Origin of the sequence: Pelosinus propionicus DSM 13327, from assembly GCF_900114615.1 — a bacterium.
GTDB lineage: Bacteria > Bacillota > Negativicutes > DSM-13327 > DSM-13327 > Pelosinus > Pelosinus propionicus.
On the sequence record NZ_FOTS01000005.1, the window covers coordinates 1 to 115,343 of the forward strand.

The 115,343-nt window shown below is 38.8% G+C and carries 108 protein-coding genes; 102 read left to right on the top strand and 6 right to left on the bottom strand.

All coding sequences use genetic code 11. From position 1 onward, the window contains the following. The 47 genes from BMZ99_RS03475 to BMZ99_RS03705 form a co-directional block, all read left to right on the top strand. On the top strand, window positions 1–420 hold a 420-nt coding region (locus BMZ99_RS03475; RefSeq protein ID WP_281246736.1), incomplete at its 5' end, for a flagellin. Between the two features lie 67 nt (window positions 421–487). Then, window positions 488–808 (top strand): flagellar protein FlaG, encoded by a 321-nt coding sequence (locus tag BMZ99_RS03480; RefSeq protein WP_090932987.1) that lies wholly within the window; start codon window positions 488–490, stop codon window positions 806–808. A gap of 15 nt (window positions 809–823) precedes the next feature. Continuing rightward, entirely contained in the window at window positions 824–2,944 is a 2,121-nt protein-coding gene (gene fliD, locus BMZ99_RS03485) for a flagellar filament capping protein FliD (RefSeq protein WP_245754800.1), read from the top strand. A 96-nt stretch (window positions 2,945–3,040) separates the two neighbouring features. Then, window positions 3,041–3,256: an Rrf2 family transcriptional regulator gene (locus tag BMZ99_RS03490; RefSeq protein WP_090932992.1), complete on the top strand. Its 216-nt coding sequence runs from the start codon at window positions 3,041–3,043 to the stop codon at window positions 3,254–3,256. After that, complete coding sequence (locus tag BMZ99_RS03495; RefSeq protein WP_090932993.1) at window positions 3,256–3,687, top strand: hypothetical protein; 432 nt, start codon at window positions 3,256–3,258, stop codon at window positions 3,685–3,687. Before BMZ99_RS03490 ends, BMZ99_RS03495 begins: the two co-directional genes overlap by 1 nt. Continuing rightward, window positions 3,668–5,542 carry a motility associated factor glycosyltransferase family protein gene (locus BMZ99_RS03500; protein ID WP_245754801.1) on the top strand — a complete coding sequence of 625 codons (1,875 nt, stop codon included), beginning with the start codon at window positions 3,668–3,670 and terminating at the stop codon, window positions 5,540–5,542. Before BMZ99_RS03495 ends, BMZ99_RS03500 begins: the two co-directional genes overlap by 20 nt. After that, window positions 5,532–5,918 (top strand): flagellar export chaperone FliS, encoded by a 387-nt coding sequence (fliS, locus tag BMZ99_RS03505; RefSeq protein WP_090932995.1) that lies wholly within the window; start codon window positions 5,532–5,534, stop codon window positions 5,916–5,918. Before BMZ99_RS03500 ends, fliS begins: the two co-directional genes overlap by 11 nt. A gap of 22 nt (window positions 5,919–5,940) precedes the next feature. Next, window positions 5,941–6,324 (top strand): hypothetical protein, encoded by a 384-nt coding sequence (locus BMZ99_RS03510; RefSeq protein WP_090932997.1) that lies wholly within the window; start codon window positions 5,941–5,943, stop codon window positions 6,322–6,324. Window positions 6,325–6,354: 30 nt separating this feature from the next. Beyond that, the gene (locus BMZ99_RS03515; protein WP_281246737.1) at window positions 6,355–7,368 is read left to right on the top strand and encodes an NAD-dependent 4,6-dehydratase LegB; all 1,014 of its coding nucleotides are present in this window, start codon (window positions 6,355–6,357) and stop codon (window positions 7,366–7,368) included. A gap of 21 nt (window positions 7,369–7,389) precedes the next feature. After that, on the top strand, window positions 7,390–9,513 hold the full coding sequence (locus BMZ99_RS03520) for a glycosyltransferase family protein (RefSeq protein WP_090932999.1): 2,124 nt from the start codon (window positions 7,390–7,392) through the stop codon (window positions 9,511–9,513). A gap of 67 nt (window positions 9,514–9,580) precedes the next feature. After that, window positions 9,581–10,750 (top strand): LegC family aminotransferase, encoded by a 1,170-nt coding sequence (locus BMZ99_RS03525; protein WP_090933001.1) that lies wholly within the window; start codon window positions 9,581–9,583, stop codon window positions 10,748–10,750. A 14-nt stretch (window positions 10,751–10,764) separates the two neighbouring features. Continuing rightward, the gene (neuC, locus tag BMZ99_RS03530) at window positions 10,765–11,937 is read left to right on the top strand and encodes a UDP-N-acetylglucosamine 2-epimerase (protein WP_090933239.1); all 1,173 of its coding nucleotides are present in this window, start codon (window positions 10,765–10,767) and stop codon (window positions 11,935–11,937) included. Next, the gene (gene neuB / locus BMZ99_RS03535; protein ID WP_090933003.1) at window positions 11,934–13,016 is read left to right on the top strand and encodes an N-acetylneuraminate synthase; all 1,083 of its coding nucleotides are present in this window, start codon (window positions 11,934–11,936) and stop codon (window positions 13,014–13,016) included. The genes neuC and neuB overlap by 4 nt, the downstream gene beginning before the upstream one ends. Then, complete coding sequence (locus BMZ99_RS03540; protein ID WP_175490470.1) at window positions 13,013–13,645, top strand: acetyltransferase; 633 nt, start codon at window positions 13,013–13,015, stop codon at window positions 13,643–13,645. The genes neuB and BMZ99_RS03540 overlap by 4 nt, the downstream gene beginning before the upstream one ends. Before the next feature lie 2 nt (window positions 13,646–13,647). Further along, window positions 13,648–15,543 (top strand): motility associated factor glycosyltransferase family protein, encoded by a 1,896-nt coding sequence (locus BMZ99_RS03545; RefSeq protein WP_175490471.1) that lies wholly within the window; start codon window positions 13,648–13,650, stop codon window positions 15,541–15,543. Then, window positions 15,536–16,537: a UDP-N-acetylglucosamine 4,6-dehydratase (inverting) gene (gene pseB, locus BMZ99_RS03550; RefSeq protein WP_407670173.1), complete on the top strand. Its 1,002-nt coding sequence runs from the start codon at window positions 15,536–15,538 to the stop codon at window positions 16,535–16,537. Before BMZ99_RS03545 ends, pseB begins: the two co-directional genes overlap by 8 nt. Then, window positions 16,538–17,701 (top strand): UDP-4-amino-4,6-dideoxy-N-acetyl-beta-L-altrosamine transaminase, encoded by a 1,164-nt coding sequence (gene pseC / locus BMZ99_RS03555; protein WP_090933009.1) that lies wholly within the window; start codon window positions 16,538–16,540, stop codon window positions 17,699–17,701. Beyond that, window positions 17,698–18,426, top strand: a complete 729-nt coding sequence (locus BMZ99_RS03560) for a cytidylyltransferase domain-containing protein (RefSeq protein ID WP_090933011.1) — start codon at window positions 17,698–17,700, stop codon at window positions 18,424–18,426. Before pseC ends, BMZ99_RS03560 begins: the two co-directional genes overlap by 4 nt. 137 nt (window positions 18,427–18,563) lie before the next feature. Continuing rightward, on the top strand, window positions 18,564–19,757 hold the full coding sequence (locus BMZ99_RS03565; protein WP_090933013.1) for an FkbM family methyltransferase: 1,194 nt from the start codon (window positions 18,564–18,566) through the stop codon (window positions 19,755–19,757). Between the two features lie 92 nt (window positions 19,758–19,849). Beyond that, window positions 19,850–20,545 carry a WbqC family protein gene (locus tag BMZ99_RS03570; protein ID WP_090933015.1) on the top strand — a complete coding sequence of 232 codons (696 nt, stop codon included), beginning with the start codon at window positions 19,850–19,852 and terminating at the stop codon, window positions 20,543–20,545. A 179-nt stretch (window positions 20,546–20,724) separates the two neighbouring features. Further along, window positions 20,725–21,468: a class I SAM-dependent methyltransferase gene (locus BMZ99_RS03575; protein WP_090933017.1), complete on the top strand. Its 744-nt coding sequence runs from the start codon at window positions 20,725–20,727 to the stop codon at window positions 21,466–21,468. 162 nt (window positions 21,469–21,630) lie between these two features. Next, complete coding sequence (locus tag BMZ99_RS03580; RefSeq protein ID WP_090933019.1) at window positions 21,631–22,353, top strand: class I SAM-dependent methyltransferase; 723 nt, start codon at window positions 21,631–21,633, stop codon at window positions 22,351–22,353. Next, entirely contained in the window at window positions 22,350–23,201 is an 852-nt protein-coding gene (locus tag BMZ99_RS03585; RefSeq protein WP_090933021.1) for an NAD-dependent epimerase/dehydratase family protein, read from the top strand. Before BMZ99_RS03580 ends, BMZ99_RS03585 begins: the two co-directional genes overlap by 4 nt. After that, window positions 23,198–24,175 (top strand): ATP-grasp domain-containing protein, encoded by a 978-nt coding sequence (locus BMZ99_RS03590; RefSeq protein ID WP_090933023.1) that lies wholly within the window; start codon window positions 23,198–23,200, stop codon window positions 24,173–24,175. The genes BMZ99_RS03585 and BMZ99_RS03590 overlap by 4 nt, the downstream gene beginning before the upstream one ends. After that, on the top strand, window positions 24,156–24,830 hold the full coding sequence (locus BMZ99_RS03595; protein ID WP_090933025.1) for a metallophosphoesterase family protein: 675 nt from the start codon (window positions 24,156–24,158) through the stop codon (window positions 24,828–24,830). Before BMZ99_RS03590 ends, BMZ99_RS03595 begins: the two co-directional genes overlap by 20 nt. A gap of 67 nt (window positions 24,831–24,897) precedes the next feature. Then, window positions 24,898–25,800 (top strand): glycoside hydrolase family protein, encoded by a 903-nt coding sequence (locus BMZ99_RS03600; RefSeq protein ID WP_217645041.1) that lies wholly within the window; start codon window positions 24,898–24,900, stop codon window positions 25,798–25,800. Further along, on the top strand, window positions 25,800–26,753 hold the full coding sequence (locus BMZ99_RS03605; protein WP_090933029.1) for a glycoside hydrolase family protein: 954 nt from the start codon (window positions 25,800–25,802) through the stop codon (window positions 26,751–26,753). The genes BMZ99_RS03600 and BMZ99_RS03605 overlap by 1 nt, the downstream gene beginning before the upstream one ends. A 201-nt stretch (window positions 26,754–26,954) precedes the next feature. Next, complete coding sequence (locus tag BMZ99_RS03610; RefSeq protein WP_090933031.1) at window positions 26,955–28,085, top strand: DegT/DnrJ/EryC1/StrS family aminotransferase; 1,131 nt, start codon at window positions 26,955–26,957, stop codon at window positions 28,083–28,085. A 111-nt stretch (window positions 28,086–28,196) separates the two neighbouring features. Continuing rightward, window positions 28,197–29,363, top strand: coding sequence for a glycosyltransferase (locus BMZ99_RS03615; protein ID WP_090933033.1), 1,167 nt, complete (start codon window positions 28,197–28,199; stop codon window positions 29,361–29,363). 41 nt (window positions 29,364–29,404) lie between these two features. Further along, on the top strand, window positions 29,405–30,328 hold the full coding sequence (locus tag BMZ99_RS03620) for an NAD-dependent epimerase/dehydratase family protein (protein ID WP_090933035.1): 924 nt from the start codon (window positions 29,405–29,407) through the stop codon (window positions 30,326–30,328). Between the two features lie 53 nt (window positions 30,329–30,381). Next, window positions 30,382–32,853: a glycosyltransferase gene (locus BMZ99_RS03625; protein ID WP_175490472.1), complete on the top strand. Its 2,472-nt coding sequence runs from the start codon at window positions 30,382–30,384 to the stop codon at window positions 32,851–32,853. 218 nt (window positions 32,854–33,071) lie between these two features. Further along, window positions 33,072–33,719 carry a hypothetical protein gene (locus tag BMZ99_RS03630; protein ID WP_090933038.1) on the top strand — a complete coding sequence of 216 codons (648 nt, stop codon included), beginning with the start codon at window positions 33,072–33,074 and terminating at the stop codon, window positions 33,717–33,719. 119 nt (window positions 33,720–33,838) lie between these two features. After that, complete coding sequence (locus tag BMZ99_RS03635; RefSeq protein WP_090933040.1) at window positions 33,839–35,389, top strand: glycosyltransferase family 4 protein; 1,551 nt, start codon at window positions 33,839–33,841, stop codon at window positions 35,387–35,389. Window positions 35,390–35,433: 44 nt separating this feature from the next. After that, a complete protein-coding gene (locus BMZ99_RS03640; RefSeq protein WP_090933042.1) occupies window positions 35,434–36,636 on the top strand; it encodes a glycosyltransferase in 1,203 nt (400 codons plus the stop codon). Window positions 36,637–36,665: 29 nt separating this feature from the next. Next, the gene (locus BMZ99_RS03645) at window positions 36,666–37,247 is read left to right on the top strand and encodes a GNAT family N-acetyltransferase (RefSeq protein WP_090933044.1); all 582 of its coding nucleotides are present in this window, start codon (window positions 36,666–36,668) and stop codon (window positions 37,245–37,247) included. Beyond that, window positions 37,234–39,144 carry an NAD-dependent epimerase/dehydratase family protein gene (locus BMZ99_RS03650; protein WP_217645042.1) on the top strand — a complete coding sequence of 637 codons (1,911 nt, stop codon included), beginning with the start codon at window positions 37,234–37,236 and terminating at the stop codon, window positions 39,142–39,144. Before BMZ99_RS03645 ends, BMZ99_RS03650 begins: the two co-directional genes overlap by 14 nt. 73 nt (window positions 39,145–39,217) lie before the next feature. Beyond that, window positions 39,218–40,135, top strand: coding sequence for a class I SAM-dependent methyltransferase (locus BMZ99_RS03655; RefSeq protein ID WP_090933048.1), 918 nt, complete (start codon window positions 39,218–39,220; stop codon window positions 40,133–40,135). A 128-nt stretch (window positions 40,136–40,263) separates the two neighbouring features. Further along, window positions 40,264–40,944: an HAD family hydrolase gene (locus BMZ99_RS03660; protein WP_217645043.1), complete on the top strand. Its 681-nt coding sequence runs from the start codon at window positions 40,264–40,266 to the stop codon at window positions 40,942–40,944. Window positions 40,945–40,972: 28 nt separating this feature from the next. Continuing rightward, window positions 40,973–42,022: a pseudaminic acid synthase gene (pseI, locus tag BMZ99_RS03665; RefSeq protein WP_090933052.1), complete on the top strand. Its 1,050-nt coding sequence runs from the start codon at window positions 40,973–40,975 to the stop codon at window positions 42,020–42,022. Between the two features lie 61 nt (window positions 42,023–42,083). Then, window positions 42,084–43,268 carry a glycosyltransferase family protein gene (locus BMZ99_RS03670; RefSeq protein WP_090933054.1) on the top strand — a complete coding sequence of 395 codons (1,185 nt, stop codon included), beginning with the start codon at window positions 42,084–42,086 and terminating at the stop codon, window positions 43,266–43,268. 62 nt (window positions 43,269–43,330) lie between these two features. After that, entirely contained in the window at window positions 43,331–44,380 is a 1,050-nt protein-coding gene (locus tag BMZ99_RS03675; protein ID WP_090933056.1) for a nucleotidyltransferase family protein, read from the top strand. Then, the gene (locus BMZ99_RS03680) at window positions 44,377–45,066 is read left to right on the top strand and encodes an acylneuraminate cytidylyltransferase family protein (RefSeq protein ID WP_090933058.1); all 690 of its coding nucleotides are present in this window, start codon (window positions 44,377–44,379) and stop codon (window positions 45,064–45,066) included. Before BMZ99_RS03675 ends, BMZ99_RS03680 begins: the two co-directional genes overlap by 4 nt. A 160-nt stretch (window positions 45,067–45,226) precedes the next feature. Continuing rightward, window positions 45,227–46,339: a glycosyltransferase gene (locus tag BMZ99_RS03685; protein ID WP_090933060.1), complete on the top strand. Its 1,113-nt coding sequence runs from the start codon at window positions 45,227–45,229 to the stop codon at window positions 46,337–46,339. A 342-nt stretch (window positions 46,340–46,681) separates the two neighbouring features. Continuing rightward, a complete protein-coding gene (locus tag BMZ99_RS03690; protein ID WP_090933062.1) occupies window positions 46,682–46,975 on the top strand; it encodes a zinc-ribbon domain containing protein in 294 nt (97 codons plus the stop codon). Window positions 46,976–47,167: 192 nt separating this feature from the next. Beyond that, window positions 47,168–47,941, top strand: a complete 774-nt coding sequence (locus BMZ99_RS03695; protein ID WP_090933064.1) for a basic amino acid ABC transporter substrate-binding protein — start codon at window positions 47,168–47,170, stop codon at window positions 47,939–47,941. A gap of 154 nt (window positions 47,942–48,095) precedes the next feature. Then, complete coding sequence (locus BMZ99_RS03700; protein WP_090933066.1) at window positions 48,096–48,863, top strand: basic amino acid ABC transporter substrate-binding protein; 768 nt, start codon at window positions 48,096–48,098, stop codon at window positions 48,861–48,863. A gap of 314 nt (window positions 48,864–49,177) precedes the next feature. Next, window positions 49,178–49,957, top strand: a complete 780-nt coding sequence (locus BMZ99_RS03705) for a basic amino acid ABC transporter substrate-binding protein (RefSeq protein WP_090933069.1) — start codon at window positions 49,178–49,180, stop codon at window positions 49,955–49,957. Between the two features lie 70 nt (window positions 49,958–50,027). Here the strand turns inward: BMZ99_RS03705 and BMZ99_RS03710 are convergent, their stop codons facing one another. Next, window positions 50,028–50,612, bottom strand: a complete 585-nt coding sequence (locus tag BMZ99_RS03710; protein ID WP_090933071.1) for a hypothetical protein — start codon at window positions 50,610–50,612, stop codon at window positions 50,028–50,030. Between the two features lie 305 nt (window positions 50,613–50,917). Between BMZ99_RS03710 and BMZ99_RS03715 the strand changes: the two genes are divergently transcribed. From BMZ99_RS03715 to nrfD, 7 genes are all read left to right on the top strand, one after another. After that, window positions 50,918–51,583 (top strand): amino acid ABC transporter permease, encoded by a 666-nt coding sequence (locus BMZ99_RS03715; RefSeq protein WP_090933073.1) that lies wholly within the window; start codon window positions 50,918–50,920, stop codon window positions 51,581–51,583. Further along, on the top strand, window positions 51,570–52,289 hold the full coding sequence (locus BMZ99_RS03720; protein WP_090933075.1) for an amino acid ABC transporter ATP-binding protein: 720 nt from the start codon (window positions 51,570–51,572) through the stop codon (window positions 52,287–52,289). Before BMZ99_RS03715 ends, BMZ99_RS03720 begins: the two co-directional genes overlap by 14 nt. A gap of 128 nt (window positions 52,290–52,417) precedes the next feature. Continuing rightward, window positions 52,418–52,615, top strand: coding sequence for a cold shock domain-containing protein (locus BMZ99_RS03725; RefSeq protein ID WP_007930253.1), 198 nt, complete (start codon window positions 52,418–52,420; stop codon window positions 52,613–52,615). Window positions 52,616–52,842: 227 nt separating this feature from the next. Beyond that, a complete protein-coding gene (gene hpf, locus BMZ99_RS03730; RefSeq protein ID WP_090933077.1) occupies window positions 52,843–53,373 on the top strand; it encodes a ribosome hibernation-promoting factor, HPF/YfiA family in 531 nt (176 codons plus the stop codon). A 178-nt stretch (window positions 53,374–53,551) separates the two neighbouring features. Continuing rightward, entirely contained in the window at window positions 53,552–55,093 is a 1,542-nt protein-coding gene (locus BMZ99_RS03735; protein ID WP_090933079.1) for a [FeFe] hydrogenase, group A, read from the top strand. A gap of 53 nt (window positions 55,094–55,146) precedes the next feature. Further along, window positions 55,147–56,004, top strand: coding sequence for a 4Fe-4S dicluster domain-containing protein (locus BMZ99_RS03740; RefSeq protein ID WP_245754802.1), 858 nt, complete (start codon window positions 55,147–55,149; stop codon window positions 56,002–56,004). Between the two features lie 88 nt (window positions 56,005–56,092). Further along, a complete protein-coding gene (gene nrfD / locus BMZ99_RS03745; protein WP_090933083.1) occupies window positions 56,093–57,244 on the top strand; it encodes an NrfD/PsrC family molybdoenzyme membrane anchor subunit in 1,152 nt (383 codons plus the stop codon). A gap of 29 nt (window positions 57,245–57,273) precedes the next feature. On the opposite strand, the gene BMZ99_RS03750 is transcribed toward nrfD, so the two are convergent. After that, a complete protein-coding gene (locus BMZ99_RS03750) occupies window positions 57,274–57,483 on the bottom strand; it encodes a hypothetical protein (protein ID WP_090933085.1) in 210 nt (69 codons plus the stop codon). Window positions 57,484–57,755: 272 nt separating this feature from the next. On the opposite strand from BMZ99_RS03750, the gene secA reads away from it, so the two are divergent. The 16 genes from secA (at window position 57,756) to uvrA (ending at window position 80,474) form a co-directional block, all read left to right on the top strand. Further along, window positions 57,756–60,284, top strand: coding sequence for a preprotein translocase subunit SecA (gene secA / locus BMZ99_RS03755; protein WP_090933087.1), 2,529 nt, complete (start codon window positions 57,756–57,758; stop codon window positions 60,282–60,284). A gap of 177 nt (window positions 60,285–60,461) precedes the next feature. After that, window positions 60,462–61,563 (top strand): peptide chain release factor 2 gene (gene prfB / locus BMZ99_RS03760; RefSeq protein WP_407670174.1). Its coding sequence is split into 2 segments (ribosomal slippage): window positions 60,462–60,533 and window positions 60,535–61,563, totalling 1,101 coding nucleotides; the frame shifts between segments, so codons are not numbered across the junction. 48 nt (window positions 61,564–61,611) lie between these two features. Then, window positions 61,612–62,301 carry an LmeA family phospholipid-binding protein gene (locus tag BMZ99_RS03765; RefSeq protein WP_090933091.1) on the top strand — a complete coding sequence of 230 codons (690 nt, stop codon included), beginning with the start codon at window positions 61,612–61,614 and terminating at the stop codon, window positions 62,299–62,301. A gap of 429 nt (window positions 62,302–62,730) precedes the next feature. Then, window positions 62,731–64,782: a DUF5693 family protein gene (locus BMZ99_RS03775; protein WP_090933095.1), complete on the top strand. Its 2,052-nt coding sequence runs from the start codon at window positions 62,731–62,733 to the stop codon at window positions 64,780–64,782. Beyond that, window positions 64,775–65,908 (top strand): polysaccharide pyruvyl transferase CsaB, encoded by a 1,134-nt coding sequence (gene csaB, locus BMZ99_RS03780; protein ID WP_090933097.1) that lies wholly within the window; start codon window positions 64,775–64,777, stop codon window positions 65,906–65,908. The genes BMZ99_RS03775 and csaB overlap by 8 nt, the downstream gene beginning before the upstream one ends. After that, the gene (locus BMZ99_RS03785; protein WP_090933099.1) at window positions 65,886–66,731 is read left to right on the top strand and encodes a YitT family protein; all 846 of its coding nucleotides are present in this window, start codon (window positions 65,886–65,888) and stop codon (window positions 66,729–66,731) included. Before csaB ends, BMZ99_RS03785 begins: the two co-directional genes overlap by 23 nt. 26 nt (window positions 66,732–66,757) lie before the next feature. Then, window positions 66,758–67,603 carry a transketolase gene (locus BMZ99_RS03790; protein WP_090933101.1) on the top strand — a complete coding sequence of 282 codons (846 nt, stop codon included), beginning with the start codon at window positions 66,758–66,760 and terminating at the stop codon, window positions 67,601–67,603. Between the two features lie 54 nt (window positions 67,604–67,657). Further along, window positions 67,658–68,593 (top strand): transketolase family protein, encoded by a 936-nt coding sequence (locus BMZ99_RS03795; protein WP_090933103.1) that lies wholly within the window; start codon window positions 67,658–67,660, stop codon window positions 68,591–68,593. Window positions 68,594–68,801: 208 nt separating this feature from the next. Then, window positions 68,802–69,551 (top strand): site-2 protease family protein, encoded by a 750-nt coding sequence (locus BMZ99_RS03800; RefSeq protein WP_090933105.1) that lies wholly within the window; start codon window positions 68,802–68,804, stop codon window positions 69,549–69,551. Window positions 69,552–69,761: 210 nt separating this feature from the next. Beyond that, window positions 69,762–70,448, top strand: a complete 687-nt coding sequence (gene ftsE / locus BMZ99_RS03805; protein WP_090933107.1) for a cell division ATP-binding protein FtsE — start codon at window positions 69,762–69,764, stop codon at window positions 70,446–70,448. Next, entirely contained in the window at window positions 70,438–71,325 is an 888-nt protein-coding gene (gene ftsX, locus BMZ99_RS03810) for a permease-like cell division protein FtsX (protein WP_090933109.1), read from the top strand. The genes ftsE and ftsX overlap by 11 nt, the downstream gene beginning before the upstream one ends. 20 nt (window positions 71,326–71,345) lie before the next feature. Then, window positions 71,346–72,473 carry a murein hydrolase activator EnvC family protein gene (locus BMZ99_RS03815; RefSeq protein WP_090933111.1) on the top strand — a complete coding sequence of 376 codons (1,128 nt, stop codon included), beginning with the start codon at window positions 71,346–71,348 and terminating at the stop codon, window positions 72,471–72,473. 159 nt (window positions 72,474–72,632) lie between these two features. After that, window positions 72,633–73,775, top strand: coding sequence for a S41 family peptidase (locus BMZ99_RS03820; protein WP_090933113.1), 1,143 nt, complete (start codon window positions 72,633–72,635; stop codon window positions 73,773–73,775). A gap of 230 nt (window positions 73,776–74,005) precedes the next feature. Beyond that, on the top strand, window positions 74,006–75,262 hold the full coding sequence (locus BMZ99_RS03825; protein WP_090933115.1) for a PDZ domain-containing protein: 1,257 nt from the start codon (window positions 74,006–74,008) through the stop codon (window positions 75,260–75,262). Between the two features lie 176 nt (window positions 75,263–75,438). Continuing rightward, window positions 75,439–77,499, top strand: coding sequence for an excinuclease ABC subunit UvrB (gene uvrB / locus BMZ99_RS03830; protein ID WP_090933117.1), 2,061 nt, complete (start codon window positions 75,439–75,441; stop codon window positions 77,497–77,499). A gap of 140 nt (window positions 77,500–77,639) precedes the next feature. Further along, on the top strand, window positions 77,640–80,474 hold the full coding sequence (gene uvrA / locus BMZ99_RS03835) for an excinuclease ABC subunit UvrA (protein ID WP_090933119.1): 2,835 nt from the start codon (window positions 77,640–77,642) through the stop codon (window positions 80,472–80,474). A 112-nt stretch (window positions 80,475–80,586) separates the two neighbouring features. On the opposite strand, the gene BMZ99_RS03840 is transcribed toward uvrA, so the two are convergent. Further along, window positions 80,587–81,969, bottom strand: a complete 1,383-nt coding sequence (locus BMZ99_RS03840) for an acetyl-CoA carboxylase biotin carboxylase subunit (RefSeq protein WP_090933121.1) — start codon at window positions 81,967–81,969, stop codon at window positions 80,587–80,589. Between the two features lie 218 nt (window positions 81,970–82,187). Between BMZ99_RS03840 and uvrC the strand changes: the two genes are divergently transcribed. The 4 genes from uvrC (at window position 82,188) to rd (ending at window position 85,702) form a co-directional block, all read left to right on the top strand. Further along, window positions 82,188–83,990 (top strand): excinuclease ABC subunit UvrC, encoded by a 1,803-nt coding sequence (gene uvrC, locus BMZ99_RS03845; RefSeq protein ID WP_090933122.1) that lies wholly within the window; start codon window positions 82,188–82,190, stop codon window positions 83,988–83,990. A gap of 81 nt (window positions 83,991–84,071) precedes the next feature. After that, window positions 84,072–84,626: a LemA family protein gene (locus BMZ99_RS03850; RefSeq protein WP_090933124.1), complete on the top strand. Its 555-nt coding sequence runs from the start codon at window positions 84,072–84,074 to the stop codon at window positions 84,624–84,626. A 54-nt stretch (window positions 84,627–84,680) separates the two neighbouring features. Further along, the gene (locus BMZ99_RS03855) at window positions 84,681–85,445 is read left to right on the top strand and encodes a TPM domain-containing protein (protein ID WP_090933126.1); all 765 of its coding nucleotides are present in this window, start codon (window positions 84,681–84,683) and stop codon (window positions 85,443–85,445) included. Between the two features lie 95 nt (window positions 85,446–85,540). Beyond that, the gene (rd, locus tag BMZ99_RS03860) at window positions 85,541–85,702 is read left to right on the top strand and encodes a rubredoxin (RefSeq protein ID WP_007930315.1); all 162 of its coding nucleotides are present in this window, start codon (window positions 85,541–85,543) and stop codon (window positions 85,700–85,702) included. Window positions 85,703–85,791: 89 nt separating this feature from the next. Here the strand turns inward: rd and BMZ99_RS03865 are convergent, their stop codons facing one another. Then, window positions 85,792–86,331 (bottom strand): DUF3231 family protein, encoded by a 540-nt coding sequence (locus tag BMZ99_RS03865; protein WP_090933128.1) that lies wholly within the window; start codon window positions 86,329–86,331, stop codon window positions 85,792–85,794. A 312-nt stretch (window positions 86,332–86,643) separates the two neighbouring features. Here BMZ99_RS03865 and BMZ99_RS03870 point away from each other — a divergent pair, with 312 nt between their 5' ends. From BMZ99_RS03870 to BMZ99_RS03970, 21 genes are all read left to right on the top strand, one after another. Continuing rightward, the gene (locus tag BMZ99_RS03870; RefSeq protein WP_007930319.1) at window positions 86,644–86,952 is read left to right on the top strand and encodes a zinc-ribbon domain containing protein; all 309 of its coding nucleotides are present in this window, start codon (window positions 86,644–86,646) and stop codon (window positions 86,950–86,952) included. Window positions 86,953–87,260: 308 nt separating this feature from the next. After that, window positions 87,261–88,199, top strand: a complete 939-nt coding sequence (gene mdh / locus BMZ99_RS03875) for a malate dehydrogenase (protein WP_090933130.1) — start codon at window positions 87,261–87,263, stop codon at window positions 88,197–88,199. Window positions 88,200–88,389: 190 nt separating this feature from the next. Continuing rightward, window positions 88,390–88,884, top strand: a complete 495-nt coding sequence (locus BMZ99_RS03880) for a methylated-DNA--[protein]-cysteine S-methyltransferase (RefSeq protein WP_245754803.1) — start codon at window positions 88,390–88,392, stop codon at window positions 88,882–88,884. A gap of 105 nt (window positions 88,885–88,989) precedes the next feature. Beyond that, the gene (locus BMZ99_RS03885; protein ID WP_090933134.1) at window positions 88,990–89,334 is read left to right on the top strand and encodes a phage holin family protein; all 345 of its coding nucleotides are present in this window, start codon (window positions 88,990–88,992) and stop codon (window positions 89,332–89,334) included. 21 nt (window positions 89,335–89,355) lie between these two features. Beyond that, complete coding sequence (locus BMZ99_RS03890) at window positions 89,356–90,153, top strand: Cof-type HAD-IIB family hydrolase (protein ID WP_090933136.1); 798 nt, start codon at window positions 89,356–89,358, stop codon at window positions 90,151–90,153. Between the two features lie 247 nt (window positions 90,154–90,400). After that, window positions 90,401–91,411, top strand: a complete 1,011-nt coding sequence (gene namA / locus BMZ99_RS03895; RefSeq protein WP_090933138.1) for an NADPH dehydrogenase NamA — start codon at window positions 90,401–90,403, stop codon at window positions 91,409–91,411. A 312-nt stretch (window positions 91,412–91,723) separates the two neighbouring features. Next, a complete protein-coding gene (locus BMZ99_RS03900) occupies window positions 91,724–92,218 on the top strand; it encodes a hypothetical protein (RefSeq protein WP_090933140.1) in 495 nt (164 codons plus the stop codon). Further along, window positions 92,205–92,951, top strand: coding sequence for a 6-carboxyhexanoate--CoA ligase (locus BMZ99_RS03905; protein ID WP_245754804.1), 747 nt, complete (start codon window positions 92,205–92,207; stop codon window positions 92,949–92,951). Before BMZ99_RS03900 ends, BMZ99_RS03905 begins: the two co-directional genes overlap by 14 nt. Window positions 92,952–92,966: 15 nt before the next feature. Then, window positions 92,967–94,154, top strand: coding sequence for an 8-amino-7-oxononanoate synthase (gene bioF, locus BMZ99_RS03910; RefSeq protein WP_090933142.1), 1,188 nt, complete (start codon window positions 92,967–92,969; stop codon window positions 94,152–94,154). Between the two features lie 3 nt (window positions 94,155–94,157). Beyond that, window positions 94,158–94,898: a dethiobiotin synthase gene (gene bioD / locus BMZ99_RS03915; protein ID WP_090933144.1), complete on the top strand. Its 741-nt coding sequence runs from the start codon at window positions 94,158–94,160 to the stop codon at window positions 94,896–94,898. After that, window positions 94,895–96,280 (top strand): adenosylmethionine--8-amino-7-oxononanoate transaminase, encoded by a 1,386-nt coding sequence (gene bioA / locus BMZ99_RS03920; protein ID WP_090933146.1) that lies wholly within the window; start codon window positions 94,895–94,897, stop codon window positions 96,278–96,280. The genes bioD and bioA overlap by 4 nt, the downstream gene beginning before the upstream one ends. 98 nt (window positions 96,281–96,378) lie before the next feature. After that, entirely contained in the window at window positions 96,379–97,110 is a 732-nt protein-coding gene (locus BMZ99_RS03925) for a phosphatase (protein ID WP_090933148.1), read from the top strand. 19 nt (window positions 97,111–97,129) lie between these two features. Continuing rightward, window positions 97,130–98,020: an RNase adapter RapZ gene (gene rapZ / locus BMZ99_RS03930; protein WP_090933150.1), complete on the top strand. Its 891-nt coding sequence runs from the start codon at window positions 97,130–97,132 to the stop codon at window positions 98,018–98,020. A gap of 76 nt (window positions 98,021–98,096) precedes the next feature. Next, a complete protein-coding gene (locus BMZ99_RS03935) occupies window positions 98,097–99,461 on the top strand; it encodes a gluconeogenesis factor YvcK family protein (RefSeq protein ID WP_090933152.1) in 1,365 nt (454 codons plus the stop codon). A 45-nt stretch (window positions 99,462–99,506) separates the two neighbouring features. Beyond that, on the top strand, window positions 99,507–100,445 hold the full coding sequence (gene whiA, locus BMZ99_RS03940) for a DNA-binding protein WhiA (RefSeq protein WP_090933154.1): 939 nt from the start codon (window positions 99,507–99,509) through the stop codon (window positions 100,443–100,445). After that, a complete protein-coding gene (locus BMZ99_RS03945) occupies window positions 100,438–101,190 on the top strand; it encodes a polysaccharide deacetylase family protein (RefSeq protein WP_090933156.1) in 753 nt (250 codons plus the stop codon). Before whiA ends, BMZ99_RS03945 begins: the two co-directional genes overlap by 8 nt. Window positions 101,191–101,287: 97 nt before the next feature. Then, complete coding sequence (locus BMZ99_RS03950; protein ID WP_139214736.1) at window positions 101,288–102,253, top strand: cytochrome c biogenesis protein ResB; 966 nt, start codon at window positions 101,288–101,290, stop codon at window positions 102,251–102,253. 30 nt (window positions 102,254–102,283) lie between these two features. Continuing rightward, window positions 102,284–103,111 carry a c-type cytochrome biogenesis protein CcsB gene (ccsB, locus tag BMZ99_RS03955; protein WP_090933158.1) on the top strand — a complete coding sequence of 276 codons (828 nt, stop codon included), beginning with the start codon at window positions 102,284–102,286 and terminating at the stop codon, window positions 103,109–103,111. Window positions 103,112–103,126: 15 nt separating this feature from the next. Then, a complete protein-coding gene (locus BMZ99_RS03960) occupies window positions 103,127–103,609 on the top strand; it encodes a cytochrome c3 family protein (RefSeq protein ID WP_245754805.1) in 483 nt (160 codons plus the stop codon). Beyond that, window positions 103,602–104,882, top strand: a complete 1,281-nt coding sequence (locus BMZ99_RS03965) for an ammonia-forming cytochrome c nitrite reductase subunit c552 (protein WP_090933162.1) — start codon at window positions 103,602–103,604, stop codon at window positions 104,880–104,882. Before BMZ99_RS03960 ends, BMZ99_RS03965 begins: the two co-directional genes overlap by 8 nt. A gap of 127 nt (window positions 104,883–105,009) precedes the next feature. Next, window positions 105,010–106,089 carry a copper amine oxidase gene (locus tag BMZ99_RS03970; RefSeq protein WP_090933164.1) on the top strand — a complete coding sequence of 360 codons (1,080 nt, stop codon included), beginning with the start codon at window positions 105,010–105,012 and terminating at the stop codon, window positions 106,087–106,089. 129 nt (window positions 106,090–106,218) lie between these two features. On the opposite strand, the gene BMZ99_RS03975 is transcribed toward BMZ99_RS03970, so the two are convergent. Both BMZ99_RS03975 and BMZ99_RS03980 read right to left on the bottom strand, forming a co-directional pair. Beyond that, entirely contained in the window at window positions 106,219–106,464 is a 246-nt protein-coding gene (locus BMZ99_RS03975) for an alpha/beta-type small acid-soluble spore protein (protein ID WP_090933166.1), read from the bottom strand. Window positions 106,465–106,608: 144 nt separating this feature from the next. Then, the gene (locus BMZ99_RS03980) at window positions 106,609–107,286 is read right to left on the bottom strand and encodes an N-acetylmuramoyl-L-alanine amidase family protein (protein ID WP_090933168.1); all 678 of its coding nucleotides are present in this window, start codon (window positions 107,284–107,286) and stop codon (window positions 106,609–106,611) included. Window positions 107,287–107,398: 112 nt separating this feature from the next. On the opposite strand from BMZ99_RS03980, the gene BMZ99_RS03985 reads away from it, so the two are divergent. The 7 genes from BMZ99_RS03985 to BMZ99_RS04015 all read left to right on the top strand — a co-directional run bounded on the left by BMZ99_RS03985 (window position 107,399) and on the right by BMZ99_RS04015 (window position 115,341). Continuing rightward, the gene (locus BMZ99_RS03985) at window positions 107,399–108,832 is read left to right on the top strand and encodes a PIG-L deacetylase family protein (protein ID WP_090933170.1); all 1,434 of its coding nucleotides are present in this window, start codon (window positions 107,399–107,401) and stop codon (window positions 108,830–108,832) included. Between the two features lie 169 nt (window positions 108,833–109,001). Beyond that, window positions 109,002–110,357 (top strand): D-serine ammonia-lyase, encoded by a 1,356-nt coding sequence (locus tag BMZ99_RS03990; RefSeq protein ID WP_090933171.1) that lies wholly within the window; start codon window positions 109,002–109,004, stop codon window positions 110,355–110,357. A 138-nt stretch (window positions 110,358–110,495) separates the two neighbouring features. After that, window positions 110,496–110,711, top strand: coding sequence for a transposase (locus tag BMZ99_RS03995; protein ID WP_245754806.1), 216 nt, complete (start codon window positions 110,496–110,498; stop codon window positions 110,709–110,711). A gap of 70 nt (window positions 110,712–110,781) precedes the next feature. Next, window positions 110,782–112,476, top strand: coding sequence for a PucR family transcriptional regulator (locus tag BMZ99_RS04000; protein WP_090933173.1), 1,695 nt, complete (start codon window positions 110,782–110,784; stop codon window positions 112,474–112,476). A gap of 184 nt (window positions 112,477–112,660) precedes the next feature. Next, window positions 112,661–114,580, top strand: coding sequence for an OPT family oligopeptide transporter (locus BMZ99_RS04005; protein ID WP_090933175.1), 1,920 nt, complete (start codon window positions 112,661–112,663; stop codon window positions 114,578–114,580). A gap of 161 nt (window positions 114,581–114,741) precedes the next feature. Next, window positions 114,742–114,957: a PqqD family protein gene (locus BMZ99_RS04010; RefSeq protein WP_245754807.1), complete on the top strand. Its 216-nt coding sequence runs from the start codon at window positions 114,742–114,744 to the stop codon at window positions 114,955–114,957. An 18-nt stretch (window positions 114,958–114,975) separates the two neighbouring features. After that, entirely contained in the window at window positions 114,976–115,341 is a 366-nt protein-coding gene (locus BMZ99_RS04015) for a hypothetical protein (RefSeq protein WP_090933177.1), read from the top strand. The last annotated feature ends 2 nt before the right edge of the window (window positions 115,342–115,343 follow it).

The window sequence follows — 115,343 nt, forward strand, 5'->3', positions numbered from 1 at the left end:
AACTTGTTGACTGGATCAGCGAGTGCTCTTGTGTTCCAAATTGGTGCGAATAAAGCACAGACTCTGACTGTTAAAATTGATTCCATGTCTGTTGGTGCTTCAGCTTTAAACATTAGTGCAACTAGTGTTTCGACTACTATAGCTACTTCAAAAGCAATTTCATTGCTTGATGTAGCATTGAGTACCGTTTCTAGCCAACGTGCTAATTTGGGTGCGATTCAGAATCGTTTGACTCACACTATCAACAACCTAGAAGTTGCATCGGAAAACTTAAGCTCTGCTCGTTCTAATTTGCAAGATACTGATATGGCGAAAGAAATGGCTAACTACAGCAAACAGCAAGTATTGATTCAATCCGGTACTGCTATGCTGGCGCAAGCAAATCAGTCTTCACAATCAGTTCTTAAATTATTACAGTAATTAGTATGAGTTAACGACCGGCCGGCATATGCCGGCCGGTTTTTAATAACAAAGGAAGGGTTGCCTTATGAAAATTGATCGGGTTAACTCAGTTGAAGCGGTGCAAACAATAGAAAAAAAAATAGACAGTGTAAAAGCAAGTGAAACAAAATCTGCAGATGAGATAGATGTGTCTCAATTAGATAAAGCAATTGATACGCTAAATAAAAAAGCAGAAAAAAATCATTATGATGTGCGGTTTTCTGTTTATAAGGATAGTAATCGTATCGTGATTGAAGTTGTGGATAAAACAAATGATCAGGTAATATCTACATTTCCCCCGAAACAGATTCTTGAGATGGCGTTAATGGTCGACAAGGAATTTAAAGTATTAGATAAAAAAATTTAGAAAGAAGGTGTAATAATGGCTGTTTCTTCAACGTCCTCCACTTCACTTACACTGTCTACAACTACTTCTTCAGCGCTTGGCTCAACCCATTTGAATTCTACGGTGGGGGGGCTAGACATTGATGCTTTGGTTAGTGCAACAATTGCTGCCAAAAGTTTACCTATTACTCTTATGCAAAATAAGAATGCAGTTCTGCAAGCGAAAATAAATGATTATACAACGATTAAAACAGCCTTAAAAACGCTGCAATATGCCGCTAAAGATTTGACATATGAAAGTGCTTTCTCGGGACGAACAGCCACTTCGTCGAAGGAGGAGGTTGTAACTGCAAGTGCTACAAGCGGCGGTACTACTGGTAGTTATACCATTGAGGTTAAGAAACTGGCTACGATAACGAGCAATGCAAGTTTAGCGATTGCAGCTACTGATGGCGCAGATTCTGATGGTACCAAAGCAACACTTACAGGAAGCGATTTAACTGGTACGGATCTCAATGCAGAAATAGATGGAACTACGATTAAAGCGGGCTCTTTTTATATCAATGGAAAAAGTATTGCTGTGACGACAACGGATACAATCAATACCATAGCGAATAAGATTACGGCTTCGGGTGCTGGCGTGAAAGCAACTGTGGGTACGGATGGAAAAATTATTCTTGAACAGAAAACAGTGGGAGCTAGTGGGAAAATTACATTGGGTGAAGACACTACTGGATTTTTAACAGCTACTGGCTTAACTGCTTCTACCCTTGTTGCAGGAAAAGATGCTGTTCAGAAGCGGACATTAGATGATGTGTACGGTGCGGGTGCAGTTGCAAAAGGATATTTCTCTATTAATGGAACTTTTTTTGCAGTTGATCCGTCTACTGATACAGTGGAGTCGATTGTCAAAAAGATAAATGCTTCTACGACCGCTGGAGTTTCAGCTTTCTTTGATTCGACTACGCACCAGATCTCTTTAACTTCAAAAACTGCTGGAGATGAAAAGATTGTTCTGGGAACTGATGGATCTGGAGGAACAGATAGCTCAAATTTTTTAGCTACGGTTGGATTGTTAAACGGTAGCGCAAGAGCTGTTGATGGTAAAGTTGCTGAAGTAACTGTAAATGGAGTAACGGTAACACCTGTTGATAATAAAATAACATTTCAGGGCAATACATTTAATTTAGTGGGTACTGGAACGTCTACTGTTACGGTGAGCGATGATATCGATGCCATGGTAACCAAGGTACAAAATTTTATTACTGCTTATAATGCAGCGATGGATTCCATCATCTCCAAAGTAACAGAGAAGTCAGATTCTTCTTCAACAGATGCCTCTGTGGGCGATTTGTTTGGTGATTCTACTCTGCGGGGAATTGAACAAGCAATGAGAGACTATAGCTCAAAGGTTTTATCTTCTCAAGCCAGTACGATGCAGCAGCTTTCTCAAGTTGGTATTACGACTGGAAAAGCAGGTGTATATGATTTAGCACAAATCCAGAGTGGACACTTGGAATTGGATGCAACCAAACTACGGGCTGCTTTAGCATCTGATCCGAAAGCTGTACAGTCGCTTTTTGGTAATACAACCGTTAGTGTGGATTCTGAAGAAGTTGGTACTGGCAATGGAAGCGATAAAACATTTACTCTAAAATATGGTACTGATATTATCGGCGATCCTGTAATTAAGGTTAATGGTGTTAGTTATACGTTGGTCAAAGCCGCTGATATGAAAGATTACGCTACTTCTCCAAATGGTACGCAGACAAATGTACATCAATTTTCTTTCGATAGTACTACTGGAAAAATTACGCTTAATACTGTTTTGACTTCCAGTGACGAGATTACTGCAGATTATGATTATGATGCTAGTTCTGGTAGCGGTGCGGGGATTTTCGTTCAAATGGGCTCGTTACTAACTAGTTATACTCAATATGGCGGTATGATTGATGCTATAATAGGGGATAAAGGAAACCTTGCGAAAGGAATTGCTTATAATAATGAGCGTATCACCGATATGAAGTATCGTTTATCGCAAGAACAGGCGACTTTGTATACAAAGTACCATAATATGCAAACAACCTTGCAAGGACTTCAGTCTCAAGGGAGTTATATTACTGCATTGCTTGCTAGTTTGACAAAAAGTAGCAGCTAAGTAAAAACAATTTTTTAATTGGTCAACACAATTCGTTGGCCAATTAAAAATTAATAATGTTCACTACTGTCTAGTTGTGTTAACCTGGAGGAAGATATGTGTAATTATTTGCATGAAGAAGTGCTCAAGTTGTTGGCTCAATATGAAACATCCTATGCAAAGCCGATGAATTCGGGAGAGATTGGTGGGAGGTTAAAAGTAACACCTTCTTATATTCGCAGTCAATTAACTCAATTAGTGAAAATAAGAAAAGTAGGAGTCCGGAGAGGAAATGGCGGCGGTTATTACTTAATGAAAGAGGAGATACAGTAATGCAAGCAGTGAATGAAAGTAAAATACAGATAGATGAGTTAGGTGTCCTGCTTGAGGACATGAAAGAGTATTTAGAGAAGGTTGAACAGGGATGCCAGGACTTGCCCAGCAAATTTCATATGGTTGATAAATCTGAGTCGCTTTTGGCATTGACACAAATTATGGAAGGGCTAGGTTACTATGAGAAACTCCTAAAGTCTGTAGGCGTATTATTGGCTATTGATTTTACGGAAATTTTGTACGAGAATACTTCAATAGCTTCACTCTTTGAACAATTTTGTCAATTTTTTACTGATATCTATCAAGCAACAGAGAATGAAGATTACTCTTTGCTGTCAGATACTGTAGAATATGACTTGTTGCCTGTTATAAATGTATCCCAAGGAATATTAGCTGTTGTGCAGGAACGCTATGCAGAAAGGGTTAGATAAATTGATGTCAGAAGCAGACAATCGATGGGAAAAAGAAAATTGGGCCTTATTTAAGGAACGTTACAAGGTAGATAAGTTTACGACGGCCAATCAAGATAAAATTCAAGTTATTGAGAGCCGTGTCGGCATACCTACGGCAAAAGCTATGGCGCCTAACGGCAAATGGATATTTCTGCATAGTTCAATTGACCCGGTAAAAGAAGCTGAAAAAATATCGGCAACTGTTTCGACGGAACCTGGGAAAATTATTGTTGTATACGGATTCGCTCTGGGATATCTTGTCGAGGCTCTGTTAAAAATTGTGGACGAAAGGTCATTATTGTTCATTATTGAACCTGATCCTAATCTGTTTGTGGCAGCTATGAAGAGCCGCGATTTATGTCATCTTATATCTTCGGAGCGTATGTATATTCAAGTCAGTGATTCAGCTAACAAAATAAAAGCAAGCTTTTTTACGATTTATGATCCTGCCAAGTACAATGAAATTATTACCTTGGGATTGCCAGGTCATCAAAATGTATATACTGATTCCTATATTCAGTCTGTGGCATATGTAAAAGACATTGTCAATCTAAAATTGCTGAGTTTAGTAACGATGATTAAAATGGGTTCTAATTTTATTGTAAATTCTTTATTGAATTTGGTAGACTATTCTACTAATCCTGGTGTAGCCTCATTGTTTGGTCGTTGGGCAGGTTTACCGGTTATAATTGTATCAGCGGGACCTTCTTTAAACAAAAATATTCATTTATTAAAAGATGCAAAAGGGAAAGCTGCCATATTTGCTGTTGGAACTGCTGTCAAGGCATTGAAACAATGGGATATTGAGCCGGATTTTATTTTCAGTATTGATCCTCACCCTCTTAATTATGAACACTTAAGAGGAGTGGATGTGGGAAATTCTGCTTTAATTGCTGATATACAATCTCATCATATGATTTTTGAAAATTATAAGGGGCCAATTTTCGTTTCAGGAGATGTGCCCGTATTAAGTTGGTTTGGTGATTCGATAGAAAAAAAAGGAAAAATAGAAAGTGGCGGTTCAGTAGCCAATACTGCTTTTTCAGCAGCATATAAAATGGGGGCAAATCCTATTATATTGGTAGGACAAGACTTGGCTTATGGGCGAGATGGACATTCTCATGCTGCTGGGACGAATTATGCCGACAATATTTATTCTGGAGGTGAAAGTCGCGACTATTTCTTGGTAAAAGCCAATGATGGAGGAGAATTATTCACTGATCGTGCCTTCTATCAATTTCTTACTTTCTTTGAATCCTGGATAGAAAAATATCCTGAACGTGAATACATAAATGCAACGGAAGGCGGAGCATTTATTCAAGGTACAAAAATCATGACTCTGCAAGAAGCATTAAATAGACACTGTCAGAAAAAAGTAGATGTTCAGACAATGATTTGCGAAAGTCAGAATCAATTTCAAGTCCCAGCCCTAGAACCGATAATTGACATTCTAGAGATGCGTTTAAAAGATACATCGAAGACGATTAGCGAAGCAAAGAATGCTATCAAGCGTTTAAAACAATTGCAAAAAGCCTGTGAAAATAATCAATTGGAAAAAATGCAGCAACATTTAAAGGCAGTTGCTAAGATATACGAAAAATTTGAGAATGATGAGTCGATACGTGAAGTAGCAGAATGGTTTTCTCAACATGATTTGCATGGAGTTTTTACGCGTACTTATGAAGCGGGATATTCAGATATGGATGACTATAGTGCTGCCATCGCAGATTATTCGATATATTACCAAAAAATTATCGATGGGTCTAAAGAAATTGAGGAATTGCTCCAGCGTTGTATTGAAAAATTTAGGAGGAAACATTTAAATGATAAATAATCCTTACGATCACTATAAAAAGATGCAGGTGGAGACAGCAAGTCAGGGCAGATTAATTATTATGCTGTATGATGGGGTTTTGAAAAATTTGCGTAATGCTCAACAGTGCATCACCCACAAAGATATAAATGGTGCTCATCGTTTATTAATGAAAGCTCAGGATATTATAAAAGAATTAAATATTACATTGAATATGAATGCTGGTGAAATTGCTCAGAACTTGCGGAATTTATACTTGTATATGCTGCAGCGTTTAGTAGAGGCTAATGTTACTAAAGATACAGATAAGATTGCAGAGGTTATCGATCTGCTGTCAACTTTGAAAGAAGCCTGGGATTCTGTTATTTTAAAAAATAAGTCAGTTGTTGCGCCATAAAAAAGACAGGGGGAATGGTATTATGCAACAAGAAAATATTGAATTCCTTTATATCAAGCATTGTAATAATTTACGACGTTTATCAATGGAGCAGCTTCAGGCTATTAAAGATGAACAAGGAAGTCGAGTTGCTGAATTAGCTGAGCAAAAGCAAATTGTAATGGATAGTCTTATTGCATTACAAGAACAGATCGACATTAAAGATTGCCATACCGAAATTGGTGAGAAAGTAAAAGAAATATTGCAGCAAATTGCTATAAGTGAAAAGGAAAGTCAGCAAATCATTAAAGAACGCTGTGCATCTATCAGTAAACAAATGCTAGCGAATCGTAAAGAAATGAATATTCAGGCTTATGAGGAAGCACCTTCTCAAACTCATGGGAATCTTTGTAATATAGAAAAGTGAAATTTATAAATTAATCGTGGAAAGGACAGAATGATGAATCTTATAGGGAAAAAGGTATTAGTAACTGGAGCAGATGGTTTTATCGGTTCCCATCTTACAGAGCAACTAGTGAGATTAGGATATGACGTAAGAGCATTTGTTTTATATAACTCATTTAATTCATGGGGATGGTTGGATCAGGCTTCAACAGAGATTAAAGAGCATGTAGAAGTTTACACTGGAGATATTCGCGATCCTCATGGTGTGAAGACAGCAATGCAAGGATGTGATATAGTATTACATTTGGCTGCTCTGATTGCTATACCCTATTCTTACCACTCGCCAGATACTTATGTAGATACAAATATTAAAGGAACGCTTAATATCCTACAAGCTGCGAGAGAGCTAGGAGTAGAAAAAGTTGTTCATACGTCTACGAGTGAAGTATATGGGACTGCGCGTTTTGTTCCTATTACGGAAGAACATCCTTTGCAAGGGCAGTCACCTTATTCGGCAACAAAAATTGGCGCAGATCAATTAGCAATGTCATTTTATCAGTCATTTAGTATGCCGATATCCATAATACGTCCTTTTAACACCTATGGACCACGCCAATCGGCCAGAGCAATCATACCTACTGTAATTACTCAGATTGCTTGTGGAAAACGGGAGATAAAGTTAGGAGCATTGCATCCTACAAGGGATTTTAACTATGTAGCAGATACAGTAAGAGGCTTTATTTCAATGGCCCAATCGAAAGCTTCAATTGGTGAAGTTATCAATATTGGTAGCAATTATGAAATATCTATCGGCGAAACAGTGAATCTTATTGCAGAAGTTATGGGAGAAAAGATTGATATTGTAACCGATGAAGCAAGGATGCGACCTGTTAACAGTGAAGTTGAGAGATTGTGGGCTGATAATACCAAGGCGAAAAAACTTCTTAATTGGGAACCTTTATATGGAAACAAAGAAGGATTTAAAAAGGGATTAGCTGAGACGATTGCATGGTTTACAAACAAAGATAATTTAAAAAACTACAAGTCTGATATTTATAATCTGTAGTTAAATAGAAGGATGGATACTATGGAAAAAATTTTACTAGTGCTTGTAGGAAAAATAAAAAAAAGAGATCGATTTAGTAAATTATTACATGAATTTGAGCAAGAAGGCTATGCCGTTCATTTGTTTGAAGATGAAAATCCGGCTAGTTTTGGTTTAGATACTCTAGAGAGTGCAGTAGGATACTTACAGCATCATTACGGTGGATTTGAATCCATTACAGTCATGGGGAATAATAAGTCGCTTTTATTCGCTTGGTATCGTATGAAACATTCTACTATCAAAGAGTATTTACTGTACGTTGAGGAAGCCATTGGAACAGAAGATATGATAGTTAATGAGGATAAAGAAAAAATAATTGCCCTCAATGATTTTTCTGATCTTCAGATTACGGATGGTATGAAGTCAATTAAAATTATATTTGAAGATTGGGATCATATTGTTTCGCTTATTGCGAATTATATTTTATATATTGCTCCTTATAAGAATGAAAAAATAACAGCCTCGTTGCATGATGATGCACCAACGGGATGGGATGATATACTTGAAAGTAAATTATTCCAAGATATAATAACTTATCTTCACGGGAAATATAGTCTATCTATAGGTATTTTGTCGATTATTCTTGTTCCATTTGTCTATCATAAGATGAAGAACTCTGATATACTTGATTGTTTATTATATAATGCAGCGGAAGAATATGGGCGATTAGATTTTAATACTAGAATTAAAGTAATAGATTATATTGAAGATCTGTTCCCTTATTTTACTCCACAGTGTCAAGTTTGTTTGCTGTCGCTTCTATATGAATCTACTCATGAAAAAAAATATATATTACAAATGCTTGATAAAAAGTTATGTAATAAATTAACAATTCAAGAAAAATCAGCTACTTTCTGGAAAATTAAGAGTATGCTCTTTGTTGGGAAATTAGAATTAACGATAGATGAACTAATTATTTTCAAACATTTTTATCAAGTTTGTGTCGATGAGATTGTGCAGCAGGTCCAGTTGCCTAAAACAAAACCAGTGGTCTTACGAAATAGGGATCGTATTGTTATTATTACAAGTCAGTTCTTGGGAATTGAGCATGCGCCCACTCGCAATGTACTGGATTATAGCCACAATTTGAAAAAAATGGGTAAGGAAGTCTTTATTATCAATTCTGCCGATATTTCATTTCCGCTTTACGAACCTTTAAAAGCCAAGCCCATTGAAAGTTATAATACTTTTAATTACATAGAAATTGATAACGAGAATTATCCATTTTATCAGTCCAAAGCGGAAATGCCTAATTTTCAAGATATGCAAAAGATTATCGATCTAGTAGATGATTTTAATCCGGAATTTGTGATTGCAGTCGGTGATTCTACCTTGGCAGCAGACGTGTGTAGTCATTTTATAGATGTAATAACCATTCCTTGTGGGGGAATTTTGCCAATCTATCCTAAAACTTACTGGGCGGTACCACGCAAGCCGCTGCCTAGTGATGAACAAGTTTTTCAAGCCTTTTCCATGGCGAAAGAACGAATTTTTTCAATCCATTATACTTTTATGAAAAAAGAAAAAGAAACTCAACTTGTGCGAAGAGATTTAGAACTTCCAGAGGATGCATTTATACTTTGTGTAGTTGGAAATAGACTCGATGTAGAAGTGACAGAAATATTTATTACAGAACTTGAAGATATCCTTCGGGAAGTCCCCCAAAGTTATATCCTATTTGTTGGCGTATATCCAAATTATAATGAGGTCATGCTCAAACATAGTTTGCTTAAGCAAAGATCCCATTATGCGGGGCGACGAAGCGATATTCAGTCTATTTATCCACTTTGTAACGCTTATTTGAACCCTTTACGTCAAGGAGGAGCTACTTCAGGAGCAGAAGCTATGCTGGAAGGAATACCTATTATAACAAAACCACATGGTGATGTTTATTATCAGTTGTGGTTGGAACAATCTTTTACGGATACAGCAGATATTATCACTTTCTTGCAAAGATGTATTGCAGATCCTGTTTTTTATCTAAAACAATGTAATCATGCCAAGGCACTTGGTGAGAAGCTATTTAATACGGCTGGTATGATGCAAGAGGTGCTGTCTTATATGGGGAACTACCTGCGAATAGTGAAAGAAAGAGCTAACGATTAGATTTTATAACAGGGGGACGGCAAAAACTGTAATTGATTGATATAACTACAGAGCCGATATAAAAGTTATGACAAAGAATAATTTTGATACTTCAGCGATTATTGATGTCTTAAAAAAATGCTTGCCAGCAGGAAAAGCATCCATTGGTCTCCATGAACCTTGCTTTGCGGGTAATGAGTGGAAATATGTGAAGGAGTGCCTTGATACTGGCTGGGTATCTTCTGTTGGTAAATATGTTGACCAGTTTGAAGAAAAATTGGCCGAATATACGGGCGCTAAGCGGGCGATTGCAGTGGTCAATGGAACAGCTGCCTTGCATATTTCTCTTATGTTGACAGGGGTAGAAGCAGATGACGAAGTATTGGTTCCTGATTTAACATTTATTGCTACAGTAAATGCTATAACCTATTGTGGTGCAATTCCCCATTTTGTTGATGTTGAAGAACGTACAATGGGATTGGATCCAAATAAGTTGGCTGATTATTTGCTTGAAATTGCTGAGCTGCGTGGTACCGATTGCTTTAATCGACACACAGGTAGACGAATAAAGGCAGTTCTCCCAATGCATACCTTTGGGCATCCTGTTGACCTTGATGCTCTGATTGAAGTTTGCCAAAAGTTTCATTTAGAATTAATTGAGGACGCTGCTGAATCTCTGGGATCTTCTTATAAAGGTCGTCATACAGGAAATTGGGGAAAATTATCAACGTTAAGCTTTAATGGTAATAAAACAATTACGACTGGTGGCGGTGGGGCTATTTTAACTAACGATGAAGAGTTAGGTAAAATGGCTAAGTACATTACTACAACAGCTAAAGTTCCTCATAAATGGAACTTCTATCATAGCCAGATCGGTTATAATTATCGATTGCCAAATATTAATGCAGCGTTAGGATGTGCACAGCTGGAACAATTGCCCGACTTTTTGATAAGAAAAAGAGCTTTAGCTAAAAAATATATTGATGCTTTTTCTTCCGTGGCAGGAATACGTGTTTTTGAGGAGCCAGCATTTGCTCAAAGCAATTATTGGCTGAATGTATTAATGCTAGAAGATAATTGTAGAAAGTATCGTGATGATGTTCTCGCTGCTACGAATAACAACGGAATTATGACCCGGCCTGTTTGGATCTTAATGCATAAATTACCTATGTTTTCAAATTGTCCCAAAATGGATGTTCACGTAGCAGAAGATTTAGAAGCGCGAATCATTAATATTCCCAGCAGCGTATTCTTATGAAAGAGGCAGAATTAATGAGAAATGGGCAAAGGAAAATTTGTGTAGTTACAGGAACTCGGGCAGAATACGGTCTGTTGTATCAATTAATGAAGAATATTATAATGGACGACCAATTACAGTTGCAGTTGGTCGTTACGGGGATGCATCTTTCTCCAGAATTTGGGCTGACATATAGAGAGATTGAAGCAGACGGCTTTACAATTGATGCAAAAGTAGAAATGTTATTGTCGAGTGACACTCCTGTAGGTATTGCAAAGTCCATAGGGATGGGAGTCATTGGCTTTGCAGATGTACTTGATAGGCTGCAGCCTGACATTATAGTAGTATTAGGCGATCGCTACGAAATATTAGCAGCGGTGCAAGCTGCCTTGGTAGCTAGAATACCCATTGCACACATTGCTGGAGGAGATACAACGGAGGGGGCTTTTGATGAAGCCATCCGTCATAGTATTACAAAAATGTCACATTTACATTTCGTAACAAATGAAATTTCGGCTAAAAGGGTCAAACAAATGGGTGAAGACCCAGAGCATATATATTGTGTTGGTAGTCCTAGTATTGATCAAATAAAAAGTCTACAACTATTTACAAAAGAAGAATTGGAAAAAGAACTGAATTTTAAATTTAAGTCTCGAAATATTTTAGTAACATTTCACCCCGTTACCCTTGACCACCAGCATCCCGTGGAGCAGTTTCAGGAGATATTGGATGGTTTTGATTTCTTTGGCGAGGAGTTAGGAATTATATTTACTAAACCAAACTCTGATACGTATGGTCGAACTTTAATCCAAATGATTGATGAATATGTTAGAAAACACCCTCGACATACATGTGCATATACCAATCTAGGACAAAAACGCTACTTTAGTGTTATTGCACAAGTGGATGCTGTATTAGGTAATTCATCTAGCGGGATATATGAAGTTCCGTCTTTTAAAAAAGTAACCATAAATATAGGAGACAGACAGAAAGGACGTATTCTGGTCTCATCGGTAATAAATTGCTTGCCGCAAAGACAGGCGATCATTGATGCTATTGAACTCTCGTTTACATTAGAATGTTCCGATGTTGTGAATCCATACGGTGATGGAACAAGTTCACAAAAAATCGTATCTATATTAAAAAATGATTTTGATAGAAATGAAGTAGTAAAAAAACATTTCTTTGAGGTGGATTGCTCAAAATGAATCAAAACCAGAAGACTTATATTATAGCTGAGGCTGGGGTTAATCATAATGGTTCGTTGGAACTGGCGATGCAGCTGGTTGATGTTGCAGCTGAATGTGGAGCTGATGCAGTAAAATTTCAGACATTCCAGGCGGAGAATTTAGTTGCAAAAGATGCTATAAAAGCAGATTACCAGAAGCGAACCACTGATAGGGAAGAATCTCAATTTGAAATGATTAAAAAATTGGAATTAGATGAAAGGGCTCATCATGAGTTAGCTCGGCATTGTGGTGTGCGAGGCATACAATTTTTATCTACTCCCTTCGATTTAGATAGTTTAGAATTATTAATGAATTTTGATATGCCATATATCAAAATTCCATCAGGTGAAATTACCAATGGTCCGTTTTTACTAGAGATTGCTCGTACCAATAAACCTGTTATTCTATCCACGGGTATGAGTACATTAGGTGAGATTGAAATGGCCTTAGGAGTATTAGCTTTTGGATACCTTGAAAGATGGGAATGTGCTAGTATTGAAGCTTTTCAAGAGGCTTATTCGTCAATAGAGGGACGCCAATTATTGCAGCAAAAGGTAAGCCTAATGCATTGCACTACTGAGTACCCAGCTCCGTTTTCAGACGTGAATTTAAGAACGATAGATACTTTGAGGAGTGCTTTTAATTTATCAATTGGTTTTTCCGATCATACGCCAGGTATTTCCGTTCCAATTGCGGCAGTGGCTCGAGGCGCGCTGCTTATTGAAAAACATTTTACATTAGATTGTAACCTTCCTGGACCAGATCATAAGGCTTCTTTAGAACCAGTTCAATTAAAAGAAATGATTAAGGCAATACGGCAGATTGAGGAGGCGCTGGGCCACTCCTTTAAGATTCCAGCACTTTCGGAGGTTAAAAATAAGGCTGTGGCTCGTAAAAGTTTGATCGCAAATCATATAATCCAAAAAGGTGAAAAATTCACGGTAGAGAATCTAACAGCAAAACGTCCTGGAATTGGACTTTCGCCAATGAATTATTGGGATTTATTGGGGAAGAATGCTAAACGAAAATATGAAATGGGTGAAAAGGTAGAATTATGATACACCCCGTTATTGTGGTTGGTGCTGGAGGGCATGCAAAAGTAATAATTGATATGTTATTAGCATCCTCTGTTGAAATCATTGGCGCTACGGACTCTGATCTTCAAAAAAAAGGCAATCGGGTGTTAGGGATACCTATAATTGGTGACGATGAAGTTATCTTGCAATATAATCAGGAGAAGATATTTCTGGTTAATGGTATAGGCTCAATCGGATTACCAGTAGTTCGAACTCAAATTTTTCATCACTTTAAGCAGCTAGGTTATTCATTTCAAACGATAATCCACCCTTCTGCTATTCTGTCTTTGGAAGTTACAGTTGGAGAAGGCAGTCAGATTATGGCAGGAGCGATTATCCAGCCAGGGTGTCAAATTGGTGCAAATTCCATAATCAATACGGCAGCTACTGTGGATCATGATTGCGTAATTGGTTCTAATGTCCATTTGTCTCCTGGAACCACCCTTTCTGGTGGTGTTGGAATTGGAGATGGAGTGCATATTGGAACTGGTGCTGTTATTATTCAAGGAATTCAAATTGGCAAAGATAGCGTTGTAGGGGCAGGAGCAGTTGTCGTTAAAAATGTGGTAGAAAATACGAAAGTAATGGGTGTGCCAGCGCGGGAGGTATGATCATGAAGAATAAAACAGATGTGTTCTCGGATATACAGTTAAATAACTGGAAAGAAAAAAATTGGAGTTGTTATCGGAAGAAATATGCTAACAGTACAATCACAGCTCAAACTGTTCCCCATGATTCTGCTATTGAACTATTGCCTAGTCGTACTGAGTATCCTACTTTGCGTGTGGTTGGCAAGAATGGTCAAACCGTTTTTCTCCATAGTTCCGTTGACCCTATAAAAGAAGCGCAACGACTGGCGAGTAACGTTGAGGTACAAGTCGGTGATTTGATTGTTGTATACGGATTAGGTCTCGGTTATTTAGTTGAAACGCTCTTGAAGCAATTTGATGAGCGGATTTCCTTCTTTGTTATAGAACCGGATCAAAACATCTTTCAGATGGCTATGGGAGTTCGTAGTTTATGTGATATCTTTCTATCACCGAGAGTGTTTATTCATGTTGGTAATTCGTTAGTGGGTATGCAAAATGATTTTTTTACTTTTTATGATGCAACTCGCTTTCATGATATTGTACTTGCCGGTTTGTCTGGACATAAAACTGTATATAATCAGTTTTATTCCGAGTCTATGGCAATTATAAAACAGACCGTAAATTCGACAGTTATGGAATTAGAGACGATTGCAAAGATTGGACCGGAGATAGTTTCGGGTACGATCTTAAATTTTGTGGATTATTGCACGCATCCAGGGGTTGATTCCCTTTTTGGTAAATTTAGTGGAGTTCCTGCGATTATTGTAGCTGCAGGTCCTTCTCTTAATAATAATATTGAATTGCTGCGAGAAGCGAAAGGCCGGGCTGTCATTTTAGCCGTGGGAACAGCCGCACAGCCATTACAAAAGCAGGATATTGTTCCTGATTTTATAGTTAGTATTGATCCTATATCTTTTAATTACGAACATTTTAAAGAATATAATAGCCAGGAAACTGCTCTCATTACTGATATACAATCCTATCCAGCTATTTTACAAACGTTTCTAGGGCCTATGTTTGTAGCGACGAACCATTCTTTTATTCATAATTGGTTCGAAGGTGCTATAGAATCAAAGGGCGATTTAGAGACTGGAGGCACAGCTGCACATAGTGCAATGGTGGCTGCTTACAAAATGGGAGCCGATCCAATTATCTTTATTGGACAAGATTTGGCTTTTGCAAATGATGGTCGTACCCATGCGTCGGGGACGAACTATGGTGAAGCTGGAACTAACAAGAATACATATTCAGCCGGGGATAATGTTGAACTTTTTCCGGTTAAAGCTAATGATGGCGGGCAGGTATTGACAAATCGCATTTTTTCTCAGTTTCGATTGTTTATTGAAAAGTGGATAGAAACTAAGAATAATTGTACGTATATCAACGCCACGGAAGGTGGCGCCTTGATTGCAGGTGCGCAGATCAGAACACTTAGGGAAGTGTTGTCTGCTTATTGTAATAAGCTAGTAGATGTCCGATCTGTAATCAATCAGACTCAGCAAGAATTTTGCAGAATGCCGATAGAACAAGTACTTGCTATTCTCTACCGTCGCCTTGCAGATGCGAATCATATTTTTGATGCCGTAGCGTCAGTTTTGAAACGATTAAAACAGCTGCAGCTTGCTTATGAAAGTAAAAATGTAAATAAGATTCAAAAATATTCCAACAGCATCAACGAAACATTTCAAGCATTTGAGAAGGATACTTATATCCGCCCAGCAGTTGATATTCTTGCTCATCACATAATCCATCATGTGCTTTTTCGCCGCAATGAAGCAATGTATTCTGAGGATAATGATGTTCAGAAAGCTATTGCTGATTACAAGGTTTATTATGGAAAAATCTATGAAAGTGTTGAACGTGTGAGAGACTTAATTGAACAGTCTATAAAGTTTGCTGAGGAGAAGAAGCATGAGTGAAGTGAAGTCCATATTTGATAATAAGTCAGTACTAATTACTGGTGGTACAGGTTCTTTTGGTAAAGGTTGCATTAAGACTATATTGGAGAGATATAAACCAAAGCGATTAATTGTTTTTTCTCGTGATGAATTGAAACAATATGAGATGCAGCAGGAATTTAATGCACCCTGCATGAGATATTTTTTAGGTGATGTAAGAGATGCAGAGCGTTTGAGACAGGCAATGCGAGGTGTAAATTATGTAATTCATGCTGCGGCATTAAAGCAGGTGCCAGCAGCCGAATATAATCCTATGGAATGTATTAAAACCAATATAAATGGTGCGGAAAATGTAATCAAGACAGCAATTGATAATGGGGTTGAAAAGGTAATTGCTTTATCTACCGACAAAGCTGCCAATCCTATTAATCTTTATGGAGCAACCAAGTTGGTGTCTGATAAGCTATTCGTAGCAGGTAATAATATTGCGGGTGGTCATGAGACACGCTTTGCAGTTGTTCGATATGGGAACGTTCTTGGCTCTCGGGGTTCGGTTGTACCTTTCTTTAAAAAATTAGTGGCTGAAGGTGTAAGTGAAATACCAGTAACAGATCTTCGTATGACGCGGTTTTGGATAACACTTTCCCAAGGGGTTGAATTTGTATTACAATCCTTTAGCAGAATGTATGGTGGGGAGATATTTGTGCCTAAAATTCCATCCAGTCGGATTTCAGACTTGGCTAAAGCTATTGGACCAAAGCTGCCTATCAAAGAAATCGGCATTCGTCCAGGAGAAAAATTACATGAGATCATGTGTCCTATTGATGATTCTCATTTAACTTTGGAATTTGCTGATCATTATGTAATTCGTCCATCCATTACGTTTGTAGCACCAGTTGATTATACAATCAATGCTATTGGGGAAAAAGGGTACTGTGTAGAACAAGGTTTTGAATATAATTCAGGTACTAACCCTCAAATCTTGACTGTAAAAGAGTTGCAGGAGATGATCTAGGTGAAATATATTCCATATGGTAGACAAGATATTAATCAGGCTGATATTGAAGCTGTAATTCAGGTTTTGCAGTCAGATTGGATAACCCAAGGACCCGCTATTGAGCAATTTGAAAGAAAAATAGCGGAGTATTGTGGTGCGAAATATGCCGTAGCGGTGAATAGTGCAACTTCCGCTTTACATATTGCATGCATGTCGGCTGGTCTTGGACCGGAAGATATATTGTGGACGTCACCAAATACCTTTGTTGCATCTGCTAATTGTGGCCGTTACTGCGGCGCAGCAGTTGATTTTGTAGATATTGATTTTCGTACCTATAATATGAGTGTTGAAAAATTAAAAGAGAAATTAATTAATGCTAAGATAGAGGGGAAACTTCCTAAGGTAGTTGTCCCCGTACATTTCTCAGGGCAGTCTTGTGAAATGGATACGATTTTAATGCTTGCTAAAGAATATGGTTTTACTGTTATTGAGGATGCTTCTCATGCTGTTGGCGGTAGTTATAAAGAGCAGAAAGTTGGCTCTTGTGTATATTCTGATATGACAGTTTTTAGCTTTCATCCCGTGAAAATAGTTACTACTGCCGAAGGTGGCATGGTGCTGACGAATAAGCGGGAACTTTATGAAAAACTTATCCGATTTCGCAGCCATGGCATTACTAGGGATCCTGAGTTGATGATCGGAGAGATTCATGGTCCTTGGTATTATCAGCAGATTGATTTGGGGTTTAATTATCGAATGACTGATATACAGGCAGCTTTAGGACTTAGCCAGATGGAACGATTGGATCAATTTGTGACGAAACGACATGCAGTAGCTGAGAAGTATAATAAGGAGCTACAAAATTTGCCAGTCGTATTACCATGGCAACACCCAAATACATACTCAGCATACCATTTATATGTAATCTGCTTAGAGGAAAATAAAATAGTAAAAACTCATAAGCAGATATTTGAAGAACTGCGTGAAGCTGGAATAGGGGTAAATCTACATTATATTCCTGTGCATACGCAGCCTTATTATCGTCAATTGGGTTTTGAGTGGGGGGATTTCCCTGTTAGTGAATATTATTATTCGACAGCAATTAGTATTCCTATATATTCGGCGATGACGGATGCAGATCAAGATTACGTTATTAAAACTCTTAAAGAGGTTTTAGCATGAAAATAGTAATTATCATACAAGCAAGAATGACGTCAACGCGTCTTCCAGGAAAAGTACTAAAAACTGTATTAGGTAAGCCATTACTGGAATACCAAATTGAGCGTCTTAGACGTATAAAATCAGCAGATGAGATTGTCATTGCTACTACTACCAATGATACGGATCAACCAATTGTCGATTTTTGTAATAGGCTTGAGTTATCTCATTTTCGTGGGTCAGAAGAAGATGTACTGGCAAGGTACCATGGAGCTGCGGAAAAATACAATGTTGATGTTGTAGTAAGAATTACTTCGGACTGTCCTCTGATTGATCCCACAGTGTGTGAAAAAGCAATTAATTATTTTATAGAAAATCAGGACAAATATGATTATGTAAGGCTTGAACAATACCCCCGTGGGTTAGATGCCGAAGTGTTTTCTTTTAAAGTGTTAGACGAATGTTTTAGAGACGCTACGGACAAACCTGATAGGGAGCATGTCACTCCTTTTATTTATAGAAATCCCGAACGGTATCGAGTAAAGTGTATAAACTGTGAAAAGGACTATAGTCATCATAGGTGGACAGTCGATGCTCCAGAAGATTTTGAACTGGTTAGACGGATTATTGAAGGTCTGTATCCTGTTAAGAAAATGTTTGATTTTGTCGATGTATTAGATGTATTTGAAAAAAATCCCGATTGGTATTATATAAATGAAAAAGTACGGCAAAAGAAGTATGGAGAATAAAATGATAGTTATTTTTGCTGATTTCATTAATTATTTTTATACGCTGTAAATTTTTTCAAGAATCATTTACTGAAATTTATAATTGAAAATATTAAAATAAGCATTTTAATAAATATTGACTTGAAGGGATTGATTAAGTGGAAAATGATAGAAAAGTTTTCAATAACGTCAACTATATAAAAATGAAGTACTTTAAGCGAGAAGATTGGACTTGTCTTCAAGAATTAATAGATTTATCAGAACGTATTTTTTATGACTTCGAAAGTATTGATAAAAATATAGAAAATGAAATTATCATATTTGGTGCTGGCAGTGCAGGACAAAAACTATATCAGCTTTATAATAAGAACAATATAACTGTGCGGTATTTTTGTGACAATGATAAAAGTAAGCATAATATAAAGATTGATGGCGTTTCAGTAATTAGCCCTGAGCAGTTAGTTCAATTATCGCATCCATTTATAATTATAGCCTCAACCTATTGGTTGGAAATAGAGAAGCAAGTTATTGAATTAGGTTTACCATATAGTATTATAGATATTGATCAGGGATTCGGTGAAAAGCTTAATGATATTAAAGAAAATTTAGAAAAATTATATGAAGTATATTCTTTGTTGAATGATGATAGATCGAGGTTTGTATTTCTTACTAGGCTAAAAGCAATAATAATTAATGCGGAAGAATATTTAAATCTAGTGAGTGAAGGTAATGAATACTGGGCATTACCTCAGTTTGTTAACAATCCCAATGAAATTTTTGTTGATGCCGGTGCTTTTAATGGAGATACGGTAGATTCATTTCTATATAATAATGGAGGAAATTTTAAAAAGATTTATGCCTTTGAGCCTAATCATGAACAATTTGAAAATTTAAGAAACAAGACGAATTATTTTATGAGATGTTCCAAACTTCCGTTAAGTTCTATTGAATGTATACAAGCTGGTGTAGGAGAGAGGGATGAAACACTATCCTTTTATAAAAACGAAGGTGTACCTGCAGGAAGCACGTTTTATAAGGATTTCACTAAATTCTCATCTTGTAATATGATAGAAAATATTAGAATTTATGCACTCGATAGTTATTTAAAAGATATTCCCATAACTTTACTTAAAGCAGATGTAGAAGGCTTCGAGTTGGCAATGTTGAAAGGTGCCCAAGATATTATATGTAAAGAACGCCCTAGATTGGCAATCGCTATTTATCATAAACAAGAAGATTTATGGGAAATACCATTGTTTATTAAAAAACTTGTACCCGAATATAAAATGGCAATTAGACATCATGGCACAATACATTATTGGTTTGAGACTGTTTTGTATTGCTGGATTTAAAATAGTGGTGATTCGGAAAATTATCGAGCGAATAATTTCCATGGAGTTTTCGGTAATGGACCTGGAGCATGTACCAAATATGGGAGGAAACAATGAAAATTGCTATTATGCAACCATATTTTTTCCCTTACATCGGATATTTTCAGTTAATAAATGCTGTAGATGTATTTATTATTTATGATAATATTCAATATACGAAAAAAGGATGGATTAGTAGAAATCGTTTTTTGCAAAATGGAAAGGATTCTTTGTTTTCCATTTCTCTAAAAAAGGATTCTGATTTTCTAGATGTGAGAGATCGGGTTATCGCGACTGAATTTAATAAGCAGAAGCTATTTAATCAAATAGTACAGGCATATAAAAAAGCGCCGTATTTTATGCAATTCATTCCTCTCTTTGAGAAGATATTGTTTAATGATGAAACTAATTTGTTTAAATTTATTTATTTCTCTATTCGAGAGATATGCAATATCCTCGAAATCAATACAGAAATTATAATCTCCTCTAATGTGGCGATAGATCATTCATTAAAGTCTCAAGAGAAGGTAATAGCTATTTGTAAAGAAAATGGTGCGGGCGTTTATGTAAATCCAATTGGTGGGCTAGAACTTTATTCAAAGGAATCATTCAGAGAGCATGGGATAGATTTAAGATTTATTAAATCTAAATTGATTGAATACGAGCAATTTAATAATGTATTTTTTCCGTGGCTTTCGATTATTGATGTGATGATGTTTAACTCAAAAGAAGAAATAAAAGGGTATTTAGATTGTTATGATTTAATTTAATATCCTCTAATGAATAGTACAATATATAAGAGAAATTTGATGAAAAAATGCAGATAGCACCTTCTGCTTTAGTTTGATAAATAATTCGAATTGATGAATTATTTGTTTTTGATTAAAAAACCAAGTGCCTACAAGCTTGAAATTTAAAATGATTAATGATATTTTAGGGGAAATGAAAAATGAATACAAAAAGAAACTACAATAAGGAAATAGAAGATACTACAGATCATAAATATGCCTATAGTTTTGATTTGGACGTGATGCATGGTTACATGATTAAATCATTTGAACCTTTTCTTAGAAAAGGAAATCTTCTTGAACTTGGGAGTTTCAAAGGCGATTTTACAAAAAGATTGTTACCTTATTTTGATGATATTACTTGCGTTGAGGCCTCAGATGAGGCTATTGAAATCGCCCAGGGAAAAATTGGGACCAAAGTTATCTTTATACATTCACTTTTCGAGACGGTTACTCTTACAAATAAATACGATAACATTATATTAACTCACGTATTAGAACATCTTGATGATCCAGTTGCCCTCCTTAAACGAATAAATGATGAATGGTTAGCTGATGATGGCAGATTATTCTTGGTCTGCCCAAATGCAAATGCTCCTTCAAGGCAAATAGCTGTAAAAATGGGTTTAATCACGCATAACTCTGCTGTAACCCAAGCCGAAGTAGACCATGGGCATAGAATTACTTATACCTTCGATACTTTGGAAAGAGATGCCAAGCAAGCTGGTTTAAATGTGGTTCATCGCTCAGGCGTTTTTTTTAAAGCATTGGCGAATTTCCAATGGGATAGGTTGTTGGAAACTGATATTATTTCTCCGGAATATCTAGATGGGTGTTATCAACTAGGACAGCAATATCCTGACTTATGCTCCAGTATTTTTCTTTTATGTAAAAAGAGAATATAAATACTTTAATAGAGGGTTTATACCTGCTTTTCGCTCAAGGCTCAATGCACCAAAGCATGATTGGGAAAATACAATGAGATTCTTGAAAAATAAAGGTTTGAGATTTTTTAATTCCTGCAAAAAGAAGGATGCGATAGAAAATGTTGAAAGGTTCGAACTAATATGAAAAATGAATTAGATGAACATGTTATAGCATATGAAGGTAAAACGATCTACGATTTTGATAATGAAATTTTGCTAAATTGGTATCCAAGAAGAATTATTGAGCTTACCAAAGAGACGGACTCAATTTTGGAATTGGGTCTTGGGCATGGATTTACAGCTCATATTTTTTCGAAAATTTATAAAAAATATTGTGTTTTAGAAGGATCTCCTGCTGTTATAAAAAATTTTAGGAAAAATTTTTCCAATTGTGAACTTCAAATTATTGAAACATATTTCGAGTCTTTTAAAAGTAATGAGAAATTTGATGTTATTGTAATGGGATTTATTTTAGAACATGTAGAAAATCCTGTTCGAATATTGAATCATTTTAAACAATTTTTATCTCCTAATGGGAAAATATTTATAGCTGTTCCCAATGCAGAAGCGATGAATAGACGATTAGGAAGGTACGCGGGGTTTTTAGCTGATATGCAGGAATTATCGCAAAATGATCTTGATCTAGGTCATAAAAGATTTTATACAGTTGATAGCTTGAAAAAAGAGATGAAGGATACAGGTTTCTCAATAGAAAGAATTGAAGGAATCTATCTAAAGCCTTTTACAACTTCTCAAATTCTATCTTTGAATTTGGATAAGAAAGTTATTGAAGGACTGTGTGAAATGGGTATTAATTATCCAGAATTATCTTGTGGGATTCTAGCTGAAGGGAAAATAAAATGAAAACAATTGCAGTAGTCGGAGGGACATCTTCACTAGCAAAATATTTAATACCAGCTTTATCTAAGAAAAATGCAGTTATTTCTTTAGGGCGAAAAGATTGTGATTTATATTGTGATTTGCAAGATGATTTAGAATCAATGGTTATACCTGCTGATACTGATGTTGTTGTTCATATTGCTGCGGCTTTTAATGGTAAGACGGATGAGGAAATTATTAAAACAGAAGAAATAAACGCTATTGGAACATTGAAAATTTGTATGGCTGCAAAAAAAGCTAATGTAAAGCATCTAATTTTAATTTCTTCCCAATCTGTAGTTTTGAGTGAAGAGTCTTTATATTATAGTATCTATAGTATAGCAAAACGCCATGCAGAGGAATTAGCTACGTATTATTGTCGGTTGAATCATTTACCTTTAGCTATTTTAAGGCCATCTCAAATATATGATGACAAAGGTCATTTTAGGAAACACCAGCCTTTGATATTCTTGATGGCTGATCATGCTGAAAAAGGTAGTAACATAGAGATCTATGGAAGAAATGATGCATTACGTAATTATATTCATGTAGAAGATTTTGTGGAAATTATACTTCGTACAATAGATAAGAATTGTGAAGGTATATATTCTTGTAATTATCCTAAAGATGTTACATTAAGCGAAATAGCAAAAACTGCACAATTAAGTTTTAATAATGGTGGAGATATTGTTTTTCTTCATGACAAGCCCAATATTCCTGATAATATTTTTGATAATCAAATAGAATTATATGAGAAAATCGATTTTTATCCACAAATTGATATTGCAACTGGAATGGAAAGAATTGTTGAGTATCGAAAGAGTAGGGTATGATGAAAAATATTCTTGTAAGTGGTGCTAGTGGTATTGTCGGTTATGGTATTTTAAAATCTTTACGACAAGGTGTGGAAAAATTTAATCTGATCGGAACTACGATTTATTCTGATTCTATTGCACTGGCTTTTTGTAATATTTTTGAACAAGCACCCATGACCAATGATCCTGGTTACATTGATTGGTTATGTCATATTATAAAAAAACATAATGTGGATATGATTATTCCCGGGATTGAAGCAGATATGTATAAATGGCGAGACAATAAAGAATTTATTGAAAGATCAGGAACTAAGATTCTGTTGAATAATATTGAGCTTATTGATGTATGTAAAGATAAATGGCTCTTTTATGAGGAATTGAAAAAAAACCACTCTTTACTAGCGATAGAATCAAGAATTGAGGGTGATTTTTCTAATTTTAAAAATGATTTTGGATTACCTTTTTTATTGAAGCCAAGACGAGGTTTTGCATCAAAGGGTATTGTAAAAGTTGATTCGAAGGATATTTTTGATTTACATAAAGAAAACTTAGGTGTTGTTTTAATGGCGCAGCCAATAGTCGGTAGTAATGAAGATGAATATACAACTTCAGCATTTTTTGATAATAAGAGTGTTTTGCATTCCTATATGACATTGAGAAGAAAATTATCTAATGAGGGTTTTACTGAGAAAGCTCAAGTCACTAATCTTGCAGGAATTGAAGAAGCGATCAAGGAATTGGCGCTCATTTTCAAACCTATTGGCCCTACAAATTTCCAATTTAGAGTAGACAACAATAAATTAAAGTTACTTGAAATTAACCCAAGGATTTCTTCGGCGACTTCAATAAGAGCAGCTTTTGGCTATAATGAATCTAAGATGAGTGTCGAATATTTCTTAAATGATAAAGTGCCTGATCAGCCGGTTATCAAATCAGGTGTAGCTATTAGGTATATAGAGGAGCATATCGTTTATGATAGGGATAATTTCTGATATTCATGGTAATTATACTGCTTTGCTGGAAGTCTTGAATTCGTTGGATGCAATGGGGATTAAAGATATTTATTGCTTAGGTGATGTTGTTGGATATTATTCGCAAATAAATGAATGTTGTGTTGAATTGAGAAAAAGAGATATTAAATGTATTATGGGTAATCATGACTGGTATATGGTAGCTAAAAGTTTTTGCCCAAGGTCAAATAGTGTTAATGATTGTATGAAGTATCAACGAACGGTAATTGCAAAAGAAAATTTTGATTGGCTTTCTTCTTTGCCAATCTTTCGTAACATTCAAGGAATATCAATGGTCCATGGTGGTTGGTGTGACCCTATTGATGAATATTTAGACCCGCAAGAAGAATATTTTGCTAGGATTACTGGCAAATATTTTATGTCTGGCCATACTCATATACAAGCAATAAGAAAATTTGGTGATAAAATTTATTGTAATCCAGGATCTGTTGGACAACCTAGGGATAATAATCCAGAATCTGCGTTTGCGACATTTGATGGGGAAAATTTTTTCCTTCATCGGGTTAAGTATGATGTTGATCAGGTTGGAAAGCTGATGGATAAGGCAGGGTTTAGCGGATATTATTATGGATGTTTAAAAACTGGTTCTAGGAATTTGCAGTGGGCGGAGGAATAAAATGTTTAGGTGGGAAAAAAAGGGAGTAATTTTTAATCCTATTGAAATTGAGGATAGACCTCAATGGATGTTTGAATATGCTCAAGCCCCTTGTGTATTGAAATTCGCTGATTTTATACGAGTATATTTTAGTTGTCGGCCTACAAGAGATTGCAATGGACAATGTGTAAGTTATTCTGCTTATGTTGATTTAGATAGAAAAGACTTATTTAAAATAGTAAATTTAGCCCAAAAGCCTATTTTGGAACTTGGCGAAAGAGGCTGTTTTGATGAATTTGGTATTTATCCCATATCTGTAATTCGAGATGGGGATGATGTTAGGGCTTACTATACAGGTCATACAAGGTGTGAAAGTGTTCCTTTTGATACAGCAATAGGTTTAGCAATTAGTAAGGATTATGGACAAATTTTTGAAAGAGTTGGGCGTGGTCCAGTATTGTCATCTTCTTTAGATGAGCCATTTGTACTGAGTGGCCCTAAAATTAGAAAATTTAATGAAATGTATTATCTGTTTTACATAACGGGTAAAAAATGGATTGAAGCAAATGGAAGAAAAGAAGTAGTATATAAAATTCGAATGGCAATATCCAAGGATGGTATTAGCTGGAATAAACTAAATAAAAATATTATTGAAGAAAAATGGGGCGATCATGAAGTTCAAGCCAGTCCTGATGTATTTTTTAATAATGGCAAATATCATATGTTCTTTTGTTATATGCTTACTCCAGATTTCCGCTATGATAAACAAAAAAGTTATCGTATAGGTTATGCTTCATCAGTTGATTTAATTAATTGGGAAAGAGATGATTCGAAAGCAGGCATTGATGTTTCGCAAGCTGGTTTTGATAATGAAATGATTGCATATCCTCATGTATTTGAACTTGACGGAAAAATTTATATGTTGTATTTAGGTAATGAGGTAGGGAGATATGGGTTTGCTCTTGCAGAACTTAGAGGAGAATTAGATTAATGAAATGGCGGAAAATGGGGCAGATCTTTAGTTTTGAAGATTTTAATTTTAGAAAAGAATTTGTTAGTCACTCTCAATCACCTCAGGCGGTAGTTTTTGATGATTATGTTCGAATTTATTTTTCAACAAGGCAAAAGAGTGAAAATGGGAAATTTTTAAGTAAAGTACAGTTTATAGATTTTGATAAATCTTTTACGAAAATTATAAACCAATCCACTAAAGAGGTTATCAAACTGGGTGAATTAGGAACATTTAATGAACATGGTATTTTCCCTTTTAACCCTGTTAAATATAAAAATAAAATTTGTGCATATACTACGGGCTGGACCAGAAGATCTTCTGTTGATGTCGATTCAGGCATAGGACTTGCTATAAGCCATGATGGCGGAGAATCTTTTGAAAAAATGGGTGACGGCCCTGTTTTGTCTACTTCATTGAATGAACCTTTTTTGGTTTGTGATGGTTTTGTCAGAGTTTTTAACGATATGTTTCATATGTGGTACATTTATGGTACCGAGTGGAAGGTTTTTGAGCAAAATCAAGAGCCAGAGAGGACATATGTTATAGGTCACGCAACATCTGTTGATGGGATTAATTGGGTTAAAGAAGGTCGACAAATTATAGAGTCTAAGTATGATGGCGAGTGCCAAGCATTACCATCAATTATACAAATTGGTAGTAGATATCATATGTATTTTTGTTGTCGAAATTCTTATGATTTTAGAAAGAATCCCCAAAATTCATACAGGCTTGGATACGCATATTCTGATGACTTAATAAATTGGATTAGGGACGATGAAAATGTAGGTATTGAAGTTTCAAAGACTGGTTGGGATTCAGAAATGATGTGTTACCCGCATATTTTTGAAATGGATAATGAAATTTATATGCTATACAATGGAAATGAATTTGGGAGATATGGTTTTGGTTTAGCAAAACTAGAAGAAATATGAAGATGAATCATGCAAAAAAATTATAAACAAGAGATAGAAGATCAAACATCATATCGTCAGAAGGGATTGAGATCCTTGCATAATATTGCAATCTTATCTTGATTTACTGTCTGAGCTTTCTGATGACCCTGTAAGGGTTTTAAAAGGTAGAATTAATGATGAGTTGGTTATCTGATAAATTTAATATGAGGAGAAACTACTATGACTCAACATAAAGCATTTGAACAACCCATATATGTAACGCGACCATTGTTACCTAATTTATCAGAAATTCATGTCAAGTTGGAAGAAGTATGGCAGTCGCAATGGTTGACTAATATAGGAAAGCAACATAAGCAACTGGAAAAGAGAACTACTGAAGTTTTAAAAGTGCCATATTTATCACTGTTTAATAACGGAACAATAGGACTTATAACGGCTTGCCAAAGTCTGCGTTTACAAGGAGAAGTGATTACTACTCCGTTTACTTTTGCAGCAACGCCACATGTTTTAATGTGGAATAATATTAAACCAATTTTTTGTGATATTGATCCAATTACTATGAATATCGATGCTGATAAGATAGAGTCTATGATTACGCCACAAACCACGGGGATTCTACCAGTACATGTATTTGGAACTCCTTGCGATGTTGAAAAAATTCAGGAAGTCGCTGACCGATATGGACTGAAAATAGTATATGATGCGGCACATGCCTTTGGTGTGGAAATCAATGGTGTCGGTATTGGAAATTTTGGGGATATTTCTATGATGAGCTTTCATGCAACGAAACTTTTTCATACAGTTGAAGGGGGAGCTTTGACTTATAGGGATAAGCACCTAAAAGACAGGATTGATTTATTGAAAAATTTTGGCATAAAGGGCCAGGAAGAAGTGGTCATGCCTGGGATTAATGGGAAAATGAATGAAATACAGGCGGCTATAGGGCTTGTAGTCCTCAATTATATCGAAGAAGAAAGAAGAAAACGAGCTATTTTAATTGACACCTATCGAAGGTGCCTTATGGATGTAGAGGGGATTAGCTTTTTATCTGATATTGCTGGTGTGAAAAGCAATAGTCAGTACTTTGTAATGAGAATCAGTGAAAAAATATTTGGTCGCTCACGTAATTATGTCTATGATGAATTTATGAAATATAATGTATTTACTAGAAAATATTTTTATCCATTATGTAGCGAGTATACATGTTATCGTCATTTGCCATCATCTTCTATGGTTAATTTGCCTGTTGCACATAAGGTAGTGCAAGAAGTTTTGTCTATGCCTTTATATGGAGAACTTACAGTGAATGAAGTTGAAAAAATTTGTGATATTTTAAAGTCATTTCAATAGGCAAAGGGGAATGGCTTTTGATAAATTGCTTGAAACTGTTTTAAATCCGATACTGATAAAGCTATATTAAACAATAAACTATGTTGGATTTTTTAAAAAGAGAGGTGAATTATGATGAAAGTAAGTGTAGTAGTGCCAACGTATAATCATGAAAAGTATATTGCAGTATGCTTAGATAGTATTTTGTGCCAAAATACTAATTTTGATTATGAAATTTTAATCGGTGAAGATGATTCTTCTGATGGTACAAGAGATATTGTGAAAAAGTATGTACGAGATTATCCATCGAAAATAAAAGCCTTTTATACTGATAGGAAGCATGTTAGTTATTTTGCTGGGCATCCAAATGGCGGTGATAACTTTATAAATTTACTGAAAAATGCATCAGGAGAATATATATCTTTGTGTGATGGGGACGATTATTGGACAAATAATTCAAAATTACAACAGCAAGTGGATTTCTTGGATAAAAACTCTGACTTTTCGATTTGCTTTCATAATGCAATTCGAACAGATGGAACTGAACATGTGTTATATTCACAGATAGAAGACATACTTAAAAGTGGTAAAGCGTTTTTTGAATTAGAGGATTTATTAAAAAGTAACTTTATACCCACAGCTTCTGTTGTATTTCGCAATAAGTTAATTGGGGAGTTACCTGATTGGTATTTTAAGTTTGCATTTGGTGATTGGTCGTTACATATTTTGAACGCAATGCATGGAAAGATAAAGTATATTGATGAACCTATGTCAGTTTATCGGATACATAATTCATCGTCATGGTCAAGTAAGAATCTGGAATATAGATATAAATCTATGATGGATTTCCAGTTCTTTATAAATCGTTTTTTTGATTTTGCATATGATGATGTTATTAAAGAAAGTATTATTAAGAATAACGTTTATTTTATAAAAGAATTTGAAGCTTTACGTAGGGCATTCGAAGCTCCAAAAGATTTTCTTGAGCTGCTAAAAAAAATAAGTAAAAAAAAAATAGTGGTGTTTGGCATCGGAAGTTGCGGTCAGAAAATACATCGACTCCTTCCAGTACAAGTGAGTTATTTCTCAGATAATGATTCGCTCAAGTGGGGGCAAACGGTTTCTGGGATTGTGATCAAAGATCCATTAGAAATTGCTAAGGAAAAAAAAGATGAGTTAGCCATTTTGATATGCAGCACCTATTGTACGGAAATAGCTGAGCAATTGACGGAAATGGGATTTGAAGAAAATGAACATTATTGGAATTTATATTCAACACATAAGTGGTTATTCGAATAAAATTTCGGTGGCTTGAATTTTGGATATAGGAGCTGAGTGGTATGAGATGCTTAGTTTTAGGTGGAGATGGATTTATTGGTTCCTATATTGTTGAACAGTTATTGATACAAAAACATCAAGTTACTGTGTATAAACGCCCGAATACATTGCCGAAAAATCTAAATCATATTAAAGATAACATAAATTTTATATATGGCGATTTCCGCACAGAAAATGATTTTACTTCTTTGTTGAGTGATATTGATTGGGTTTTTCATGTAATTTGTACAACTTTGCCAGCTAATGAAAATGCGATATCTGATATTGAAGAAAATGTTATACCAACGCTAAGACTTCTTGAGGCTTGCCGAGAAGTGGATGTTCAAAAAATCATTTTTGTGTCCTCGGGTGGAACCGTTTATGGGCCTAGTGATGAAATCGGTATGAGTGAAGACCATCTGACAAATCCTATTTGTGCGTATGGTGTGCAAAAACTTATGATTGAAAAGTATCTGAATTTATTTCAGCATTTATATGGAGTGGATTATGCAGTGATGCGAGTGGCAAACCCTTATGGGGAACGCCAGAATCCTTTAAAGCCCCAAGGAGCAATTGCAGCTTTTATAGCGCGAGCAATTTTGGGACAAAGAATTGAAATTTGGGGAGATGGCAGTGTTGTGCGGGACTTTCTCCATGTTTCAGATGTAGCAAAAGCAGCAGTAAAAATTGCGGAATATATGGGGCAAGAAAAAGTTTTTAATATAGGTAGTGGTTTGGGGTACTCTTTAAATGAAGTAATTGATTGTATTGAGAGTGTTATTGGCGAAAAGGTAAATAAAAATTTTAGACTGGAAAGAAAGCAAGATGTTCCGTTTAATGTATTGGATATTTCTAAGACAGAAACTTATCTAGGGTGGAAACCGGAAGTGACTATTGAAGATGGAATAGAACGAGTGGTAAGGGAGTGGATAGTTAAGTTTAGATGAAATTTAACAGTGGACGTATTAGTGAACATCCTATACTAATAAAGGGGGCAAATATGCAATTTAATTATCAGCAACAACCTGGGCGGACATTGATAAATCGAAATCTTATAATAGACGATAAGGAACCACTAATGACAATAATAACGCCTTATTACAATGCAGGAAAATTTATACGTCAAACAGCCAATTGCGTATTTAATCAAACTTTCCCTTATTATGAATGGATTATTGTAAATGATGGTTCAACAAATAAAGAAGATGTAGATGTATTAGATTTATTAGTTCAAGAGGATAGTAGAGTAAAAGTATTTCATAAAGAAAATGGTGGACCAGGGTCAGGAAGAAATATGGCAATACGAGAGAGTACGACAGGGCTAATTGTCATTCTTGATGCAGATGATCTAATTGATCCTACTTATTTAGAATGTGCGTATTTTACTTTACAGACTAATCCGGATGCTCAGTGGTGTTATTCAGATTCAGTGGGTTTTAATAAAGCAGAGCATTTGTGGAAATATCCGTTTATTACAGAAAGATTAAAGAAAAATAATTTTTTATTGTCAATTGCGGTTATAAGAAAAAGCGCATTAGCCAAGGTTGGTTTATATGATGAACGAGTAAAACATGCTTATGAAGATTGGCATTTATGGTTAAAGCTTTTAAAAGAAGGTATGTATCCAGTTCATATGAACTATTATGGAACATGGTACAGAAAATCTGATGATGGTGTATATGGACAAGTTAACAATGATGAGGGAAAATATGGAAAGGCTATTGAATTTGTTAAAGAAGTATCCAAGTTTGTTGATGATACAATAAAAGCTATTGAATATCCATTAGCTAATAATAATAATTTTAAAAAGCCGGTCAGCTGGACCTGGGATAAGAAAGCTATACTTGGAGATGAAAAATGTAAAATTTTAATGATAATACCATGGATGACTGTAGGTGGAGCTGATAGTTATAATTTAGATTTAGTTGCAAACATTGATAAAAGTAAGTTTGAAGTGTCGATTATTACGACAATACCTTCCCAGTCAGAATGGCGTCAAAAGTTTGAAGAACATGTTACTGATATTTTTGACTTAAGCACTTTTTTGCATGTAGAAAATTGGTGTGCTTTTATACATTATTTTATAAAATCAAGAGGTATTGATATTGTTATGATATCCAATAGTTATTATGGGTATTATTTAATTCCTTGGTTAAGAAAGGAGTTCCCTAATATATCTATTGTAGATTGCTTACATATGGAAGAATGGTATTGGCGGTCAGGGGGCTATGCAAGAACATCTGGTGTTTTGGGAGATATATTAGATAGGTCCTATGTATCTACAGAACATTTAAAAACATTAATGGTTGAATATTTTAAGAGAAATGAAACTGAGATTAAAGTAATAAAAAGTGGTGTAGATGAAAAATATTTTGATCCTGCTATAATAAAGGCTGGAGAAATTAAAGCTGAAGTAGGAATATCTTTTGAGGAGCCAGTTGTATTGTATCTTTGCAGAATGCATCAGCAAAAGAGACCTTTTTTGATGATTGATATTGCTGAGGAGCTAAGGAAGCGAATTCAAAATGTAAAATTCTTTGCAGTTGGTAATGGTCCAGAATTGGGGCTGCTAAAAAGTGAAGTTAGAAAAAGAGAAATGGAAAATACCTTACATTTTTTTGGAACTAGAACTGACTTACCAAAGTTTTATAAAGATAGTGATGTAACATTAATTTGTTCTATAAAAGAAGGGATAGCTGTTATTACTTATGAATCATTGGCAATGGGCGTACCTGTTGTAAGTTCAGACGTAGGGGCGCAACGAGAATTGATTGATGATACAGTTGGTTGTGTTTTACCGATAATGCAAGAGGAAGAAAAAGATTTTGCGGATATTCATTATAGTGAAATTGAGATATTACAATATGTGGATGCCATAGAAGAAATACTTAAAGATAAGGTGAAGTATGGGGAAATGCAGAAGGAATGTCGATTAAAGATTCTTGAAAACCATACAAAAACAATTTTTATAAATACGTGGCAAAAAGAATTTCTGAAACTGAAGTCGGGGTATTGGAAGGGAAAAAGAGAAAAATTAAATGAAGTATTTAAATTAATCCCTAATTTAGCAGACGATTATTTTACTATCTTTCTAGAAATGAATTTGGCAGAATTTCAGTATAGCGCAATGTCTGTAAGGCTTAGACCAATAGAAGAGTTTATTGATAAAGCTAAAAATCGTCAGGTATTTATTTGGGGAGCAAGTAATGGCGGCAAGAAAACGTTGGATCATTTAAGGAATGCCAATATTAGTGGTACTGTGGCATTTATTGATAATGATCCCAATAAAGCAGGATCATTGTTTTGTGAATTACCTGTATATTCACCAAAGGTACTTGAAGAATTACTTGTGGAAGACAAGAAACCATTTGTATTTATTGGCTCAATGTATGTAGAATCAATCAAATCTAGCTTAGAAAATATAGGACTTAAAGCAAATGTTGATTTTGCCGATTGTTTATATATTTTATGAAAAATGCTCCACACATTATTGTATAGGGAACGACAATGTATGTCAGTCTTATGAAGGGATCTCCTGCCAGGTTACTGGAAGTATTATTATCTAAATCGACATTAAAGAATATAAATATTGTCTTTGTTTTTTAAAGAAAATCAAGATTAATGTCAATGGCTGGTATGTATTAATGTGAGAAAATATTGAATTGCTGTGTTCTAAAGGAGGTCTATATCATGAGTTATTCATATAATAAGTGTATTAGCTTAGGTCTAAATTGTGAAGTCTCATTTCAAGTCCAAAGAAGTATGAAAAATTTTGAATCTTATTTTCTCTCTTGGGCATTTCTTTATTCATTTGAGGGCTTACTTAAAGTGTTAGCTGAAATGGAGAAAATTTTTAACTGTGATTTAGAACCCCATGGGACGAATATGTTTCTAATTAAGGAATATTCTATCGCATTTCATGGAAAAGCAAATATTGACTCCATTCGATTAAGTAATGGAAAGTTAGATGAAGTTATGCTAAAGGATGTTAAAGATGAATTGATTAGCAGACAGTTATATTTAGCTGACAAATTTCGCAAAACTTTGAATTCTGGAGAAAAGATATTACTTATTATAAAACCTAATCCAGGTATAGTTGATGTGACAGCATTTGAAGTAAAGAATTACTCTTTACAAATAAGAGAACTTCTATCTAATAAATATCCCAATAGTGACTTTGATTTATTAGTGCTGCAGGAAGAACAACATTTTGAAACAGATTGGAATGAACCTAGAATATTCAATAGGTATATAAGCAAATTTGCTCCTATTCCCAAAGCGAATGAAGCTGATGTTGAGAGTTGGAATAAAATATTTTCGGAGTTTAAATGTATATAACGTGTTACATATAGTTTTAAGGATTCACTTGCTCTTAGATAAAAAAAATTTCTTTCGTATAGAATATAGGTAAATAATGTTGGAAAGCGAATTAATGAAGTTTTGAAAAGAGGTTACTTGTGGAGGAGAAAAGAAAACGTCTTGGAATAGTGACATATGGAATGCTAGGTGGAGGCATAGAAGTATTTATCTTAAATCTTGGTGTATATTTCCAAAAACGCGAGTTTGATGTAACGATAATTACTACAGAAATTCCAGGTGCTTGGTTTCATTGGATTGAAAAGTATGGCCTTAAGGAACTGCATATTGAAGGACTAGGTTATCATTCGCCTGCCCAGCATGTGAGAAAAGTGGCTTCAGCATTATATGATGGTCAATTTGATGTTCTCATTCTTAATCATGCACGCTTTGCTCAGGCAGGATTGGGGATGGGAAAAACTTCTCCGGTGGTTATTCCTGTAGTAAATAGTACAAATGAGTTTTTTGCGCAAATGAGTGCTTATAAATCTGATCTATGTGAGTCTGTTGTTGCGGTAAGTCCAGCTGTAGCCCAAATCGCTTACCGTAGTGGTATAAAGTGTCCGGTGGAAGTCATTCTAAATGGGGTAGCTTGGCCAGAGATGGACGTCCAGGTTATTAGTCGTAATTATGAGCAGCGTGAGTTAAAACTTTTGTATGCAGGACGAGTACGTGACGAGCAAAAAGGTGTTTTTTTACTGCCGGAAATTATAAAAAGACTAGTAGCAAATGATGTAAAATTAACTCTGGATATTGTGGGAGACGGACCTGATCTGATCGAATTGCAAAAACGGTTTAAGGAATATAATTTGGAAGATCATATTAAATACTGGGGGAATGTGGAAGTAGCTGTTTTACATAAAATTATGAGGGCAGATCATGTATTGCTTTTTCCTTCTTACTACGAGGGATTGCCACTTATGCCGATGGAGGCAAGTTTGTGTGGATGTGTGTCGGTGGCTTCATTCTTAGAAGGAATCACAGATGATATGATCACAGATGGACAAAATGGCTTTTTGGTGAAGTGCGGTGATATTGGAGAATTTTGTAGATGTATTGAGCTGCTGTACAATGATCGGGGTTTATTGCGAAAGGTGAGCGACGAGGCGTTGAATTATGCAACCAATAACTTTACATTAGATATAATGGGGCAACAATATTATGACCTGATTACTAGAGCGATAAATAACCAAAGAGTAGTTGATAAAAGTAACAATATTAATGATGAGAGGATAATTCCTTTTATTTCAGGATCGCCTATTGAAAGTGTGGAATTTTATAACCGCCAATGGGTGCAAGGTTTTGAACAAGATTGCTTTATAACGAAGAAGTTTAATTGTAAGAAAGTAGCTATTTACGGGACTTTAAGAAATGGATTATACTTTCTTTTTGATTTGCGAAATACAGGTGCAGAAGTGATGACATTTATAGATAGTAATAAAGAATTGCACGGTAAATCTTTGAACGGAATATCAATAAATGGGCTAAGGTGGCTGGATGATAATTATGATACAATTGATGCCGTGTTGATATCGATAGAAAGCCAAGAAGATGAGAAAGTAAAAGAAGAATTGATCAAAAAATATGCCAGGACGGGATTAGCAATTTATACATGGAAAGAATTGTTGAATGCATCTCAAGCTGATTTGTGAAATTACCTTAGAATGAATTCATAAATGACAGGAGAGCAGTATATATGAATAAGTTCACAACACATGCATCTAGAGTCGTTTCAGCAGTGGTGCCTGTCTATAATGCAGCCGCTTATATTCGTGAGACGATCGAGAGTTTACTGCGACAAGAAGAGCCTCTTGGTGAAATTATCATCGTTGATGATGGCAGTAGTGACAATACCTGTGAAATAGTTGAGAAAGTGGCTGCGACAGACTCAAGATTGAAATTGTGTAGGCTCCCTTATAATCAGGGAGTATCCGCCGCGCGGAATTTTGGTATCCAGGTATCAAATGGTGAGTGGATATTGTTTTTAGATGGGGATGATATTGCCGACGAGAGGTTGTTAATAAGGCAATTGAGCCATGTGCGACAGCTCAGTGAAGAGGGATACGGTGACGTTATTCTTGTTCACAGTGCCTATCAGCAAATAGATGAAATAGGTAATAAAATTAATGGTATTACGCGCTGGAAACAAGTATATCCTCAGGAAATATTGGGTTACTTTTTATTGCGAAATCACATTATTACTACATCTGGTGTATTGGCATACAAAAAAGTTCTAATGCAAACAGGTGGTTTTAATCCAAAATTGCACTATGCAGAAGATTGGGATCTATGGCTTCGATTGGCGCAGAAAGGCGGATTTGGTTATGTAGATGAGCCGCTTGTATTTGTGCGTCGGCATAGCGAAAATACTTCAAAATCAGTGACAACAGGATTACAAGGGGAACAATGTGTTCTGAATCAATATAACATAGAATTGATTAAAACCGCGATTTTCCGACGAGATCTACCATGGGAAGTCAATTCTGCAGATTATGCTGCAATGCTTTTTCGTTTAGATAAGTGGGAGGACGGTTATCATTTTTTAGAACAAGCGCTTGGAATTAATGCTGGATTTTCCACGGGACACTTTCTAAAGGGATTGTATTATGTAAAAAATCAGGAATGGCTAAATGCAAGACAGAGTTTTGAACAAACGCTGATGCTGGATGAACAACATGGTGCTGCTCTAAATAATTTAGGGGCATTGCTGGCAGCGAAAATGAGAACAAATGAAGCCCTATATTGTTTAAATAGAGCTTTAGAAATCTTTCCAGGTTACTTAGATGCAAAACGTAATATAGAACTATTATCAAATATGAACGGCAAAAGTCTCAATTATGATGAATTGCATTTTACATGGCGGGAGTTAAGACCAGTTTTGCTTGCTTATTCTGAATAGCATAATTGCACTACAATGGGAGAAACGTGATGAAGAGTTATAAATGCCTAAAGTTTGACCGATATGTTTCGGAGAATTATACATTGCTACCTGTTCGTGAGCAGGACATTATGCTGATTAAGGACTGGCGTAATTCGCAGCTAGACGTTCTTCGCCAAAAGTACATTTTGACAGAGGAAATGCAGCGCGGCTATTTCGAAACAGTAGTTTGGCCTTCTTTTGAATTGGAACAGCCGCAGCAGCTTTTATTCAGTTTCCTTAAGCAGGATGTTTGCATCGGTTATGGCGGGATCGTTCATATTAGTTGGGAAGATCGGCGAGGAGAAGTCTCCTTTTTGCTGAATTCAGAACGTGTGTCAGCTTCTAATGTGTACCATCAAGATTTTCTATCATTTTTAAACTTGATTAAACAAGTAGCTTACGAAGGGCTTAGTTTTAATCGTCTGTTTACTGAAACATTTGATATTAGACCATTTCATATTTCAATTTTAGAAGAAGCGGGTTTTCTTTGCGAGGGTCGTATGAAGCAGCATGTCTACTTGAATGACGCCTTTGTTGATTCGGTACTTCATGGGCATATAAGGGGGTATGATAATAGTGTGGACAAATAAACGAGTTTTTATTAGCGGTGGCAACGGTGTGATCGGGAGGGAGCTTGTTAAAAAGCTTCACGAGCAAGGGGCCACAATTTTTGTTGGTGATTTAAAACCCTTTTCGTCCGATCTTCCGCAGGATATTATGTATCGTCAAGGTGATTTGAATTATGTAACACCACAAGAAATCTTAAGTTTCAAGCCGGAATATTTTTTCCATTTAGCTGCAACATTTGAGCGTTCGATAGAAACCTATGAATTCTGGGAAGAGAATTTTTGGCACAATGTCAAGCTGAGCAATCACTTAATGTCGATTATGAAAGATTGTCCTACTTTGAAACGGGTTATATTTGCTTCTAGCTATCTAATATATGATCAGAGTTTATATCAATTTGATACCCCTCAAGATAGGGCATGCCGATTAACTGAAACTGCTTGTATCAGTCCGCGGAATTTAACAGGAATGGCCAAATTGATGCATGAAGTGGAATTGGGATTTTTAAGTGAATTTAATCAAGAGCAATTTAGTGTGGTAACGCCACGTATTTATCGCGTATATGGTAAGGGCTCTCGAGATGTCATTTCACGATGGACTCGAATGCTCTTAGCAGGTGAGACCATAAAAGTATACGGGCAGGAGGGGATATTTGACTATATTTATGCTGGAGATGTAGCAGAAGGGCTAGTTCGTTTGGCCGATTCATCTGTGCAGGGAGTGGTGAACTTAGGCAAAGATCATGCACGTAAAGTAAGAGAAGTATTGGACGTTTTTAAGAACTATTTTCCGGAGATGAAAACGGAATTCATGGCAGAGCACACTCATTTTGAAGCATCACAGGCTAATATGGACTATATGTATGAACAAGTGAATTGGATACCAACTGTTGAAATTGAGGACGGGATTCGTATGTTGGTGGAATATGAACGAAATGTCCTAAATAACCAAGAAATTACTAAAAAGAAAAAAGCTAATGTTTTATTAACTAGCGCCTCGAGAAAAGTGCCACTCCTTCAAGCTCTGAAAAAAGCCATGCAAAAAGTAGGATCCTATAGTCAATTAATCGCTGCGGATAGTGATGAGTCGTGCCTGGCTCGATATTTTGCTGACGATTTCTGGCATATGCCATCGTTGGACAGGATGACTGATGATAAGTTGATTTATGAACTCACAGCTAGAAATGTAAGAGTTGTTGTGCCTTCCCGTGATGGTGAACTTATCTTTTGGAGTACACGTAAGGAGTGGCTAGGTCAGCATGGTATTCAAGTTATGGTATCAGATTTGACTGCTGTTGAGTATTGTCTTGATAAACTTAAGTTTTATGAATTTTGTTGTAAACACGATATTCCGGCCATTATGACAACTGATCAATTGGAGAATTTAGATGCTGAAAGGTATGTGGTAAAGGATCGCTATGGAGCTGGTTCGCAGAATATAGGAATAAATCTTACGCGGACAGAGGTGCAGCAACATGCGGTTAAACTTAAACAACCTATTTTTCAGTCCTACATAGAAGGGCGAGAGTATAGCATTGATGTTTATGTAGACCGTACAGGACAAAGCAAAGGCCTAGTGTGCCGTTCTCGAGACCAAATTGTCAACGGTGAGTCCCAAATAACAACAATCATACATGATGAGCGACTGGAACGGCTTTGTGGGGAATATGTTACAAAATTACAACTTTATGGACATGTAGTATTACAATTGATTATAGACATGCAGCAGAAGGTTCATTTAATTGAATGTAATTCTCGTTTCGGTGGCGCATCTACTCTTGGACTGGCTGCTGGAGTAGATAGTTTCTTTTGGTTTTTGTTGGAAGCAAGTGGACAAGATATTAGTTCGTATCCATTTCTAAAAACAAATCGCATTCTTTGCCAAGTTCGATACTTGTCAGATGTTGTATTGGATATATAGACTAAATATAACTGTAAACTTTTCGATAAAGAAAGACATTTTCGTTTTGATAGCCAAAATGGAGGAGTACTAAATGGAGCACAAATATGAAATATTCTGGAATTGCGATGGACATACAGTTATTGATTGTCAAAGTTGTGGATTCAAGCATGTCTATCCATTACCAAATCAAAATGAGGTAGATAAGCTTTACAAAGAATCTTATCATACTGATATAAAACCCTTTCCTTACGATATATTTACCGAAGAGCAGATAAAAGAAACTAAAAATCAAGTAATGATGGATGAAACATATCGAAGTATATATGATAAAGTAGTTGAATTAAAAAAAGATCCTTATCAAGATATAGTAGATATCGGATGTGGTAATTTCTTATTAGCATATTTCTTTAAAAGTAAAGGGTGGGCAGAGTACTGTATTGAGCCGAGTAAGGATGCTGCGATTTATCTGGAGCGATTTGGTCTTACTGTGATGAATCGGACGCTTGAAGAAGTCGATACTACACAATTTCAAAACGTATCGTTTGTAAATTTGCGATTTGTTTTAGAGCATCTTACGGATCCATTAGAAGCTTTGCAAAAAGTTTATCAAATTTTATCACCTGGTGGAATAATACGAATTTGTGTGCCAAACGATTTTAGTGAAGGCCATTTAGCATATATGAAACATTTCCAGGAAAGACCTAGATGGGTTTGCTTACCTGATCATATTAATTACTTCAATTTCGACTCTCTGAACAGGTTGTTAACTAAAGTTGGATTCAATGAAGTATATCGGACAACTGATTTTCCTTTAGAGTTATTGCTAATGGGCGGTATAAATTATTATGATAGTGAGGTACAGCACCAGAAAGTTGGTCCCTTTATTGCAAATTTTCAAGGATCATTAATGAGTATAGACAGAAGAGAAATATTAAATAATTTTTATGATTCAATAGCGAAGGTGGGTTTTGGTAGAACGGTACATATGTATGCAATTAAACCTCTATAAGTAGGATAATGTTTATTAAGTATAAAATTTACTGATTGTGCTTGGAATGATAGAGTGATTTTAATTAATTAGCTTAAGCAAGTTATCAAGAAATCTATTTATTACGATACTTATATAGGGTGATAATAATGGTCATAGTATTTGATCTTGACGATACACTTTATGATGAAATCACATTTGTGCAAAGCGGCTTTAAAGCAGTAGCTAAGCATTTATTTGAAACCTATGCTGTGCCTATTTCAGTTAGCTATTTATTTATGCTTGAGCATTTACAGTTAGGTAGAGGCAAAATCTTTGATGATACTCTTCAACATTTTGGTGTGTTCTCAAAGAAGGAAGTTGTACGGTGTGTTACTGTTTATCGTAGTCATGTTCCTAAGATACATTTATATGATGATACTGCAAGGTGTCTACAGCGATTCAGCAATGTCCCCATGTACATTGTCACTGATGGCAATAAACTAGTGCAAAAAAATAAATTGGTAGCATTGGGACTTTACCAACGTGTTAAATTTTGTTTTATCACCCATCGATATGGTATAAAAAATGCGAAGCCCTCGCCGCATTGTTTCTTGAAAATATGTGAGAGAGAAAAGACTGAACCTCGAGAAGTTGTATATATTGGGGACAATCCTCATAAGGACTTTGTTAAGATCAAGGCATTAGGCTTTAAAACTGTACGCATGATGCGAGGCTATTTTAAAGATGTTGTGAAGTCTTCTGAATTTGAGGCTCATTTTCAAATTCGGTCTTTGGATGAATTAAATAATGAATTCTTGAGTAAGGTATTTGAGGCTCAAGACGTGTAAAGGTTATTTATGAGGAGAGGCTAATAAAATGCAGTCGATTAAAATTGAACATTATACCATTGGCAGAGAACAGCAGCCGCTTATCATTGCGGAAATGTCAGGAAATCATAACCAATCACTAGACCGTGCTTTAGCTATTGTAGATGCCGCAGCTGATTGTGGAGTACAAGCATTAAAACTGCAGACATATACCGCAGATACAATGACAATTGATAGTGATGAAGGAGAATTCTTTATTGATGATCCTAATAGTCTATGGAAGGGAAATTCTCTTTATAAGCTGTATCAGCAGGCTTATACACCTTGGGAATGGCATAAACCGATTTTTGATCGTTGCCAGGAACATGGCATTCTTGGCTTTAGCACTCCTTTTGATGAAAGTGCGGTTGATTTTCTTGAATCTCTTGATGTACCCTGTTATAAAATTGCTTCTTTTGAAATGACAGATTTGCCTTTGATTCGCAAAGTGGCAGCCACAGGAAAGCCCATGATCATATCTACGGGTATGGCAACAGTGGCAGAAATTGATGAGACAGTACGGGTTGCAAGACAGTCCGGATGCCAGAAGCTTATTCTGCTCAAATGTACAAGCACCTATCCTGCGGCGCCAACAAATACCAATCTAATGACAATTCCCCATATGGGGAAATTATTTGATTGTCAAGTTGGATTATCTGATCATACTATGGGGATCGGTGCGTCGATAGCTAGTGTTGCATTAGGTGCTACTATTATTGAAAAGCACTTTACGCTGTCAAGGAGTGATGGAGGAGTGGATTCAGCCTTTTCTTTAGAACCGCCAGAGATGAAAGCAATGGTTACAGAGTGTAAGCGGGCTTTTCAGGCATTAGGGCAAATCACTTATGGTCCTATGAAAGAAGAAGAATTATCATTGCACCATCGACGCTCTTTATATGTAGTGGAGGATATACGAAAAGGGGAATTTTTCACTAAAAAAAACGTAAGAGCGATTCGACCGGGTTTAGGCTTACCAACAAAATATCTGGATATTGTTATTGGAAGGAAAGCTCAACAAAATGTGAGCCGAGGGACTCCTGTCAGTTGGGATTTTCTGTAGAGTTAAACTTGTAGTAAGTATATTGTTTAAATGCCTAATTATGGAGATAGGAGTTTTATAAATGAACGGCAGAGTTTTACTATTTAAAGGACAATCTCGATATAATGTAGTTCGAGATTTTATTGATGACTTAGCTGCAGCCTTTAATGAACTGGGGAAGGAAACTTTAGTTGTAGATTTGTCTTTAGAAAGTCATACCCCCCAAGTTATTCAAGAGGCTTTTAGTAAAGAATGTGCTTTTGCATGCGGGTTTAACTTAAATGGTTGTGATCTTGGATTTGGTCAGGAGGGAATAAAGTTTCTTCAGGACGTTGGGATTCCTTATGTTGGAATGCTCGTTGATAATCCATTATATCATTTTGATAAGTTTCGCTTTATTAATGCGGTTGGCATGCCAGAAAATTTTGTTATTACATGTGTGGACAAATATCATTTGGAACTGATGAAGTGTTGCAGCAAGATTAGCTTTAGTGCTTTTTTACCTCATGCAGGATCTTGTGCAGCTCAGGCAGATCGATTTAAGGATATGGATCGAAGAAGTAAGGATATTGTTTTTTGTGGATCGTATAGTAAACCTAGTATTTCATGGGCTAATAGTGGTGCCGATTTTTTACTGGATGATGTTGCAGAATGTATGTTAAGTACAGAAAATATCCAGGTTCAAGATGCTTTACAGGAGGTGCTAAAGGCAAGGAATTATACTCTAAGTCCAGAATTTTTTCAACGACTATTATGCTTATCAGTCCATGTTGATTATTATGTTAGAAGTATACGGCGTGGGAAGTTAATCAGCGAATTGGCTAAGTTAGGGGCAAGTTTAAACATATATGGAAACGGATGGGAAGATCTGTCTTGTACAAAAACAATTAATGTTCATAAGGCAGTAAATTTTCAAGAAGCATTGTTACTTATGGCAGATGCAAAAATTACCCTCAATCTTGTGAATTCCTTTTCATATGGTTCTCATGAACGAGTTTTTTCTGCGATGCTTAACGGTTCAGTTGCTTTGACGGATTCAAATGGGTATTGGCGTGATGAGTTTGAACAAGATAAGGAGATAGTGACTTATTCGACTTTAAAGGTAGATGAATTGCCACAAGTAACTGCAACGTTGTTGGCAGATATACCTCGTCTTAATTCTATTGCTGAGGCTGGACAGAAAAAAGTCGAGCAAAATCATACGTGGAAAGCACGTGCTCAAGAGATTATTAAACTTGTTCAGATGTTGGACGGAATTAGTCAATAGATATTTACATTTTTAATACAGATAAAATGAAGTGATTTGTGGGTGACAGGAGAGGTAAGAGGATGAATGAATGGAAGCAAATATTGATAAAGCAAGACGTAACAATACATGATACTCTTCGTATCATAGACTCCAGTGCGATGCAGATAGCATTAGTTGTTGATGAGGAAAATCGTTTATTGGGAACTGTAACAGATGGAGATATACGTCGCGGTATATTAAAAGGAATTCATTTAGAGGATCCTGTCAAAAATATCATGAACCCTCATCCAACCGTCGCTAAGTCTTACGAGCGTCGAGATATTGTATTGGCTGTTATGAAGTTGAAACGCTTAAATCATATACCAGTTTTAGATGATGATGGACGAGTTATTAATGTAGAGACCTTACAGGATTTACTGCAGACAGACGTAAAAGAAAATATTGTGGTTCTGATGGCTGGAGGACTAGGAACTAGGTTGCGTCCCTTGACGAATGAATGCCCCAAGCCTCTTTTGAAAGTGGGAGGAAAGCCCGTTCTAGAAACGATTCTTGAGAATTTTATGGAATATGGGTTTCGAAAATTCTATTTATCGGTGAATTATAAAGCAGACATGATTAAAGAGTATTTCGGCGATGGAAGTCGCTGGGGAATTGAAATCCATTACATTTATGAGGATAAGCAATTGGGAACAGCAGGAGCTTTAAGTCTGCTGCCTGAGGAAACAGAACAACCAATATTGGTGATGAATGGTGACTTATTAACGAAGGTGAATTTTCAGCAGCTTCTTGATTTTCATAGTGTACATCAAGCACAGGCTACAATGTGTGTGCGAGAATATCAATTTCAAGTCCCTTATGGTGTTGTAAAGTTAGAACAAAACCGTTTGACAGGCATTGATGAAAAACCAGTTCAACGTTTTTTTGTGAATGCTGGTATCTATGTACTTGACCCTAAAGTGTTGAGACTTATTCCGAAAAACGAGTTTTTCGATATGCCTACTTTGTTCAAAAATATTTTTGATCAAGATGGAGAGACAACAGCTTTCCCGATTAGAGAATATTGGATGGATATTGGTCAGGTCAATGACTATGAACGAGCCAATATTGAATTTGAAGAGGTATTCGGATGATTCACGGCAAAAGCGTTTTAGCCATTATTCCAGCGCGGGGAGGATCAAAAGGAATTCCAGGGAAAAATACGATTGATGTTGCTGGCAAGCCACTGATTGCTTGGACAATTGAAGCTGCCAAAGCTTCAAAATACATCGACCGTCTTATTCTTTCCTCTGATGATGATCAAATTATTAATGTAGCTGCTCAGTGGGGATGCGAGTCTCCATTTAAGCGGCCAGACGAATTGTCTCAGGATGATACTCCGGGCATTGCACCTGTTTTACATGCATTGTCAATGGTGCCTATATTTGATTTTATAGTTTTATTGCAGCCAACTTCCCCTTTGCGTAGAACAATTGATATTGATGGCTGCATTGAACGGTGCATTACTCAGCAAGCTAATTGCTGCGTTTCGGTTACGCAACAGGATAAAAGTCCTTTTTGGATGTATTATATTGCTCCAGATGGATTATTAGAACCGGTTGTCCCTACTCATGATCAGGTAGCTGTCCGGCGTCAGGATTTACCCGTTGTTTATGCCCTAAATGGTGCTGTATATGTTGCTTGTTGCGAGTGGTTGCTAGCTACAAAATCTTTTTTATCAAAAGAGACCATTGCCTATCCCATGCCTAAGGAATACTCAGTAGATATTGATTCATGGATGGATTTGCAATTAGCAAGATTATTGCTGAAAGTAACATAATGCATTAAATGTAGAGATAGGAGATTGAGTTACTAAAATCAAAATGCAAAAGTTATGCCTTATAGCCGCTTAGTGGAAGTTACTTTCACTTGATTGTGGCATACTTCTCCATATAGTAAAAGCGAGTTCGTGTAAGTTTGGGGTAAGGGAAGGTGAGACAATGAAAATATGTTTATGCATGATCGTGAAGGATGAAGAAAAGTACTTGAAAACTGCTCTGACTAGTGCATTGAAATTGGCTGATACGGCTGTGGTCGTTGATACTGGCTCCAATGATAAGACAATGGATATTTTAAGAGAGTTTGGCGAGCGGGTTGAGATACGGCATTTTCAATGGATTAATGATTTTTCAGCAGCAAGAAATTATTCTCTTGAAGGTATCAATGCGGATTGGATATTAGTAATGGATGCAGATCAACGGCTAATTTGTGATGCAAAAGCGATACGAGAGATGCTAGCTAATAGTACTGCAGAAGGTTATGATATTGTGGAAGAATCGCACATGGGTGGAGGCGCTAAGTCAAAAACCATGGCATATGTCAAGTTATTTAGAAATAAGGGATATCAGTATCATAGAGCTGTTCATGAGCAATTGAATATTAATCAGTCTGCCGTTGAAAGCTTACAAGAGTCGATCTGCAAAATTATTCACTATGGATATTTAGAACAAAATATGAAAGAGAAAAACAAGGCTAAAAGGAATCTAGATATTTTGCTGACCGAATTGAAGAAGAATCCGCAAGATGATTTTCTCTATTTCCATATTGGTGCTACCTATGGTGCCATGGAAGAGTATCAAAGGTCTCTGGAATATTATTTTAAGTGTCTGGAATTAAAACAAGAAATAGGTTTTAGTAACTTTCATTTTAATTTAATTAAACGCATTGCCCTCAATTATTTGATGCTAGAAGAATTTGATGAGTGTCGAAGATTTATTGATAAAATCTTGACGAATAAAAACTGTGAAGAATTTGTTGATTTATTTTTTATCAAAGGTCTTTGCTTTAAAGCACAAAAAAGGCATGAAGAGGCTGTGCAAATCTTTAGTTATTGTTTAAAAATTGGTGAAACAGGTGATTTTCCAACGGTATATGGGAGGGGGAGCTTTTTAGCAAAGCTTGAACTTGCACGGATTTATGCCAACACAGGTAAGGTTAACTTAGCAGCAAGTACCTATGAAGAAGCTCTACAAGATTCACATAACCAATATAAAGAAGGAATGGACGAGTATAAGAACTTCTTAAGTGAGAAGGGGTTGCTTTGTACTTCTTAATGATAAATGCAAGTCTTAATATTTTTTATTGAGACTTGCATTTTACTTCTAATAAGCTTATAATATAGGTTAAGAACCTATTGCTTAGGTCTGTGGTTGAAAGTCGAGGCCAGTCGCAGGCGAAACGATCCACATAAGGAGTCCAAAGCGGCTCTGAGCATGGTGCGGTTTAGGGGTAAGTCCTGCCGAGTTATTAGCTACGTCAGCTAGATTCGAGAGTGGTAGTAGTGAGGAGATTGATTTCTTATTAGCGAACCTTCCAGCAGGCGGGTGTGGGGGCAAAGACCAGGTCAGCTAAGCAGTGTGGTCCTTTAGAATTCATAAGGTGAGGGGATTTCTTTAATGGCTTTTCAGGACAAAACTCTAAAATGTAAGGACTGTGGCGTAGATTTTGTGTTTACAGCAGGAGAACAGGAGTTTTACGCAGAAAAGGGATTTGAAAATGAGCCTGCACGTTGTCGCGAGTGTCGCGATGCAAAAAAACGCAGTCGCGAGGGCGGAGAACGTCAATCATCGCAACGAGAAATGCATGAGGTGGTTTGTGCTGGATGTGGTATTACTACACAAGTGCCATTTAAGCCTCGTAATGATAGACCGGTTTATTGTCGGGAATGTTTTACAGCACAAAGATCATAAGTACGCAGCACTCGGATGAGAAATCATCCGAGTTTTTTGTTTGTTCCTTAAGAAGCTGATTGTGAACGGTTAATTGTGGGCGCTTTGTTAAAATAAAAATATTGTTAAATATTCCTGTAAAATCATTGACTAAATATGCATAAATAATGTATAATTATAAAGAAATTAAGGATGTACGCAGGAGGATTATATATGTCAAAGAAATTTATGTCGTTACTAATGATTGTGGTGCTGATTGCATCATTTGGATTGGTTGGATGCAGTAAAGAGGGAGGATCCACTGCCAAAGTATTGAAAGTGGGTACCGATGCAGGTTTTGCTCCATTTGAGTTTCAAGATGAAAAGTCCAAAGAATATGTGGGTTTTGATATGGATTTGATTAAAGCCTTAGGTAAACAAATGGGTTATGAAGTACAAATTCAAAATATGAATTTTGATGGATTGATTCCTGGTTTAGAAGCAAATAACATTGATGCAATTGCTTCTGGTATGACGATAACAGAGGCTAGAAAGCAAAAAGTGAATTTTACGAAGCCGTATTATCAAGCTGGATTAACTATCGTAGTGAAAAGTGAAAATAATTCGATTAAGAACTTTAAAGATTTAGAAGGCAAGAAAATTGCAGTGCAGATTGGCACTACTGGCGCTGCAGAAGCTAAGAAAATTAAAGATGCGCAAGTTCGTGAGTTTAATAATGCTCCAGAAGCATTTATGGAATTAAAAGCTGGCGGTGTAGATGCCGTTGTGAATGATAAACCTGTTAATGAATATTATATTGCCCAATCGGGAAGCAAAGATGCCAAAGCTGTTGGCGAACCTTTGCAGGCTGAAGAATATGGGATTGCCGTTGCCAAGAAGAACACTGAGCTGGCAGGTAAATTAGATAAAGCTCTTGATGAGCTGAAAAAGAATGGCGAATATGAAAAAATATACGTAAAATGGTTTGGTAAAAAACCTGCAATATAAATTAAGAAAAGTATAATGTATACATAGAGGGACAGGGTGAAAACCCAGTCCCTTTTTGTTATATTTCAATAAAAAAGTATTGACTAAATATCCAATGCCTATGTATAATTATTAACATTACAATGTTACAAAAAATATCTGGGAGGAAATGAAAATGTCTAAAAAAATACTATCCTTGTTCGTTGTTGGGATATTTATCCTGTCGTTAGGTTTAGTCGGGTGTGGTAAGCAGGAGGCTAAGCCTGCTAAAGTGTTGAAAGTAGGATCGGAAGCTGCTTTTGCCCCCTTTGAGTTTCAAGATGAGAGTACAAAAGAATATGTAGGTTTTGATATTGATTTAATTAAAGCCATTGGTAAACAAATGGGTGCGGAAGTGCAGATTCAAAATATGGGATTTGATGGATTGATTCCTGGTTTAGAAGCTAACAGTATTGATTTGGCTATTTCAGGAATGACGATTACAGAAGAACGTGCCAAAAAAGTAAGCTTTTCTAAGCCTTATTATAAATCAGGTTTGACGATGGTTGTAAAAAGTGATAATACCAGTATTAAGTCTTTCAAAGATTTAGAAGGTAAAAAGATTGCTGTTCAATTAGGAACTACTGGTGCAGATGAAGCTAAAAAAGTAAAAGATGCCCAAATTCGTGAATTTAATAGCGCCCCAGAAGCTTTTTTAGAGCTCAAAGCTGGTGGTGTTGATGCCGTTGTAAATGATAAACCAGTTAATGAGTATTATATTGCTAAAACGGGCGGTAATGATGCTAAAATGGTTGGTGAACCTCTAACTGCTGAAGATTATGGTATTGCGGCTTCAGGTAAGAATAAAGAGTTAATTGCTCAAGTTGACAAAGCAATAGAAGAATTAAAAAAGAATGGCGAATATGAAAAAATTTACGTAAAATGGTTTGGTAAAAAGCCGTAATTTAAATTATCGTACAAATAGACATGGGAGCGTTTATGACTAAACGTTTCCATGTTTTTTATGTGTGTATTGCGTTATGAAAAAAGCAACATTAATCTGTCATTGCGAGCATAGCGAAGTAATCTCTTGTTTGCTAAAAGATTGCTTCACTCTGTTCGCAATAACAAAGGAGAACGTCAATAGTTTTATTACGCGAAGAGTGGACATTTAACAGCATGTTTACCTTAAAAACACAAAAAATGCTTGATGATTCAGAAAAAAGATGTAAAATAGTAGAAGGTAAAGAAAACGAGTTGTTATAGGAGGGTATTGGATTGTCTAAAAAAATGCTTGGTTTAATGGTAGTTGGAATTTTGGTATTATCCTTGGGTTTAGTGGGCTGCGGCCAAAAGCCTGCAGATACTAACAAGGCTAAAGTATTAAAAATTGGTGCAGAGATGACGTTTCCACCTTTTGAATTCCAGGAAGAAGGCAATAAAGAATATGTTGGCTTTGACATGGATTTGGCAAAAGCAGTGGCAAAACAAATGGGCTATACGACAGAAATTCAAAACATTGGTTTTGACGGATTGATTCCTGCTTTGGAAGCAGGCAATATTGATATGATTGTTTCGGGTATGAGTATTACAGAAGAGCGCAGTAAAAAAATAGCGTTTTCTAAGCCATACTATAAATCAGGATTGTCCATCGTGGTTAAAGGGGACAACAATTCGATTACTAACTTTAAAGATTTGGAAGGTAAAAGAATTGCTGTACAAATTGGTACTACAGGTGCAGAAGAAGCTAGAAAAATAAAAGATGCAAAGGTACGGGAGTACAACAGTAATTCCGAAGCATATATGGAACTGAAAGCTGGCGGCGTAGACGCTGTAGTAAATGATTTGCCGGTAAATGAATATTACTTAACAAAAAGTGGCGAGAAAAATGCTAAAATCGTCGGCGATATCATGAATGCCGAAGAATATGGCATGGCTGTAACCAAGAAAAATACGGAACTGGTAGAAAAAGTAAATAAGGCAATCGATGAATTAAAGAAAAATGGTGAATATGAAAAAATTTATGTAAAATGGTTTGGTAAAAAACCACAATTATAAAAAAATGAAGAGGCTGTCTCAATTGATATTTGAGGCAGCCTTTGCTATTTCTTTACTATACAAGAGGAAACTATATCCCAAACATAACGTTTGAATCATCTCCAGCATCTTCTTTGTTAATGCCTCCCATATTGAAGCGATAGGATAAACCCCAATAAAAGCCATCACATTTTTTATCGTTAAACTTCCCAACTCGGTAAGTAAAATTGGTTTTCAAATCATCAGTCAGCTTATAGCTTAATCCAATTTGTGATTCGCGGAAATGACTGCCGATAACTTGGGAAGCGTAGTAATCCCAGTCTTCATTCAAAATACCGGTAGTTGCTGCTCCCAAAAAAGATTTGTTATGAGAATTCATTTCTGCATTGCCTACAATAAAACGAGAGCTAGGACCAAAGTTGAATTGTGCATAGGTTTCATTAACCTTGTATCCAGCGGAACGCCAATTTGTCTTTTCGAACCCAACTGTTAGTGTATGTGTAATTTTATAATCAAAGTTGTAATTATTCCCACTATCACTACTGTTGTGGATCATGAAGTCTACGTTTAAATCTCCGGTTTCTAAATTTTTAACTGGAGCAGCCATTGCAGTGCCAAGCATTAAGTATGTACAAAAAAAAGATACGATTGCTGTTTTCGTTTTTTTCTTCAACATAAAAAATCCCTCCTAAATATTTTGATAAACTTTCAATTAAAATAATTATCGCTGTTTATTTTTGTTTTTTGCTTTGAAAATAAAAAAAGCTGCTTTAAGTCAGACTAGTTTACATCTATTGTATCTTTGTAGATTCTTTGTTTTGTTATTTAAAGGGGGATATAGTGCAGAACCTTAAGGAACCTCGTATTTCAAAGATTGTATAGCACTTTGCTGAGGATTGACAGCGTTGCTCTATGTGTTTATAATCATAGTGTTGCGTTATTATATATGCATACATATTTTTTGAATTAAGGGTGAAGACTATGAACTTTGATTTTGATTTAATTGTGCGTTCCTTTCCCCTTTTGTTAGTCGGTGCAGGGGTAACGGTGCAAATTACAGCATTTAGCGTGAGTCTGGGTTTGCTAATTGGTATGTTTGTTGGAATTGCACGTTTATCCAATACTTGGATTATTAAAGCATTAGCTGCAGTGTACGTCGATTTTATTCGCGGTACACCATTGCTCGTGCAGATTTTTCTTATTTACTTTGCACTGCCGATTATTGTAGGACAGAGGATTGATCCATTTATTGCTGCAATTACTGCTTGCAGTATTAACAGCGGCGCCTACGTTGCAGAAATTTTTCGCGGCGGAATTCAGTCCATTGACAAAGGACAGATGGAAGCAGGACGTTCTCTAGGTATGACTTGGGGACAGACTATGCGCCATATTATATTACCGCAAGCTTTTAAACGCATCATCCCGCCTTTGGGCAATGAATTTATTGCAATGATGAAAGATTCTTCTTTAGTATCGGTAATTGGTTTTGAAGAGCTTACGAGAAGAGGGCAGTTAATTATTGCTCGGACCTACGGGTCTTTTGAAATATGGTTATCTGTTGCTTTTATTTATTTGATTATGACCTTCACGATTTCACGTTTGGTAGATTACTTGGAGCGGAGGTACAAAATCGATGATCGACATTAAAAATGTGCATAAACATTTTGGTAAACTTCATGTTTTAAAAGGAATTAATGCTCATATTGCTGAAAAAGAAGTTGTCGTTATTATAGGACCGAGTGGTTCAGGTAAGAGTACCTTGCTCCGCTGCATTAACTATTTAGAAGAGCCAACAGAGGGCGAAATTGTAGTAGATGGCATTCCTCTTACAAATCAGGCCAATATTAACAAAGTGCGGGAAGAAGTAGGAATGGTTTTTCAGCGCTTTAATTTATTTCCGCACAAATCAGTATTGGAAAATATCATCTTGGCGCCAATGACTGTGCGAAAAACACCGAAGTCTGAGGCGATTAAAATAGCTCAAGATTTACTGGTTAAGGTTGGACTAGCTGATAAAGAACATGCTTATCCAGAACAGTTGTCAGGTGGACAGCAGCAGCGGGTTGCAATTGCCAGAGCTTTGGCTATGAAGCCTAAAATCATGCTATTCGATGAACCAACTTCTGCACTGGATCCGGAAATGGTTAAAGAAGTACTGGATGTTATGAAATCCTTAGCTCATGAGGGGATGACAATGGTAATTGTTACTCATGAAATGGGCTTTGCCCGCGAAGTTGGGGATCGAGTTCTTTTTATGGATGAAGGACGTCTTGTAGAAGAAGGTTCGCCAGAAGAGATTTTTACTCATGCCAAAGAGGAACGAACGAAATCATTTTTATCTAAAATATTGTAAGAAAAAGGATGATTTATATATAAATTCCAGGCTGTGTGATTTGACACACATATCCAGGAATGTTATACTTTAGTTAGTGGTCACGTGGTTGGCCTCAGTTTATTGTTTATTTTAGGAGGAGTTTCATAATGATTGGTAAAGTAAAATGGTTTAGTTCTGAAAAAGGCTATGGTTTCCTTGAAAGAGAAGATGGTGGCGATGTATTCGTACATTTCTCAGCAATTCAAGATCAAGGCTTCAAAACTTTAACTGAAGGTCAACAAGTTGAGTTTGACATTGTTGATGGCGCACGTGGACCGCAAGCAGCTAACGTTGCTAAAGCTTAATAGATTTTGAGCAAATATACCCGGCTATTATAGCCGGGTTTTTTGATTATATAAACCCTTTGCGTACTTTGCGCCTTTGTGGCTCAGTCCGTTTTATACTTAGAAGAAGCGGCAGCTCCTCTTAAGTGTTAGCATATATAATTATCGAAATAGTTTAAATTTATAAAGGACTTTAGTATCTCTATGGAGAATAATACTTATATGACACTGAAAGGAGATGGGCGATTATGGCAATCATCGTACGAGGCAAAAATATTGAAATTACGCCAGCACTAAAGGAGTATGTAGTAAAACGCACAAGTAAGATTACAAAATACTTCGATACTCTAGGAGAAATTACAGCTATTTTAGCTGTAGAAAAAGGTCGCCATATTATTGAATTGACTGTGCCGGTTAATGGTATGATTCTCAGAGGCGAGGAAGCCACTGCTGATATGTATACTTCCATTGATTTAGTTGTAGACAAAATTGAAAAACAAATTGAAAAATATAAAACTAAAATTTCCCGCCGCATGAAAGCAGGTGCTTTTAAAGGGGAATTAGTGGCAGCTACAGCTGCTCCAGAAGTCGAAGAGCTGCATGTTGTGAAGACGAAGCGATTTGCTGTTAAACCGATGGATATTGAAGAGGCTATTTTACAGATGAATCTTGTCAATCATGATTTTTATGTATTTAGCAATTCAGAAACCGAAGAGGTTAATGTAGTATACCGCCGCAAAGATGGGCGATATGGCTTGATCGAACCTGATTTTAACTAAGATAGATATTGTTTAAGGTTAGTTAAAATAAAGAAATAGTGCAGAGTTAAAGAGTAAGCACAAGGTAAACCAGATGAAATATGTTTCATCTGCGTTTACTTTGTGCTTTTTTTATATAATGCCAAGTGGTTAACACCCCCTTTTCTGCCATTATGAAGGGGGAAGGAGGAATAATACTATGGGGATATTTACGGAAAAGACAAGCACGTTATCACGGAGAAAGTTCTTTAAATTGCTTGGAGGCATAGGGATGACGGGGGCTGCTGCTTCTATATCTGGCTGTACTACTGAAGCGGTTGGAGGAAAAGGATGGATACCTGGGCAGTATCAAGTACCTGGGAATTGGCCGGTGAAGGTTAAAGGACGTATCCCGATTGATCCTCAAAACCCATCTATTGTGAGGGATGATCAAAAATGCATTTTGTGCGGTCAGTGTTTGGATGTTTGTGAGAAAGTGCAGACGGTCTACGGATATTATGATTTGCCGATAAAAAAAGATATTACCTGTGTGCACTGTGGACAGTGTGCCTTGTGGTGCCCAACGGCATCAATTAAAGAAAGGGACGATATTCAAAGTGTACTGCGAGTATTAGACGATTCTAATATGCATGTTATCATTCAAACAGCTCCTGCAACTCGTGTTTCCCTTGGGGAAGAGTTTGGCCTGCCGCCCGGCAGCATAGTAGAAGGACAGCAGGTTGCCGCTCTTAAAAAGTTAGGTTTTGATTCCGTATTTGATACAAATTTTAGCGCAGATATAACAATATTGGAAGAGGCGGCAGAGCTGTTGAATCGTTTAGAGCAAAGTAATATCTTACCGCAGTTTACCTCCTGCTGCCCAGGATGGGTAAAATTCTGCGAATACTATTATCCTGATTTACTATCCCATCTATCCTCTGTGAAGTCTCCCCAGCAAATTTTAGGGGCTTTGGCAAAGACGTATTACAGTGAAAGAGTTGGAATAGCACCTGAAAATATTGTTTCTGTGGCTGTTATGCCTTGTACTGCAAAAAAGTTTGAGTGCCAGCGACCGGAAATGAATTCTGCTGGGCGAATCATTGGAAATCCTCGAATTCGTGACGTGGATTTTATATTAACGACTAGAGAATTAGCGAGTTTAATGAAATTGCGAAAGATTGATCTCAATGGTTTGGACAATGAAGCATATGATCAGTTGATGGGAGAAAGCAGTGGGGCAGGTGTCATTTTTGGTGCTACTGGAGGAGTAATGGAAGCGGCTGTTCGTTCTCTTTATTTTTTGGTCAGCAAACAGCGTCCACCTGAGCAGCTGCTTGAGCTTAATGCTGTGCGAGGTCTTGATGGTGTCAAGGAAGCTGAGGTTATCATTCCGGGCAAAGGAAGCCTGAAAGTTGCAGTTTGTCATGGGTTAAAGAATGCCAGAATGATTTTGGAAAAGGTTCGTGCGGGCAATTCCCCTTGGAGCTTTATTGAATTTATGGGCTGCGCAGGAGGATGCATTGGCGGTGGTGGTCAGCCTCGAACGTCCTTAGCGTCTGCGGATGAAGTCAGGCGAGCGCGCATGGCTAGCCTCTACAATTTAGATGGCAGAGTATATAGAAAAAGAGCTAGCTTTGAAAATCAGAAAGTTCAAAATTTATATAAAGAATATCTTGGTCATCCGGGGAGTGAACTTGCCGAAACATTATTACATACTCATTATATCGATCGTGCTAAAGATCTAACGATCAGAAAGAAATGATTTGAGGCGTAGCTGCTTTTCAAGAGGCTGTTTTTTATGAATGGAGGAGGACGATGATGACGAAAGGCATTTTAGTGGATATCCCTAAATGCATAGGCTGTGGCAGTTGCACGGTAGCTTGCAAATTATGGAATCAGGTGGACTTTGATGATCGATATCCTTCTAGTGGGAAGGAAGCAGTCTTGAGTGATAAGAATTGGACGATTATCGTATCTTGTGAAGTGATAGATAAGGAGAGTCGTCCTGCTTGGCGTTTTATAAAGCAGCAATGCTTGCACTGTCAGCAGCCTGCCTGTGTTTCTGCGTGTTTTTCTAAGGCACTGCAGAAAAATAGTGATGGGGCAGTTGTATATTATCCTCATTTATGTGTGGGCTGTCGTTACTGTATGGTGGCTTGCCCTTTTGATATTCCTCGATATGAATGGGATAAGACATTTCCATTAGTAACCAAGTGTCAAATGTGCTCAATACGGATTAGCCAAGGAGAAGCTCCAGTGTGTGTGATGGTTTGCCCAACAGGTGCCATAGAATTTGATGAACGCGATTCTTTGTTAAAGAAGGCACAAGCTAAAATGAATAAGGATTCAAATTATATAAGAGGTATCTACGGAGAAAAAGAAGTTGGTGGAACAGGATGGCTGTATATCTCTGATATTGCTTTTGATCAGTTGGGATTTAAAACAAATCTGGGAAGTGATTCGTTGCCTATTTATAGTCATAATTATCTAAAGTATATACCAGGCATAGCTGTCATTTGGGGGATGGTGCTAACAGTCCTGTATTATTACAGTAAACGAAAAAAAGAGCTGTTAACTAAAAATCAGGAATTAGAAGATAGTAGTGATAATAAACAGGAAAAGGAAGTTATTCGGGAAAAATCATTTGAAACGTCAAAGGATAAGCATAACTAACGTTGCTCTTGTTACGAACCTACGCTTATCCTTTGTTTATAGTTAGTGGTTTTCTAAGAAAATTGCATGATGATTAGGAGGAAGAACAATGAAAAATGACTTTTTACCTTGGCGGTTTACGATTACCAAGCCTCGTATGATGTTGCTGTTTTTGGCGGCTGTAAGTACAGCGATTATTGTTTTCCGCTTAATTACAGGGTTTGGTCTGGTAACCAATTTGAATGACAATCATCCATGGGGTTTTTGGATTGCTTTTGACGTTCTTGCAGGTGTAGCTTTGGCTGGAGGCGGATATTCTACGGCATTAATTGTTCATATTCTGCATCAAGAGCAATACATATCTGTGGCAAGAAGCGCACTTTTAACATCTTTATTTGGATATATCTTAGTAATGGCTGGTTTGTTTTTAGACATTGGCCAATGGTTTAATTTCTGGCGGCCTTTTGTATCTTGGGGGCATTCTTCAGTACTTTTCGAAGTATTTTGGTGTCTTTCCATTTATACGACGATTCAAATTCTAGAATTCGGCGAAATTGTTACGGAGCGAGTTGGTGTAAAGTTTCATGCATGGATGAAAAAACTAATGCCTATCCTATTGATTGTGGGAGTGATTTTTCCCACGTTGCATCAAAGTTCTCTTGGAGGGCTATTTCTAATTGCTGTATATAAGTTATATCCTTTATGGTGGTCAAGCTTTATCCCTATTTTCTTCCTATTATCTTCATTTTTTGTTGGTCCGGCGATGATTTGTGTAGAATCCATTATAGCCGGCAGAGCCTTTAACCACGATATTTCAACATCTGTACTGCATGGCTTAGCCAAAATTAGCAGCTGCGCAATGATTCTTTATTTCGTATTGAAAATATATGATCTTTCTGAAAGGGGAATCTTAAGATTGATGTTTACTGGCAATATAGAAGGTAATATATTTTTAATTGAAATGATAGCTGGTATTATTCTTCCGGTTGGCATTGTTTTTAGTAAATGGGGTATTACTAAAAAAGGTTTATTATCATATGGGCTGTTGGTTAGCGGCGGCGTAATTCTTAACCGTTTAAGCATTGTATTTATTGGCTTGTCCAAGCCAGGACAAGGTAGTTATCTTCCTACTGTATGGGAAGTATTAACTAGTCTTGGTTTGGTGGCTATTGGCTGTTTGGCCTACTGTTTTATTGTAGAAAACTTTCGTATCTTTGCGGATAAAGATAATAAGAAAATATACTTAAAGAATTCAGCATAGAATGCTAACATGCTTTTTTGATTTACTGATTAGGATAAGAGTTCCAGGCGACGATTTGTTACAAGTTCGCTAAGGGTTGCGGTATCCAATTCTCTGGCCTTACGTGCGAATTCTTCGCGGGTAAAGATTTTTTTGTCAATAAGTAAATCAATTAATACTGTGATTGCTAAGGTATTCTTATAATCCGTATCTTTTAAGTCTGCAATTTGTCCAATTACGTTGATCGAGTTTAGTTGCAAGGTAATTCCTCCTTAAAATAAAAAACGATTCTATAGTCTCAGGTATTCCCATTTTATGAGTAATTTATACTTAAAAAATGATTCTCTGCGCCCCTGATGGTTCCTTTTTTATTACTTTTTCCATATAAAGATGATTGCTTGCTGTGAGGCAAGTCTTTCTTTATTTACTTTGACTTATGTATTATCTTTTGATAAAATTTAGAATTAGGCATATACTGTAAACTAACAGAAGTTTTTTACGTATGCGCTAACTTTTAAGGAGTTGATACCAGGTGTTTAAGTTTCTAAGAAATCTCTTTGGTGATGATAATGAAAAAGAAATAAAACGAATGATGAAATATGTGGAAGAAGTGAATACATTTGAGTCTGCCATGCATAAATTAAGCGACATTTCACTGTCTGCTAAGACTGGTGAGTTTAAACGTCGTTTAGAAAACGGCGAGACTTTGGATGACATTTTGCCAGAGGCATTTGCTGTTGTGAGGGAAGCTTCTCGCCGTGTGCTGGGCATGAGACATTTTGACGTTCAGCTGTTAGGCGGTATTACGCTGCATGAAGGTAATATTGCTGAGATGCGTACAGGGGAAGGTAAAACTCTTGTAGGTACGCTGGCTACATATCTCAATGCTTTGACAGGTAAAGGTGTCCATGTCGTTACCGTTAATGATTATCTGGCGAAACGTGATAGTGAATGGATGGGCAAGGTTTACCGCTTTTTAGGTCTAACAGTTGGATTGATTGTACACGGTCTGGATTTTGTTGATCGTAAACAGGCGTATCATGCTGATATTACCTATGGTACGAATAATGAATTTGGTTTTGACTATCTGCGGGATAATATGGTTATTTATGCAGAACAAATGGTACAACGTCCACTAAACTATGCCATTGTGGATGAAGTGGATAGTATTTTAATTGATGAAGCGCGTACGCCTCTCATCATTTCTGGACCAGGGGAAAAATCAACGGAGCTATACCATGTCTTAGCAAGAATTACACCGAAGTTAAAAGAAGGCGAAGATTATACGGTGGATGAAAAGACTCGCACCGTAGCACCAACGGAAAGTGGTATTGCAAAAGCAGAAAAACTCCTTGGAATCACCAATTTATATGACCATGCGAATATTGAAATGTCTCATCATTTTAATCAGGCATTAAAAGCTAAGGGATTAATGAAGCGAGATCGGGATTACGTGGTAAAAGACGGAGAAGTCGTCATTGTAGATGAATTTACAGGACGTTTAATGTTTGGTCGCCGTTATTCTGATGGTCTGCATCAGTCTATTGAGGCAAAAGAAGGGGTAAAAGTAGAACGAGAAAGTCAAACGTTAGCTTCGATTACCTTCCAAAATTATTTCCGTATGTATAACAAATTGTCTGGCATGACAGGTACTGCGAAAACAGAAGAGGCAGAATTCCGAAAGATTTATAAGCTTGACGTTATCACCATACCGACCAATAAGGAAGTAAGCCGTACAGATCTGCCAGATGTGATTTATAAAACGACTAAAGCAAAATATAGAGCTGTAGTCAATTCCATTGTAGAGCGCCATGCGAAAGGACAGCCGGTATTGGTAGGCACGACCTCCATTGTGCAGTCAGAGCATTTGAGCGATATGTTAAAAAAGAAAGACGTGCCTCATAATGTGTTAAATGCCAAATATCATGAAATGGAAGCCCAGATTATTGCTCAAGCCGGGCAGCCGGGAGCCGTGACTATTGCTACGAATATGGCAGGTCGTGGTACAGATATCGTGTTAGGCGAAGGCGTGGCTGAGTTAGGAGGACTTCATATTATTGGTACCGAGCGGCATGAAAGCCGTCGTATCGATAACCAGCTGCGTGGTCGTGCTGGCCGTCAGGGAGATCCTGGGTCTTCCCACTTCTACCTATCATTGGAAGATGATTTAATGCGTTTATTTGGTTCCGATAATATTGCAGCGATTATGGATAAATTGGGAATGGAAGAAGATGAGCCCATTGAGCATAGCTTAATTACTCGTTCCATTGAACAGGCCCAGAAGAAAGTCGAAGGCCGTAATTTTGACATGCGTAAACATGTATTAGAATATGATGATGTAATGAACCAGCAGCGGGAAGTCATTTATGGACAGCGTCGGCAAATTTTAACGGGCGAAGATATGAAAGAAAATATCTTCCATATGATTGAAAAACTGATTAATCGCGGTATGGAATTGTTTGCTGACGAAAAATTGTATCCCGAAGATTGGAATACACAAGGTCTGGTTGAATACTGCGAAGATATTTTTGCTCCAGAAGGTCAGTTAAAAGCAGAGGAGCTTGGTAATCTAAGCCGCACTGAACTGCAGGAAGAATTGCTCAAAGTAGCAACCGATTCCTATAATGCTCGTGAAGCTTTATTTGGTTCTGTCAATATGCGGGAAATGGAAAAGGTTGTTATGCTGAAAGTGGTTGATTCCAAGTGGATGGAACATTTGGATGCCATGGATATGCTGCGAGAAGGGATTAGTCTTAGATCTTATGGTCAGCGCGATCCGCTGATTGAATATAAGATTGAGGCTTATGACATGTTCCAGCAGCTGATTGATATTATTCAGGAAGATATTGTGAAATATATCTATCGAGTCAATATTGTTGCTCCTCCTGAAGATCGCTTGCAGCAGGCTCATGCTAGTCATGCTAGTCATGATGATGAAGAAGAGGCTAAAGAACCTAAAGCGCAGCAGCCGATTGTCAATGCAGAACAAATTGGCCGTAATGACTTATGCCCATGCGGTTCAGGCCAAAAATACAAAAAATGTTGCGGTGTTAATAAGTAGGTAGAAGAGGGCGCGAGACTAGGAAACGGAACCGCAGAGAACACAGAGAACACAGAGAAAGAAACCTGAGGATGTAAATATTCCTCTGCGTCCTCTGTGCCTCTGTGGTTAAAAATCGTTCCTTTTTTTGCAGACTTCATGTTTTAAAATACTTTTATTTTATTGGAGTTGATACAGTTGTTGTTAGAAGATTTGCGTGTACAGATTGCTGCTTTTGAACAAAAATTAGTTGAAGTGAGGGCTTCTCTTTGACGTTGCCGGCAAAGAAGAGCGTATTTCCTTATTAGAAGATACAATGGGGGGGCCAGGTTTTTGGGATGATCCTGACAAAGCACAAAAGGTTGCTCAGGAACTCAATGCATTGAAAGATGGTGTGGCTCAGTTTGAGCAGTTATCCACGACCTATGAGGATCTAAGTTTATTATGGCAAATGGGTATGGAAGAAAAAGATGAAAGCATCTACCCGGAAGTTCTGGAAGCCGTTGATAAAATGACTAAGGATATTGAAAGGTTGGAAGTAGCTTTAATGCTTTCAGGAGAACATGACGGCAGCAATGCCATACTAACACTCCATGCCGGTGCTGGCGGTACAGAGGCTCAGGATTGGGCCCAAATGCTGCTGCGAATGTATGTCCGTTGGGCAGAGAAAAATGGCTATAAAGTAGAGACGATGGATTTCTTAGCAGGTGACGAAGCTGGAGTGAAAAGTGCTACTATTTTAGTCTCTGGCTTAAATGCTTACGGGTATTTAAAATCAGAAAAAGGAGTACATCGTCTAGTACGTATTTCTCCATTTGATGCCAGCGGCCGTCGTCATACTTCTTTTGCTGCTGTAGATGTTATGCCTGAAATTGATGATAATGTAGACATTGATATTAATATGGCTGATGTACGTGTAGACACCTATCGTGCTAGCGGGGCGGGTGGTCAGCACATTAACAAAACAGATTCTGCCGTACGTATGACACATGTTCCAACGGGTGTTGTAGTGCAGTGTCAGACCCAGCGTTCTCAGATCAAAAATCGTGAACAATGTATGAAAATGCTGCGGGCTAAATTATATGAATTAGAACGTCAGAAACAGGAAAATATAAAAAATGAGCTTGGTGGCGATTATCAGGCCATTGAGTGGGGCAGCCAGATTCGTTCTTATGTTTTTCATCCTTACAATATGGTAAAAGATCATCGTACAAACGCGGAAACTGGCAATGTTCACGCCGCCATGGATGGTGATCTTGGCATTTTCATTGAGGCGTATTTAAAACAAGGGAAGAAGTAAGCTGATATCTTTATGTTTCTGTGATTTAAAAATAAGGAGGCGTATCCTGTGACAAAGGGTTTGCGTCTTGTAATTGTGGTATTGTTGTTAGCAGTTGCTAGTGAGGTGTTTCTGCCAATGATACTATCAGATATTGTAGCCAAAGGAATGAGGGGACTGGTAGGTAGTGAGCAAGTGACAGCTGCGTTGACTAAACGTCCAGCTCTCTTCATGCTGGGTGGTAAATTTGATAATATTACCGTTAAAGCTCAGCAGGCTAAAGCGGATAAGCTAGTATTTGATGATATGAGCATTGTATTAAAAGATGCCCAGTTGGATATGGGAGCACTCGTTACTCGTCGTTTGGTTGCTTTTCAGTCCATTGGTGATGTAGAGATTCGGGGTACAGTAACTCAAGATGAATTGGCTAGGTATTTAAATCAAACCGTTAAAGGGGTTAAGAATGCCGTAGTTGATATTCAATCCGATAAAATAAAAGCCAGCAGCAGCTTTGCTTTAGGAGGCTTTGCCAATGTGGCTGTTAGTTTAGAAGGCAAGATTGTAGGTGACGGACAAAAGATCAAGTTTGTTACGGACCGATTTCTGCTGAATAATCGAATGACTGGTAATTTGGGAGGATCTCTTTTAACAGAGATTCCTTTGGTCGATCTGAATAAGCTGCCTTTTCATGTAAATGTTCGTGACATTGTAATGGAAAACGGGAAAGTGATTTTATATCTAGATAATCGTTCACACTAGTGTATTAGCTGCACTAAAACCATTACATCATTTAGTACATTTCTTATTCTTACGACATGCAAGCGAAGGAATGAGGCATTAGGGTGGAGGCTGTACGAGCCCTTGATAGGGCAATTTTTTTTGCAATTACAAATGCTGTACAATGCATCCCGTCCCTTTTATCCGATTAAAATAATATTGATCTGTCATTTCGAGCATAGCGAAGCAATCTTCTGTCTGCTAAGAGATTGCTTCACTATGTTTGCAATGATGAAAAAGCACATTTGTATTTTTTCTTATGGCGCACAGTTTTTTATAAAAATTATCCTTAAAAAGCAGGATATTGGAGTGTTCTGCCAGAATATGATGAAGTTGCATAAAGTATTGCAACTAGGGGTTACAATAGTGTTTATATGACCGTATTTGATAGATAAGGTGGGATAGATTGTTTTGAGAGAGTTTAAGTATAATAAGATATTATTACTGTGCATCGTCATCGGTCTAGCAGCAGCTTTAACCATTGTCTGGCAGCGCCATAAAATAGAAGAAAGCAGCACGATCATTGAGATGGTTATGGAGTATGAAGATGTTGTGGAATTGGCTCAGCTTGAGGGAGTTCCGACTGACCATGTAATGCAGCGCATGAAAGAAGCTGGAATTACTTCTCTGGCGGTATATGAGACTACACTGGAGAAATTAAATAAAAGCGGCAAGGTAGCTGTTTTGTCGGGTGCCCAATTGATGCAGCAGTATTATACAGGCATGCAGGGAGATGTAGTTTGGCGTAACTTGATAGAAACAGGCCGCATTCAAGCAGAAGATGTTTATGTTGTTGGACGTGATCCGCAAGTTTTTGCGGAAGTAAAGGAAGATCTAATTGAAAGGTTAAGCCCTGAGAGAGTAACAGTCCTTGACAGCCAGCGTCAGATTTTAGCTGTGAAAGCAAATTATGAAAAAGTAGTAAAATGGAATCTTGGCTTGCCCTCCGATGAAATGCGGTATGTATCTGGCCAAGGATTTTATATAGTAGCAAGGCCGAGCAATTATACTAAAGTGGAAAAAGAAAATGTAGAAGGCGTATTCGACCGATTGTCAGGGATTGAAAATGTTTCTGCACTGATATTTGTTGGTGATGAGGCTTTGGGGTATCCTGATTTGCTGCCTTTGACTTTGGAGAAGGTCAAAGGCAAACAACTGACATTAGGGTTAATTGAACATCCTTTGCAATTGCAATTTTTTAAACAAGAGGGACTTGTCCCTATGGCTATCGCTAATGATTACAAAGCAGCTCGTGTATATGTGATTCCTAAAGATGAACAACCTAAATTAAAATCAGCCGAAGCAGTACAGCGTTGGATTGTAACGGATCAAGAACGCAATATACGCATTAATCTGCTTCGAAAATATGATAAAGCAGAACCAGGTAAAACTCTTTTAGAAACGAATTTGGAGTATGTAGCCAATGTGAGAGATGGCCTAATTGCCAGTGGTTTTTCTATTGGTAAAGCTGGAGTCTTTCATCCCTATTTTCCTAATATCTTTTTATTAGTGGCAATTACAGTTGGAGCTGTGGCTGCGGGAGTATTATTTTTATCTTTAGTGCGTCCGTTTCCTGTCGGCTATCAATATGCATTATTTCTTTTACTCTCTCTTGTCTTTGCATTTCCCTTGCTAAAAGGCAGTGGCAATGCAGTGCGTCAGGCAGTAGCTTTATGTAGTGCCGTTATTTTTCCTGTTTTAGCGATGACGTGGCAGCTTGACCGTTGGAGGAAGATGTCGATAGAAGGCCGGGGAAGTCTAATGGGAATTATAAAAGATGGAATAGGCGGTTTGATCATTACTGTAATGCTCTCCATGGTTGGTGGTATGTATGTGGCAGCTGTATTAGGTGATGTACGTTTCTTTCTGGAAATGGAAATATTTCGAGGCGTAAAAGTGACTTTTGTGGCTCCCTTGCTTCTCATTACCATAATCTACTTAGCGCGGTATAATCTATTTGAAAACGAAGTAGAAGATGAAAAAGATATTTGGAGTCAGGTTGTAAAATTACTGAATTATCCTCTGTACATTAAAACCTTATTAATAGCTGCTCTGGTAGCCGTTGGTGCTTGGGTCTTTATTGGCAGATCCGGTCATACTGCAGGTGTGCCTGTATTGGATATCGAATTAAAAATGCGGGCCTTTTTGGAAAGAGCCATGTATGCCAGACCACGAGGCAAAGAATTTATGATTGGGCATCCTGCTTTTTTCTTAGCAGTTATGGCTTTGTATCGCAAATGGCCGCGGGTGGTACACTATGCAATGATTGTAGTTGCTACGATTGCTCAAGGCTCTTTAGTTGAAACCTTTGCCCATTTGCGGACTCCAGTGCTAATGTCTTTTGTTCGCGGTATAGATGGCATGGTAGCAGGGATTGGTGTAGGTATAGTAGCAGTACTTGCCGTTCAAGTACTTTGTTACTTGTCTGTTGTCCTAGGAAGGAGACCTGTTAAGAATGAGTGAGATTGTTATTTCAGGATATTATGGTTTTGGCAATGCTGGCGATGAAGCTATGCTGGCGGCCATGATCGAGGTATTGACTGAACTTGCATCCGATATAAAAATTACAGTGATCTCCGGTAACCCAGAAGATACTTGCAGGCGTCACGGGGTCGAGGCTGTATATCGTTTAAACTTTCCTGAAATTATCAAAGTTTTATCCCGAAGTGAGCTGCTAATTAGCGGTGGCGGCAGCCTACTTCAGGATGTCACCAGTGAACGCAGCTTATATTATTATCTGAGCATTATGATGCTAGCGAAAAAATTGGGAACTCCGGTTATGCTCTATGCGCAGGGAATTGGTCCAGTACGTGGCACCTTGGCAAGGAGTGCCATGGGTTATATTGGTAATAGGGTGGATTTAATTACTGTCAGAGATGAAGGCTCTCTTGCAGAATTAAAGCGTCTGAATGTAGTAAAGCCGCCAATTTATGTAACTGCAGACCCAGTACTGGCAATGCATCAGGTGGATAAACAAATAGGCCGGAGAATTTTACGCAATGCGGGGGTAGAGGGCAATGTGCCTCTGATTGGTATATCGGTGCGTGAATGGAAGGATTGGAAACATTATAAAGACGTATTAGTAGAAGCCGCCAATCAATTAGGAGAAGAATTTGGGGCAAGAATTGTATTTTTGCCCATGCAATGGCCGGAGGATTGTGCGGTATCGAAAAGAATGGCCATTCGTACGAAATCCAAGGCCGTCGTACTCACAGAAGAATATACCACCAGTGAATTATTATCTTTAGTGGGAAACTTTGATATGCTGATTGGTATTCGGCTTCATGCCTTAATCTTTGCTGCAGTGATGCACGTGCCAATGGTAGGGATTTCTTATGATCCTAAAATTGATCGTTTTTTAGAGTCTTTGGGAGAATGTCATGCTGGGGATTTGCAAAATTTAAATGTTCAGAGTTTGGTAGAAAAAGTACGCCAGTTATGGCCGACAAGCAAAGAAGCAAAGCAATCCAAAGTAGAGCAGAGTACATATCTTAGGGATAAGGCATTTCAAAATGCGGAACTAGCGTTGGAACTCATTTCTAAAAGAAAGTGGGGGAAGGCAAATCATGAAAAAAATAATATGGCGTGATTACCTGGGAATTGCAGTAGGAGCGGCTATTACAGCAGTTAGCCTCAATATGTTTTTAATCCCGAATAAAGTGGCAGCAGGTGGTGTCAGTGGTCTAGCAACAGTGCTGCATTATTTATTGAATTGGCCGGTAGGGATTATTATGCTGGCATTTAATATTCCTTTATTCATTATGGGGCTTAAAGTTATGGGTGCGCGTTATGGTATTAATACCTTGTTTGGAGCTGCAATGCTTTCGATTGCGATTGATGTGATGGCTCCTTACACACCTGTGCTGACAGGTGATTTACTGCTCAATTCCTTATATGGCGGTGTTGTAGGCGGCATTGGCATGGGAATTGTTTTTCGCTTTAAAGGCAATACTGCAGGGACAGCTTTAGCGGCTGTTATTTTGAATAAATTATTAGGGATTCGCGTTGGCCAAGCCATGATGGCGGCTGATTTTTTTGTAATTGTTTTTGCCGGTTTGGCCTTTAAAAGTGCTGAACTTTCATTATATGCGTTGATTTCGATTTTTGTGACAGGACAGATTGTTGATTTGGTACAAGAGGGTCCTAGCACGTCTAAGGCTTTTTTTGTTATGAGCAGTCAGCCAAAACAGGTAGCAGATGCTATTATTACGGAAATGGATCGAGGCGTAACCGTTCTCCAAGCAAAAGGCGGTTATACTGGAGATCCCCGTGAAATGCTATTGTGTGTAGTAAGTACCAGTGAAGTGACCCAGTTAAAAGAAGTCATTTATCATATTGATTCTAAGGCTTTTGTGATTGTGACCACTGCGCATGAGGTATTAGGTGAAGGTTTTACAGAAGTAAAAATATAAAAGTTTTATTTAAGGAGGTCATAGATATGGCTGAAAAACTAACGCAAGAAAAAGTATCCGAATTAGAAAAATATGCACAGTCTATTCGCTATAGTATTGTAGAAATGGTTACGGAGGCTCAATCTGGTCATCCAGGTGGTTCCTTATCAGCGGCCGATATTCTCACAACACTATACTTTGCTGAGATGAATGTAAATCCTAGCGATCCTCAGGCAGTAGGAAGAGATCGTTTTGTTTTGTCGAAAGGTCATGCTGCTCCTGTGTTGTATGCTACATTAGCTGAGAGAGGCTTCTTTCCAAAGGAAGAATTGCTGACGCTGCGTAAAATTGACAGCCGTTTGCAGGGACATCCCAGCATGAAAAATCTGCCAGGTATTGATATGTCTACCGGATCATTAGGACAGGGCCTGAGCGCTGCTGCAGGATTAGCATTAGCTGCTCGTCTTGATAATAGCGAAAGCCGCGTATACACTGTGCTGGGGGATGGTGAGCTGGAGGAAGGTATGGTATGGGAAGCTGCTATGTTTGCTGCCCATTATAAATTGGATAATTTGACTGCTTTTGTAGATTTTAATGGATTGCAAATTGATGGTCCTATTTCCGAAGTATTATCACCATTGCCAATCCCAGAGAAGTGGACCGCTTTTAATTGGCATGTGATTCTAGTTGATGGACATGATATACAGGCGATCTATGATGCAGTTCAAACTGCTAAAACAATAAAAGGCAAACCTACAATGATCGTTGCCCAAACGATAAAAGGTAAAGGCGTCTGCCAAATGGAAAATATTGCTGATTGGCATGGTAAGGCTCCAAGTCGTGAACAATGTGATTTGTTTCTGTCCCAACTAAATGAATTAGAAGCAGAATAAAAAATAGGCTGGTTTTAGATGTGTTTATAGGCCAGCCAGTGAGAGGTGTAGAGAATGGGTTTAGCAACTCGTGAAGCATATGGAGAAATACTAAAAGAACTTGGGGGCAAATATGAAAATATTGTTGTATTAGATGCGGATTTATCCAAATCTACTAAGACAGCTGTATTTGCAAAAGCATTTCCTCAGCGGTTTTTTAATGTCGGAATTGCAGAACAAAATCTAATGGGTGTAGGAGCAGGATTGGCTGCTGGTGGAAAGATACCATTTGTATCAACTTTTGCCATGTTTGCTGCTGGCCGGGCTTTTGAACAAATCCGGAATTCCATTTGTTATCCAAAATTGAATGTTAAGATTGCCGCTACGCATGCTGGTTTAACAGTTGGTGAAGATGGGGCTTCTCATCAAGCCATTGAAGATGTTTCTCTCATGCGCAGCATTCCTAATATGACAGTCATTGTGCCGGCAGATGCTGAAGAAACTCGTAAAGCAGTTGCTTTTGCAGCTGAATATGACGGCCCTGTTTATATTCGTCTGGGACGTATGGCAGTTCCTGATTTATTTGCTGCTGATTATACTTTCGAGCATGGTAAGGCTGTACAGCTGGAAGATGGTAAAGATGTTACTATTATTGCAACTGGCATTATGGTTGGTGCTGCAAAAGAAGCTGCTAAGCAATTACAAGATGCAGGTATCAGCGCCAGAGTGCTGAATATCCATACCATTAAACCGATCGATAAGGATGCGATCGTAAAGGCTGCTGCTGATACAGGTGCCATTGTCACTTGTGAGGAACACAGCATCATTGGCGGATTAGGCAGTGCTGTTGCGGAAGTACTAGTAGAAAACAGTCCTGTTCCCATGGAACGTATAGGTGTATGCGATACCTTTGGTGAGTCTGGCATACCTAGTGCTCTTTTGAAAAAATATCATTTAACTGCGGAAGATATTGCTGCAGCTGCTAAAAAAGTAATTAGCCGCAAGAAATAAATACCAATACCAATAAAATGCCCCTCGCATGCATACACATGTAGAGGGGAATTTTATTGTCTAGGTTGTGTCATTGCGAGCATAGCGAAGCAATCCCCTCTTTGTTAAGAGATTGCTTCGCTGTGCTCGCAAAGACAACATGAAAATGAAACTGGGCTGCGGCAAAAGAATGTATGAACCTTTTTTTATGGTGTATGGAGGGGAAAGGATGAAGGCATGGCGGGTTGTCAGTTTAGGCAGGCGGATGCTAAGTAAGTTAGCACTTTGTATGATGGGCTTTATTGCTATGCTGAAGATGGGGTCTACAGTAGCGATGGCGGTGTCAATGATCATTTCGATTCTGGTATATGCGCTGGCGTTTGGTTTAAAATTTGCTGTTGGATTTGTAATTTTACTGCTTTTGCATGAATGTGGGCATTTGGTGGCATCTAAAGTGGTTGGCTTGCCTGTTTCACGACCTATTTTTATACCTTTTCTTGGCGCTGTTATACGCATCAAGAAGTTGCCAGTCAACGCTAAAATGGAGGCTAATGTGGCAATCGGCGGACCTGCCATGGGGACATTGAGTGCGTTACTTTGTCTGGCATTTTACTTATGGACGGACAGTTTATTAATGCTGGTTCTTTCCTATACAGCCTGTCTTTTAAATTTATTTAATCTCATTCCTTGTGATCCTCTAGATGGAGGACGCATTGCTGTTGCCGTAACTCACCGTCTTTGGTGGCTGGGAAGCCTAATTATTGGCATACTATTCCTGCAAACATACAGTTTTTTTTTATTTATATTCTTTTTGTTTTCATTATACAGAACTTGGAAGAATGTCGATGTCGAGGAGAATTATTCTTATTATCAGCTTACCATGAAACAGCGTTTAGCAGTAGGCTGGTGGTATTTTGGTCTAGTGATTGTATTAGGAATCACCACGTTATATATTGGAGCAATTTTTCACGGGACATAGTAACGCAATCCCCTGCTTAAAGTTTACCGCTGCTTGTAATAGCAATTAGTAGAACGTGTTCTGATGTAAGCAGCTTAATTTCTACAAATTACTACTTTGTAAAAGTTGGATAATGAAAATTAATAGCAAAAAAAAGGGATTTGGCTATTAACGTCAAAGATTTAATATTAGAATTGAAATTTTTCTGGTTGTTGGGAGAGTGACGGAAGTTTGATTCATTTAGATGGTGTTTCTAAAATTTATGACAATGGTTGTGTCGCCCTCTCCGATATTACGCTTGACATTCCAAAAGGTGATTTTGTATTTGTGGTAGGTCCTAGTGGTGCAGGTAAGTCCACTTTTATAAAATTGATTTTTAGGGAGGAACTTCCGACAAAGGGTAAATTAATTGTCAATGGTCGTAATGTTGGTGAGTTAGAGCCTTCAGAGATACCATATCTGAGGCGTAATTTAGGTATCGTGTTTCAGGATTATAGATTGCTGCCCAATAAAACCGTATATGAGAATGTAGCTTTTGCCATGCAGGTAATTGAGTCATCGCGCCGTGATATTCAAAAACGGGTCTCTCATGTATTGGACTTGGTTGGTTTACGTCATAAAGCTAAAAATTTTCCAGGCGAGTTATCTGGCGGTGAGCAGCAGCGTATTGCGATTGCGCGGGCGATTGTTAATAATCCCGTGGTAGTCATTGCAGATGAGCCCACTGGTAATCTTGATCCAGAAACGTCTTGGGAAATTATGAAGATTTTTGAACGAATTAATCGAGATGGGACTACTATAGTGATGGCTACACATGATAAAACTGTGGTGGATGCTATGAAAAAGCGTGTTATTGCCATTGAAAAAAGCCGTGTTGCTCGGGATCAGGTGAAAGGAGTATACGGCTATGAAGATTAGAACCATGGAATATTTTATTAAAGAAGCTCTTTCTTCTCTAAGACGCAACGGGTTAATGAGCTTCGCATCCGTGACTACGGTAGCTTTATCCCTGCTCATTTTGGGGATGTTTCTAGTTATGGTACTTAACTTAAATAATATGGCTTCTACATTGGAATCCCAGGTGCAAATTTCGGTATATTTGCAGGATGGTTTAACGGATCTTGAAATGCGTGAGGTGGGAACTCGTATCACCAAAATTCCCGGTGTTGTGCAAGTGAATTTTGTGGGAAAAGAAGAAGCTATGAGTCGTTTTAAAGAACGTCTAGGTGAGCAGCAAGGCCTGCTGAATGCATTAGGTGAGGCAAACCCTTTACCAAATGCTTTTGAAGTCAAGGTGGACAAGACTGAACGTGTAAAAGCTGCTGCTCAGGCTATGATGCAGTTTAAAGGGGTAGAAAATGCTAAATTTGGTCAGGAAGTAGTCGAACAGTTATTTGCTTTAACAAAAATGGTGCGTATTTTTGGTTTGATTATTATCGTATTTCTGGCCCTGGCTGCTCTTTTTATTATTTCAAACACCATTCGAATTACGGTATTTGCCCGGCGTAAGGAGATTGGCATCATGAAATATGTAGGGGCTACCAATTGGTTTATTCGCTGGCCTTTCTTATTGGAAGGTATGATGTTAGGGTTTGGTGGGGCATTAGTTGCAGTCTTGTTTTTAAACGAAACCTATGGGGTTCTAATCCATCAAGTATATGAATCCTTGGCCTTTCTACCGCTAATTCCCCAATACCCGTTTATTACGAATATTAGTGTAGTGCTATTAGTGACAGGAACAGTAATTGGTGCTTTAGGCAGTACAATATCACTACGTCGCTATATGCAAGTATAGAGGGTAGCAGGAGGGATTGGATGTTTAAAATTAGGCAGTACTTAGCCATGAGCTTAGCAATTGTGGCAATGTGCGTGGCGATTGGCCCTGCATTAGCCAGTGAGCTGGCTGAGCAGCAGCAGCAGGTTCAGCAGCAGATGCAGATTCAGCAGGAAAAAGCTGCTGAAGCAAAACAAAAGGTTAATAGTGTTGCTGATCAATTACATAAAGTGCAGATGGAGTTAGATAATGCCCAGGGAGATTATAATGCGATTCAGGCTAAACGAAGTGCAACGGAAGAATTGATTGCTGTAAATACGACTGTTTTAGCAAAAGCTGAAAAGAATTTATCTGAACGCAGTTTAGTATTGAATAAACGGATTCGTGATATTTATCAAAATGGTCAGCTAAGTTATTTGGATGTTTTGTTTGGTGCCAATGACTTTAGTGATTTTACCACTCGTATGGATCTTTTGAAACGGATTATGAATAAAGACATTGAGTTAATTATAAAAGTGAAAGCAGAACGAGAACTGGTACTGCAAAAAAGAGCTGAGCTGGAAAGCGATAAAGCTGCTATTTTACAGTTAGAACAAGCAGCCATTGAAAAGAAAAAAATCATTGAGTCCAGTAAAAAAGAAAGAGAAGCTGTTTTGGCATCTGCTGTAAATGAGCGAGATGCAGCGGAGCAGTCCTATCAGGAACTATTAGAAACTTCCCGAAAAATTGAACAGATGATTCGCCAGAGCCAAAGTGGAAAGCAAGGTTCCAGCGGTGGTACAGGGACTATGATGTGGCCTACGGACGTTACAGAAATTACTTCACCTTATGGCTGGCGTACGCATCCAATATTTGGTACGTCTCGTTATCATAGTGGTATTGATATCGGAGCGGATTATGGTGACTCCGTTCGTGCTGCTGATAGTGGAGTGGTTATTTATGCAGATTGGATGGGTGGCTATGGTAAAGCCGTGATTATTGAACATGGAAATGGTATCTCTACGCTATATGGACATAATTCGGAATTGCTTGTAGTAGAGGGACAAAGAGTACGAAAAGGAGAAGTAATTTCTCGCGTTGGTTCAACCGGATATTCCACTGGGCCTCATTTGCATTTTGAAGTTCGTGAAAATGGTTCACCAACCAGTCCGATGGATTACTTGCCGTAAATGTAAATAACGTGACCATAAGGGTACCCGCGGTGGGTGCCCTTATGGAATATTTCATGGATTTTCTACATATATTTAATTATGTGTGTGTTGCCAGAGAAGAAAGTAGCGAAATTTGAAAGGGTATTCAAATTTCTATTTTGGAATTGGGGTGTATAGATGAGTCGTCGTAAGATTATAGTATCAGCTGTTTTATTAGTAATCGTTACCTTTATGGTAACGGCTGGCGGATTTTTATATCTGTTGAAGGGAAATTCTTCTGATGTTGTAAGTACGTTGAAATTTTTTAGGGCATTACAGGTTGTGAAAGCCCGTTATGTAGAGCAAGTCGATACAGAAACTTTGGTAGCTGGGGCTGTCAAGGGAATGGTCAGTTCCTTAGGCGATCCTCATTCTGTTTATATGGATGCCAAAATGTATAAGGAATTCATGGTAGAAACAGAAGGATCTTTTGGCGGTGTGGGTATGGTTTTGGGAGTAAAGGACAAAACTTTGACGGTTGTTTCGCCGATTGAAGGTACGCCAAGTGATAAAGCTGGAATCAAAAGCGGCGATCAAATCCTTCAAATTGACGGTAAAGATACGAAAGATATGGCATTAGATGAAGCGGTTAATAAAATTCGGGGTCCTGAAGGAACTACTGTCAGTTTAGCCGTTCGTCATGAAAATGAACCTACAAAAGAGATTACGTTGACTCGGTCTAACATACAAATTAAAACCGTAGCAGGGAAAATGCTCCCTGATAAGATTGGATATATCCGAATATCCATGTTTAATGACAATACAGGCAATGATTTTGCTCAAAAGTATAAAGAACTGGAAGCAGAAGGTATGAAAAGTATTATTCTCGATCTTCGGGATAATCCAGGCGGATTATTAGAAGAAAGTGTTAAAGTTGCCAGTAAATTCGTGCCCAAAGGACCAGTTGTTTCCGTTGTTACCCGGGATGGGCATCGTGAAACTCATTCTTCTAGCTTAGAAGCGATAAAATATCCTGTAGCTGTATTAGTTAACGGTGGCAGTGCCAGTGCCTCAGAGATTGTGTCAGGGGCAATCCAGGATACAGCATCTGGTACATTAATTGGTACGAAGACTTATGGTAAAGGATCAGTGCAAACTGTGCTTCGCTTAGATAGCGGCGCTATTAAATTGACCATTGCGAAATATTTGACACCGAATGACCGCTCCATAAATGGCATTGGTATAGAGCCTGATATAAAAGTAGAAATGGATAAAGATGCAAAGTCAGATGTACAATTAGACAAAGCGATCGAATTTGTAAAAGAAAAGATGGGAAAATAAAGGTTTGCGGCTGGCTTTTGCTTAGCCGCTTTTTTCTAATAGAGAAAGTATAAGTTTTATAGGTGAAATAATATAAGAATTTTTGAACCGCAAAGGCACAATGCCGCTGATGCGACACACAAAGGAAAAAAATAATTTAGATCCCTTTGTGTCCTTTGTGCCTTTGTGGTTCGATTATTTTTAATAACGTGCAAAATTATCGTTATCAGAATTTGATTAGAGGTGAAGTTATGTTCCCATGGCAGGAATTAATACGGCTTTCGGTCGGCGGTGTAGTAGCTGCTTTCTTTGAACCGATATTTTGGATGATCATTGCCTTAGTTGGCTTTCAGTATTGGAAATTGCAGAAAAGCCAGCTGCGCATGTTTGGTGTATGCGGTTTTTCTTTGACCCAGCAGATTGCATTAGCCATTTGTCTGGGAAGTATCGGCGGCATCGTGGGAACGTTTCTGCTGACGCTGGTAGGCATCAATGTAGATCAATTGGGTCTTGCTTATATTTGGCCTGTAGCGATACTGTTGATGATGGTTAATATGCGATTTTTGTGTTTTGCTTATGCTGGAGGCGTAGTTGCATTATCAAAAGTATTGTTTGGTTGGCCATCTGTTGATGTTTCTCAGGTATTAGTATTAGTTGCAGTTCTTCATATCACAGAAAGTATCTTAATTGCGATAAGTGGAATTTATGGCAGTATGCCAATTGTTTTACAGCGTAAAAATGGACAATTAGTCGGCGCCTTCAATCTGCAAAACTTTTGGCCTCTTCCTCTTTTATTAATGTCGGCTGTTGCAGTACCAGAGTTAAATGTGCCTGAGGGTGTCTTAGGAATGCCAGACTGGTGGCCCTTGCTGCCAGTACAGGGGGTATTGCCAGAGGGAAATATTTGGATGTATGCGATGGTATCAGTCGTGGCTGCCTTAGGATATACTGATATTGCAGTAGCCAGTTCACCGCAAATGCGCCGTCGTAAATCTGCTCTGCATTTGGGTCTTTATAGTATCGTACTGCTTGCCCTCGCTCTGCTGTCAGTCCATTATAAATGGCTTCAGGCAGTGGCAGCAATGGTGTCTTTCTTAGGTCATGAGATGCTGATTCAGATTGACAGCCGTCAGGAGTTAGAAGGACTTCCCCGTTATGTACCTCCTGCCAAAGGTCTTATGGTGTTAGATACGGTAGTAGACACTCCAGCACAAAAGGCAGGATTAAAATCAGGTGACATTCTGCTGAAGCTGCATAATCTGACAATTAATACTAAGGAGCAGTTAGCAGAAGCTATATTTCTTGCTCCTCCTGTATTTTTAGTAGAAATCATGCGTAATGAGCGCAAGATTGAAAAAAAAGTGAAATTTTCTCAAAATCATAAAATGTTAGGTGTAATGTTAGTGCCGGAAGGCAATGAATTATATTATGTTCAATTAACAGAAGATAAATTTTGGTTATGGGAAAAAGTCAAAAATGTGTGGGGGAAAAATCATAAGAGTGACTAAAATTCACATGAAGTTAAATCTTGACATCAATGAAGTCTTCTTATTATTAGAGAATTATTATATAATAGTTTTATGTGCAATAAGTTAATGAAGTTTACTTTGACCGAACGTATGTACTGTGATAAAATTACAGTACATACGTTCTAATGAAATATTTGTAAAGACTGGTGATGTTTATGGCAACGGTACCTAAACTGAATACGGTATACCATGAAGGTGGGATTCCTTTTAAAGTAGAAGCTCCTTTTGTTCCAATGGGTGACCAGCCGACTGCAATCCATAAGTTGAAAGATGGTATTGTAGCGAAGCAAAAGGCGCAGGTTTTACTAGGAGCGACAGGAACAGGAAAAACCTTTACCATTGCAAAATTAATTGAAGAAGTGCAAAAGCCAACTTTGGTGATTGCCCATAATAAGACCTTGGCTGCTCAGCTTGCCAGCGAATTTAAAGAATTCTTTCCTCATAATGCAGTAGAATATTTTGTTAGTTATTATGATTATTATCAGCCTGAGGCGTATATTGCTCATACGGATACTTACATTGAAAAAGATTCTTCTATCAATGATGAAATTGATAAATTGCGTCACTCTGCTACAAGTTCTTTATTTGAGCGCCGCGATGTGATAATTGTAGCCAGCGTGTCTTGTATTTATGGTTTAGGATCTCCTGATGAATATCATGGTCTTGTACTATCTCTTCGCCAAGGACAAACTAAAGATCGAGATGAAATCTTGCGTAAGTTAGTAGCGATTCAATATGAGCGCAATGATATTAATTTTGTTCGCGGGAAATTTAGAGTTCGAGGAGATGTAGTTGAAATATTTCCTGCTGCCTATGGAGAAAGAGCCGTTCGAGTGGAATTATTTGGTGATGAAATTGAACGTATTTTAGAGATTGATACGCTTACAGGAGAAATCTTGGCAGAGCGTAAACATATTGCTATATATCCTGCATCTCACTATGTAACGTCGCGAGAAAACATGCTGCGATCTGTAGCAGATATTGAAGCGGAATTGGAAGTACAGCTAGCAGCATTCAAGTCAAATGGGAAGCTAGTTGAGGCTCAGCGATTGGAGCAACGCACGAAATATGATCTAGAAATGATGCAGGAAATGGGATATTGTTCGGGAATCGAAAATTATTCCAGACATTTGACAGGACGAAATCCAGGAGAGTCTCCGTATACCTTAATTGATTATTTTCCTGAAGATTTTTTAATTGTTATTGACGAATCTCATGTAATGCTGCCCCAGCTTCGAGCTATGTATGCAGGAGATCGGGCTCGTAAAGCGTCTTTGGTGGAAAATGGCTTTCGATTGCCATCGGCCTTTGATAATCGACCTTTGACTTTTTTAGAGTTTTCAGAACGTATTAATCAAATTGTCTATGTCTCTGCTACTCCTAGTGCCTATGAACTGGGAGAAGCCAGCCAAGTTGCACAGCAGGTGATTCGTCCTACGGGTCTCATTGACCCAGAAGTGGAAGTACGTCCTATTAAGGGACAAATGGATGATTTGCTTGGTGAAATCAAAATACGGGTCGCAGCAAATGAGAGAGTGCTGATTACGACGCTAACGAAAAAAATGGCAGAGAATCTTACAGAATTTCTAAAGGAAATGGGGATTCGCGTACGGTATCTGCATTCCGATATCGTGACTATTGAGCGGGGCGAGATTATTCGTGACTTAAGAGCTGGTGTGTTTGATGTGCTCATCGGTATCAATCTTTTGCGAGAAGGATTGGATTTGCCGGAGGTTACGTTAGTCGCCATTTTGGATGCGGATAAAGAGGGATTTCTGCGGTCTGATACTTCCTTGATTCAGACTATCGGCAGAGCAGCTCGTAATGTGAATGGACGAGTTATTATGTATGCTGATGTGATTACCAAATCCATGGCAAGGGCTATGGATGAAACCGATCGCCGCCGTGATATCCAGATGGCGTATAACGAGGAAAATGGCATTACTCCTACCACCATTCAGAAACGGGTTAAAGAGCTGATTGAAACGACAAAAGTGGCTGAAACCCCTGAGTTATATCGAACTGACCGCTTAGGTAATATGAGCCAAAGTGAAATGCTAGATCTTATCGGCAACTTGGAAAAAGAAATGCGTCTCGCCTCTAAACAACTGGAATTCGAACGCGCCGCCGAACTCAGAGATATGATTGTCGAACTAAAAGGGCGGGTAGGGAAAGCAGTAAAAGAAAAAAGCCCTAGAAGTAAGAAGAAAAAGTAGTGAATACCTTGAAACGCAAAGGCATAATGCCGCTATGCGACACACAAAGATAAAAAGGTATAGGGTTTACACCCTTTCGAGAATGTCTTTGTGTTCGATTAAATTTTTTTTGTATTTATGTTACAGAAAGGAATATACCAATGAAAGAAAAAATTATTATTAAAGGTGCAAGACAGCACAATTTGAAAAATATTGATATTGAGATTCCTCGTAATGAGCTGGTCGTCATTACAGGGCTAAGCGGGTCAGGCAAATCTTCTTTAGCCTTTGATACCATTTATGCAGAAGGGCAGAGGCGGTATGTTGAATCTTTGTCTGCTTATGCCCGTCAGTTTCTGGGGCAGATGGACAAGCCTGATGTAGATTATATAGAAGGTTTGTCTCCTGCCATTTCCATTGATCAGAAAACAACCAGCCGTAATCCTCGTTCCACGGTAGGGACAGTAACGGAAATTTATGATTACTTACGTTTGTTATTTGCCAGAGCAGGTCGTCCTCATTGTCCCAAATGCGGCAAGGCTATTACGCAGCAGACCATTGAGCAGATGGTTGATCAATTAGTAGCTTTGCCTGAAGGAACTCGTCTGATGCTCATTGCTGGAGTCGTGCGAGGAAAAAAAGGCGAGCATCAAAAAGTGCTGGAAGATATTCGTAAGAATGGATATGTCCGAGTACGAGTCGATGGTGAAGTTCGTGACGTAGCAGATGAAATAAAGTTAGAAAAAAATAAAAAGCACACGATTGAAGTGGTGGTAGATCGGATTGTTCTCCGAGAAGGAATCAATCAGCGACTGGCTGATTCTCTTGAGACAGCTCTCACTTTGGGTGAAGGTGTCGTCAATGTGGACGTAATAGGAGATAAGGAGCGAATCTTTAGCCAAAATTTTGCTTGTGTTGATTGCGGTATTAGTCTGCCTGAAATTGCACCCCGGATGTTTTCCTTCAACAGCCCTTTTGGTGCGTGCCCGGATTGTACAGGATTAGGCAATAATATGGAAGTAGACCGTTCCTTAATTGTCCCTGATACGAGTGTGGCTCTTATTGATGGTGCTATCACGCCTTTGAGTAAAAATACTAACTCTTATTTTATGTGCCAGTTAGAAGCGGTACTGGATAAATATAATTTCTCTTTGCACGACACCTGGGAAAATTTATCTCCACAAGTGCAAGAGATTATTATGACAGGTTCAGGTGCAGAACAATTTGATTTTGTATATGATAATATGTATGGAGAAACAAAAACCTATCACGCTGTTTTTGAAGGTGTAATTCCATTATTAAATCGTCGTTATCGGGAAACAGTATCTGATTGGTCCCGAGAAGATATTGAAGAATATATGAGTTCTAAGCCTTGCCCTACATGTAAGGGCGCACGATTAAAACCAGAAACCTTGTCGGTTAAGATCGGCGGTAAAAATATCTATGAGGTGACAGCAGGAACCATTGCAGAAACGCAGCATTTCTTTTCTAATCTAGACTTAACTGAAAGAGAGAAGACCATTGCTCACCAAATTCTAAAAGAGATTCATGCTCGTTTGGGATTTCTTCTCAATGTGGGATTAGATTATCTAACCCTAAGTCGGGCCGCAGGCACCTTATCAGGGGGAGAAGCTCAGCGTATACGGCTAGCTACTCAGATTGGCTCCGGGCTGGTCGGTGTACTATATATACTGGATGAACCAAGCATCGGTTTGCATCAGCGGGATAACAACCGTCTGTTAACTACCTTGAAACATTTAAGGGATGTTGGCAATAGTCTGCTGGTAGTTGAGCATGATGAAGATACGATGTACGAAGCGGATCACATTATTGATATTGGTCCGGCTGCTGGTGCTCATGGCGGTCAAGTAGTGGTTCAAGGGACGGTAGAAGAGATTAAGGCTTGCTCAGATTCCATTACAGGACAATATCTGAAAGGAAGCAGGTATATCCCAATACCCGCCGTGCGGCGTAAACCCAATGGAAAGTGGCTGGAAGTTGTAGGAGCGAAAGAAAATAACTTAAAAAAATTAACGGTCAAATTTCCGTTAGGTGTGTTTACTGCTGTAACAGGTGTATCTGGTTCAGGGAAGAGTACACTGGTAAATGAGATTTTATACAAGGGGCTGGCAGGACGGGTATATCGAGGTACAAAGACTCGGCCTGGTGCTCATGATGACATTCGTGGTGTAGAATATATTGATAAAATTATTGAGATTGATCAGTCGCCCATCGGTCGCACTCCTCGATCTAACCCAGCTACGTACACGGGCTTGTTTGATGTGATTCGAGAAGTATTCAGTCAAACCCAGGAAGCAAAAATGCGAGGTTATAAGCCAGGACGTTTCAGCTTTAATGTAAAAGGCGGGCGATGTGAGGCCTGCCGCGGTGATGGGATTATTAAGATCGAAATGCATTTCTTACCGGACGTATATGTTCCTTGTGAAGTATGTAAAGGAGCTCGGTATAATCGGGAAACCCTAGAAGTTCGTTATAAAGGGAAGAGTATTTCTCAGGTTCTGGATATGGTGGTAGATGAAGGAGTAGAATTCTTTCAGAACCTCCCCAAACTTCAGCGCAAGCTGCAAATACTACAGGATGTTGGTTTAGGATATATTAAATTAGGACAACCTGCAACGACTCTTTCAGGGGGGGAAGCACAGCGTATTAAGTTGGCAACGGAACTAGCAAGACGCAGTACGGGCAAGACCTTATATATTCTCGATGAGCCTACTACAGGTTTGCATACTGCTGATATTCACCGCCTGCTTACTGTGCTGCAGCGTTTAGTCGATGGGGGTGACACCGTTGTTGTTATTGAACATAATCTGGATGTCATTAAAACTGCGGATTATGTAATTGACTTAGGACCCGAAGGCGGAAGCCGTGGCGGTACCATTGTTGCCAAAGGAACTCCGGAAGACATCGTAAAGGTCAAGGCTTCCTATACAGGACAATTTCTAGCGCCAATTCTGGAAAGAGGAATACGGGAGTAACGATTTTAAAATACTGTGATTGCGAATGGTAATGAAGCAATCTTCTGCTTGAAACGAGATTGTTTCACTGTCGTTCGCAATGACACCTACAAAAAAAGAGTAGGCATAATGCCTACCCTTGGGAATAATACTTTTTATTTTCGCTGTCAATTTCACATTCTATTTCCTGAATGGGAGTCATACGTTTATAAACGAATTGAGTATCAATATTGCCGCTGCAAAAATGAGGGTTATTTAAAATTTCCTGTTGAAAACTAATATTTGTTTTAATACCAGAAATACGATATTCCGCTAAGGCTCTGCGCATAATTTTAATGGCATCACCTCTGGTTCGTCCGTGGGCAATGACTTTTGCAACCATGGAATCATAATGGGGCTGTACCGTCATGCCAGCGCATACGCCGCTGTCGACACGAACTCTTGGACCGCCAGCTTCGTGGTAAAAATCAATATGACCAGGAGAAGGAATAAAACATTGCTCTGGATCTTCTGCGTTAATTCGGCATTCAATGGCATGGCCGATAAATAATATATCTTCTTGTTTTTTGTTTAAAGGTTCACCCGCAGCAATTCGGATTTGCCGACGAACTAGATCAATACCTGTAACCATTTCTGTTACGGCATGTTCGACTTGAATACGAGGATTAATTTCCATGAAATAGAACTTGCCTGTTTTCACATCCAATAAGAATTCTACGGTCCCTACATTGGTATAATAAATGCTTTTGGCAGCGCGAATTGCTAGTGCTCCAACAGTGGCCCGCATTTCTGGGGTTAAGGCACTGGAGGGGGATTCTTCGAGTACTTTTTGATTACGGCGCTGTATAGAACATTCTCGTTCACCCACGTGAAGGATATTGCCATAGGTGTCTGCCATAATCTGTACTTCAATGTGTCGCGCTTCAGAAATATAAGTTTCCAAGTAAAAAGGGCTGCGTGTTACATCGACTTTGTTTAAAGCACTGATTAGCTCTAGTTGGCTGTTGGCAACATACATAGACTTGCCGCCGCCGCCAGATACTGGTTTTAAAATGACTGGATAACCAATTTCACCAGCTAAATTACAGGCATGTTCATTATCGATAATGGGGTCACTGCCCACAGTCATAGGTAAGCCGGCGGCCTTCATAGCCTCTCGGGCTGTATCTTTATTACCTACTTGACGGATGATTTCGGCACTAGGTCCAATAAAGACCAAGCCTGCTTTGGTAACTTTTTCGGCAAAATCAGCATTCTCTGACAAAAAGCCGTATCCCGGATGAATAGCTTCGGATTTTGAAGCCTTAGCCGCCATAATAATGGCATCCATATTTAGGTAACTTTTCATTGCATCTGCAGGCCCGATGTTATACGCATAGTCGGCTAGTTGGACATGTAGGGCTTCAGCGTCAACATCTGAATATACTGCGACTGTTTCAATATCTAGTTCCTGACAGGCTCGAATGATTCTAACGGCAATTTCACCACGATTGGCGATGAGTATTCTTTTGAACATCAATAGCGACCTCCCATTTGCAAATATCAAGTTAAATATTTTAACGTTAATGGACTTAATTATAGTATATAACATTTAAGTCGACAATGAGTTTAGCGCATGTATACATTGAACCTTTAAAAAAATTATTAGCTGGTGCTAAAAGTATGTTACAATTATCTCATACTTTTAGTGTTTTGGCAATGAGATATTATTTTCCAAAGGAGTATTTTAGCAATATGACTGATGAGTTAATTGAGAAATTAAGCCATTTGCCGGATCAGCCTGGTGTTTATTTAATGAAAGATGCTCAGGAGCGTATTATTTATGTAGGTAAAGCCGTAGTGCTGAAAAACCGTGTTCGCTCTTATTTTCAATCCAGCCGTAATCATTCCCCTAAAGTGCAGTCCATGGTATCGCGGATTGTCAATCTGGAATATATCGTTACAGCATCGGAAATTGAGGCTTTAATTTTAGAATGTAATTTAATAAAGAAACATCGCCCCAAATATAATATTAGTTTGCGAGATGACAAAACCTATCCTTATATAAAGGTAACAATAAATGAAGAATTTCCTCGTTTATATGCTACTCGAAGAGTGCAAAAAGATGGTGCCCGTTATTTTGGTCCTTATACCAGTGCTGGAGCAGTTCATGAAACCATCAAATTAATGCGTAAATTATTTCCTTTGCGCAGCTGTAGAATCTTAGATGCCAGACGCCCTTGTTTAGAATATCATATTAAGCGATGTTTAGCGCCTTGTGCTGGCTTTGTAGATGCTGCGACATATCAAAGTATGATAAAAGAAGTTTGCCTGCTGCTGGAAGGCCGCAGTGATACGGTAGTGCAAAGCTTAAAGAAGAAAATGGAAATTGCAGCTGAGGAACTGGCCTTTGAACAAGCAGCAAAGCTCAGAGACCAATTGGCTGCGGTAGAAAAAGTTAGAGAAAAACAAAATATTGTTACAGGGGCAGGAGATCAGGATGCCATTGGGTTAGCTCGCTCTGCCCTGGGAACTTGCGCTCAGGTATTTTTTATTCGAAGTGGAAAAATGGTAGGTCGGGATCATTTTTTGTTAGCAGGCAGTGAGCAGGAAGAGGATGAGGCAGTTCTAACCGCTTTTCTCAAACAGTATTATAGCCAAAGTACATTCATTCCAAAAGAAATTTTATTGCCGATGAACATTGAAGAGCAGTCCTTGTTAGGGGATTGGTTAAGCCAGTTAAAAGGCAGTCGAGTGGCTGTGGAAACACCCAAACGAGGCACGAAAAAAGATATTGTCACCATGGCAGATGGCAATGCAGCTCTCGTACTTCAAGAACAGGAAGGAAAGATAAAGGCGCATTCTGAGCAGACAGAAGGAGCATTAGCTGATCTTGGGAGATATTTAGGGTTAGGTGGTCCGCCGGAACGTATGGAATGCTTTGATATTTCACATATTCAAGGAGCAGAGACTGTGGCATCGATGGTGGTCTTTGAAAGTGGTATGCCGAAAAAAGAAGAGTATCGTCGTTATAAATTGTTGACAGTAGAGGGGAAACCAGATGATTTTAAATCTATGCAGGAGGTAGTAAGCAGGCGATATGCCCAAGGAGGGCAGCCGCCGCCGGATTTAATCATTATCGATGGCGGTAAAGGACAGTTAAGTTCTGCCTTAGAAATCATTCGAGGCGCTGGCTGGCTGCAGGTTCCTGTTATAGGTCTGGCAAAAGAATTTGAACATATTTTTCGTGAAGGTGATAGTGAACCTTTGATTCTACCCAGGCATTCACAAGCTTTATATCTGATTCAGCGCATTCGAGATGAAGCTCATCGTTTTGCTGTAACCTATCATCGGAAGCTGCGTTCCAAACGCAATATGGTATCGGTTCTTGATCATGTAACAGGTATTGGCGGGAAGCGGCGTAAAGCATTATGGGATCATTTTGGCAGCTTGGCTAAGATGAAAGCAGCTACGGTTGAGGAGCTGGCAGCCGTAAACACGATGACCTTTCCAGCGGCACAAGCCGTATATAATTTTTTCCGCCAGCAAGGACATTAGAATTGGTAAAAATTGTACTTTTCATTTCCTGTAAAGTTGGATAGAATGTAAGTAACATAATGTTGAGGAGGATTGGATGATATGAACAAAACAGTATGGATTGTGCTTGCTCTAGTTGCTGTGCTAGTGGTAGGTGCATTTTCTGGCTATAATGGTTTAGTTAATATGGATGAAGCGGTAAATGGCAAGTGGAGTCAAGTGGAAAATCAGCTGCAGCGTCGGGCTGACTTAATTCCTAATTTAAATGCGACTGTATCGGGATATGCGCAGCATGAACAAGCAGCCATTAAAGCAGTGGCAGATGCAAGGGCAAAACTTGCCGGAAGTCAAGGTGTTGCTGCTAAAGCAGAAGCAAATAATGAACTAGGCGGCGCACTTTCTAGATTATTAGTCATTGCAGAAAATTATCCGAATCTTAAAGCGGATCAGAACTTTAGGCAGCTGGCTGATGAATTAGCTGGTACTGAAAATCGCATTGCTGTAGCACGTAAAGATTATAATGATGCAGTACAGGTTTACAATTCGAAAATTCGTACATTCCCATCAAATATTTATGCAGGTATGTTGGGTTTTGGACCAAAAGAATACTTCAAAGCAGCTGAAGGTGCACAGCAAGTGCCGCAAGTGAAGTTCTAATAAGGAAAAGTTTATTTTCCTTATTAGTATGATTCGTATAAGCGAGGGAAGAATATGAAAAAGAGGCTAGCCTGGATTGTGTTTGTGGCATATCTGTTGATCGCTGCAGTAGCCTGGGCACAGCCACAAGTACCGCCAGCTCCTACGAATAGCATTTACATTCAGGATTATGCAGGCGTAGTAAGTCCCGAAACGAAGTCCCGCATTAATAATTTAGGAAGCCAGCTTGCTGCTAAAACAAAGGCGCAAATTGTGGTCATGACCACTAAAACACTTGAGGGAGCTCCTTTGGAAGAGTATTCGTTAGAAGTTCTCAGACAATGGGGCATCGGCGACAAGACCTTAAATAATGGAGTTCTTATTTTAGTGGCCGTAAATGATAAGCAGTCCCGAATTGAAGTCGGTTATGGGCTGGAGGGCGCATTGCCGGATGCTAAGACCGGGCGTATTCAAGATAATTATATGATTCCTTATTTTCAACAGGGAGATTATGATAAAGGCATTTTGAATGGCTATCTGACGGTAGCCACGGAAGTAGCAAAAGAATATAAGCTTGAACTTAAGACCGATGCCAAACCGGTACAGCAGAGGGCACATGCTGCCAGTCAAGAAGGAGGATGGGATACACTTCCTTGGTGGGCGAAAATTGCTATTGCTGTTGGGGTTGTTTTGCTGCTTATGATGGATTGGCTGTTTTTTGGCGGGGCCATAACCTATATGCTGCTGTCTGCTTTATCCCGACGAGGCGGCGGTGGAGGCGGCGGTGGTGGTTTTGGCGGAGGATCTGGTGGAGGCGGCGGTTCCAGCCGAAAGTGGTAAATACGATTGGATAATGGATAGTAGTTGCTAATTTTTATAAATATGGTAAAATGATAACAGATTAACTAATTTTACAAGAAAAAGGAGCGATTAATATGGAAAAATGGGTTTGCGTAGTTTGTGGCTATGAGTATGATGAAGAAGCTGGTGATCCAGATAGCGGTATCGCCCCTGGCACTAAATTTGAAGATATCCCTGAAGATTGGGTCTGTCCATTATGCGGAGTTGGCAAAGACCAATTCGAAAAACAAGCATAATAAAAACGAATATAAAAAAACCTTCCAGTATGCTGGAAGGTTTTTTATTCGATAACTTATAAGTTTAAATGTACACCAGCGGGTTCTTTTTAATGCTGAATTTTAGCCAATCTGGGGAGCCAGCCGCGCTGTAACATAAGTTGCAATAGACGGTAGTCCCACTCAAGACCAGCATCTAGCATTCTGCGGTACATTAAGGCCACCTCTACTTGATAGGATTGGTGCAAAGCAGCTAATAAGGCCATTTGTGCTGCCTTGCCCATGGTGCCGACAGCAATGGCAACTTCGCCATCTGTTAGATGAGCATCTGTGGGAATGTTTAACGAATCTTTGTGTAAAGTACGTTGACTGAAAGATAATGTTGGGATTCGACCACCGCTTTCTTGCAGCAAATCTTCGGAATGCTCGATAATTACTTTGCTTTGTCTATCGATTGCTTCCTTAATTAATGCTTTTAAATCACGATCTTGTGCATGATTATAAAGAACCTCAAGGGCAGCGACATTATAGCGGCCTTGGGCAATGATTCCGTATAATCCGGCAGCTTCTAAATAGTTAAGAGGTTCTTTGTCAAAAAACATGTTGAAGATGCCACGAGTCTCTGAGCTTACTTTGTCTAGAATCGTCATGTAAATAGCCTCCCTATAGAATTTTTAGGTTATTGTAATCAAAAATAGTATGTACAGCTTTTTTCTGCTTCATGCATCGTATTAAAATATAACTCCCAATATTTTTCAAAAAAAGGAAATAATATAAAAATATAAAGAATAATTTAGAGAAAAAACTTTACTTTTAAAAAAATAATAGTATACTTATAATAGAGCCCAAGTACATAGGTCTAGTGAGATTCCATTATATATCCTTCTCAAGTAGGTTTTTGGTAAGGACAGTAGTGAACCCTATACCATTTTGGGCCAGAAAATTTGAGGGGGACTATTACAATGGTTCAAGACAAAACTTTAGCATGCCGCGAATGTGGCGCAGAATTCGTGTTCTCAGCTTCAGAACAAGAATTTTATAACGAAAAAGGCTTCACTAACGAGCCTGGTCGTTGCCCGCAATGCCGTGCAGCTCGTAAACAAAGAAATAATGGCGGTAGCAGCTTTAACCGTGGTGGTGCTCGTCCACAACGCGAAATGCATGATGTAACCTGTGCAGCTTGCGGTGTAGAAACACAAGTGCCTTTCCGTCCAAGCAGCGATCGTCCTGTATATTGCCGCGATTGCTTCAGCAAAAACAGCGGTCGTTAATATCTAATAAATCAGCCCTTTTACTATTGTAGAAGGGCTTTTTTATGTGCTAGAAGGTCTGCCATTACAAACACGAATGAAACAATCTCTTGGCAAGAAGGGATTGCTTCGTTATCGCTTGCAATGACAAAGTGCTTTTCTTACTATTTTATTTCTTTTTCTAGTTTCATAATATTGTATAATTTTATAATAGTATGTAATTTAATTCACTTGAGCTCTATACAAACCTATGTTAAGAGAGTTATAATTATGTTTAGGATTAACATATACTAAAAAGAATGTACAAACTTTAGGAGGATGATGTCAGGATGAAAATTACAGTTGTTGGTGCTGGTAATGTAGGCGCAACCTGCGCAAACGTAATCGCACAAAGAGAATTAGCAAGCGAATTGGTTTTATTGGATATCAAGGAAGGGGTTTCTGAAGGTAAAGCATTGGATATGATGCAAACTGCAACCTTACTTGGTTTTGATACTAGGGTTACTGGTAGTACCAGTGACTATAGCAAAACTGCAGATTCCGATGTGGTTGTAATCACTTCTGGTATTCCTCGTAAGCCTGGTATGACGCGTGAAGACTTGATCGGCACCAATGCAGGTATTGTTAAAGGTGTAGTTGATAATATTTTGAAATATTCCCCTAAGGCTATCTTTGTAATCATTAGTAATCCAATGGATACAATGACATATCTTGCATTAAAAGCAAGTGGTCTGCCTAAGAATCGCATCATTGGTATGGGCGGCATCTTAGACAGCTCTCGCTTCAAATGCTATTTGAGTCAAGCTATGGATGTACCTGCTACTGACATTCACGGTGTAGTAATTGGTGGTCATGGCGATACTACTATGATTCCTTTAACTCGCTTTGCTACATATATGGGTATTCCTGCTGCTGAATTATTAGATGCAGCAACATTGGAAAAAGTAGCTGCTGATACGATGGTTGGCGGTGCTACATTAACTGGTTTACTAGGTACTTCCGCTTGGTATGCTCCTGGCGCTGCAGGTGCTTTACTAGTAGAAGCAATTGTTCGTGATGAGAAGAAAGTATATCCATGCTGCGTTGCTTTAGACGGTGAGTATGGACAAAAAGATATTTGCTTAGGCGTTCCAGTTGTAATCGGCAAAAATGGTTGGGAAAAAATTGTTGATTATAAATTAAATGCAGAAGAACAAGAAAAATTCAATAAGAGCGCTGACGCTGTTCGCAAAATGAATGCAGTATTAGTGGATCTGAAAGTAGTTTAATTCAATAAAAGACAAGCATATAAGAATTACCCCTCTGCTCATTTCGTTGCTGAAATTTGCAGAGGGGTAATTTTGTTTTAAAATAGAAGGATTCTATGTGCTGATAGCCGAACAGATAGAAAGCTGCTCTAGCTTTATCTATCTGTTAGTTGCAATAGAATTAAACGTATTTTCACAATAAGGAAGTGTAATGATGCAACAAATGCATACAATACTAGAAACAGATTGGGGTTATATGAAAGCTGCGTGGACAGATATGGGATTGTGGGAACTGGATTTCCCCATGAAAATTAAGCCGCAAGAACCAAAGAGGACGACCACATCAGATGTAGATCTGTGGTCAGAACAATTGAGAAAAGAGTTAAACATGTATTGGCGGGGATTTGTGATTCACTTTGGAGTACCTATTGATTGGCGTGGCTATACATCTTTTCAGAAGGCTGTTCTTGCTTTTACGGCAAATATTCCTTATGGACAGACCATTTCCTATGGAACATTAGCCAGGGAAATCGGCAATCCAAAAGCTGTACGAGCGGTAGGGGGAGCATTACATATCAATCGTGTACCTATTGTAGTTCCCTGCCATCGAGTAATCGGAGCTAACGGCAGCCTGACAGGATTTGGCGGGGGAGTTGAATTAAAACAAGCATTGCTGCTGCTGGAAAGCGGTATTGCTGAATCTTAGGGTTCAATGATTATGCCAAAAAAATATTGTCAAAAATTTGTCCTACGGTATATAATAAAAGACAGTGTTATTTAATGATTCATAGATGACGAGGAGGGTCAAGGCGTGTGCGGTTTTCTGCTGCGTATGATTTTAAATGCTGTATTATTGTTTTTACTTATCATAAAATTACCTGGGATCTTTGTTGATACCTTAGGCGGTGCTTTACTGGGTGCTGTAATTATTGGATTAGCCAATAGTGTTGTAAGGCCCTTGCTCTCATTAAAAACGAAACCTTTAAATTGGTTCACTTTAGGTGGATTGACTTTTTTTATGAATATATTGACTCCTATGCTAGTAATAAAAACCTTACCAGGTTATCAAATTTACAGCATGGCTGCACCTGTGACAGGCGTTTGTTTAATGACCCTTTGCAGCTGCACTTTATCGAAAGTAATCAAAGACCGATAACGAGATAGCGGAGGTTATTGTATGACGATTAAATTAGTGGCAGTAGATATGGATGATACATTGCTGGATGGAACTTTAAAAGTTTCACCTCGGACTTGTGAAGCGATCAGAAAGGCTCATGAACAAGGAGTTTTAGTAACAATCGCTACAGGCAGAATGTTTAGCTCGGCTATGCCTTTTGCCCAAGAACTTAATATGCAGACGCCAATTATTACTTATAATGGTGGCATGATACGGTCTGCTTTTACCAAAGAAATGTTATTTCATAAAACCATTGTCCCAGAATTAGCTGGAAAAATAGTAGAATTCTTTCGCGAAAAAGGCTGGTATTTGCAATCCCATATGAATGATGAATTATATGTAGTAGAGCGCAATGAAAAGGCGAAGCTTTATGAAACGATAGCAGGTGTTTCAGCAGTTCCTATTGGTGATGCGTTTTATTCTATGAAGCATGAGCCTACTAAGATGCTGGCGATAGCTGAACCTCATGAGATACTTGAGATACAAAGAAAAATCAATAAAGAGTTCGCTGGAGAGATCTATGCAGCTTCTTCTAAATCCAATTATTTAGAAATGATGCATCCCAGTGTCAATAAAGGACATGGATTAGAATTACTAGCACAAAGCTTAAATATTACCCGCGAGGAAGTCATGGCGATTGGTGATTCGAATAATGACATTCCAATGCTTGAATATGCTGGTTTTGGTGTAGCCATGGGGAATGCAACCGACAAGATAAAAGCGGTTGCCAAAGCAGTTACAGGTCATCACAATGCCCATGGTGTAGCAGAAGCAATTGAAAAATATATATTAAAATAAAGGAAAACTTCGTTCTTAGATGAGATAGGGACGAAGTTTTTTATTAAGTGATATTTTCTCTTTTATAACAGGATACACTGGATATAGACTTTTATAAAAGTATGCTTTTGGTTACTATAATACCAGGAAGTATGTACTTGTATTGAAGTAACTAATCATATAGAATAAAGCTATGAATTGGTAGAATCTTCAATATGACTAAGAGTGATCGATATATGATCTTACAAATTATGAAAGGGTGATATATATGCTATTTACTCCTATTTCTTTTAAAAGTCTGACGTTAAAGAATCGAATTGTCATGCCGCCTATGTGTATGTACAGCGCGGCAGATGATGGCAAGGTGACAGATTGGCATGTTACCCATTATGTGACACGGGCCGTAGGTCAAGTAGGACTGATTATTGTAGAAGCAACTGGTATTGAGCCTCGCGGACGTATTTCCAATCAGGATTTGGGCATTTGGGATGATGACCATATTCCAGGCCTAAAAAGAGTAGTTGACCAGGTGCATGCTCAAGGGGGAAAAATCGGAATTCAGCTGGCTCATGCCGGCAGAAAGAGCGGCGTTGTGAACAGCACACCCGTAGCACCTTCTGCGATTGCTTTTAGCGAAGAATATGCCTTACCTAAAGCTTTGACTGTGCAGGAAATTAAAGAAGTCGTTCAAAAGTTTGCGCAAGGAGCAAAGCGGGCAGTTGCGGCTGGTTTTGATATTCTTGAAATTCATGCGGCACATGGATATTTGATTAATGAGTTTTTATCACCTTTAACCAATACTCGCACTGATGAGTATGGAGGAAGCTTGGAAAAGAGAATACGTTTCTTAGAAGAGGTTCTGCTTGCAGTCAAGGAAGTCATTCCACAAGAGATGCCAATCATTGTTCGGGTGTCAGCAGATGATTATCATCCCGAAGGAAACACTCCGGAACTTGTGGCTGCTATGCTAAACCTGGTGAAGCATCATGGCATTGATGTGGTGAATGTAAGCTCTGGGGCTGTTATAGCGGCAATGCCGCGTGCTTATGCCGGCTATCAGATTGCTATGGCACTTACGATTAAAGAGCAGACCCAGCTGCCTGTATTGGCAGGAGGGCTTATTACAGAGCCTGTTCAAGTTCAGCAAATGCTTAAGGCTGGCATTGAATTAGTGTATACAGGCAGAGAATTGCTGCGAAATCCCTATTGGCCTTTGCAGGCTGCCCATGTACTGCAGCAGGAAATACAATGGCCTGAAGCCTATGCACGAGCGAAATGATACAAGACAATAAAAAAATAGAGATTATCATAAAGATAGTCTCTATTTTTTATTTGTAAATTTTTACTGCAAAAGAATTTACATTTTGTAATGATGAGTGTATGATAATATTGTTAACTGATATTAATCGATTGGTTTACCAAAAGAAATAAAGTAACATCGAGTTGTCATTGCGAGCAGCGCGTAGCAATCTCCTTTCTGTTAAGAGATTGCTTCACTGGCTTTGTGCCTCCGCGGTTCAAAATGCCTTTTTATTTAAACAATTTGTTAACCTTGACAAAATATTGGTTAACAAAAGAGGGGGATTTCAGAATGTACTTTAACACTCGAAGATTAACGGAGACTGCGCTGCTGACTACTTTGATTACCGTTTCTGGTGCGATTAAATTGCCTGGCTTCATTCCCGGTACAGAGTTTCAATTATCTGCTCCATTGGCAGTGGCGATCTGTGGAGTTTTTGGCTTTACCAAGTACATAACGGCAGGTATCTTATCGAGTTTTATTGGACTTATATTGGGCACTCAGAACTTGCTGAATGTAGGTATTGCCATGATTTTTCGATTAGTGGTAGGCATTTGTGTGACTGTTTTAGGAACATCATGGCCTGTGTTAGTCATGGCAGGGCCCTTAGGATCCAGTGCGGCTCGCCTAGTTCTTGGAGAAATATTGGGTAAGGGAGCAATCCCTCTTTTAGTGGCAGCAATACCAGGTATGATTTATACAGCACTGACTGCTTGGCCTCTTACTTTATTATTAAAAAAGGTAAAGCTGCAGACGGAAAGGGTGGTACAAAGTGTTCAGCGTTAGAATGCGGGCCGCCCAGGGAAGGCGGCATGAAGAGGGCGGGCGTCATATTTCTGGTGCAGAGCGCATCATTCCTTATGATAAAGTGAAGCAGACAACGGCTGGGATGCTGGAAAGAGCCTTCACTCATAGCCGGGGACAGGCTGATTTTATTTCTATTACGATCGAAGCGGTACAGCCCAGTACGATACAGCAGGTTCCTTTGCTTTCTGTCTATCCTTCTTCTTTCCTAACGGCAGAGGAAGGACATAAGGCGGCAGAACATGCATTAGTTGCAGCAGGGGTAACTTCTGTCAGCGCAAAGCAAGGGATTTTAAGTTTATTGTCTTTAGCTGACAGTATGCGCGGAGCTATGCTGTTATGTGCTGTTACAGGCCAGCGTTTTGATCATACAGAAAGCAGAGGCATTCGTGTATCTCGTATGGATATTGAAAACGAAAATGCATTGATTGATCGATTGATAAAGCTGGGGATTCACAATCTGCATGTGCAAGAAGCGCTAGTGCTGGCAAGTAAAGTAGCTGCTGCTCCTGGCGTAGTAGCTGAACTTTGCTGGTCTGATGATCCTGAATATACAACAGGGTATGTTGCTTCTGCTTCGGGATACATTCGCATTCCCCATTGCAAGCCATTAGGAAACCCTGTGGGTGGGAGAATCTTTTTTGTAGATCCTGCTGCTGATATAACCCTTTTAGAACACTATTTACAGTTTCAGCCAGTGCTTGTAAAATTGTAAAGGAAAAGGTATAATATGGAATTTTGTAAAACACATCTTTTGAAAGTTCAAGAAGAGAATTTATACCGAAAGCCAGTGAGATATCGATTTTTAGATGCGGTTCATGTAGAGTTGGAAGGTAAAACCTACTTATCATTATCGACGAATAACTATTTAGGGCTAACCCATTCTTCTGCTGTGCAGCAGGCAGCGATAGATGCTATTTTTCACTACGGTACAGGATCAGGAGGAGCCAGACTGACAACGGGGAGCCATCCTCTGTATCAAGAATTAGAAGAAGAATTGGCAGCGTTTAAAAAGACAGAAGCTGCTGTAGTTTTTAATGCAGGCTATATGGCGAATGTAGGAGTGATTAGCGCTTTAGTGGGGAGAGGCGATATAATTTTCAGTGATGAACTCAATCACGCCAGCATTATTGATGGCTGTTGCTTGTCTAGGGCTCATAGAGTGGTATATCGCCATGGAAATATAGATGATTTAGCAGAGAAGTTAAAGAACACGCCTTGCTCAGGTCGGCGTCTCATTGTTACTGACGGGGTGTTCAGTATGGATGGTGATATTGCACCTCTGAATGAGATTGCCGCCTTAGGAGAAACCTATGAGGCTATGATCATGGTAGATGATGCCCATGCAGTAGGGATTTTGGGACGTGGGGGCTGCGGTACAACGGATCATTTTGGTCTGCAGGGAAGGATTCATATTCAAATGGGAACACTGAGCAAGTCCCTGGCATCAGAAGGTGGTTATGTAGCTGGCAGTCAAGTGCTGATTGATTATTTAATAAATAAGGCCCGCAGTTTTATTTTTTCTACTGCTTTATCCCCGGCAACAGTAGGCGCGGCTCATGGGGCATTGCTGGAACTGCAGAATCATCCGGAGCTGGTTGAGACTGTATTACAGAATGCTCAGTATGTACGAGAGGCATTAGCTTCTGCTGGCGTACCTGTAGAAGGAAGTATCACTCCGATACTGCCGATTATGGTAGGAGAAGCAGCCCGTGCAGTAGAGATGGTTGCGTTATTAAAAGATGAAGGCTTACTCGTATCAGCCATTCGCCCGCCGACAGTACCTTCTGGCAGCAGCCGATTGCGCCTGACAATATCCGCTGCTCATGACAGGAAAGAATTGGCTAAAGCGGTGGAAAGCATCATTGCAGTGAGTAGAAGAGTCAAGTTAAGTTGCAAAAAAGATGTAAAGAGGTGAAATATGGCAGGTTTATTCATTACAGCAACAGATACAGAAATTGGGAAGACCGTAATTACAGGAGCAATTGCTGCGGCACTTAGGGAGCGAAGCTGCGATGTAGGTGTGATGAAGCCGGCAGCTTCCGGCGGCGTAGCGGATCGAATGGGAAACCTGGTGGCGGAAGATGCTGTTTTTTTGATGAAGGCAGCAGGCATTGATTTAGGAGAAAGCCGTTTGGTGAACCCTGTATGTTTGGCGCCTGCTCTAACCCCTGCCGTAGCAGCTGCCATTAGTGGAGTAACCATTAACATACAGGATCTTATCGCCTCCTTTCAGCAGTTAAGCCAGCTTCATAACCCTGTGATTGTGGAAGGAGTAGGAGGTATTCTTGCTCCATTATGGAAACATTACACAGTAGCTGACTTGATGTTTGAATTAGCATTGCCTATCATTGTCGTTGCCAGGCCTAACCTTGGAACCATAAATCATACGGTATTGACAGTCGAGTATGGACGAAGTCGCGGGCTGCATATGGCTGGAATTATTATAAATGGCTGGAAGCAGGAGGATGCGGGCGTTTTGGAAATCTCTAATGAAGAATATATAAAAGAAATGACAGGATTGCCGGTTCTCGGAAAATTTCCTTATGTCCCTGAGATCAGTGTGCCGGAAGGGAAAACTGCAGGTTTAGCACAATTAGCAGAAGAATATTTGCAAATGGATGCAATTTTCAATGTGATAAGAGGGAGGAGAGTGCAATGAAGAGTATAGAAGAAAAGGACAAAGAATACATTTGGCATCCTTTTACGCAAATGCAGGAATGGGTGGCACAGCCCCAGATGGTAATTAACGCAGCGGAAGGTATCAAGCTCATTGACGACCAGGGCAACAGCTATTATGATGGTGTATCTTCTTTATGGGTCAACCTTCATGGGCATCGTCACCCTGTTATTGATCAGGCGATTATTGAGCAATTGGGAAAAGTCGCTCACACTACCATGTTAGGTTTAGTGAATGTACCAGCAGCTAAGCTGGCAGAAGAATTAATGTCAATTGTTCCTCAAGGATTGAAAAAGTTATTTTATTCTGATGATGGTTCTACAGCTGTAGAGATTGGGATTAAAATGGCATTTCAATATTGGCAGCTAAAAGGAAAACCTAAAAAGAAAAAGTTTATTACCTTAGCCAATGCATATCATGGTGATACGGTTGGTACCGTTAGCGTGGGAGGCATTGATTTATTTCATCGCATTTTTTCGGATCTCTTGTTTGAAACCATTCAGGCTCCAGCTCCTTGCTGCTACCACTGCAAGTTATCTTCCGGGAATGAGCTGTGCGATATGGCCTGTAGCAAGGCAATTGAGAAAATCCTGGAAGAAGGACATGAGGAGATTGCCGCTATTATTGTGGAGCCATTGGTTCAGGCAGCAGCTGGTATGTTGACTCAGCCCCCTGGCTATTTGAAACGGCTGCGAGAGCTAACCCAAAAATATAATGTGCTGCTGCTGGTGGATGAAGTCGCAACGGGCTTTGGACGTACTGGTAAAATGTTTGCTTGTGATCATGAAGGGGTGTCGCCTGACCTTATGATGGTGGCAAAAGGCATCACAGGAGGATACTTGCCTTTGGCTGCCACTTTTATGACAAATGAAATTTATAATGCTTTCTTAGGAGATTATGCGCAGCAGCGAACCTTTTTCCATGGACATTCCTATACGGGAAATCCGTTATGCTGTGCAGCGGGCTTGGCTAATTTGAAAATATTCCGCGACGAAAACGTACTAGAAAATCTTTCTGAAAAAATCGATGCAGCTCGCAATAAACTAGCTGGCTTTACATTGAAACATGTAGGGGATATCCGCCAGCGAGGGTTGATGATTGGTATTGAGCTGGTGGAAAATCCTCAGGAAAAGATTCCTTTTCCTTGGGAAATGGCGATTGGTGCTAAGGTTTGCAAAAAGGCCCGTGAACATGGTTTAATTATTCGCCCTATTGGCAGCGTTATAGTATTTATGCCGCCTTTGGTAAGTACAATTGCTGAAATTGAGCATATGCTGGATATTATTTACCTGTCAATCAAAAAAATTACAGAAGATGAACCACTGCAGTATGGTGCCAGAGATGTGGCCGCAGTTCTGATATAAATTTCGAAAGAGCGCATAAATATGATGCGCTCTTTTGCTTTTTTAGAGGATTTGCCATATAATTGAAAGATAATATAGGTAATAAGGAGGGCGAGAGTATGAAAATTGTCGCTGATTTACATATTCATACGGTAGCAAGTGGTCATGCCTATAGCACGATATTGGAAAATGTGACTGCAGCAGCAGAAAAAGGTCTTGAAATGATTGCAATTACGGATCACGGTCCAGATATGCCAGGAGGCCCCCATGCCTATCATTTTGGCAATTTAAAAGCAGTGCCGGCCGAACTATTCGGTGTTCGTATTTTAAAAGGGGTAGAAGCGAATGTGATTGATCTTGAAGGGAATTTAGATTTGCCTGTAGATCGACTCAGTAGCTTGGAGATCGTATTAGCTGGTTTACACACGGTTTGTTCCCCGAATGGATCGGTTGCTGAAAACACGCAAATGATGGTCAATGCTATGAAAAATCCTTGGGTAGATGCAATTGTCCATCCGGGTAATCCTGAATTTTTGGTAGATGCTGAGACGATTGTAAAAGCAGCTGTAGAATATGATGTTGCTTTGGAGATTAATAATAGTTCTCTTAAAGTATCTCGCGTGGGCAGCAGACCCTATTGTGAAAACATTGCTGCTTTAGCGAAACAGTATGGAGCGAAAATTATTTTGGGTACAGACAGCCATTTTGCTCTAGCGATAGGAGACTTCAGTCAGGCTATTGAAGTGTTAGAGAAATATAAAATTTCTCCTGATTTAGTGATCAATACGTCGGTTGAAAATGTGCTGCATCATTTAAACCGTCGTTCCAATCGGAAAAGCAGCGTGAATTAGTGAATTGGAGGTGTAGAATATGGACGACGTTCGTTTGGTGATTATCACGGGCATGTCAGGTGCAGGCAAGACTCAGGTGGTGAGAACCATGGAAGATCTGGGATATTTTTGTGTGGATAATCTGCCTCCTATGCTGATTCCTAAATTTGCCGAACTTTGTACCCAATCAGCGGGGCGGGTAAATAAAGTTGGTTTAGTCGTGGATATTCGTGGGCGAGAGTTTTTTGACACCCTGATACAAGCCCTGGAAGATTTAGAAAAGCAGGGGTATCGTTATGAAATGCTTTTCTTAGAAGCTTCAGATGAAACCCTAATCCGGCGTTATAAGGAAACCAGACGGCGGCATCCCATGGCACCCCATGGCCGCATTATAGAGGGAATTAGCCGTGAACGAGAAAAGATTGACCACGTTAGAGGAAGAGCTACGCAAATAATAGATACATCAGAATTGAGCACTGCTAAACTCAGGGAAAAAATCACTGGGCTTTTTACCAGTGAACATGAGCAGCAGCGTATGAATATTACCGTTGTCTCTTTTGGATTTAAATATGGTATTCCTTTAGATGCGGATATGGTTTTTGATGTACGCTTTTTACCGAATCCGTTTTACGTAGAGTCTTTGCGCCGTAAAAGTGGAGCGGTAGCGGAAGTGGGAGATTATATTTGGAAATGGCCAATTACCCAGCAATTTATGGAACAGGTTTCTGGGTTTGTAGACTTTTTAGTGCCGAATTACATCAAAGAAGGAAAAAGTCAGCTGATCATTGCTATTGGTTGCACTGGCGGAATGCATCGCTCTGTATTTGTCGCTGGTAAAATCTATGAAGGTTTAAAGAACAAAGGCTATAAGGTAAATGTAGATCATCGGGATATTAAACATAATGTGTTAGAAGCACCTGTTGAGGGGTAACATAGTATCGATGAAGCTATATTGCTGAAAAAGCAGCGAGTAGTAGTGGTGAGATAGAAATTGAGGTGTAATATCTATGCACTTTTTAAAGTGGATGTACCCAGGCATTAAGGTGAAACGGTGGCTGCTATTATTTTCTATGGGCGTTATTATTGCAAGCATGGGGCTTGCCATTGTATTCAATTATAAATATGTAGGAAACTTTGAAGAGACCATTTTTAGAATGGTATACCTGACGACAGGCAGGTATTATTATACGGTTACGACGATTGTAGGTATCTTTATTATTGCAGGTGGTATGGTCCTGATGACGCTGGCTACGAAGCAGATTATTGCTTCGGTGATCAGTGTGCTCATTCCCGATGGGTCTGAACGCTTGATTGAGCTTATTTTTCAAAAGCGCAAACTGAATCGGGGGCCGGCAGTGACAGTGATTGGCGGAGGCACAGGTTTATCTGTGCTGCTGCGGGGTATAAAGAGTGTAACCAGTAATATTACAGCGATTGTTACCGTTGCTGATGATGGCGGCTCTTCAGGACGATTACGAGAAGATTTGGGTATGATTCCTCCGGGTGATTTACGCAACTGTTTAGTGGCATTAGCAGATACGGAACCATTGATGGAAAAGCTTTTTCAGCATCGATTTGGTGGTACAGGGGGATTGGCGGGGCACAATTTTGGCAACTTATTCATTGCTGCGATGACAGAAGTGCTAGGAGATGTAGAACAGGCTTTAAAAGAATCAAGTAAGGTTTTGGCGGTACGGGGCCGAGTCTTGCCGGCATCGACGCAAACAGTACGATTATGGGCTAAAATGACGGATGGCAGTATTGTGGAAGGGGAGTCCCAGATTCCTCTTGTTAATAAACGTATTGAAAGAGTGTATTTACAGCCGGAAGAAACCATGCCCGTAGAGAGTTCTCTGGAGGCTATACGAGATGCCGACGCTATTATTTTAGGACCTGGAAGCTTATATACCAGTATTCTTCCCAATTTGCTGGTGCGGGGAGTGGCGGATACCTTGCGGAAAAGCCAAGCTGTCAAAATTTATATCTGCAATGTAATGACTCAGCCGGGAGAAACAGATGGCTATAGCGCATCGGAGCATGTGCAGGCGATTTTAGATCATGTAGGCCCTGGTGTAATTGATTATGTTGTGATCAATAGTCAAAATGTTGCAGAAGAATTGCAGCAGAAATATGCGGGTCAGGGAGCTTATCCTGTAAAAAACGATGCGGAAAAAGTGGAAGCTATGGGGATCAAAGTGACTCAGGCGGATGTTATTAATGAGACGAATTTAGTTCGTCATGATCCTCTGAAATTGTCTCGAACTATTGTCTCGATGATATATAAACTTAAGACCAATTCGGAGCGTATGCGCTTATTGGATTATTATTTAATTGCGGAAAGTATTAAGGACCTTAAGAAAACGGATCGCTGAGTTTTGCGGCGTTAAGGCAAAGCAGCTTGACGGGGGTGAAATAGATTGGCTTCTTATTCTGCTGAAGTAAGAAATGAATTGGCTCGGATCGTAGAGGAACAAGAGTGCTGCAATATGGCAGAATTGGCCTCTCTGATTCGTATGGGCGGTACCATGTTAATTGGCGGCAATAGTAATCTTGGGATTAATTTTACTACGGAGAATGCTGCTGTAGCACGTAAAGCTCTCACCTTGATTAAAAGTGGCTTTCATTTAAAAACAGAAGTGGTTGTTACTCGTGGTCGTCGTTTAAAGAAGAATAACTCCTATTTGATCAAAGTAGTGCCGTCACCAGTGGTGACGGAATTGTTAGCAGCGTTAGGAATTATGCAGGGTGAAAATTTGAATGTAAGCAGTGATAGTGGTATTTTACGGAAATCCTGCTGTCGTCGTTCTTATTTACGAGGTGCCTTTTTAGGTGGTGGGTCAGTAAATAAGCCGGAAGGGGATTATCATCTGGAATTGGTTACAGGCAATTTAGATTTTGCAAAAGCCCTCGTACGCTTGATGAAGTTTTTTTCATTGCCTGTTGGAATGACTGAACGCAAAAATGATCATATTGTGTACTTAAAAGATGGAGATGCCATTATTGATTTCTTGCGGCTGATTGGTGCGCATAATGCTCTTTTGACTTTCGAAAATGTTCGTGTAGTAAAAGGCATGCGGAATCAAGTCAATCGACTGGTAAATTGTGAAACAGCTAACCTGCAGAAAACGGTGAATGCAGCGGTGCGGCAAGTAAAATGCATTGAACTCATTGCCCAGCAAAAAGGGCTTGATAAGCTGCCTCCCTCTCTGCTTGTCGTTGCTAAGTTGCGACTTGCTCATCCGGAAGCTACCTTACAGGAACTGGTAGATGCTATGGATGGCAGAGTTGGAAAATCGGGAATGAATCACCGACTGCGAAAAATAGAACAGATTGCTATGGAGTTGGAACATGAATAAATTTTTGGCATGTGGTATCCTTTTTATGGTAGCGATTTTAGGCTGGCTATTTTGGCCCACGAATGCTGTACCGATCTTAGCTTACCATCAGGTAGGTGAAGTAGATGAGGAGATTTACAGTGTGACAGCCAGTCAGTTTGAAGAACAAATGAAGTATCTAAAGGAAAATGGATACCATGCTATTTCTCTAGAAGACTTATTTAATTCTTATACTGGAAAGACAGCCTTACCTGAAAAACCTATTGTAATTACCTTTGATGATGGGTATGAAGATAATTATCTAACCGCACTGCCGATTATGGAGCAGTACGGCATGTCGGCAACGGTCTTTGTTGTACCAAGCTTAATCGGCACAACAGATTACTTATCCTGGCAGCAGGTAGCCGATATGCAGAAAAGGCACACGGAAATAGGCTCCCACACGATGTCTCATGTGGGAATGAATGAAATTAATGCTACAGAGCAGCGGCGGGAAGCAGCGGAATCAAAAGCGGCTTTAGAAAGGCAAATTCGTACGTCCATTCAGTTTTTTGCCTATCCTTATGGGCAATTTTCAGCAGGTGCTCAGCAAATCTTAAAAGAAACCGGATATCGAGGTGCTTGCACTGGTCTAGCTGGATTAAACAATGAAAATACCGATCCCTATGCATTAAAGCGCATTAATGTGCCTCAGCCCAAATATGGTTTGTGGGAATTTCGCTTACGTCTCTTTCGAGCCCATATATACAGTAAATTAGGATTATAAAATAAGTCAGATCCATAATTATTATGGGCCTGACTTATTTTTTTAACCAATTTTGCCAATACTATATTGATAAATTGAAGATAAGTGGGAGGGCATAATGAACGAACAGGATGTTATCGTCCAGCGAGCAGCATATAAAAAAAGAGTTTTTCAGATACTTCATATTGTTACGTCTATGAAGATTACTATGGCATTGCTCATGCTATTGGCTGGGGCAGCAATGATAGGGACTGTCATTTCACCTCAGAGATATGATATCTATCATAGTATGGGCTTTCGCTTATTGCTAACTTTGATTTGTGGCAGTACTTTTATTTGCAGCATGAAGCAGCTTGCTGCTTTGCGCCATTCAAACAAATGGCGTCATTTGGCTCCTTGGGGGACATTTTCAGTGCACATGGCAGTTGTATTGATTCTTTTAGGAGCTTTATATGGGAATATCTACGGAGTTAGCGAAGAGATCAATCTTGCTGTTGGGAAGAATTATGAAATTAATCAGAAAAAATACAAGGGAATTGGTGAGCCTTTTGCATTACACTTGGAGAATTTTGAAACCCAATATTACTCTGATGGAACCGTTTCCGACTGGATCAGTCACATTCGTATTGAACAGTATGGGCAAAATCGATTGATACAAGAGGTGAAAGTAAATCATCCTTTGATCTATCACGGGATTAGTATTTATCAATCTTCTTTTGGCATGGCAATACAAACCCAGTACTTAGATGCTGCAGGCAAGGTCCTGCAGGAAGCTAGCCTAGGAGAGGGACAAGGGATGGTGCTTGAGGGAGATATGATGATTCTGCCAGTGCGGTATGTCGGGGGATTGAATCCTCAAATTATGTATATTGTCTATAAAGGCGAGCGAGAATATGATTGGGGAGCTGCATCGTTAGGCAGCAGCAGATTCATCGGCCCGCAAATGGGAATAGTGAAATTTATAGAGGCACAGCCTTTTTCGGGGTTGCTCATTAAACAGGACCCTGGAATACCCCTGGTGTGGTTTGGGTTTCTTTTACTTGCTTTTGGCTTTTTTGTCAGTCTTTATAAAAAACAATTTTAGTCAGTAATCAAAAAGGATAGGTGGAATTTTGTGGGTGCTTTGGAAAAGGAGTTTTTTAATTCTGCATTTGTTAGTTATTTTTTAGCAAGCTGTTTTAATATTGGACATCTCATTTGGCTGAAGGAAAGGCTTGGACGCTGGGCGATTGCTTTGACGGTGATCGGTTTTGTAGTAAATACGTTAGCGCTAACTTCCCGTACCCTTCAGGCTGGGCGTATTCCTTTTGCTAACATGTATGAATTTGGTATGGCCTTTGTCTGGGGATTGATTTTTTTCTATTTGTATATTGCGTGTCGTTACAAGAATTACTCTTTAGGTGCCTTTGTATTGCCAGTAGCCTTTGTTTTGACAGGTATATTCTCTAGCTTTTATCAAGAGGTTCGTCCCCTCATGCCTGCTTTAAAAAGTAATTGGTTGCTGATTCATGTTATCACAGCGGTTATCGCTTATGGAGCACTGGCGATTTCTTTCGCGTTGGCAATCATGTATTTGTGGCGGCAGCGTATGGAAGAAGCGGGTGGACAAGAAACAATAATAAGCCTGCTGCCATCTTTAGCTATATTGGACACCTTAGTGAATCGGTGTATTCACTTTGCTGTTCCGTTTCTAACCCTGCTTATAGTAACAGGAGCCGTTTGGGCAGAGTATGCTTGGGGATCCTACTGGCGATGGGATCCCAAAGAAACATGGTCACTGATTACGTGGTTAATTTATGCGATGTATCTTCATGGTCGTGTGGCTTTAGGCTGGCGGGGGAAAAGGGCAATGAATTGGGCAGTAATTGGTTTCATTACGGTACTCTTCACTTTTATCGGAGTGAATGTATTATTGCCTGGTTTACATAGCTATGCATTGTAACTTGACTAGGAAGGAGTGGGGTGGTTGGATTTCGGAAAATTCTTTGAGCGCAGTTCACTTAAATTAATTTTGCTAGGGATTGTAGTTGCAGTGGTGGGAATGGCACTGTCCGGTGCTGGATTTGTATATTCTAGCGGTCCAGGTTTCTGTGGCAGCTGCCACTCTATGAATTATGTATATTATACGTGGCAGGCATCAAATCATAAAACTGTAACTTGCAGTGACTGCCATGTTCCTCATGATAATATTTTTTCTATGATGTACGTAAAGGGAGAAAACGGAATGCGGGATGTATATCATGAATTTCTGCGTGATTATCCTGATACCTTATATTTTACGCCGAAAGGTAAAAGGATTACGGAGGGAAATTGTCTTCGCTGTCATTATTCTACTGTGGAAAATACAGCCATGGCAGCAGGTGGGCAAAGCTGCATAAAATGTCATCGTGGTATCGTTCATGGTCAAAATAGGAGTCCAGGAGGGGTTAGCGTTGAATAGGGCGCAGAAATTTTTAGCCGTATTTTTAGGGATGATGGTCGTCTTCTTTGGTGGTATTGTAGTCCGTGTATGGGCAGTAAAGCCCCCTTCAGCTATGAAACTATCACCGTTAGCTGTTGGCGAATATGATCCGGCTGTTTGGGGGAAAGCATATCCTTTGGAGTATGCCAGCTACCAAAAAAATTTAGAGATGGCCGCCTCGCCAACGGGGTATGGAGGAAGCGCAAAAGTACAGAAAGCAGAAATGCAGCCTGAAATTTACACTAATTTTAAGGGTAATCCCTTTAGTAAGGATTATACAGAAGATAGAGGACATTTGTATGCCATTGAAGATCTTAAGGAATCCAAACGTATTGGTCCTACGAGTAAAGGTGCCTGTATTACCTGTAAAACTCCTTATGTGGAGCAGTTTTATAAGGAATCTGGATGGGGGTTTGCCAATCAGCCATTAACTGAGCTGCTTGATCAATCCAAGCACCCTGTCAGCTGTGCCAACTGTCATGATCCAGAGACTATGAAGCTGAGAGTTATTAATCCTGCCTTTATTGAAGCAATGGGACGGCAAGGCATTGATGTAAATAAGGCAAGCCGGGAAGAAATGCGCAGTTATGTATGCGGACAATGTCATTCGGAATATTATTTTGAACCAGGAACATCGCGAGTCGTGTTTCCTTGGGATCAAGGAACTACACCTCAGCAAATGTATCAATATTATGCTACGAAGCCTAATGGATTTCAGCAGGATTTTATACACCCAGATTCGAAAACACCTATATTAAAAGCTCAGCATGCTGATTTCGAAGAATGGCAAAACGGTGTCCATGCTAAATTCGGCGTATCTTGTGCCGACTGTCATATGCCTTACATTCGTGAGAATGGACAAAAATATAGCTCTCATTGGATGACAAGCCCTTTGAAAAATTTGGATGTATCTTGTATGCCTTGTCATCGAGATGGTACAGATCAATTGTATAATCAAGTAAAGGCGACACAGGATAATGTTTGGCAGCTGCAGCATACTGCTGGATTGAATGTGGCTAAAGCCCATGAGATTATTGCTAAAGCTGGAAATATTCCGAATGCGAATCAAGAACAACTAACAAATGCACGGGAGCTATTGCGGCAAGCACAGTGGTACTGGGATTATGTAGCGGCGTCCAACAGCATGGGTTTTCACAACTCTGTACAAGAACTACATACTCTTGGGCAGTCTATTGACTTATCTCATCGGGCAATCGACGCTGCAAATCAAGCGGTAGGTAATCAACTGTAAAATGTACAATTTGGCATGTCAGATGATAAAATGTTACAGCAACTGACATAATGGTATTATTTTGTCATTTTACATAAGATTAAGGTATTGGTATAATGATGCTATGTCTTAACAAGGGGGTAGCATATTGTATTGGATTAAGTTTGGCATAGTGCCGCTGATTATGTTTGTGATGTTACATAGTACAGCATTGGCAGTCGATACCTATTCGACTGTTAAATTAAATGGTTTGGCCTTATCAGAATGGCCCGTTACCGTATCATCTTCCAGTGGGAAATTATTACTATCTGATAGCCCTGAAATGGTGACTGATGATGGAATTATGTATCAAGATACAGTAAGTGGTGACATTCGTCTGTTCTTTCATCATGTAAATGCAACGAAGGAAGACAAAAAAATTGTAGTGCTGCTAGAAAATGCTGGGGAAAAGACAGCTCATATCACGGTAACTAAAAATGGATTAGGTGGTCCAAGCCTTGATTATTTGCAAGTCGGCAAAGAGGTACAGCAAAAATATTTAGAAGGCGGTAATTTGTATCTTGTAGAGGTTCCCTGCAAAGAATCAAGAAGTTTGATTTCTTCTTTGGATCACAGCATTGTAAAAACGAATATGCTGGTGAACGGCATGTATGACTTAACAATTGATCATCCGGTTACCATTAAGGTTATGATGATGCCTTTAGATGCTGATGTTAAAGAATTTGCAGCAAAAGCAAAAGTATTGGCTGCTGACCCTGGTGAACATCGTTTGCGAGGAACATTTGAAGGCAAAGATCGATTGATCGTTGGAAAACAAACTTACGATAGCAAGAAAGATGGAACTGTTGCACTCACTCTGGCAGATAATTATCTCGACCAATATGTCAGAGGCGTTGATGCTACAGACGGTACACCAACATTGAATTATGGAAATTATGGTGTTGTATATAAAATATACCTGCCTTCCACTTCTGGTGATAAAATTTCCTACTACCTGAATCCTCGTGGAGGAGAATATGCAGGTTGGCTAGGCTTAGAATATCGTCATCAGGATGTACATACGATTCCAACCCCTGCCGATGTGATGTCTTTTGGCTCTCACAAAATCAGTGAAAGTGCTTATCTTGGCACCTATGAAAGCGGCAAATCCATTTGGATGACATTCAGCCCTCCAGGAGCTTCCAACTTGCCTATTAAATTAATACTTACTCCTGAAAAAGTTAAATAATGATGAACCCCTCGAAGAATTGCTGAATACTAAGCGGATTCTTCGAGGGGATTTTTTTAAAAGGGACATAGTGAATTTAATTAGGATAAAAGCCATCCAGCTTGGATGGTCTTTTTTTTGATTAACTTATTATTTATGGTTGTTTGCTTCAGCAGCCTCTGTGGCTGCATTTTCTGCCATTTGTTCTTCAGCCATTTCAATCATCATTTTAACTTTTTGTCCACCGATTCGACCACCAATTTTGCCAACTTGGCTAGTTGTTAATTCTTCATTGTGACCTTGATCTAGTGGTATGCCCAGTTCCTTTGCTACTTCATGTTTATCAGGAAGTGCTTCATTCAATTCCTGCATGGTATCAATTTTACCTTTGACCATAGTATTCACGCTCCAGTTTGTAGATAGTTATTGGGAATAAAGGCTATTTAGTTCTGAATGATCTATTAATGATAGTATATCTATTCATTGCTTCAGCAATACGTTAGTTTGATTCATCGGTCATTATTTTTCATTGTGATGCTGCTAATAATAGTTATAAATACCTTTTGCAATTGCTTCTGCCAATTTGCGTTGATGTTCCGGTGATTGTAAGAGAGAACGTTCTTCTATATTCGTGATATAACCAAGTTCAATCAAGGCCGCAGGTATTTTGTTCCGGCGCAGCACGAAGTAGTTGCCCGGATTCGCAGTTGAAGCGGATTTTATTACTTTACTAAGTTCATTTTGTATCGTATTTGCTAATGATTTACTGGGCTCTGATTTAGCGTAATAAAACACCTCTGGACCTTGTCTTTTGGTATTAGAAGCAGCATTTGCGTGAAGACTAATAAATAAATCTGCGTCCGATTCTTCGACCATTTCTACGCGAGCAGCTAAGTCGCGATGGTAGCGTCCTTTAACTTTCTCGTTGTCGCATTCTGGGCTAAGCTCAATGTCTGCTTGACGAGAGAGAATTACTTTTGCTCCATACTGATGAAGAACATTTTTTAGTTCTAGGGCGATTGCTAAATTAATGTCTTTTTCAAGAACTCCTGATCGATTTGCACCAGTATCAATACCGCCGTGGCCGGCATCCACAACAATGATTTTACCCGCCAGTTTATGAGTCATATCATCGTGAGCATAGAGTGTGCCGATTATCAGCAGCATAAATAAGAAACATAAGATACATTGTCTTTTGGCAATATATATACTTTTCACATCGCAACCACCTCTTATAGCTACATATATGCAGAAAAAGGTTATATCAGTCGAAGTTGTTATCCTGGATAACTATAGAATTTTATCAAAATAAAATGTTGAAAGGATTATTATGCGCTTACGGATTATTTTCAAAATTTTACTTGTCACGGCAGGGCTAGCTTTAGCCTTGTATTGTCTTAGTTCTCTTTACTTTTATTATCAGGAAAAGCCTGAGGAAGATCTACAGCTTCCATCCTTCCCTCTTGTACCAAAAGAGACTCGCTTATTAGTGATTGCTCCTCATTGTGATGATGAAGTACTTGGCTGCGGAGGGATGATTCATGATGTACTACAAGCAGGCGGACAAGTCTTGGTTGTTGTTATGACCAATGGTGATGGTTTTACAATTGCTACAGAAGAAGAGTTTCATCGATTGTTTCTCACTCGCGAAGATTATGTGAATTCAGGGTATACGCGCCAAAAAGAAACAATACAAGCTCTACAGCTGCTAGGGGTATCAGAAAAACAGATATTTTTGCTTGGTTATCCCGATCGGGGCCTTGAACATCTATGGATGGATAATTGGAATAAAGATCAGCCATATCAATCTCGCTATACCGGGAGTGATCATTCACCATATAGTAATAGCTATCAAAAAAATGCTCCTTATGCTGGGCAAGCTGTATTAGAGAATCTAGAACAAATCATGCTGAATTTTAAGCCAAATGTTATAGTAGTACCACATCCAGCAGATGAGCATCCGGATCATGCTGCTGCCTGGGCTTTTGCTGCGACTTGTTTTGCGAAGATAAGCAACAGCGGGAGGGCATCAGGTATGCATTTGTACACGTATTTAATCCATCGTGGTGACTTTCCCATACCACATGGATATCAAAACGATGCGCTGCTATTACCGCCCAGACCTTTATATCAGGTGCAACATAGCAACTGGATGACGTATCCAATTGATTTGGAGACTGAAGTCTTAAAAGAGGAAGCAATTAAGGAATATGCAAGCCAGACGAAAGTTCCCATAATGTCAAGTTTATTGCATAGTTTCATACGTAAGAATGAATTGTTTGCTGACCCTTATATTCCTTATGTTATACAAAAACCATCAGAGTCAGATCTATCAAGTCTTAGCGCTTGGTCAAGCCAAGAATCTATTTTAGTGAATACGCGAAGTACAAGCCTAATCGGTGCCTTAGAACATAAAGGTAAGATATCCACGATTGATAGTTATTTGCAAGATAAGACCATCTGGCTGCATCTTCATATTCCTGGATTTGTGGGCAAACAAAATCAATATCAGGTGTCTATTGTGGCCTTTGGTCTGCGAGGCAACAAAACAATTCGTGAGAAGGACGTGCTCCATTTTAGCGAGAGTGATACCAACTTACCATCGGATGCGATTATTCGGTACCAAGATGATGTAATTATTAAGATCCCTTTAACCCAGGTAAAGGTACCTTATTTTTTCTTTATTCAGGTTGTGACAAAAGACAAGCATAAATTTATGATTGATCATACGGTTTGGCAGCCTGTCTTTCTTAATAGGTTTTAATTCTAGTGTTATGAGTATAGATCAACTAATTATCTGGGTATAAGGACAGGTTCATTGTCCCCAAAATCAAAAGGTGATATACTATCGATATGGTAAAAATAGAAAATATTAACAGCGTTTTATAAATCTTTTTAAGGAAGTACAAGGAAATGTCTTGGGAGGATAGAAAGTGAAAAAACATATTATGGGAAAAAATCTTGATGAATGGAAGAACAGACATCCATTATTGGAAGAGATTATCAAGACTCAGGAAGTGTTTTGGACAAATCCTCAGTATGTAAGTTCTAGTGACAGAATTATAACCCCGAATTTAAGGAAAATGGATATCCAAGATGCAGAAAAAAGACTTCTTAGATTTGCTCCATATATTGCAAAAGTATTTCCACAAACATGGGAAACAAAAGGGATCATTGAATCTCCTCTTGTGAAGATTGATAAAATGAAAAAAGAGCTTGCGGTGTTATATGATCAAGAGATTATTGGCTCTTTATATCTTAAGTGCGACAGTCATCTGCCTATTTCGGGGTCGGTCAAGGCACGAGGTGGTATTTATGAAGTATTGAAAATTGCTGAGGATATAGCAATTGAAAAAAAGATAATAGTTGAAAGCGATGACTATACGATTCTTGCTAGTGAAAAATGCAAAAAGCTGTTTTCTAGATATTCAATTGTTGTAGGATCTACAGGAAATTTAGGTCTTAGCATTGGTATTATGGGTGCCGTATTAGGTTTTAAAGTGATAGTTCACATGTCATCGGATGCGAAACAGTGGAAAAAAGATTTGCTTAGAAAAAAAGGTGTTACTGTAGTGGAATATGATTCGGATTATGGTAAAGCCGTTGAAGCTGGCAGAATTCAAGCACAAAGGGAAGAAAATAGTTACTTTATTGATGATGAAAATTCTCAGAATCTATTTTTAGGTTATGCTGTTGCAGGTAAAAGGCTTAAACAGCAGCTGGAGCAGCTGCAGATTCTTGTTGACCAAGATCATCCATTGTTCGTCTATCTTCCTTGTGGCGTTGGTGGTGCACCTGGCGGTATTACCTTTGGTTTAAAGACCGCTTTTCATGAGCATGTTCATTGCTTCTTTGCAGAACCTACTCACTCTCCCGCCATGCTGCTGGGGCTTATGACAGGGCTGCATGATAAAGTATCGGCTCAAGAATTTGGAATTGACAATAGGACGGATGCAGATGGTCTTGCAGTTGGCAGACCTTCAGGATTTGTAGGCAAGACACTTGAGAAAGATATTAGCGGTATTTTTACTATACAAGATCAAGAATTGTATCGGCTGCTCAGCAGGCTGGCGGATTCCGAAGGAATTTATCTTGAACCATCTGCACTAGCAGGTTTTGCTGGCCCCCTTAGATTATTTTCAGAATCAAGGGGCAAACAATATTTAGAATATGGTGATCTTATGTCTAAAATGAAAAATGCCACTCATATTGTTTGGGCTACTGGTGGGAGTATGGTTCCTGAAGAAATGATGAGTCATTTTTATAATAAAGGAAAAGCTAAGGAATAATCTTATTTGGGATATAGGCACAGGTTGTTTGTCCCAGAAAAACAAAGGTGCTATACTGTAGTTGAGGTGATACCATGCCAAGACAGGCTCGTGAGAGAATCAGAAGTGGAATCTATTGAAACGTTAGAGTATTACAAAATGATTAGTAATTACATGCTGTATGGGTATTGTTTGATGGATAATCATATTCATTTACTGATAAGAGAGAACGAGGAATCGATATCTCAAGTAGTAAAGAGAATCAGCAGCAGCTATCATGAGTATACTGGTACTCCTACTATCGTTAATATCGACTCTGCATTAGATATGCTTTCAGAGAATAGGAGGAAAGCTGCAGAATATCAAAAAGTGTGATAGGACGTAATGGGACAAGGAACCTGTCCCATTGTCCTTGGGAAAATTAGAATGAACGGAGATGATGTAGGTGGCTGTCCGGATAGCGGATTTGTTAAAATTACCAACCTTCAAGCTATCCCATACCTTAGCCGGTGTGCGGGGACTTATCCGGGAAGTAGAATATATTGATGTACTGGAACATCCTGATATTGATGTACTTATTAAACCACGAGTTTTATATCTTACCAGTGGATTTGCATTTCATGAGAATGAGAAGCTGCAGGAGACTTTGATTGCTCATATGGAAGATATCGGAGCTGCAGGGCTTGTTGTTGAGCCTGGCCGCTATCTGACTCTGCTATCATCCCGAATGATTGAAGAGGCCAATCGTCTGCAATTTCCCATTGTAGAATTGCCTCAAGGGGCTGTATTTGCCAATATTATTAGGGAAGGTTTAGAGCAGATTTTCTTACAGCAAAGTGCAATCTTAAAGCGTTCTCAGGAAATTCAGAAACAGCTTACTAAAGTGGCATTTTCTGGTGCCAATCTGCATCAGATTTCACAAACCATTGCAAATTTGATGGGTAATACAATCATTGTAGCAGATCAGAATTTCTCGCTGCTTTCTTTTGCTTTTTGGGAAAAGGAGCATAAGAATCATAAACGTAAAGTGTATGCGGGAAGAACGTTGGATCAGTATTTGTATAATCTGGAACGAACAGGGTTTATTGATAAAATACGCAAGACGAAAAAAGCGGACAGGGTGGAAGTCTTATTTAGTAAACAAGGCGAGCAAGCTTGGGTGGTGGTACCGGTTTTAGTCAACGATGAAATCCTTGGATATATTGCTGTATTGGAGGATTACCAGCGAATGCGGGAAGAAGACTGGGGCGCATTGGTACAGGCTGCTACTGTAACAGGAATGGCGATTTATAAACAAGTAGTGGAGGAAGAGGTTGCCCGTCGTCAGCGCAATGATTTTTTATTTCATGTACTGGAAGGACATCTGCCCTTAGGTCAGGAAACAATCGAACAGGCCAAGTTATTACAGATTTCTTTATACGCGACGTGGAGCATAATCCAAATTCAATTAGTAAATTTTGAGGAATACAGGCGGAGGCATTTTACCGACAATATGCCAGAAGAGGCAGCTAGTAAACAGCGGGATCTGGCAATACTCATTGATCAATTAACAGCTAAGCAGAAAGATTTATTAGTAGCTTGCAAGCAGGAGTGGATCACCATTTTTTGTCCAACGACAGTCAATAGTCAAACTCGGGAGCAAGTGATGCAGCGGGTAGAGATAATCCGACAGGAACTGCAGCGATTTGCCCCAGAGCTTGAAGTTGCAGTGGGAGTAAGCCGACCTTGCGAAGACTACAAACAATTGCCCGTAGCTTATCGTGATGCCAAGGAGACTCTGGAGGTCGGACGAATTTTAGATCCGCTTGCAAAGGTATATTATTTTGGGGATTTAGGGGTATATCAAATTCTTACTAAACTAAAGGATATGACGGAGTTGAAGGATTACTATGAGGCGATCTTAGGTAGGTTTGATCAGTTGGATACTTTGACACATAATGAATTTATAAAAACGTTAGAGGCATATTTCACTGTCAATGGAAATATTTTTAAAGCTGCTCAAATTTTGTATCTTCATCGCAATAGTATGACATATCGATTAAAGAGGATTCAAGATATACTGGGAGTAGATTTAGACGATTCGGAAGTACGTTTTAATTTACAATTGGCACTCAAGATAAGGAAAATTTCTCAACGTTAAAATATTGCATTAATATAAAACCAAAGTATGTTTAATGAGCACGCTAAAGATATGGTACGTTGTAACTTTGTAACAAGTGTATTCTATTTTTCTTTGTGCCATAGTGACAATGACATATATTCCCTGTAAGAAGTATGATTATTCTGCCAGTATTGTAATACTAATTTAAGGGGGGGAATAGTCGATGAGTAGTGAAGAACGAAGGTTAGATTACCTGAATGTGTCAGGGAAGGAGTATGTTCCTTACGTATCAGCAGACAAAGTCATTCCGGAGTTTACAGCAACAGCAATCATTATCGGTTTTATTTTGGCAATTGTGTTCGGTATGGCGAATGCGTATCTGGGGTTAAAGGCTGGGATGACCGTAAGTGCTACGATACCCGCGGCGGTTATTTCTATGGGTATTTTAAAGGGAATTTTAAAAAGGGGAACCATTTTAGAAAATACTGTGGCGCAGTCCATTGCTTCTTCAGGTGAAGCGGTTGCTGCAGGTATGATCTTTACAGTGCCGGCTCTGTTCCTGTGGGGATACGCACCTGATATGATGACCATGACATTGATGGCATTACTTGGTGGTTCACTGGGCGTGTTACTTATGATTCCATTACGTCGTTATTTGATTGTAGATGAACATCACAATCTTCCATATCCAGAAGGTACGGCCTGCGCAGAAGTGCTAGTCGTAGGAGATCAGGGCGGTACTGGTGCGAAAACAGTATTTGCCGGGATCGGTATAGGTGCAGGGTATAAGTTCTTAATGGGAGCTCTAGGAATCTGGAACGAAAATCCAGAGTGGCCGATTCCTGGTCTGAAAGGAGCGGCTATCGGATTTGATGTTTTGCCAGCTTTGCTGGGCGTAGGATTTATTATCGGACCGCGGGCGGCTTTTACTATGTTTGCCGGCAGTTTTCTTAGCTGGATGGTCCTTATGCCGTTAATTGCTTATTTCGGCAGCGGCTTAACAGCGCCAGTATTCCCAGCGACCACACCTATTTCTCAAATGGATCACTGGGATCTTTGGAGTAAGTACATTCGCTATATTGGTGCAGGCGGTGTAGCTGTTGGCGGTATGTTTAGCTTAATTAAGTCTTTACCTACCATTGTTAGTTCTTTTAAGGCTTCTCTTGGAGGGCTGACAAAAGGCGGCGCTTCTGCTGATGATAATCTTAGAACCCAAAAAGATATGCCGATGTCCATTATTTTAATTGGTGCAGTCGTTATCTTTCTTGCATGTGCCTTCTTGCCGCAGCTTCATATGGGCGTGATTGGCGGTATTATGGTGGTGTTATTCGGCTTCTTCTTCACCACGGTGTCTTCTCGTATCGTAGGTCTGATTGGTTCTTCCAGCAATCCGGTTTCTGGAATGACCATTGGTACTTTGATTATAGTAAGTGTACTGTTAAAAGCAATGGGTTTCACAGGTATTGAAGGTATGCTGGCAGCTCTTAGTATTGGCGCTCTGGTTTGTATTTCCATAGCAATGGCAGGAGATACTTCTCAGGATTTAAAAACAGCCTTTTTAGTTGGTGCTACTCCTTACCGCCAGCAGTATGCTCTCTTAATTGGCGTTGTTGCTTCGGCTGCAGTTATTGGCTGGACGCTGACTATGTTAAATAGTGCTTATGGTTTTGGTACGAAAGAATTGGCAGCACCCCAAGCTACATTGATGTCACTGGTTGTCAAGGGTGTTATTGATGGTTCTTTGCCTTGGGCGTTAGTCGGTATCGGTGCTTCTGTTGCAGTTGTTGCAGAATTGCTGGGTATTTCGGTATTGGCTTTTGCAGTCGGTATGTATTTACCAATTCATTTGAATGCAGCGATTGCTACGGGTGGTCTGCTTAGCTTAATTATGTCTAAGGTAATAAAAAATGCAGATCAATTGAAAAGACGTACAGAAGAAGGCATATTACTCGCTTCTGGCTTAATTGCTGGTGACTCGTTAATGGGCGTTGTTCTGGCACTTTTAGTTTACCAAGGGATTGATCTTTCTATGGATATGAAGTGGGGCGGCATGCTTAATGAAGTATCTATGGGGATTTTCGTAATATTGGCAATTGCCTTCCTGCGTCATTGCCTGACTTATAAGTTGGATAAGGAAAATTAGAACATTGTATTCTGGGGAACGAAAAAATCTTGAAGGAAATTGTTTATGAAACAGCGAAATAATTTATTGTTGAAACGCCCTATCGGCCGCCCCCATGTTGCGGTTGATGAGGCTAACGAATCACGTTTAGTTGTTCACCACAATCATTGGATTAGTAAACTTTGCACTCGCTTTTTTCGTACACCGGCACAAACCTTTTTAATCTTGATTCTTATGGCTCCTTTGTCTGGTTTCATTGCAATGGCGAGTATACTGTTGGTGATATTGCCAGATTAATGAGTGAAGAGTTTGGTGCGGAAGCAGAACCTGTCATGGAGCGGCTAATTGTTTTTTTGAGAATTCTGATCGGCAGAAAGCTAATTAGCCTTCAGGATTAGACAAGGAGGGGGATTGTATTGCCTATTGAAGGTTTTATAATGGGGACGTTAGGGTTTGCTGTTATGGGAGCTATCCTGTATATTTGGGGGTATCGAAAGTCCCGCAGCACTCCGCGCCGTTTGCATGCGCAGATGGGGCAGGCAATCGAAGCCAGAATTCAGACCCTCCTTGCTAGCCAAAGTCATGGTGCAACGCTGAAAGAAATTGCTAAATCAATTAGTGATCTTAGTGTGGGGGGGCAATTGCAAGGCTATAAGCTGCAAGTGGAAGATGCCCGAGCCGCTACTGATGCGGTACTTCGACATATGATTAGTCGTGGACTGGTTGTTAAGCATGACCAGGGAAAAACACCCAAGTATCTTTTGACAACAATGGAACGATAACT

Excerpts from the sequence above, each read along its gene's own strand:
- BMZ99_RS03480 (WP_090932987.1), top strand. The coding sequence starts at position 488 with ATGAAAATTGATCGGGTTAACTCAGTTGAAGCGGTGCAAACAATAGAA.
- fliD (WP_245754800.1), top strand. The coding sequence starts at position 824 with ATGGCTGTTTCTTCAACGTCCTCCACTTCACTTACACTGTCTACAACT.
- BMZ99_RS03490 (WP_090932992.1), top strand. The coding sequence starts at position 3,041 with ATGTGTAATTATTTGCATGAAGAAGTGCTCAAGTTGTTGGCTCAATAT.
- BMZ99_RS03495 (WP_090932993.1), top strand. The coding sequence starts at position 3,256 with ATGCAAGCAGTGAATGAAAGTAAAATACAGATAGATGAGTTAGGTGTC.
- BMZ99_RS03500 (WP_245754801.1), top strand. The coding sequence starts at position 3,668 with ATGCAGAAAGGGTTAGATAAATTGATGTCAGAAGCAGACAATCGATGG.
- fliS (WP_090932995.1), top strand. The coding sequence starts at position 5,532 with ATGATAAATAATCCTTACGATCACTATAAAAAGATGCAGGTGGAGACA.
- BMZ99_RS03510 (WP_090932997.1), top strand. The coding sequence starts at position 5,941 with ATGCAACAAGAAAATATTGAATTCCTTTATATCAAGCATTGTAATAAT.
- BMZ99_RS03515 (WP_281246737.1), top strand. The coding sequence starts at position 6,355 with ATGATGAATCTTATAGGGAAAAAGGTATTAGTAACTGGAGCAGATGGT.
- BMZ99_RS03520 (WP_090932999.1), top strand. The coding sequence starts at position 7,390 with ATGGAAAAAATTTTACTAGTGCTTGTAGGAAAAATAAAAAAAAGAGAT.
- BMZ99_RS03525 (WP_090933001.1), top strand. The coding sequence starts at position 9,581 with ATGACAAAGAATAATTTTGATACTTCAGCGATTATTGATGTCTTAAAA.
- neuC (WP_090933239.1), top strand. The coding sequence starts at position 10,765 with ATGAGAAATGGGCAAAGGAAAATTTGTGTAGTTACAGGAACTCGGGCA.
- neuB (WP_090933003.1), top strand. The coding sequence starts at position 11,934 with ATGAATCAAAACCAGAAGACTTATATTATAGCTGAGGCTGGGGTTAAT.
- BMZ99_RS03540 (WP_175490470.1), top strand. The coding sequence starts at position 13,013 with ATGATACACCCCGTTATTGTGGTTGGTGCTGGAGGGCATGCAAAAGTA.
- BMZ99_RS03545 (WP_175490471.1), top strand. The coding sequence starts at position 13,648 with ATGAAGAATAAAACAGATGTGTTCTCGGATATACAGTTAAATAACTGG.
- pseB (WP_407670173.1), top strand. The coding sequence starts at position 15,536 with ATGAGTGAAGTGAAGTCCATATTTGATAATAAGTCAGTACTAATTACT.
- BMZ99_RS03560 (WP_090933011.1), top strand. The coding sequence starts at position 17,698 with ATGAAAATAGTAATTATCATACAAGCAAGAATGACGTCAACGCGTCTT.
- BMZ99_RS03570 (WP_090933015.1), top strand. The coding sequence starts at position 19,850 with ATGAAAATTGCTATTATGCAACCATATTTTTTCCCTTACATCGGATAT.
- BMZ99_RS03575 (WP_090933017.1), top strand. The coding sequence starts at position 20,725 with ATGAATACAAAAAGAAACTACAATAAGGAAATAGAAGATACTACAGAT.
- BMZ99_RS03580 (WP_090933019.1), top strand. The coding sequence starts at position 21,631 with ATGAAAAATGAATTAGATGAACATGTTATAGCATATGAAGGTAAAACG.
- BMZ99_RS03585 (WP_090933021.1), top strand. The coding sequence starts at position 22,350 with ATGAAAACAATTGCAGTAGTCGGAGGGACATCTTCACTAGCAAAATAT.
- BMZ99_RS03590 (WP_090933023.1), top strand. The coding sequence starts at position 23,198 with ATGATGAAAAATATTCTTGTAAGTGGTGCTAGTGGTATTGTCGGTTAT.
- BMZ99_RS03595 (WP_090933025.1), top strand. The coding sequence starts at position 24,156 with ATGATAGGGATAATTTCTGATATTCATGGTAATTATACTGCTTTGCTG.
- BMZ99_RS03600 (WP_217645041.1), top strand. The coding sequence starts at position 24,898 with ATGTTTGAATATGCTCAAGCCCCTTGTGTATTGAAATTCGCTGATTTT.
- BMZ99_RS03605 (WP_090933029.1), top strand. The coding sequence starts at position 25,800 with ATGAAATGGCGGAAAATGGGGCAGATCTTTAGTTTTGAAGATTTTAAT.
- BMZ99_RS03610 (WP_090933031.1), top strand. The coding sequence starts at position 26,955 with ATGACTCAACATAAAGCATTTGAACAACCCATATATGTAACGCGACCA.
- BMZ99_RS03615 (WP_090933033.1), top strand. The coding sequence starts at position 28,197 with ATGATGAAAGTAAGTGTAGTAGTGCCAACGTATAATCATGAAAAGTAT.
- BMZ99_RS03620 (WP_090933035.1), top strand. The coding sequence starts at position 29,405 with ATGAGATGCTTAGTTTTAGGTGGAGATGGATTTATTGGTTCCTATATT.
- BMZ99_RS03625 (WP_175490472.1), top strand. The coding sequence starts at position 30,382 with ATGCAATTTAATTATCAGCAACAACCTGGGCGGACATTGATAAATCGA.
- BMZ99_RS03630 (WP_090933038.1), top strand. The coding sequence starts at position 33,072 with ATGAGTTATTCATATAATAAGTGTATTAGCTTAGGTCTAAATTGTGAA.
- BMZ99_RS03640 (WP_090933042.1), top strand. The coding sequence starts at position 35,434 with ATGAATAAGTTCACAACACATGCATCTAGAGTCGTTTCAGCAGTGGTG.
- BMZ99_RS03645 (WP_090933044.1), top strand. The coding sequence starts at position 36,666 with ATGAAGAGTTATAAATGCCTAAAGTTTGACCGATATGTTTCGGAGAAT.
- BMZ99_RS03655 (WP_090933048.1), top strand. The coding sequence starts at position 39,218 with ATGGAGCACAAATATGAAATATTCTGGAATTGCGATGGACATACAGTT.
- BMZ99_RS03660 (WP_217645043.1), top strand. The coding sequence starts at position 40,264 with ATGGTCATAGTATTTGATCTTGACGATACACTTTATGATGAAATCACA.
- pseI (WP_090933052.1), top strand. The coding sequence starts at position 40,973 with ATGCAGTCGATTAAAATTGAACATTATACCATTGGCAGAGAACAGCAG.
- BMZ99_RS03670 (WP_090933054.1), top strand. The coding sequence starts at position 42,084 with ATGAACGGCAGAGTTTTACTATTTAAAGGACAATCTCGATATAATGTA.
- BMZ99_RS03675 (WP_090933056.1), top strand. The coding sequence starts at position 43,331 with ATGAATGAATGGAAGCAAATATTGATAAAGCAAGACGTAACAATACAT.
- BMZ99_RS03680 (WP_090933058.1), top strand. The coding sequence starts at position 44,377 with ATGATTCACGGCAAAAGCGTTTTAGCCATTATTCCAGCGCGGGGAGGA.
- BMZ99_RS03685 (WP_090933060.1), top strand. The coding sequence starts at position 45,227 with ATGAAAATATGTTTATGCATGATCGTGAAGGATGAAGAAAAGTACTTG.
- BMZ99_RS03690 (WP_090933062.1), top strand. The coding sequence starts at position 46,682 with ATGGCTTTTCAGGACAAAACTCTAAAATGTAAGGACTGTGGCGTAGAT.
- BMZ99_RS03695 (WP_090933064.1), top strand. The coding sequence starts at position 47,168 with ATGTCAAAGAAATTTATGTCGTTACTAATGATTGTGGTGCTGATTGCA.
- BMZ99_RS03700 (WP_090933066.1), top strand. The coding sequence starts at position 48,096 with ATGTCTAAAAAAATACTATCCTTGTTCGTTGTTGGGATATTTATCCTG.
- BMZ99_RS03710 (WP_090933071.1), bottom strand. The coding sequence starts at position 50,612 with ATGTTGAAGAAAAAAACGAAAACAGCAATCGTATCTTTTTTTTGTACA.
- BMZ99_RS03715 (WP_090933073.1), top strand. The coding sequence starts at position 50,918 with ATGAACTTTGATTTTGATTTAATTGTGCGTTCCTTTCCCCTTTTGTTA.
- BMZ99_RS03720 (WP_090933075.1), top strand. The coding sequence starts at position 51,570 with ATGATCGACATTAAAAATGTGCATAAACATTTTGGTAAACTTCATGTT.
- BMZ99_RS03725 (WP_007930253.1), top strand. The coding sequence starts at position 52,418 with ATGATTGGTAAAGTAAAATGGTTTAGTTCTGAAAAAGGCTATGGTTTC.
- hpf (WP_090933077.1), top strand. The coding sequence starts at position 52,843 with ATGGCAATCATCGTACGAGGCAAAAATATTGAAATTACGCCAGCACTA.
- BMZ99_RS03735 (WP_090933079.1), top strand. The coding sequence starts at position 53,552 with ATGGGGATATTTACGGAAAAGACAAGCACGTTATCACGGAGAAAGTTC.
- BMZ99_RS03740 (WP_245754802.1), top strand. The coding sequence starts at position 55,147 with ATGATGACGAAAGGCATTTTAGTGGATATCCCTAAATGCATAGGCTGT.
- nrfD (WP_090933083.1), top strand. The coding sequence starts at position 56,093 with ATGAAAAATGACTTTTTACCTTGGCGGTTTACGATTACCAAGCCTCGT.
- csaB (WP_090933097.1), top strand. The coding sequence starts at position 64,775 with ATGAGTGAGATTGTTATTTCAGGATATTATGGTTTTGGCAATGCTGGC.
- BMZ99_RS03785 (WP_090933099.1), top strand. The coding sequence starts at position 65,886 with ATGAAAAAAATAATATGGCGTGATTACCTGGGAATTGCAGTAGGAGCG.
- BMZ99_RS03790 (WP_090933101.1), top strand. The coding sequence starts at position 66,758 with ATGGCTGAAAAACTAACGCAAGAAAAAGTATCCGAATTAGAAAAATAT.
- BMZ99_RS03795 (WP_090933103.1), top strand. The coding sequence starts at position 67,658 with ATGGGTTTAGCAACTCGTGAAGCATATGGAGAAATACTAAAAGAACTT.
- BMZ99_RS03800 (WP_090933105.1), top strand. The coding sequence starts at position 68,802 with ATGAAGGCATGGCGGGTTGTCAGTTTAGGCAGGCGGATGCTAAGTAAG.
- ftsX (WP_090933109.1), top strand. The coding sequence starts at position 70,438 with ATGAAGATTAGAACCATGGAATATTTTATTAAAGAAGCTCTTTCTTCT.
- BMZ99_RS03815 (WP_090933111.1), top strand. The coding sequence starts at position 71,346 with ATGTTTAAAATTAGGCAGTACTTAGCCATGAGCTTAGCAATTGTGGCA.
- BMZ99_RS03820 (WP_090933113.1), top strand. The coding sequence starts at position 72,633 with ATGAGTCGTCGTAAGATTATAGTATCAGCTGTTTTATTAGTAATCGTT.
- BMZ99_RS03825 (WP_090933115.1), top strand. The coding sequence starts at position 74,006 with ATGTTCCCATGGCAGGAATTAATACGGCTTTCGGTCGGCGGTGTAGTA.
- uvrB (WP_090933117.1), top strand. The coding sequence starts at position 75,439 with ATGGCAACGGTACCTAAACTGAATACGGTATACCATGAAGGTGGGATT.
- uvrA (WP_090933119.1), top strand. The coding sequence starts at position 77,640 with ATGAAAGAAAAAATTATTATTAAAGGTGCAAGACAGCACAATTTGAAA.
- BMZ99_RS03840 (WP_090933121.1), bottom strand. The coding sequence starts at position 81,969 with ATGTTCAAAAGAATACTCATCGCCAATCGTGGTGAAATTGCCGTTAGA.
- uvrC (WP_090933122.1), top strand. The coding sequence starts at position 82,188 with ATGACTGATGAGTTAATTGAGAAATTAAGCCATTTGCCGGATCAGCCT.
- BMZ99_RS03850 (WP_090933124.1), top strand. The coding sequence starts at position 84,072 with ATGAACAAAACAGTATGGATTGTGCTTGCTCTAGTTGCTGTGCTAGTG.
- BMZ99_RS03855 (WP_090933126.1), top strand. The coding sequence starts at position 84,681 with ATGAAAAAGAGGCTAGCCTGGATTGTGTTTGTGGCATATCTGTTGATC.
- rd (WP_007930315.1), top strand. The coding sequence starts at position 85,541 with ATGGAAAAATGGGTTTGCGTAGTTTGTGGCTATGAGTATGATGAAGAA.
- BMZ99_RS03865 (WP_090933128.1), bottom strand. The coding sequence starts at position 86,331 with ATGACGATTCTAGACAAAGTAAGCTCAGAGACTCGTGGCATCTTCAAC.
- BMZ99_RS03870 (WP_007930319.1), top strand. The coding sequence starts at position 86,644 with ATGGTTCAAGACAAAACTTTAGCATGCCGCGAATGTGGCGCAGAATTC.
- mdh (WP_090933130.1), top strand. The coding sequence starts at position 87,261 with ATGAAAATTACAGTTGTTGGTGCTGGTAATGTAGGCGCAACCTGCGCA.
- BMZ99_RS03880 (WP_245754803.1), top strand. The coding sequence starts at position 88,390 with ATGATGCAACAAATGCATACAATACTAGAAACAGATTGGGGTTATATG.
- BMZ99_RS03890 (WP_090933136.1), top strand. The coding sequence starts at position 89,356 with ATGACGATTAAATTAGTGGCAGTAGATATGGATGATACATTGCTGGAT.
- namA (WP_090933138.1), top strand. The coding sequence starts at position 90,401 with ATGCTATTTACTCCTATTTCTTTTAAAAGTCTGACGTTAAAGAATCGA.
- BMZ99_RS03900 (WP_090933140.1), top strand. The coding sequence starts at position 91,724 with ATGTACTTTAACACTCGAAGATTAACGGAGACTGCGCTGCTGACTACT.
- bioF (WP_090933142.1), top strand. The coding sequence starts at position 92,967 with ATGGAATTTTGTAAAACACATCTTTTGAAAGTTCAAGAAGAGAATTTA.
- bioD (WP_090933144.1), top strand. The coding sequence starts at position 94,158 with ATGGCAGGTTTATTCATTACAGCAACAGATACAGAAATTGGGAAGACC.
- bioA (WP_090933146.1), top strand. The coding sequence starts at position 94,895 with ATGAAGAGTATAGAAGAAAAGGACAAAGAATACATTTGGCATCCTTTT.
- BMZ99_RS03925 (WP_090933148.1), top strand. The coding sequence starts at position 96,379 with ATGAAAATTGTCGCTGATTTACATATTCATACGGTAGCAAGTGGTCAT.
- rapZ (WP_090933150.1), top strand. The coding sequence starts at position 97,130 with ATGGACGACGTTCGTTTGGTGATTATCACGGGCATGTCAGGTGCAGGC.
- BMZ99_RS03935 (WP_090933152.1), top strand. The coding sequence starts at position 98,097 with ATGCACTTTTTAAAGTGGATGTACCCAGGCATTAAGGTGAAACGGTGG.
- BMZ99_RS03945 (WP_090933156.1), top strand. The coding sequence starts at position 100,438 with ATGAATAAATTTTTGGCATGTGGTATCCTTTTTATGGTAGCGATTTTA.
- BMZ99_RS03950 (WP_139214736.1), top strand. The coding sequence starts at position 101,288 with ATGAACGAACAGGATGTTATCGTCCAGCGAGCAGCATATAAAAAAAGA.
- BMZ99_RS03975 (WP_090933166.1), bottom strand. The coding sequence starts at position 106,464 with ATGGTCAAAGGTAAAATTGATACCATGCAGGAATTGAATGAAGCACTT.
- BMZ99_RS03985 (WP_090933170.1), top strand. The coding sequence starts at position 107,399 with ATGCGCTTACGGATTATTTTCAAAATTTTACTTGTCACGGCAGGGCTA.
- BMZ99_RS03995 (WP_245754806.1), top strand. The coding sequence starts at position 110,496 with ATGATTAGTAATTACATGCTGTATGGGTATTGTTTGATGGATAATCAT.
- BMZ99_RS04005 (WP_090933175.1), top strand. The coding sequence starts at position 112,661 with ATGAGTAGTGAAGAACGAAGGTTAGATTACCTGAATGTGTCAGGGAAG.